The organism is Paraburkholderia nemoris, from assembly GCF_905221015.1.
GTDB classification, from domain to species: domain Bacteria; phylum Pseudomonadota; class Gammaproteobacteria; order Burkholderiales; family Burkholderiaceae; genus Paraburkholderia; species Paraburkholderia nemoris.
The window spans coordinates 517,230-623,790 of sequence record NZ_CAJNBO010000001.1 but is presented as its reverse complement, the minus strand read 5'-3'; the positions used below and the strand labels follow the sequence as shown (position 1 = coordinate 623,790).

Annotated in this window: 97 protein-coding genes, 1 pseudogene and 2 riboswitches (1 of these 100 running past the window's edge); of the genes and pseudogenes, 44 read left to right on the top strand and 54 right to left on the bottom strand. The window is 61.9% G+C overall.

The window, feature by feature from the left end; genetic code table 11:
* Positions 1 to 381: 381 nt before the first annotated feature.
* Positions 382 to 1,656, top strand: coding sequence for an acyl-CoA dehydrogenase family protein (locus tag KHO33_RS02745; protein ID WP_200561677.1), 1,275 nt, complete (start codon positions 382 to 384; stop codon positions 1,654 to 1,656).
* Between the two features lie 139 nt (positions 1,657 to 1,795).
* On the opposite strand, the gene KHO33_RS02740 is transcribed toward KHO33_RS02745, so the two are convergent.
* Positions 1,796 to 2,770 carry an aliphatic sulfonate ABC transporter substrate-binding protein gene (locus tag KHO33_RS02740; RefSeq protein ID WP_200561679.1) on the bottom strand — a complete coding sequence of 325 codons (975 nt, stop codon included), beginning with the start codon at positions 2,768 to 2,770 and terminating at the stop codon, positions 1,796 to 1,798.
* A gap of 185 nt (positions 2,771 to 2,955) precedes the next feature.
* On the opposite strand from KHO33_RS02740, the gene KHO33_RS02735 reads away from it, so the two are divergent.
* The 5 genes from KHO33_RS02735 to KHO33_RS02715 all read left to right on the top strand — a co-directional run bounded on the left by KHO33_RS02735 (position 2,956) and on the right by KHO33_RS02715 (position 7,410).
* Positions 2,956 to 4,014 (top strand): LLM class flavin-dependent oxidoreductase, encoded by a 1,059-nt coding sequence (locus KHO33_RS02735; RefSeq protein WP_200561681.1) that lies wholly within the window; start codon positions 2,956 to 2,958, stop codon positions 4,012 to 4,014.
* A gap of 102 nt (positions 4,015 to 4,116) precedes the next feature.
* Positions 4,117 to 4,635: an SLATT domain-containing protein gene (locus tag KHO33_RS02730; protein ID WP_054035484.1), complete on the top strand. Its 519-nt coding sequence runs from the start codon at positions 4,117 to 4,119 to the stop codon at positions 4,633 to 4,635.
* Positions 4,636 to 4,915: 280 nt separating this feature from the next.
* Positions 4,916 to 5,686 carry a DUF4118 domain-containing protein gene (locus KHO33_RS02725; RefSeq protein ID WP_054035440.1) on the top strand — a complete coding sequence of 257 codons (771 nt, stop codon included), beginning with the start codon at positions 4,916 to 4,918 and terminating at the stop codon, positions 5,684 to 5,686.
* A gap of 3 nt (positions 5,687 to 5,689) precedes the next feature.
* On the top strand, positions 5,690 to 6,574 hold the full coding sequence (locus tag KHO33_RS02720) for an alpha/beta hydrolase (protein ID WP_054035439.1): 885 nt from the start codon (positions 5,690 to 5,692) through the stop codon (positions 6,572 to 6,574).
* Complete coding sequence (locus KHO33_RS02715) at positions 6,571 to 7,410, top strand: MipA/OmpV family protein (protein WP_128576299.1); 840 nt, start codon at positions 6,571 to 6,573, stop codon at positions 7,408 to 7,410. Before KHO33_RS02720 ends, KHO33_RS02715 begins: the two co-directional genes overlap by 4 nt.
* Before the next feature lie 62 nt (positions 7,411 to 7,472).
* Here KHO33_RS02715 and KHO33_RS02710 read toward each other — a convergent pair whose 3' ends face one another.
* Entirely contained in the window at positions 7,473 to 8,177 is a 705-nt protein-coding gene (locus KHO33_RS02710) for a YceH family protein (RefSeq protein WP_054035438.1), read from the bottom strand.
* 223 nt (positions 8,178 to 8,400) lie between these two features.
* Here KHO33_RS02710 and KHO33_RS02705 point away from each other — a divergent pair, with 223 nt between their 5' ends.
* Together KHO33_RS02705 and KHO33_RS02700 are read left to right on the top strand one after the other, a co-directional pair.
* Positions 8,401 to 8,973 carry a helix-turn-helix domain-containing protein gene (locus tag KHO33_RS02705; RefSeq protein WP_054035437.1) on the top strand — a complete coding sequence of 191 codons (573 nt, stop codon included), beginning with the start codon at positions 8,401 to 8,403 and terminating at the stop codon, positions 8,971 to 8,973.
* A gap of 18 nt (positions 8,974 to 8,991) precedes the next feature.
* Positions 8,992 to 9,525 carry a GNAT family N-acetyltransferase gene (locus KHO33_RS02700; protein WP_200562265.1) on the top strand — a complete coding sequence of 178 codons (534 nt, stop codon included), beginning with the start codon at positions 8,992 to 8,994 and terminating at the stop codon, positions 9,523 to 9,525.
* Positions 9,526 to 9,550: 25 nt separating this feature from the next.
* Here the strand turns inward: KHO33_RS02700 and KHO33_RS02695 are convergent, their stop codons facing one another.
* Entirely contained in the window at positions 9,551 to 10,183 is a 633-nt protein-coding gene (locus tag KHO33_RS02695; RefSeq protein ID WP_054035436.1) for a LysE family translocator, read from the bottom strand.
* A 236-nt stretch (positions 10,184 to 10,419) separates the two neighbouring features.
* Positions 10,420 to 10,513, top strand: a riboswitch (glycine riboswitch).
* A 175-nt stretch (positions 10,514 to 10,688) separates the two neighbouring features.
* Between KHO33_RS02695 and KHO33_RS02690 the strand changes: the two genes are divergently transcribed.
* Together KHO33_RS02690 and KHO33_RS02685 are read left to right on the top strand one after the other, a co-directional pair.
* The gene (locus tag KHO33_RS02690) at positions 10,689 to 11,900 is read left to right on the top strand and encodes a D-amino acid dehydrogenase (RefSeq protein ID WP_200561682.1); all 1,212 of its coding nucleotides are present in this window, start codon (positions 10,689 to 10,691) and stop codon (positions 11,898 to 11,900) included.
* A 350-nt stretch (positions 11,901 to 12,250) separates the two neighbouring features.
* Positions 12,251 to 12,511, top strand: coding sequence for a BON domain-containing protein (locus tag KHO33_RS02685; protein ID WP_200561684.1), 261 nt, complete (start codon positions 12,251 to 12,253; stop codon positions 12,509 to 12,511).
* A 2-nt stretch (positions 12,512 to 12,513) separates the two neighbouring features.
* Here the strand turns inward: KHO33_RS02685 and KHO33_RS02680 are convergent, their stop codons facing one another.
* The 4 genes from KHO33_RS02680 to KHO33_RS42580 form a co-directional block, all read right to left on the bottom strand.
* On the bottom strand, positions 12,514 to 13,686 hold the full coding sequence (locus KHO33_RS02680; RefSeq protein ID WP_200561686.1) for an acetate/propionate family kinase: 1,173 nt from the start codon (positions 13,684 to 13,686) through the stop codon (positions 12,514 to 12,516).
* 12 nt (positions 13,687 to 13,698) lie between these two features.
* Positions 13,699 to 16,092: a phosphoketolase family protein gene (locus tag KHO33_RS02675; RefSeq protein ID WP_200561688.1), complete on the bottom strand. Its 2,394-nt coding sequence runs from the start codon at positions 16,090 to 16,092 to the stop codon at positions 13,699 to 13,701.
* Between the two features lie 388 nt (positions 16,093 to 16,480).
* On the bottom strand, positions 16,481 to 16,687 hold the full coding sequence (locus KHO33_RS02670; protein ID WP_093644221.1) for a hypothetical protein: 207 nt from the start codon (positions 16,685 to 16,687) through the stop codon (positions 16,481 to 16,483).
* Between the two features lie 32 nt (positions 16,688 to 16,719).
* On the bottom strand, positions 16,720 to 16,842 hold the full coding sequence (locus KHO33_RS42580; protein ID WP_266226224.1) for a hypothetical protein: 123 nt from the start codon (positions 16,840 to 16,842) through the stop codon (positions 16,720 to 16,722).
* A gap of 322 nt (positions 16,843 to 17,164) precedes the next feature.
* Here KHO33_RS42580 and KHO33_RS42575 point away from each other — a divergent pair, with 322 nt between their 5' ends.
* Positions 17,165 to 17,290 carry a hypothetical protein gene (locus KHO33_RS42575; RefSeq protein WP_267914162.1) on the top strand — a complete coding sequence of 42 codons (126 nt, stop codon included), beginning with the start codon at positions 17,165 to 17,167 and terminating at the stop codon, positions 17,288 to 17,290.
* A gap of 32 nt (positions 17,291 to 17,322) precedes the next feature.
* Here KHO33_RS42575 and KHO33_RS02665 read toward each other — a convergent pair whose 3' ends face one another.
* From KHO33_RS02665 to KHO33_RS02650, 4 genes are all read right to left on the bottom strand, one after another.
* Entirely contained in the window at positions 17,323 to 18,027 is a 705-nt protein-coding gene (locus KHO33_RS02665) for an HAD family hydrolase (protein ID WP_054035431.1), read from the bottom strand.
* Between the two features lie 15 nt (positions 18,028 to 18,042).
* Positions 18,043 to 19,155, bottom strand: coding sequence for a phosphogluconate dehydrogenase (NAD(+)-dependent, decarboxylating) (gene gnd, locus KHO33_RS02660; protein WP_200561690.1), 1,113 nt, complete (start codon positions 19,153 to 19,155; stop codon positions 18,043 to 18,045).
* A gap of 329 nt (positions 19,156 to 19,484) precedes the next feature.
* Positions 19,485 to 20,807: a sugar efflux transporter gene (locus KHO33_RS02655; RefSeq protein ID WP_054035430.1), complete on the bottom strand. Its 1,323-nt coding sequence runs from the start codon at positions 20,805 to 20,807 to the stop codon at positions 19,485 to 19,487.
* A 129-nt stretch (positions 20,808 to 20,936) separates the two neighbouring features.
* The gene (locus KHO33_RS02650) at positions 20,937 to 21,317 is read right to left on the bottom strand and encodes a DUF2628 domain-containing protein (protein WP_200561692.1); all 381 of its coding nucleotides are present in this window, start codon (positions 21,315 to 21,317) and stop codon (positions 20,937 to 20,939) included.
* Between the two features lie 184 nt (positions 21,318 to 21,501).
* Between KHO33_RS02650 and KHO33_RS02645 the strand changes: the two genes are divergently transcribed.
* From KHO33_RS02645 to KHO33_RS02630, 4 genes are all read left to right on the top strand, one after another.
* Entirely contained in the window at positions 21,502 to 21,918 is a 417-nt protein-coding gene (locus tag KHO33_RS02645; protein WP_054035429.1) for a MarR family winged helix-turn-helix transcriptional regulator, read from the top strand.
* A 57-nt stretch (positions 21,919 to 21,975) separates the two neighbouring features.
* Positions 21,976 to 22,263, top strand: coding sequence for a hypothetical protein (locus KHO33_RS02640; protein ID WP_054035428.1), 288 nt, complete (start codon positions 21,976 to 21,978; stop codon positions 22,261 to 22,263).
* Between the two features lie 167 nt (positions 22,264 to 22,430).
* A complete protein-coding gene (locus tag KHO33_RS02635; protein ID WP_054035427.1) occupies positions 22,431 to 22,751 on the top strand; it encodes a thioredoxin family protein in 321 nt (106 codons plus the stop codon).
* Between the two features lie 41 nt (positions 22,752 to 22,792).
* Positions 22,793 to 23,812, top strand: coding sequence for a class I fructose-bisphosphate aldolase (locus tag KHO33_RS02630; protein ID WP_200561694.1), 1,020 nt, complete (start codon positions 22,793 to 22,795; stop codon positions 23,810 to 23,812).
* Positions 23,813 to 23,866: 54 nt separating this feature from the next.
* On the opposite strand, the gene KHO33_RS02625 is transcribed toward KHO33_RS02630, so the two are convergent.
* From KHO33_RS02625 to KHO33_RS02610, 4 genes are all read right to left on the bottom strand, one after another.
* Positions 23,867 to 26,020 carry a hybrid sensor histidine kinase/response regulator gene (locus KHO33_RS02625; RefSeq protein WP_200562267.1) on the bottom strand — a complete coding sequence of 718 codons (2,154 nt, stop codon included), beginning with the start codon at positions 26,018 to 26,020 and terminating at the stop codon, positions 23,867 to 23,869.
* A gap of 442 nt (positions 26,021 to 26,462) precedes the next feature.
* Positions 26,463 to 26,642 carry a DUF2934 domain-containing protein gene (locus KHO33_RS02620; protein WP_054035481.1) on the bottom strand — a complete coding sequence of 60 codons (180 nt, stop codon included), beginning with the start codon at positions 26,640 to 26,642 and terminating at the stop codon, positions 26,463 to 26,465.
* Positions 26,643 to 26,814: 172 nt separating this feature from the next.
* On the bottom strand, positions 26,815 to 29,031 hold the full coding sequence (gene glgX / locus KHO33_RS02615) for a glycogen debranching protein GlgX (RefSeq protein WP_200561696.1): 2,217 nt from the start codon (positions 29,029 to 29,031) through the stop codon (positions 26,815 to 26,817).
* Positions 29,032 to 29,339: 308 nt separating this feature from the next.
* Entirely contained in the window at positions 29,340 to 29,798 is a 459-nt protein-coding gene (locus KHO33_RS02610) for a response regulator (RefSeq protein ID WP_175051437.1), read from the bottom strand.
* 564 nt (positions 29,799 to 30,362) lie between these two features.
* Between KHO33_RS02610 and KHO33_RS02605 the strand changes: the two genes are divergently transcribed.
* The 4 genes from KHO33_RS02605 (at position 30,363) to zapE (ending at position 35,671) form a co-directional block, all read left to right on the top strand.
* A complete protein-coding gene (locus KHO33_RS02605; RefSeq protein WP_200561698.1) occupies positions 30,363 to 31,265 on the top strand; it encodes a YihY/virulence factor BrkB family protein in 903 nt (300 codons plus the stop codon).
* Positions 31,266 to 31,391: 126 nt separating this feature from the next.
* Positions 31,392 to 32,198: an alpha/beta fold hydrolase gene (locus KHO33_RS02600; protein WP_200561700.1), complete on the top strand. Its 807-nt coding sequence runs from the start codon at positions 31,392 to 31,394 to the stop codon at positions 32,196 to 32,198.
* Positions 32,199 to 32,202: 4 nt separating this feature from the next.
* Complete coding sequence (locus KHO33_RS02595; protein ID WP_200561702.1) at positions 32,203 to 34,521, top strand: hybrid sensor histidine kinase/response regulator; 2,319 nt, start codon at positions 32,203 to 32,205, stop codon at positions 34,519 to 34,521.
* Between the two features lie 19 nt (positions 34,522 to 34,540).
* On the top strand, positions 34,541 to 35,671 hold the full coding sequence (gene zapE, locus KHO33_RS02590) for a cell division protein ZapE (protein ID WP_200561704.1): 1,131 nt from the start codon (positions 34,541 to 34,543) through the stop codon (positions 35,669 to 35,671).
* Between the two features lie 32 nt (positions 35,672 to 35,703).
* Here zapE and tkt read toward each other — a convergent pair whose 3' ends face one another.
* The 3 genes from tkt to KHO33_RS02575 form a co-directional block, all read right to left on the bottom strand.
* Positions 35,704 to 37,788 (bottom strand): transketolase, encoded by a 2,085-nt coding sequence (gene tkt, locus KHO33_RS02585; RefSeq protein ID WP_200561706.1) that lies wholly within the window; start codon positions 37,786 to 37,788, stop codon positions 35,704 to 35,706.
* Positions 37,789 to 38,018: 230 nt separating this feature from the next.
* The gene (locus tag KHO33_RS02580) at positions 38,019 to 38,264 is read right to left on the bottom strand and encodes a DUF6723 family protein (protein WP_093644253.1); all 246 of its coding nucleotides are present in this window, start codon (positions 38,262 to 38,264) and stop codon (positions 38,019 to 38,021) included.
* A 263-nt stretch (positions 38,265 to 38,527) separates the two neighbouring features.
* Positions 38,528 to 39,634, bottom strand: a complete 1,107-nt coding sequence (locus tag KHO33_RS02575) for a porin (RefSeq protein ID WP_200562269.1) — start codon at positions 39,632 to 39,634, stop codon at positions 38,528 to 38,530.
* Between the two features lie 285 nt (positions 39,635 to 39,919).
* On the opposite strand from KHO33_RS02575, the gene KHO33_RS02570 reads away from it, so the two are divergent.
* Together KHO33_RS02570 and KHO33_RS02565 are read left to right on the top strand one after the other, a co-directional pair.
* Positions 39,920 to 41,146 (top strand): AAA family ATPase, encoded by a 1,227-nt coding sequence (locus KHO33_RS02570; protein WP_200562272.1) that lies wholly within the window; start codon positions 39,920 to 39,922, stop codon positions 41,144 to 41,146.
* 38 nt (positions 41,147 to 41,184) lie between these two features.
* Positions 41,185 to 42,936: a cobaltochelatase CobT-related protein gene (locus KHO33_RS02565; protein WP_200561708.1), complete on the top strand. Its 1,752-nt coding sequence runs from the start codon at positions 41,185 to 41,187 to the stop codon at positions 42,934 to 42,936.
* A gap of 5 nt (positions 42,937 to 42,941) precedes the next feature.
* On the opposite strand, the gene KHO33_RS02560 is transcribed toward KHO33_RS02565, so the two are convergent.
* Entirely contained in the window at positions 42,942 to 43,775 is an 834-nt protein-coding gene (locus tag KHO33_RS02560; protein WP_200561710.1) for a class II glutamine amidotransferase, read from the bottom strand.
* A 94-nt stretch (positions 43,776 to 43,869) separates the two neighbouring features.
* Complete coding sequence (locus KHO33_RS02555; RefSeq protein ID WP_200561711.1) at positions 43,870 to 44,547, bottom strand: MarC family protein; 678 nt, start codon at positions 44,545 to 44,547, stop codon at positions 43,870 to 43,872.
* A 347-nt stretch (positions 44,548 to 44,894) separates the two neighbouring features.
* On the opposite strand from KHO33_RS02555, the gene KHO33_RS02550 reads away from it, so the two are divergent.
* The 3 genes from KHO33_RS02550 (at position 44,895) to KHO33_RS02540 (ending at position 47,362) form a co-directional block, all read left to right on the top strand.
* Positions 44,895 to 45,110, top strand: coding sequence for a DUF3311 domain-containing protein (locus KHO33_RS02550; protein ID WP_054035425.1), 216 nt, complete (start codon positions 44,895 to 44,897; stop codon positions 45,108 to 45,110).
* The gene (locus tag KHO33_RS02545; protein WP_054035424.1) at positions 45,107 to 46,579 is read left to right on the top strand and encodes a sodium:solute symporter family protein; all 1,473 of its coding nucleotides are present in this window, start codon (positions 45,107 to 45,109) and stop codon (positions 46,577 to 46,579) included. Before KHO33_RS02550 ends, KHO33_RS02545 begins: the two co-directional genes overlap by 4 nt.
* Before the next feature lie 135 nt (positions 46,580 to 46,714).
* Entirely contained in the window at positions 46,715 to 47,362 is a 648-nt protein-coding gene (locus KHO33_RS02540) for a glutathione S-transferase family protein (protein WP_200561713.1), read from the top strand.
* Between the two features lie 65 nt (positions 47,363 to 47,427).
* Here the strand turns inward: KHO33_RS02540 and KHO33_RS02535 are convergent, their stop codons facing one another.
* On the bottom strand, positions 47,428 to 48,333 hold the full coding sequence (locus KHO33_RS02535; protein ID WP_234480403.1) for a phytochelatin synthase family protein: 906 nt from the start codon (positions 48,331 to 48,333) through the stop codon (positions 47,428 to 47,430).
* A gap of 135 nt (positions 48,334 to 48,468) precedes the next feature.
* Between KHO33_RS02535 and KHO33_RS02530 the strand changes: the two genes are divergently transcribed.
* Genes KHO33_RS02530 through KHO33_RS02520 form a run of 3 tightly spaced genes read left to right on the top strand, consistent with a single transcriptional unit; the run spans position 48,469 to position 50,028 of the window.
* Positions 48,469 to 48,744, top strand: coding sequence for a metal/formaldehyde-sensitive transcriptional repressor (locus KHO33_RS02530; protein ID WP_054035422.1), 276 nt, complete (start codon positions 48,469 to 48,471; stop codon positions 48,742 to 48,744).
* Between the two features lie 13 nt (positions 48,745 to 48,757).
* Positions 48,758 to 49,810 carry a CDF family Co(II)/Ni(II) efflux transporter DmeF gene (gene dmeF / locus KHO33_RS02525; protein ID WP_200561715.1) on the top strand — a complete coding sequence of 351 codons (1,053 nt, stop codon included), beginning with the start codon at positions 48,758 to 48,760 and terminating at the stop codon, positions 49,808 to 49,810.
* Between the two features lie 2 nt (positions 49,811 to 49,812).
* Positions 49,813 to 50,028: a DUF1289 domain-containing protein gene (locus tag KHO33_RS02520; RefSeq protein ID WP_054035420.1), complete on the top strand. Its 216-nt coding sequence runs from the start codon at positions 49,813 to 49,815 to the stop codon at positions 50,026 to 50,028.
* Positions 50,029 to 50,037: 9 nt separating this feature from the next.
* On the opposite strand, the gene KHO33_RS02515 is transcribed toward KHO33_RS02520, so the two are convergent.
* From KHO33_RS02515 to KHO33_RS02500, 4 genes are all read right to left on the bottom strand, one after another.
* A complete protein-coding gene (locus tag KHO33_RS02515; protein ID WP_200561717.1) occupies positions 50,038 to 51,183 on the bottom strand; it encodes a GGDEF domain-containing protein in 1,146 nt (381 codons plus the stop codon).
* A complete protein-coding gene (locus KHO33_RS02510) occupies positions 51,143 to 51,802 on the bottom strand; it encodes a hypothetical protein (RefSeq protein ID WP_200561719.1) in 660 nt (219 codons plus the stop codon). The genes KHO33_RS02515 and KHO33_RS02510 overlap by 41 nt, the downstream gene beginning before the upstream one ends.
* A 395-nt stretch (positions 51,803 to 52,197) precedes the next feature.
* The gene (locus KHO33_RS02505) at positions 52,198 to 52,542 is read right to left on the bottom strand and encodes a cupredoxin domain-containing protein (RefSeq protein WP_054035418.1); all 345 of its coding nucleotides are present in this window, start codon (positions 52,540 to 52,542) and stop codon (positions 52,198 to 52,200) included.
* 33 nt (positions 52,543 to 52,575) lie between these two features.
* Entirely contained in the window at positions 52,576 to 53,532 is a 957-nt protein-coding gene (locus tag KHO33_RS02500; protein WP_200561721.1) for a metallophosphoesterase family protein, read from the bottom strand.
* A gap of 234 nt (positions 53,533 to 53,766) precedes the next feature.
* Here KHO33_RS02500 and KHO33_RS02495 point away from each other — a divergent pair, with 234 nt between their 5' ends.
* Both KHO33_RS02495 and KHO33_RS02490 read left to right on the top strand, forming a co-directional pair.
* Entirely contained in the window at positions 53,767 to 54,051 is a 285-nt protein-coding gene (locus KHO33_RS02495) for a hypothetical protein (protein WP_200562323.1), read from the top strand.
* 66 nt (positions 54,052 to 54,117) lie between these two features.
* Positions 54,118 to 54,810 carry a hypothetical protein gene (locus tag KHO33_RS02490; RefSeq protein ID WP_054035479.1) on the top strand — a complete coding sequence of 231 codons (693 nt, stop codon included), beginning with the start codon at positions 54,118 to 54,120 and terminating at the stop codon, positions 54,808 to 54,810.
* Between the two features lie 168 nt (positions 54,811 to 54,978).
* Here KHO33_RS02490 and KHO33_RS02485 read toward each other — a convergent pair whose 3' ends face one another.
* The 4 genes from KHO33_RS02485 to KHO33_RS02470 all read right to left on the bottom strand — a co-directional run bounded on the left by KHO33_RS02485 (position 54,979) and on the right by KHO33_RS02470 (position 58,732).
* Complete coding sequence (locus tag KHO33_RS02485; protein WP_200561723.1) at positions 54,979 to 57,153, bottom strand: M1 family metallopeptidase; 2,175 nt, start codon at positions 57,151 to 57,153, stop codon at positions 54,979 to 54,981.
* Between the two features lie 559 nt (positions 57,154 to 57,712).
* Positions 57,713 to 57,949: a hypothetical protein gene (locus tag KHO33_RS02480; protein ID WP_200561725.1), complete on the bottom strand. Its 237-nt coding sequence runs from the start codon at positions 57,947 to 57,949 to the stop codon at positions 57,713 to 57,715.
* 10 nt (positions 57,950 to 57,959) lie between these two features.
* Positions 57,960 to 58,400 carry an SRPBCC family protein gene (locus tag KHO33_RS02475; protein WP_054035413.1) on the bottom strand — a complete coding sequence of 147 codons (441 nt, stop codon included), beginning with the start codon at positions 58,398 to 58,400 and terminating at the stop codon, positions 57,960 to 57,962.
* Positions 58,397 to 58,732 (bottom strand): ArsR/SmtB family transcription factor, encoded by a 336-nt coding sequence (locus KHO33_RS02470; protein WP_054035412.1) that lies wholly within the window; start codon positions 58,730 to 58,732, stop codon positions 58,397 to 58,399. The genes KHO33_RS02475 and KHO33_RS02470 overlap by 4 nt, the downstream gene beginning before the upstream one ends.
* 135 nt (positions 58,733 to 58,867) lie before the next feature.
* On the opposite strand from KHO33_RS02470, the gene KHO33_RS02465 reads away from it, so the two are divergent.
* Positions 58,868 to 59,773 (top strand): LysR family transcriptional regulator, encoded by a 906-nt coding sequence (locus tag KHO33_RS02465; protein WP_200561727.1) that lies wholly within the window; start codon positions 58,868 to 58,870, stop codon positions 59,771 to 59,773.
* 25 nt (positions 59,774 to 59,798) lie between these two features.
* Here KHO33_RS02465 and KHO33_RS02460 read toward each other — a convergent pair whose 3' ends face one another.
* Positions 59,799 to 60,422 (bottom strand): HAD family hydrolase, encoded by a 624-nt coding sequence (locus KHO33_RS02460; protein WP_054035410.1) that lies wholly within the window; start codon positions 60,420 to 60,422, stop codon positions 59,799 to 59,801.
* 114 nt (positions 60,423 to 60,536) lie between these two features.
* Between KHO33_RS02460 and KHO33_RS02455 the strand changes: the two genes are divergently transcribed.
* Positions 60,537 to 61,466, top strand: coding sequence for a YkgJ family cysteine cluster protein (locus KHO33_RS02455; protein WP_200561729.1), 930 nt, complete (start codon positions 60,537 to 60,539; stop codon positions 61,464 to 61,466).
* 32 nt (positions 61,467 to 61,498) lie between these two features.
* Here KHO33_RS02455 and KHO33_RS02450 read toward each other — a convergent pair whose 3' ends face one another.
* From KHO33_RS02450 to KHO33_RS42570, 3 genes are all read right to left on the bottom strand, one after another.
* Positions 61,499 to 62,650, bottom strand: coding sequence for a branched-chain amino acid ABC transporter substrate-binding protein (locus KHO33_RS02450; RefSeq protein ID WP_054035408.1), 1,152 nt, complete (start codon positions 62,648 to 62,650; stop codon positions 61,499 to 61,501).
* A gap of 130 nt (positions 62,651 to 62,780) precedes the next feature.
* A complete protein-coding gene (locus KHO33_RS02445; RefSeq protein WP_200561731.1) occupies positions 62,781 to 64,010 on the bottom strand; it encodes an NAD(P)/FAD-dependent oxidoreductase in 1,230 nt (409 codons plus the stop codon).
* Entirely contained in the window at positions 64,010 to 64,132 is a 123-nt protein-coding gene (locus KHO33_RS42570; RefSeq protein WP_267914723.1) for a hypothetical protein, read from the bottom strand. The genes KHO33_RS02445 and KHO33_RS42570 overlap by 1 nt, the downstream gene beginning before the upstream one ends.
* 306 nt (positions 64,133 to 64,438) lie before the next feature.
* On the opposite strand from KHO33_RS42570, the gene KHO33_RS02440 reads away from it, so the two are divergent.
* The gene (locus tag KHO33_RS02440) at positions 64,439 to 65,842 is read left to right on the top strand and encodes an aminotransferase-like domain-containing protein (RefSeq protein ID WP_200561733.1); all 1,404 of its coding nucleotides are present in this window, start codon (positions 64,439 to 64,441) and stop codon (positions 65,840 to 65,842) included.
* Between the two features lie 98 nt (positions 65,843 to 65,940).
* On the top strand, positions 65,941 to 67,026 hold the full coding sequence (locus KHO33_RS02435; RefSeq protein WP_200561735.1) for a TIGR03118 family protein: 1,086 nt from the start codon (positions 65,941 to 65,943) through the stop codon (positions 67,024 to 67,026).
* Positions 67,027 to 67,030: 4 nt separating this feature from the next.
* Here KHO33_RS02435 and KHO33_RS02430 read toward each other — a convergent pair whose 3' ends face one another.
* From KHO33_RS02430 to KHO33_RS02405, 6 genes are all read right to left on the bottom strand, one after another.
* Positions 67,031 to 68,005 carry a hypothetical protein gene (locus KHO33_RS02430; RefSeq protein WP_054035406.1) on the bottom strand — a complete coding sequence of 325 codons (975 nt, stop codon included), beginning with the start codon at positions 68,003 to 68,005 and terminating at the stop codon, positions 67,031 to 67,033.
* Positions 68,006 to 68,405: 400 nt separating this feature from the next.
* Positions 68,406 to 69,761, bottom strand: a complete 1,356-nt coding sequence (locus KHO33_RS02425) for a sigma-54 dependent transcriptional regulator (protein ID WP_200562278.1) — start codon at positions 69,759 to 69,761, stop codon at positions 68,406 to 68,408.
* Positions 69,762 to 70,111: 350 nt separating this feature from the next.
* Positions 70,112 to 71,275, bottom strand: coding sequence for an epoxide hydrolase family protein (locus KHO33_RS02420; protein ID WP_200561737.1), 1,164 nt, complete (start codon positions 71,273 to 71,275; stop codon positions 70,112 to 70,114).
* Between the two features lie 262 nt (positions 71,276 to 71,537).
* Positions 71,538 to 72,683, bottom strand: a complete 1,146-nt coding sequence (locus KHO33_RS02415; protein ID WP_054035403.1) for a porin — start codon at positions 72,681 to 72,683, stop codon at positions 71,538 to 71,540.
* 480 nt (positions 72,684 to 73,163) lie between these two features.
* Positions 73,164 to 74,135, bottom strand: a complete 972-nt coding sequence (locus KHO33_RS02410; RefSeq protein ID WP_200561739.1) for a DUF4148 domain-containing protein — start codon at positions 74,133 to 74,135, stop codon at positions 73,164 to 73,166.
* 327 nt (positions 74,136 to 74,462) lie between these two features.
* Entirely contained in the window at positions 74,463 to 75,362 is a 900-nt protein-coding gene (locus tag KHO33_RS02405; RefSeq protein ID WP_200561741.1) for a DMT family transporter, read from the bottom strand.
* A 348-nt stretch (positions 75,363 to 75,710) separates the two neighbouring features.
* Between KHO33_RS02405 and KHO33_RS02400 the strand changes: the two genes are divergently transcribed.
* Entirely contained in the window at positions 75,711 to 78,026 is a 2,316-nt protein-coding gene (locus KHO33_RS02400; protein ID WP_236074649.1) for a PA14 domain-containing protein, read from the top strand.
* Between the two features lie 222 nt (positions 78,027 to 78,248).
* A complete protein-coding gene (gene treA, locus KHO33_RS02395; protein WP_200561743.1) occupies positions 78,249 to 79,916 on the top strand; it encodes an alpha,alpha-trehalase TreA in 1,668 nt (555 codons plus the stop codon).
* Between the two features lie 73 nt (positions 79,917 to 79,989).
* On the opposite strand, the gene KHO33_RS02390 is transcribed toward treA, so the two are convergent.
* From KHO33_RS02390 to KHO33_RS02370, 5 genes and pseudogenes are all read right to left on the bottom strand, one after another.
* Positions 79,990 to 81,105, bottom strand: a complete 1,116-nt coding sequence (locus tag KHO33_RS02390; protein ID WP_200561745.1) for an alkene reductase — start codon at positions 81,103 to 81,105, stop codon at positions 79,990 to 79,992.
* 42 nt (positions 81,106 to 81,147) lie between these two features.
* Positions 81,148 to 81,830 (bottom strand): annotated as a pseudogene (locus KHO33_RS02385) (type 1 glutamine amidotransferase domain-containing protein).
* Between the two features lie 190 nt (positions 81,831 to 82,020).
* Positions 82,021 to 82,656, bottom strand: a complete 636-nt coding sequence (locus KHO33_RS02380) for a carbonic anhydrase (RefSeq protein ID WP_200561747.1) — start codon at positions 82,654 to 82,656, stop codon at positions 82,021 to 82,023.
* 219 nt (positions 82,657 to 82,875) lie between these two features.
* Complete coding sequence (locus tag KHO33_RS02375; protein ID WP_234475365.1) at positions 82,876 to 83,379, bottom strand: lipocalin-like domain-containing protein; 504 nt, start codon at positions 83,377 to 83,379, stop codon at positions 82,876 to 82,878.
* Positions 83,380 to 83,571: 192 nt separating this feature from the next.
* Positions 83,572 to 83,832, bottom strand: coding sequence for a DUF1488 family protein (locus KHO33_RS02370; RefSeq protein WP_054035399.1), 261 nt, complete (start codon positions 83,830 to 83,832; stop codon positions 83,572 to 83,574).
* Between the two features lie 238 nt (positions 83,833 to 84,070).
* On the opposite strand from KHO33_RS02370, the gene KHO33_RS02365 reads away from it, so the two are divergent.
* A complete protein-coding gene (locus KHO33_RS02365; RefSeq protein ID WP_200561751.1) occupies positions 84,071 to 85,564 on the top strand; it encodes an MDR family MFS transporter in 1,494 nt (497 codons plus the stop codon).
* 6 nt (positions 85,565 to 85,570) lie between these two features.
* Here KHO33_RS02365 and KHO33_RS02360 read toward each other — a convergent pair whose 3' ends face one another.
* From KHO33_RS02360 to KHO33_RS02350, 3 genes are all read right to left on the bottom strand, one after another.
* Entirely contained in the window at positions 85,571 to 86,695 is a 1,125-nt protein-coding gene (locus tag KHO33_RS02360) for an alpha/beta hydrolase family protein (RefSeq protein WP_200561753.1), read from the bottom strand.
* Positions 86,696 to 86,697: 2 nt separating this feature from the next.
* Positions 86,698 to 87,600, bottom strand: a complete 903-nt coding sequence (locus KHO33_RS02355; protein WP_234480404.1) for an AraC family transcriptional regulator — start codon at positions 87,598 to 87,600, stop codon at positions 86,698 to 86,700.
* An 83-nt stretch (positions 87,601 to 87,683) separates the two neighbouring features.
* Positions 87,684 to 88,571, bottom strand: coding sequence for a LysR substrate-binding domain-containing protein (locus tag KHO33_RS02350; protein ID WP_200561755.1), 888 nt, complete (start codon positions 88,569 to 88,571; stop codon positions 87,684 to 87,686).
* A gap of 184 nt (positions 88,572 to 88,755) precedes the next feature.
* Between KHO33_RS02350 and speB the strand changes: the two genes are divergently transcribed.
* A complete protein-coding gene (gene speB / locus KHO33_RS02345) occupies positions 88,756 to 89,742 on the top strand; it encodes an agmatinase (RefSeq protein WP_234480405.1) in 987 nt (328 codons plus the stop codon).
* A 40-nt stretch (positions 89,743 to 89,782) separates the two neighbouring features.
* The gene (locus KHO33_RS02340; protein WP_407946154.1) at positions 89,783 to 90,898 is read left to right on the top strand and encodes a polyamine ABC transporter substrate-binding protein; all 1,116 of its coding nucleotides are present in this window, start codon (positions 89,783 to 89,785) and stop codon (positions 90,896 to 90,898) included.
* Between the two features lie 19 nt (positions 90,899 to 90,917).
* Here the strand turns inward: KHO33_RS02340 and cobM are convergent, their stop codons facing one another.
* The 4 genes from cobM to cbiE are packed head-to-tail and all read right to left on the bottom strand — an operon-like array spanning position 90,918 to position 94,909.
* The gene (cobM, locus tag KHO33_RS02335) at positions 90,918 to 91,646 is read right to left on the bottom strand and encodes a precorrin-4 C(11)-methyltransferase (RefSeq protein WP_200561757.1); all 729 of its coding nucleotides are present in this window, start codon (positions 91,644 to 91,646) and stop codon (positions 90,918 to 90,920) included.
* Between the two features lie 46 nt (positions 91,647 to 91,692).
* Positions 91,693 to 92,415, bottom strand: coding sequence for a cobalt-precorrin-6A reductase (locus KHO33_RS02330; protein ID WP_200561759.1), 723 nt, complete (start codon positions 92,413 to 92,415; stop codon positions 91,693 to 91,695).
* Positions 92,412 to 93,500, bottom strand: a complete 1,089-nt coding sequence (locus tag KHO33_RS02325) for a cobalt-precorrin-5B (C(1))-methyltransferase (RefSeq protein WP_200561761.1) — start codon at positions 93,498 to 93,500, stop codon at positions 92,412 to 92,414. Before KHO33_RS02325 ends, KHO33_RS02330 begins: the two co-directional genes overlap by 4 nt.
* Complete coding sequence (cbiE, locus tag KHO33_RS02320) at positions 93,500 to 94,909, bottom strand: precorrin-6y C5,15-methyltransferase (decarboxylating) subunit CbiE (RefSeq protein ID WP_200561763.1); 1,410 nt, start codon at positions 94,907 to 94,909, stop codon at positions 93,500 to 93,502. Before cbiE ends, KHO33_RS02325 begins: the two co-directional genes overlap by 1 nt.
* 84 nt (positions 94,910 to 94,993) lie before the next feature.
* A riboswitch (cobalamin riboswitch) is annotated at positions 94,994 to 95,172 on the top strand.
* Between the two features lie 84 nt (positions 95,173 to 95,256).
* On the opposite strand from cbiE, the gene cobG reads away from it, so the two are divergent.
* Genes cobG through cobJ form a run of 4 tightly spaced genes read left to right on the top strand, consistent with a single transcriptional unit; the run spans position 95,257 to position 99,966 of the window.
* Entirely contained in the window at positions 95,257 to 96,801 is a 1,545-nt protein-coding gene (cobG, locus tag KHO33_RS02315; RefSeq protein WP_200561765.1) for a precorrin-3B synthase, read from the top strand.
* A complete protein-coding gene (locus KHO33_RS02310) occupies positions 96,794 to 97,420 on the top strand; it encodes a precorrin-8X methylmutase (protein WP_200561767.1) in 627 nt (208 codons plus the stop codon). The genes cobG and KHO33_RS02310 overlap by 8 nt, the downstream gene beginning before the upstream one ends.
* Entirely contained in the window at positions 97,421 to 98,152 is a 732-nt protein-coding gene (locus KHO33_RS02305; protein WP_054035389.1) for a precorrin-2 C(20)-methyltransferase, read from the top strand.
* Positions 98,140 to 99,966: a precorrin-3B C(17)-methyltransferase gene (gene cobJ / locus KHO33_RS02300; RefSeq protein WP_200561769.1), complete on the top strand. Its 1,827-nt coding sequence runs from the start codon at positions 98,140 to 98,142 to the stop codon at positions 99,964 to 99,966. Before KHO33_RS02305 ends, cobJ begins: the two co-directional genes overlap by 13 nt.
* Before the next feature lie 9 nt (positions 99,967 to 99,975).
* Here cobJ and KHO33_RS02295 read toward each other — a convergent pair whose 3' ends face one another.
* Genes KHO33_RS02295 through KHO33_RS02285 form a run of 3 tightly spaced genes read right to left on the bottom strand, consistent with a single transcriptional unit; the run spans position 99,976 to position 104,624 of the window.
* The gene (locus tag KHO33_RS02295) at positions 99,976 to 100,803 is read right to left on the bottom strand and encodes an alpha/beta hydrolase (RefSeq protein WP_200561771.1); all 828 of its coding nucleotides are present in this window, start codon (positions 100,801 to 100,803) and stop codon (positions 99,976 to 99,978) included.
* 57 nt (positions 100,804 to 100,860) lie between these two features.
* Positions 100,861 to 103,485 (bottom strand): AAA family ATPase, encoded by a 2,625-nt coding sequence (locus KHO33_RS02290; protein ID WP_200561773.1) that lies wholly within the window; start codon positions 103,483 to 103,485, stop codon positions 100,861 to 100,863.
* Positions 103,482 to 104,624, bottom strand: a complete 1,143-nt coding sequence (locus KHO33_RS02285; RefSeq protein ID WP_200561775.1) for a metallophosphoesterase family protein — start codon at positions 104,622 to 104,624, stop codon at positions 103,482 to 103,484. The genes KHO33_RS02290 and KHO33_RS02285 overlap by 4 nt, the downstream gene beginning before the upstream one ends.
* Before the next feature lie 195 nt (positions 104,625 to 104,819).
* Between KHO33_RS02285 and KHO33_RS02280 the strand changes: the two genes are divergently transcribed.
* Together KHO33_RS02280 and KHO33_RS02275 are read left to right on the top strand one after the other, a co-directional pair.
* Complete coding sequence (locus KHO33_RS02280; RefSeq protein WP_200561777.1) at positions 104,820 to 106,100, top strand: DUF445 domain-containing protein; 1,281 nt, start codon at positions 104,820 to 104,822, stop codon at positions 106,098 to 106,100.
* A 136-nt stretch (positions 106,101 to 106,236) separates the two neighbouring features.
* Positions 106,237 to 106,561, top strand: partial view of an AI-2E family transporter gene (locus tag KHO33_RS02275; protein ID WP_200561779.1) — the 5' portion only. The gene runs 1,628 nt beyond the window's last position; only the first 325 of its 1,953 coding nucleotides appear in the window; it begins with the start codon at positions 106,237 to 106,239; the stop codon falls past the right edge of the window.

Here is a 106,561-nt window from a genome sequence, read left to right as displayed (position 1 = left end):
GCGCGGTGTTCAACCACGGTCTTCTTTGTCGTCCCATCGTGCTCCACTCTCCATTTCCGTATTGGAACAGAGGTGTTGCATCGACCGGTTGAATCCGCCGCCGCTTTCTTTGCTTACCTTTCTTTGCGGCGGCAAAGAAAGTAAGTGCCGCCCCGCACAGGGGCAACACTAATAGACCACTAACAAATCAAGGAAAGGCACCAAAGCCAGAACAAGGAAAGGCCAAATCCCTAAGAACACAGACAACAAGCGCCGCGTAGGCAAAAAAAACCATTTCACTCCCCGTTCTAAGAATCAACCAAATACTTGGTTGCCCACCCCCTGTCCCCTCCCGTACCGTTCTCAGATTGCGCTCGGCGCCCGGCCCGCTCTGGAGAACTCATGTCAACATCTGAATCGCACGCATCCCCGAATCCCGCCATCGCAGACGCAGCAGACCCGTTCGGCGACAACGAACTAACCCAACGCTTCGCACCCGTATTCGCCCGCATCGCCGAAGGCGCCGTGGAACGCGAACAGAATCGGGAACTGGCCTACGCGCCAGTGGAATGGCTACGCGAAGCCGGCTACACCAAACTGCGCGTGCCCAAGCGCTTCGGCGGCGAAGGTGTCTCGCTGAAAGCGTTCTTTGCGTTGGTCACGCGTCTCGGCGAAGCAGACTCGAACCTTCCGCAAATCCTGCGCGTGCACGGTGGATTTATCGAATCGCTGCTGGAAAACGGCGATGAATCGTTGCGTGACCGATGGTTCACGCGTATCGCACAAGGTCAAATCATCGGCGGCGCCGTTTCGGAACGCACCGGCGTGACCAACAACAGCGTGCGTCTTACCCAAACCAACGGTGCGTGGCATCTCGACGGCGAGAAGTACTACACCACGGGCACGCTCTACGCTGACTGGGTCGACGTTACCGCGCACGACGGCGAAAGCGACGTCCGCGTACTCGTCAAAACCGATGCGCCAGGGCTCGCTCGCATCGACGATTGGGATGGTTTCGGGCAGCGTCTGACCGGCAGCGGTACGGCACGTTTCGATCACGTGCCGGTCTCGCTCGACAATCTGTACCGCCGGTATAACGCCTCCGAACCGCGCCGCAACAGTCTGCTTACTGCGTACTATCAGGCCCTGCACGTCGCGAACCTTGCCGGCATCAGTCGCGCGGCGCTGCGCGATGCTGTGGCGTTTACGCAGGCTAAAACGCGGACCTTCGGCATTCCGGGTGAATCGAGCCCGCGCGACAATCCCTTGGTCCATCGTGTAGTCGGCCGGCTCGCGAGCCTTGCTTACTCGACCCAGAGCATCAGCGCTTCGCTAGCCAATGCGATCGATGAAGTGTCAGTTGCGCGGCAGGAAGGTCGCACTGATGAACAGACCTATGTGCGTCTCGACATCCAGACTTTCCAGGCGCAGCAGATCGTTATCGAACAAACTCTGCAAGCGGCGACGTTGTTGTTCGAAGTGGGCGGTGCTTCGGCGACCAGCGAAACGCACCGCTTCGATCGCTACTGGCGCAATGCTCGCGTGCTGGCGTCGCACAATCCGGCGATCATCCGTGAAGCCGCTATCGGCGACTTTTATCTGAATGGGACAGCGCACAAGGAGAGGTTTGGCGTCGCGCGGAATCCGAAAGTCTCCACGGCGGCTGCTCAGGTGTAGAAAGTATCAGGTCCAGGTGCCCGCCCACGCCGCAGCTCACTCTCGGCGCACTAAAGCAAGTAAGGCCGCTCACGCGGCCTTACTTGCTTGTTGGTCGGCAGGAATCTGGGGCAATGCTTGATCCAACAGATTCCTCGAATCACTTCGCCGAGGGAGTCCAGATACGGATGTCCGTCGCTTTCAAAGTGGCGGGAATCAGGCCCGCCGCACGATACGTGTCAGCGATGCGCTGCTGTTCGCCCAATTGATCGCGCTTCACCGGCACGATGTCGTAGCTGCGGCGGCTGTTGGCCAACTCGACTGTCGGCCCAGGAATGTTGCCCCACACCGGGCCGAGAATCTGTGCGGCTTCCTGGGGATGCGCCTTGACCCACTTGCCTGTCGTGTTCAATTCGTCGAATACCACGCGCAGCACATCCGGATGCTTATCGGCGAAGGCGGTTGTCGCCGTATAAAAACGGTTGTATTGAGCGACGCCGCCGCTGCCGTCCGCAATCACGCGAACATGCGCCTCACGCTGCTGGGCAGCGAGAAACGGGTCCCAGATGGCCCATGCGTCGATATTGCCGCCTCGGAACGCGGCGAGCGCGTCGGGCGCCTCCAGATAGCGCACCTGTATATCGTTGATCGTCAGACCCGCTTTTGCCAGCGCGCTCAGCAATAGGAAGTTGCAACCCGAGCCTTTGGACACCGCCACGCGTTTGCCTTTCAGGTCCGCCACCGAATGAATCGGTGAATCCGGCGGCACGATGATCGCCTGAGCCGTCGGCGCCGAGGTCTCTTCCGCGTAGTAGGTCAGCGGCGCGTTGGCGGCCTGCGTAAAGAGCGCAAAGGCATCCGCCACATCCGCATGCAGATCGACGCTGCCGGCGTTGAGCGACTGCAGCAGGCCTGTCGAAAACTCGTGCCAGCTCACGTCATAGCCGAGCGCGTTGAGCTTCTTCTCGAGCGCGCCAGTTCGCTTCAACAGAATAAATAGCGTCGAGGAACGCTGGTAGCTGATCGACACCGTTTCGTTGGCGTGTGCCACGTCAGCCGACAGCACGCCGCCGATCAAGGTCAGGCATACGCAGAGGCGTTGCAGGCTTCGGGAGCCGGAGAAAGCGAGGGGCATCGATCGAGATCCATGTGATGGGGGTATGCGGAATCGCTGAATATATAAAAGAACGACACACGGCCAAAGACTGATTTCATCGATCGATATGGGTAGAAATTGGAACGCGTGGCGGCGGCATCGCTCATCATTCGAGGTTTGATGCGAGTTGAAGCGCACGCTTTCACCGTGGAGATTTCTGCGTTATGTCGACACTCCCTCCCCGCTTCGGTATCTGGGCGCTGGTTCACGGCAGCCGCGCCGCGCTGCAGGACCCCGCTGAACCGTACGACGCGTCGTGGGCACGCAACAAAGCCCTCGTTCTCGAGGCCGAGCGGCTCGGTTACGACTCCGTGCTGGTCGCGCAACACACGATCAATCCGCACAATCCCGACTTCGATCAGCTCGAAGCATGGACCGCCTCTGCCGCACTCGCGGCGCTGACCGAACGCATCGAGATCATCGCCGCTATCAAGCCGTATCTGTATCACCCGGTGGTGTTGGCAAAGATGGCGCAGCAGATCGAACACATCAGTGGCGGGCGCTTCGCGATCAATCTTGTCAACGCATGGAATCGTCCTGAGCTGGAGCGCGCCGGCATCGGCTTCGCGGAGCACGACGTGCGTTATGCATACGGGCGCGAGTGGATCACAGTGGTGGATTCCTTGCTGCGCGGTGAGCGTACGCGTTTTCGCGGCGAGCATTTTAATGTGGATGACTATCTATTGCGCCCCGCGGATCCATTTCGCAGCCGTCCGCGCATCTACGTGGGCGGCGAATCGGAACCGGCCCGGGAACTGGTCGCCGACAAGGGCGACGTGTGGTTCATCAACGGCCAGCCACTGGACGCCGTCAAAGCGTTGATCGCGGATGTCTCCGGCCGCAAGCGCCCCGCTCCGCACGAGCCGTTGCGTTTTGGCCTGTCGGCCTTCGTCATCGCTCGCGAATCCGGCGAGGCCGCCGATCGGCACCTCGCCCATCTCTTCGCACTGGCCGCAAAAGATGCTCCGCTCCGTGAGCAACAGAAATCGAACATCGACCCCAAGGCGGTGATGTTCCAGACCTTCGCGCAAACGCCGCGCGTGGGCTCGAACGGCGGCACGGCGGCCGGACTGGTCGGCAGCTATGACACGGTGGCGCAGCGGATCGCCGATTTTTATCGTGCGGGGATCGAGTTGTTCATGTTGCAATTCCAGCCGTTCGAGACCGACATGCGCATTTTTGCCGAAGAAGTGATTCCACGAGTACGTCGCCTGCTCGGCTGATCCGGGCGAGGTGCGCGGCTTTCAGCGCGCCGCACTCATGTGGCACAGTATCGTCAAACGCATGCGCTACGCTTGCGATACTGGACAGCCCCGATGAGCGAGATGAAGAACCTGACTGCGTACGAGCCCCCGGTCGACGAAGACCAGCTTCTGCTGAAGTGGATCCGGCGTGCGCGCGAATCCCAGATGAGCCATTACGACATGGCCGACCTGCTATCGGCGCGAGATCGCAGCGTCGGCTGGCTGGTCACCGCATTGACCGCGTTCGTGGGGACGGCCGTGTTTGCGTCGCTGAGTTCGACCGCCGTCTCGCCAGCGCTCAGGATCTTCGTGGGCTTCGTGAGCGTTGCCGCGGCGGTCTCAGCCGCGCTGCAGACCTTCCTCAGATACGCGGAGCGGGCGGAAAAACATCGCGCGGCGGGAGCCCGCTATGGCGCTGTGCGGCGCAGGCTGGAAGCGATCTTCGCAGGTGACGCCGACGCCCGCGATGGCCACTACCTCACCGCGATCCGCGACGAACTCGACCGGCTCGCAGAAGATTCACCCAATGTGCCGCCGCGCATTTTCTATCGCACCCAGCGAACCCTGTCCGCTGAACCACGACGCAGTCGCGATGCCTGAGTGGCCGCGCCACTCATTTGTAAGTGGCATTAACTTCAATTTGCGGTCCTTAAGCGTCACTTAAGGACACTGCCTGCACAATCGACGCTGGTGAAAATACCCCTATTCACAGGTATGTTTTTCCGCCAGCTATTCGAAACACGATAGTCCCGCCCGGCCTTCCGGTATTTACGTCTTTCCGGGCCTTTGCATCCGCCCGATTATGGTATCGTCCGACCTGCGCTTAAAAGCGCATTGCCACACTCAATCGGGAAGCGCAATCGCTCCCTAAAAAAAGATTATGGAAGTCCAAAACGCCCGTCGTTGGGCACCACGGGGAACCCGCGTCTGGCTCACCGCGGCCGCCGCATTGGCGATCGCGAGCGGAGTACGCCTGTTGCTCCATCCGCTGCTGGGACCGATCATGCCGGGCACCGCGTTCTGTATCGCGGCGGCTCTCGTCGAGTACTTTTGCGGGCTGGCCCCGGCGCTCACCGTCATGGTGCTCGGCCTGGGTATCGCCGACTATCTGTTCGTCCCGCCCTACGCCACCATCGCCGTCTTCGATCGCGCCGACGTGGTCCTGCTGGTCTCGTATCCGTTGGTGACGCTGATTGTCATCGTGCTGATCGAACGCCTGCGCCGCTCGCAGTTTCGCGCCGAGCTGATCGCATCGGTTGCGCAGTCGCGCTATGAAATGCTGCTGCGTCACGACAACGAACGCATGCTGGCGCGCCGCGCCGTCGACGAAACACACCGGCTGCTGCGCCATCTGTCCCATCACCACCGCACGTTCATTTTCATTCAGGCGCTCGAGCGCAACGCGCTGCAGCCTGGCAACGACGTCAAGCCACAAGGCGTGCTGCCGCGGCTGCCCAACGAGATTGCACCGGGCCCGCGCTTTGCCGATGTCGATCCCGAGGACATCCAGCGGCTCAGCAAGGCGCTGTGGCCCGGCAGCCATCGCGTGCACCTGAAAAGTGGCGATGGTCCGTCGAGGCTGACCGAGTGCATGTGCGAACGGTTCACCACCCATGCCGGCGAGTTTCTCGTCCTACGGATCGGAGCCTGATCCATGAGTCAACCGACGAGTCTCTTCTTACCCGGCGACGATCATGCCGTGCTGATGTTGCACGGCCTGTCGAGTTCGCCGCTCGAATTGCGTTTTCTCGCCCGTTTTCTGAACGCCGAGGGCTTCACCACCTGCGCGCCCATTCTGCCAGGCTACAGCGCCGGCTCGGAAGAAGAAGCGATGGAGGCATGGCTCGAAGCCGCCGTGCGCGAGTACGACGCTTTGGCCGAGCGCTTTGCCCGCGTCTCGATCTGCGGGCTTTCGATTGGCGCGGCCCTGGCGCTGGCTCTCGCGCATCGCCGTCCAGGGGCGCAGTCGCTCGTGTTGCTGTCGCTCACGCTCTCATACGACGGCTGGGCAATCCCCTGGTATCGTTTCCTGCTCAACTGGGCGTACTTCACGCCGATGCGCAAACGCTGGCGCTACCGCGAGGAAGCGCCGTTTGGCCTGCGCAACGAAGCGCTGCGAGCAAAGATCGCCCGCGCGATGCAGCGCAGCGACTTCAGCGAAGTCGGGCCGTCGACGATCTCATTGCCGGCATTGCACCAGGCGAGCCGCCTCGCTGCGACCGTGCGCACGCAGGTACGCGACATCAAGACCGATTGCCTGATTGTCCACGCGATCGACGACGAGACGTCGAGCCCCCGCAATGCCCGTTTTGTCGCCGCGAATATCGGCGCTGCCTTCTTACGCACAATCTGGCTGGATGACTCGTATCACATGATTACGTCGGACAACGAGCGCGAAATCGTCGCGCGCGAAACCGCCTTATTCCTGCGCGAAAGCGAAGCCGTCCATAGCGGCGACGACGGCAAACAACAGGTCGTCTCGAAGGCATTGGCGCGACGCCTCAGACAACTCGCGGCGCTTGGCAAGGAGCGCGCATGACGGCGGATATCAAGCTGAGTTTCGGCAAGCCCGCGCGCGCTTCGCTGCTGCTCGCCGCTGCGCTCGGCCTTTGCGCTGCACGCGCTGCCTACGCGGACGATGCAAGTCCGAACACGACGACTGACGCCAGCACCAGCGCAGCTTCCGACAGCAAATGGAAAATCGGCGTGGGCCCGGGCGTGGTGATCACGCCCAAGTACCCGGGGTCCCGCCAGTTGAGCGTATTCCCGTTCCCTGCGCTGGACATTTCATACGACGACCGGATTTTCTCGCAAGGCCCTGACGTGCTCGGCGTGAACGTGCTGCGCGGCCCTACCTACCACGTGGGCGCAGCGTTGAGTTTCGATTTCCAGATGCGCAAGGAGTCCGACGATCCGCGCCTGCATGGACTTGGCAATGTGAATGGCGGGCCGAAACTGAAGCTCTTCGCCGACTACACGTGGTGGGCGTTTACCGGATCGGTGGCGTTGTACCAGGATATCGCCGGGCACCACCAGGGGACCACGGTCAGCACGGATTTCGTGGCGTCCGCGCCGGTTGGCGGGTGGTTGTTCTCGGTGGGACCGGGATTCACGTGGGCGAATGGCACCTATACGCGGACGTTTTTCGGCGTGTCTGAGCAGCAGAGCGCAGCGTCAGGATTGCCTACGTACAGCACCAGTGCAGGCGTGCGCGACGTCCATATGAACGCCCAGGTGACTTACGACTTTTCGAAGCACTGGAATGGCTCGGTTTCCGCGACCTTCGGGCGGCTGGAGCACGATGCGGCGAATAGCCCGATTACCGAAAAGAGATTCGAGCTCAACACGCTCGCTTCGGTGAACTACAAGTTCTAGTTTCTGGTTTCTCACACGCTCACACACCAGGAGCGTGCGAGAAACCAGGCGTCCGTCGCGCTTCAATCCTCCGTACGCAACTCTTCAACTTCAATCCCCAACTCCGCAGCCATGCGCCGCACCACGACCTGAAGCCGGCTCACCTCGTCGGCGAGCCGCTTCTGTTCAGCTTTGACTGCCTCGAACGCCGACAGCGGCACGACCTCATCGTCTCCGCCCGGCTGGGCAAGATCGCTTGCGCTGACTTCGCCGCATAGCAGATGCATCCAGCGATTTTCGCGCTCGCCCGGCGTGCGTGCCAGCTTCGCCACTCGCGGCGGATCGTTGGCAGCCAGTTCGTCGAGAAACGCCTCGACCGACGAGATGTCGGCAAATCCATGCAGGCGCGCGCTGTTCAAGCGCAACTCGGCTGCGGTCTGCGGACCGCGCAACAGCAACGTGGTCAGTAACGCCGCCGACTGGCTCGGCAAGCCCAACACCCGATTCATGTTGTGCTCGAAACGCGGCACGCGGCTGCTGCTGCCTTCCATCACCAGGCTCAGCCGCTTCAATCCGTCGACGGCGGTCAGCACCTCGGCTTCGGTTGCATTCATCACGGGCGCGCGGCCGGTTTTCTGATTGCAACCCAAGGTCAGTGCGTTCAGCGAAAGCGGATAACTGTCCGGCACGGTGTGCTGCTTTTCGACTAGCACGCCGAGCACGCGCCCTTCAAGCAAGGTCAAAGCGCGGATGGAGGGACGGGAAACAGCGTCGGGAGTGGAGTTCATAGAAGATGTCGCGGCATGCGCCGCCGGGTCTCGTGAATGGTGTGCCTTACCGTTGCACAGCCGGGCGGCAGGTTTTAGTTTGTGGCCACTATGATAAACGGCCCGGCCGCTCGCAGTGTACGAATCTCCGCAATGGCGAAGCGTGCCCGGAACGCGTTCGCATCCGCGTCTGCGCATTTTTGTTTCGTTGACGGATTCCCATATTCGAGATAATTTCCCTGATATGGAAAACACGCTCACCGACGACAACGCCATCGACCGCCGCATCGCCCAGCGTCTGCGCGGATTACGCGCCGAGCGCAACTGGTCGCTCGACGATCTCGCCAAACTAAGCAACGTCAGCCGCGCCACCCTCTCGCGCCTCGAGAACGCCGCCGTGAGCCCCACGGCGAGCGTGCTGGGCAAGCTCTGCGTTGCCTACGGCCTGCCGATGTCGCGTCTCATGCACATGGTCGAAGAATACTTCGCGCCGCTGGTGCCACGCGATGCGCAGCCGGTCTGGGTCGACCCGAGCGTCGGCTTCCGGCGCCGCTCCGTGTCGCCACCGGCGCAGGCGCTGAGCGGCGAGGCGCTGGAGTGCGAGCTCGATGCAGGTGTGCGCATCACCTACGACGCGTCGCCGAGAGCCGGCCTCGAACATCATCTGATCCTGCTTGAAGGGCAACTGCAGATCACCGTCGACGGCCGAAGTCACGATCTGCAACCCGGCGACTGTCTGCGCTACCAGTTGTTCGGCCCCAGTGCTTTCGTCACGCCCTCGCATAGCGCGGCGCGCTACATCCTCTTCATCGTCTGAGTTCGAGCCACCATGAACATGAACGCGACCACCATCACGACCTTTTCCGCCGACGACCTCGTTCGCCATCTGCCCGAACTCGGCGCGCTGCTGCGTGCCTGCGTCCATGACGGTGCGAGCGTTGGCTTTGTATTGCCGTATAGCGTCGAGGAAAGTGAGGCGTTCTGGAGCGGCAAGGTGCTGCCGTCGCTGCGTGCCGGCGCGCTCGTGCTTTTTGTTGCTCGCCATGGCGAGGCGATCGCCGGTACCGTGCAACTCGATTACGACACGATGCCGAACCAGCGTCACCGCGCCGAGGTGCGCAAGCTGCTGGTCCATCCGTCGTTCCGACGCCTGGGTATCGCCAAAGCGTTGATGGCGGAACTGGAACACCGTGCGCACCAGCTACAGCGCAGCCTGCTGACGCTCGATACGCGCACCGGCGACAAGGCCGAGCCGCTCTATGCCGCGCTGGGTTATCAAACGGCTGGTGTGATCCCGCAGTTTTGCCGCGACACACTGGAGGAGCGGCTCGATTCAACCACCATCATGTACAAGACGCTACGAGCGTGACGCAGGCGAGTCTGCATCGCGTGGTTTAACGGCGCGAATCGAGCGCGATGCGCACGGCCAGACCGGCGAGCACGGTGCCCATCAGCCAGCGTTGCACCAGCAGCCACACCGGGCGCCCAGCGAGAAACCCGGCGATCGAACCTGCCATGATCGCAATCAACGCGTTGATCGTGACGGAGACGACAATTTGCACGCAACCCAGCGCGATCGACTGCGTGAGCACGCTGCCGTGCTCCGGTGAAATAAATTGCGGCAGCAGCGACAGATACATCACCGCGATCTTCGGATTCGCGAGGTTCGTGACGAGCCCCATGGTGAACAGTTTGCGGCGGCTGTCGTGCGGCAGGTCGCGCACCTGGAACGGCGAGCGGCCGCCCGGCTTGACCGCCTGCCACGCCAGATAGAGCAGGTAGAGCGCGCCGCCGAAACGCAGCGCGTCGTACGCGTAGGGCACCGTCAACAGCAGCGCGGTGATACCGAACGCCGCACAAAACATGTAGAACACAAAGCCGAGCGCGACGCCGCCGAGCGACACGAGCCCTGCTCGCCGCCCCTGGCAGAGCGATCGGGAGATCAGATAGATCATGTTCGGGCCGGGCGTGAGCACCATGCCGAGCGAGACCAGGGCAAAGGCAAGCAGCGTTGTGGCAGCGGGCACGGCGTTCTCCTGTGGGAATTGAAGTCGGGCAATGCCGCCAAATATAGCCGACGCCGCCGGTTCAAGCCTTAAACCCCCACATAAAAAGTCCCTATAGGCAGTTGAATGGCTTTGATTGCGCTAGTTAGTGGGGCGGACGCGCCGTTGCATATGGCGCCGTACTGCTCAGATGGCGCGTTGCATCGAAAGAAACACTTGCGGCGAAATTTATTGCCCGGTATCGTCTAGCCGTTCTGCAATGCAGCGCGGGAGAGATCGTCAGAGGATTGTGACGACGCCGACGGAGCAACCGCCCCGGAAACTCTCAGGCAAAAGGACCGCGCAGCTGGAACATCTGGAGAGCGGCGCCATGCGCGCCCACCGAAGGGGATTCCCTGCATACCGCATGCATCGCGATGCGTATGCTCACAGGAAGAAACTCTCAGGTACATGGACAGATGGGGCATCGACGCCGGTTTCGACACGAAATCGACACCGGTGATGCTCAACTACTCTGGACCATGTCATGTCACGAATCGCCATTATCGGCGCCGGCATTACCGGCGTTACGACTGCGCACGCCCTGGCGCAGCGCGGCCACCACGTCACCGTGTTCGAACGCCATCGCTATGCGGCGATGGAGACCTCGTTCGCCAACGGCGGCCAGTTGTCCGCCAGCAATGCCGAAGTCTGGAACAGCGCGGCCACGGTGCTCAAGGGCTTGCGCTGGATGCTCACACGCGACGCCCCGCTGCTGCTCAATCCGATGCCCACGTGGCACAAGTATTCGTGGATGGGTGAATTTCTGCGGCAGATCCCGCATTACCGGACGAACACGGTCGAAACGGTGCGGCTCGCGATTGCCGCGCGCGAGCACCTGTTTTCGATTGCCGAGCGCGAAGGGATCGACTTCGATCTGGAGCGGCGCGGGATTTTGCATATCTACAAGACGCGCAAGGAATTCGATGCGGCCAGCAAGGTAAATGAACTGCTGCGCGAAGGTGGTCTGGAGCGGAATCCGGTGACGTCGAGCGAATTGCACGCGATCGAGCCCACGCTGCATGGTGATTTTTTTGGTGGGTTTTTTACGCCATCCGATTCCACTGGCGATATTCACAAGTTCACGCGTGGGTTGGCTGAAGCTTGCGTGCGGCATGGTGTCGAGTTTCACTACGACGCGGAAATTACGTCGATCGAGCAGCCGGCTGAGGGACGCTTTTCGTTGATGGTCAATCTGGAAGGTGAATCGCAACGGTTTGCTTTCGAGCGGATCGTGGTGTGCGCCGGTGTGAAGAGCCGCGACTTCGCGGCGATGCTTGGCGATCACGTGAACGTCTACCCGGTTAAGGGTTATTCGATCACCGTATGTCTCGACGATGAAGTGAGTCAGCAGAACGCGCCGTGGGTCAGTTTGCTCGACGACAGCGCGAAGATCGTGACGAGCCGGCTCGGCGTGGATCGGTTTAGGGTTGCGGGGACGGCGGAGATCAATGGATTCAATCGGGATATCCGGTCGGATCGGATTGCGCCGCTGGTCGACTGGACTCGACGGTATTTTCCTGAGGTGTCGACTTCGAAGGTGATTCCTTGGGCGGGGTTAAGGCCGATGTTGCCAAGTATGTTGCCGAAGGTTGGCCGCGGCAAACGGCACGGCGTTTTTTATAACACCGGGCATGGGCATTTGGGGTGGACGTTGTCGGCGGCTACGGCGCAGGTTTTGGCGGGGGTTGTTTCATAGGGCCTGCTTGCCTGCGCGGCGAACATCGGCCCTATGCTGCGACATCGCTTGCGTAGCGCCAGACATCCCTGAGCGGGCGCACTTCCATGGTGACGCCCATGCGACTTCTGTCATCACTTACCGCATCGCGCGGCAGGTGATGGCAGAGATTTCCGCTGCAGGATCCCGCGACTTTGAAAGTACCCACGCTTAGGGGTTCAGCAACCGGTAAGCCTTGGCTCAATTCGGCCGTTCCCCTAGCTATTGACCTGGACTTGATTTGACACGCAACTGGCGAAGCGTCCCCAAAGGTAAAACCCGCTACATCTGCTAGTGTTGTCCAATTGCGGCCCACTCCCGAGGGAATCTCCATGACCAGATCCCGCTCTGTCACACGCAACGACCCGAGCTCGCGCCTGAGTGATGGACAGGTCGCGGCTGAAGCCAGAACGCGGTTAGCGTGGGATGCCGCGGTGCCCAAAAACGCGATAAGAGTAAAGGTCTCCCACGGCCGCATCACGCTGCAGGGCGAACTTCACCGTGAGCAGCAAAGAACCGCCGCACTCGAAGATGTCGCCCGTCTGTTTGGCGTAACCGGCGTCTCGGACCTCACTACGATCAAAACCGAATAACCTCAGCCGGAGCCGGCCTGCAACAGCCTCCGGCAATGCCTCGCAATCTGCTTCTCCTCCTCGGTGTGAATCGCCCTCACCTTCCCCGCTGAATCCCCTTCCGATAGCCCCAAAAACGCAAGCCCCGCGCACACTCGCTTACGAATCTCCTCACTGTGCTCACCGATTCCACCCGTGAACACCAGCAAATCGATGCCGCCCAGCAAAGCCGCATAGGCGCCGATCGTCTTGCGCACGGCTGCAGCAAACGCTTCTAGCGCCAGTAATGCATTCGCATCGCCCGCCGCGGCGCGCTTTTCAAGCGCCTGCATATCGCTCTCGCCATCGGCGTAACCGGCGAGACCGCTCTGGCGATTCAACAGCGTCTCCAGTGCATCGGCATCGAGCTTCTCCACGCGCATCAAGTACAGCAGCACACCCGGATCGAGATCGCCACTGCGCGTGCCCATTGGCACACCACCGGTCGGCGTGAGACCCATCGACGTATCGACGGATTTGCCGTCCTGCAACGCACATAAACTCGAGCCGTTGCCCAGATGGGCGAACACCGCTCGCGGCGGCAAATCAGCGCCGAGCCGAGTCACCAGCGATTCATACGACAGCCCGTGAAAGCCGTAGCGAATCACACCGGCCTCCGCGTAACGGCGCGGCAACGCAAGCTGCGCCGCACGCGTCGGCAGTGTTGAATGAAACGCCGTATCGAAGCAGGCGAAGTGCTCCGCGTCGCCGAAAATCTTCGTTGCCTCGTCGATCAGCGCCAGCGCCGGTGGAATATGCAAGGGCGCGAAGTGCACGGCGTCCTTCAAGCGCTGCCGGACTTCAGGTGTCAAACGTTGATGCGTTCGCAGATGCGGCCCGCCATGCACGACTCGATGCCCCACCGCAGCAGGACGCCCGTGCTTCTGCTCCGCAAGCACGCGCGCGAGCTTCTGCAACGCGTCGGTCTGCGACTCCAGCACATCCTGTTCTTGCACCAGCACGCGGCCGTCAGGCGATTTGATACGCAAGCTTCCGTCGCCGCGACCGATACCTTCGGCACTCCCTTCCAGCAGCAAGGTTTCATCGCCACCGGCGTACGTGGAGTGTGCAAACAGCCCAAACTTCAGCGACGACGAACCGCTGTTCAACACCAGAATCGTCGGAGCCGGGTCGCCGGTCTTCTCATGAGTCGCCATGGCACGCTCCGCTCAGCCCTTCCACGTCCAGTTGCGGATCTCTTCCTTGTCGATGCCTTCGGCATGCGCATAAGCAAGATGTTCGATGATCTGTCCACGCAGCCACTCCTTCGCGTGGTCGCCGACGCCGCGCAGCGCCGGCACGCGATCGATCACGTCGATAGCCAGCGAGAAACGGTCTACCTGATTGATGATCGCCAGTTCGAGCGGCGTGTTGATGTTGCCTTTCTCGTGGTAGCCGTGCACGTGCAGATTGCCGTGATTGGTGCGGTTGTACGTGAGCTTATGCACCAGCGACGCATACGAATGGAAGTTGAAAATCACCGGCGCACTGGTGGTGAACAACGAATCGAAATCGCGATCCGACAGGCCGTGCGGATGCGCATGTTCGGGCATCAGGCGGAACAGGTCGACCACGTTGACGAAGCGGATCTTCAACTCGGGAAAGCGCTCTTTCAGAATCTGCACGGCGGCAAGCGCTTCCATGGTCGCGATGTCACCCGCGCACGCCATCACCACGTCCGGCTCGACACCCTGATCCGTCGACGCCCAATCCCAGATGCCGATGCCCTTGGTGCAATGCGTGACGGCCGAGTCCATGTCGAGATACTGCAGATGCGGCTGCTTGTCGGCCACGATCACGTTGACGTAGTCGCGTGAACGCAAACAATGATCGGCGACGCTCAGCAAACAGTTCGCGTCCGGTGGTAGATAAATGCGCACCACGTCCGGGCTCTTGTTGGTCACGACATCAAGAAACCCCGGGTCCTGGTGCGTGAAGCCATTGTGATCCTGACGCCATACCAGCGACGTGATCAGCAGGTTGATCGAGGGCACCGGCTGCCGCCAGCCGAGATCGCGCTTCGCTTTCTCCAGCCACTTGGCGTGCTGGTTGAACATCGAATCGATCACATGGACGAACGCTTCATAGGTGGCGAACAGCCCATGGCGTCCGGTCAGCACGTAACCTTCGAACCAGCCTTCGAGCGTGTGTTCGCTCAGCATCTCCATCACGCGGCCGTCCACGGAGAGTTCGCCGCCGTCGGCGTCGCTTGCCATCGTTTCGGCGACCCAGGTTTTCTCGGAGGCCTCGTAGATCGCCGTCAGCTTGTTGCTCGCGGTTTCGTCGGGGCCGAATACGCGGAAGTTCGTCATGTTGTTGCGCATGACGTCGCGCAGAAACGTGCCGAGCACCTCGGTAGGCGACGTGTACGAGCCGCCCGGCTTTTTCACCGCTACCGCGTAGTCGCAAAACGCCGGCAGGTCGAGCGTTTTACACAGCAGGCCGCCATTCGCATGCGGATTGGCGCTGATGCGGCGCGTGCCTTCGGGCGCAAGTTCGCGCAGTTCGTCGACCAAGCGCCCCGCTTTGTCGAATAACGATTCCGGTTCATAACTGCGCAGCCAGCTCTCCACGAGCTTCAGGCTCTTGCTATTCGTGACCGGATCGAGCACCGGCACCTGGTGCGCGCGCCACGACCCTTCCACCTGATGGCCGTCGACTTCCTTCGGCCCGGTCCAGCCTTTCGGCGAACGCAGCACGATCATCGGCCAGCGCGGACGCGTCGCATCATTAGCTTCACGCGCATGCTTCTGGATGGCGCGGATTTCGCCGATGCATTGTTCGAGCGTCGCGGCCATTTGCTGGTGCATGGTGTCCGGATCGTCGCCTTCGACGAAATACGGCTTGTGGCCATAGCCGGTCAGCAAGGCTTCGAGTTCCTCGCGAGGAATCCGCGTGAGGATCGTCGGATTGGCGATCTTGTAGCCGTTCAGATGCAGAACCGGCAGCACCGCGCCATCGCGGATCGGGTTGAGGAATTTGTTCGAGTGCCATGAGGTGGCGAGCGGCCCGGTTTCCGCCTCGCCGTCACCGATCATCACCGTGACAATCAGGTCGGGGTTGTCGAACGCCGCACCGTAGCCGTGCGACAGGCTATAGCCGAGCTCACCGCCTTCGTGAATCGAACCTGGCGTTTCGGGCGTGCAATGCGAGCCGATGCCGCCGGGAAACGAGAACTGGCGGAAGAATCGCCGCATGCCGGCTTCGTCCTCGCTGCGGTCAGGATAGATTTCCGAGTAATGGCCTTCGAGGTAGCAATGCGCCAGCGTGGCAGGCGCACCGTGGCCCGGGCCGGCGATATAGATCACGTTCAGATCGAGCTTTTTGATCAGCCGGTTCAGATGCACCAGCAGGAAGCTTTGCCCCGGGTCCGAGCCCCAATGGCCCAGCAGGCGGTTCTTGATGTGTTCGGGTTTGAGCGGTTCACGCAACAGCGGGTTGTCGCGCAGGTAGATCATGCCGGCCGAGAGGTAGTTGCAGGCACGCCAGTAGCGGTCCATCTTGCGCAACGTTTCGGGCTCCAATATTTTCGGCGGGGTCGGACGGGAGGTTGCTTCGGCCATGGCGCCACTCCTTGAAAAGGACTGTCAGGCTGGTTAGCGGGTGCTGCTGCGATTGTTCGCGACGCGATCAGTGAAGAAAAACCGGCAATGACGGCCGCCTTGTCATGCGCATGACATAACGCAAGCGTAGGGCAAAGATCCCTTGTACAAGGCTCCTGGGGGCGGGCCGGTGATCGTCAGGGGTGTGACAGGAAGCGCGCGTCATGGTTCGGCGCGATCGTCCAAAGCTTGATCTTGCGACACGTGTGCGTCGCTTTCGTGTAGGCGCGGCAAGCGCCGATAGGGAAATGGCCGATCCGATTGCCGACCCGAACGTTGGCTAGCGCCCGTTCGATTGTGTGTTCGTTCTTTCGCGGGTGTTCAGTTGCCGGCCCTTCAGTTGCAGACCTTACACCGGCTCTTTCTCTTTCCGCTGTGGTGGCTGGTAGCGCCATTTGCTGGCATTGGGATCGTTGCGCGTGTCGTCGCGTTCGCGTTGTTCGGCGCGCGCTTCGTCGGCGCGGCCTAGTTCCGCGCGCCGGTCGCGCACGGCGCCAGGCGAATCGGACTGACGTAACGGCGACGGCGAACGTCGCGGAGCAGGTACTGGTGACATGGTGCCTCCCTTTTTCGAGGATGTGGGACGAATCAACGTTTCTTGCCAGTCCAACGGGGGTCCGGGCGGTGCAGGAGACGAAGCTGACGCAGGTACATCGAAGCGCCGACCATCAGCGCCATGCCTGCTACGATGCCCCAGATTGCGGATGTCATGATTTCTCCTTGGCCCGCCGGCCGCACTGCGTTTGAGCGCCTGCGACGTGAAAGTGGGCATCCGATTGAGCGCGCGGCCGATTTTGAGGAAATCAGGTTACGACGCGCGCCAAGCAAGGATCATGCGCTCAATTGGCCGCCGTGTCTGTACGGTGTTGGACGGTCCGGCCGACGGGCCGTTGGCGCGGCAGAGGCTGGTGGTCTTGCGCCGGACTTTAAGTGAACATTAAGTGAATGCGATTAAGCTCTCCATGCTAAATGCGCGATGGCGGGCCGCATCTGGCGCGTCCTCTGCTGCTCGCCCATTATGTGACCGGCCACCATGTCGACATCCAGCCGCCTCAAAGGGCCCCTGATTCTCCTTCTCTCACTCGTGCTGTTGTGCGCCGGCGTCGCCGTGCTGGTGGGCGTGTTCGGCTTGCTGGTCAAACTGCTGGGCCTTGGCTAGCAAGTCACCCCGGGGGCCGAACCGCAGAAAACCTAAGCGCCCCCAACTGTTCCGCCGCTGAGAAGCATATCGACGTCGATATCAGCCAGCTCCCCAATCCTCTCGATAGTCAGATCCGCAGGCGGATTGCTGGAGATCTCCTTGGGATCGAAAGCGTAATGCCCCTGGCGCGGAAAAACCGTAGTCAGCGTCTCCCCCCAGGCCTTCTTCATGGCGGTCAAAATCCGCAGTTTGTCATCCACCATCACATAGTGCCGGGCTGGATAGCACTCCATCACCTGATCGAGCATCTGCTCCTTGTGGATGTAGATCAGAACCCGTCCCCCGACCTCTTCCCATAGGCCCGAGCGGGCGATCTTGCGCGGCTGGAACACCACATCGCCGTCGGACAGAATCACCGCCGGCCCCCACTGCGACACATGTTTGATCGCATCCAAGGCCCCCGGATACAGCCGGTTCGCAAACGGATAATCGATCAGAAACGCCGACATCAACAACAGGCGCGTGTCCCGAGGGTTCTCCAGCCGATACCGCTGCAACGCACCGAGGTAATCGGCGTAGCCAAGCTCCGCACGCAGGCCCTCGAAAATTTCCCAGTACCGCGCACAGTTCTGCTCGCCGAATTCCCGTTTCATCTGTGCGCGTAAATCCGCCAGCACATGATCGTTGTCCAGCAACGTGTTATCGCAATCGAATAGAAAGACGACGTCGTGAGGCGTGGTATTGGAGGTTGGCATCGCGGCTCCCCTGAATTAGCTCTTGTGTCCATCGGCCGGCGTGGCCGCTTTTTCGACGTGTCCGCCGAAGTCATGCCGCATGGCCGACAACACCCGGTTGGCAAAATCCGCGTCACCCCGTGAGCTGAAACGCGCGAATAGCGCCGCGCTCAACACCGGCGTCGGCACGCCTTCGTCGATCGCCGCCGCTACCGTCCAGCGCCCTTCGCCCGAATCCGATACGCGCCCGGCGTAGCTTTGCAGATCGGCGTCGCTGACAAGCGATCCTGCTATCAGGTCCAGCAGCCACGAGCCGATCACGCTGCCGCGCCGCCATACCTCGGTGACCTCGGCGAGATTCAGTTCGTATTGGTAAAGCTCGGGACGGCGCAGCGGCGACGTTTCGGCATCGGCTTCGCGCGCGTGTTTGCCTGCATCGGCGTGACGCAGAATGTTCAGGCCTTCGGCATACGCGGCCATCATGCCGTATTCGATACCGTTGTGGACCATCTTCACGAAGTGCCCCGCGCCCTGCGGACCGCAATGCAGGAAGCCCTGATCGGCCGTGCTGGCACCGGCCGTGCGCCCCGGCGTGGCAGGCGCTGCGCCCGCGCCCGGCGCAAGCGTCGAGAAAATCGGTTCGAGCCGTTTCACCACTTCAGGCTCGCCGCCGATCATCAGACAGTAGCCGCGTTCACGTCCCGCAACACCGCCGCTCGTGCCGACATCCACATAGTGAAGCTGACGCTTCGCCAACTCGGCGCTGCGGCGAATGTCGTCGTGGTAATAGGAGTTGCCGCCGTCGATCACAATGTCGCCGGGCTCCAGCAAGGGCACGAGGTTCTCGAGCGTCTTGTCGACCACCGCGGCGGGCACCATCAGCCACACCGCGCGCGGTTTTTGCAGTTGCGCGACCAGGTCTTCCAGCGATGCGGCGCCCGCGACGCCGTCCTGTTTCAGTTTTTCCACCGCCGCCGGTTGCACGTCGTAAGCGATGCATTGCTGACCGCCCTTCGTCAGGCGACGCACCATGTCCGCGCCCATGCGTCCCAATCCAATCATGCCTAGCTGCATATCTCGCTCCGGAAAGTGTCTCGTTGCGTGCTCGATCTGGCTCGGTGTGCTGCGGCCATGCCGCGCGCTTTGCATGCGGCAAGTGGCTCTCCTAACTGTAGTTGCGTTTCGCGTGGTCCGACGGACACACGGTAGCAGGCTCGCACCGTTCATGCAGTGAAACGCGCTGCCCCGCCTGCATCAAACGACGATACGCTTCTTTGCAGAGGTTTTGCGCGGCCAGAAGTTCCGGACGTGCGTCGGTGCGTGCTGCGCTCAGGACGCAGGCTTCGATTTAGCTAACTGCCTTCTTACACTTCTGGCACAGGATAAAGCGGGACGCTTTCGCGGGCGCCGCCGCATTTGGCCATTAGATCGGATCGGTTCGGGCGCACGAGGAGCGCGCCACGCGTGGACTGCAAGCCCTAACGTCGCCGCGCCTGGACCTTCTCGTATTGCTGGAGCGCGAAACGCCGCACCGCGCGCCACATGAGCGGATAACGATAACCCGGCACCGCAAACAGCACCAGCGCACAAAGCGCCAGCAATCCGCAGAACAGGAACGTGCCGCGATAGCTGAATGCCTGAACCAGCAAACCCGACAACACGCCCGAGAGAATCGAGCCGACCCGCGCCGCGTTAAAGAACAAGGCCGTCGCGCGGCCCGGCGCGTGCGGCATCAAATCCTGCACGTAGACCATGCCGAGGCACGACGTCACCGCGACCACAAACGCGTTGAGTATCTGCATCGGAATCAGCACGTGGACGCTCCCCGCCATCGACATCGCGACGAAATACAGCGCGTGAACCGCTGCGCAGGCGGCCAGCCAGTTCGGCTTGTGCAGCGTCGACGACTTCGCGCCGAGCGCGAGCATCATCGGAATTTCCGTCAAGGCGCCAAGGCCGAGCATCACCGACACGTCGAGATGCGTGCCGTTCAGGCCGTGCACGATGTAGAGCGGCAGCACGATCATGGTGGCGTTCGCGGCGAGCCCGAGCAAGGTGAGCGCGGCCACGGCACGACGGATGTCGTTCTGCGAGGCGACGCCCGGCAAGTCCTCGTGCGCTTCTTCACCGGGCGCGGTCAGCGGCGGTACGGTGATCGAGGCCGACGGTTCCGAGGCCGTGTCTTCGACCGTGTGATCGCCCAGATGGCCTTGCGGTTCCCGCATACGCCAGACGATGGTCGCGCAAGCCGCAAAACTTGCCGCCGCGAACAGGAAGAGCCCATAGAAGCCGGCGCCGGCGAGAACGAGTGCGCCCACCGACGGCCCGAACACCCACGCCGCCGAGAGAATGGTCCGCAAGGTGGCGCTGGCGAACGCGCGTTCCGCGGGGTCCGGCACCGGCAGCGCCGCGCGGCTGAACGAGAACACCATCGAGATGGCCGAGCCGCCCGCACCGATGAAGACAATGCCGACGGCCAGCAGCAGCCGGTAGTCACGCACTACGCATAGACAGAGATAACCGAGGGCGGCGGCCACCAGCGCCGCCAGCAGCAACGGCCGATGCCGTCCGCTCGCGTCGCTCCATCGGCCGGCAAAGGTGCTGGCGAGCACCCCGCTGGCCGCGATCAACGTCATGAAGATGCCAAGCTTGAGCGGCGTCATGCCGGCGCGCTCTACGCCGAACAACGACAGATACGGCGCGGTGAACGACATGGCCACACCGAGCATGAGCGTGGCGGCGGCCAGCGGCTTGAAGCCAGGGATGTGCAGCAGGTCGAAAAAACGGGAGGTTTTCAACACGGGTGGCGGTGGGTCAGGGAAAGCGAGTCTGCGACGCGCGATGTGCGGCGCAGACTTCGTGGCCGGAACGACCGGGGCATTATCGGCCTAGCTTGCGGGCGCGTAAACCTGCGACCCTCATATCCCAATTCAGGGGATTTGCTTAGGCGGACGTGCATGAGCGGCTTGAGCTTGAGCACTATCCGCTCCCACCGAACCGCCCTCGCCCGCCGGACGCACCACGACGTATCCGCGCTGCTCGAGCGTCCAACGGTGCCACTGGTTGCCGTAAACACCACAGGCAACGCCGAACAGCACCGACAGCACCAGCCCGATCGTGCCGATCGTTTCCCCCCACAAACCCGAGAAAAACAGCAACGTGTTGACCGCCAGCATGATGAAAGTGGCAAACCACATTCTCTTCGACATGGCCCAGACGAAGCCCAATAGCAACGCGCCCCAACTGAAACCGGTGGCGACCGCGGCGGTTTCATCCTTACCGGGGTGCCGAAGGTAGATCTTTTCTGCCATGTCCTTTCCTGAACGCGATGATGCCTTGAGAGCGAATCATGACGTTTAACATGTCACGCTTGCAAGAATATGCGTTTGTGTGAAATTTGCGCGACGATGCACCCGCTGGTGGCTCCCAAACAGTGAGATACATTCCGGCAAATTTTAGTTGCCTTGCTAACCATATTGAGTTTCAATAGCGCTCATGTTCGATCATTGCCTTTACTTCAATTCATCCGCATTGGCGCGGCTTGCCGAGCGCGAATGGGGTCTCGTGTACGCCGAATTCGGGCTGACGCCGCCGCAGGGTTTCGTGCTGCGCGTCGTGCTGGCCACGCCCGGTTGCCTGAGCAGCCAGGTGGCGGATCTGCTGGGCATCGCCCGCCCCACTGCCACGCGGCTGATCGATAACCTGAGCGACAAGGGCTTGATCGAGCGTCGTCAGGGCGAAACCGACGGACGCGAATGGCGCGTGTATGCCACGCGGGCCGGCAAGGCGTTGGACCGGCCGATCAACGAGGCCAGCGCGCAAATTGCAAAAAATCTGCGAGCGAAGATTGGGCCAGAGTTGTTTGAAGCAGCCGTTACCTCCATGCACGGCGTGCGAAAAGCGCTTGGATAAGGTAAGGCGCTTTTTTTAACCAAATGGTTGTCTTGCTAACTATAACGAGAGGCGTAAATGGATGATCTGGCGAGTCAGCACTGCACAGCGATCCGCAAGGGCGCAAGGTTTTCTGCCGGCCATGTGCGGTGGTCTGCGAACTGGATTTTTGGCGGCGTGATCGGGATTGCGCTCTGTGTCCTGCTTGGTATCGCAATTGCCTGCGCGCCCGCTGCCATACGCAGCAACAATGAGCGCTGTTTGCAGGCACTGGCCGAGGAACAACACGTTAGTGTCGAGGACTTTTTCCAGAACCCCGCAGGTCAGGATGCTTTGGCTCAGGCGGTCACGCAATGCACGAGGTAGCAGGTTTTGCGCTTCGGGCCGCGTTCTGGGTTTGCCTGCGCACAGACAAAGCCACCCGCACTGACGATCCTGACCATAGCTGCTACTCTTACAAAAATCGACAGGCAGCGAGACTCCGCGACCGTGGAAAGCCCTGCCGGCACAGGTAAAAAAGCACCGGAGCACTCATGGCAACCCGAACAGCCTATTCCCCCAAAGCGCCCGCACGAGCCGAAGTCGACGCCTTCCCGGGCGTCACGGTCATAGAATTCGGCACCGACTGGTGCGGCTACTGCCAGGGCGCACAAGCATCGATCGCAAAAGCTTTCGAGCCGCATGCCGGCATCAGGCATCTGAAAATCGAAGACGGTCCCGGCCGCCCGCTGGGCCGGTCCTTCAAGGTGAAACTCTGGCCCACGCTGATCTTCATGCGCGACGGCGCCGAAGTCGCACGCATTGTGCGCCCGGCTAACGCCACCGAGATAGCCGAGGCTTTCGCGTCGGTCTGACAAGACTTCATCCGCTAGCCGGATTACTGGGAGCACACTTCATGGACACCCGTAGCGAGCTGCAAGCCACCGTCGACGCGATGGCCCAACCCGGCAAAGGTCTTCTTGCCGCCGACGAAAGCGGCCCGACCATCGCCAAACGCTTCAAGACGATCGGCCTTGAATCCAGCGAGGAAAACCGCCGCGCCTATCGCAACCTGCTGCTGACCACGCCGGGACTCGGCGAATTCGTGAGTGGCGTGATCCTCTACGAAGAAACACTCGGGCAGAAAGCGGACGACGGTACGCCTTTTCCGCAACTTTCCGCGAGGAACGGCATCGTGCCCGGCATCAAGGTGGACCTCGGCAAGATTCCGCTCGCGCTCGCCCCGGGTGACGAAATCACCGAAGGCCTCGACGGCCTCGCCAGACGTTTCGTCGATTACAAGCGGCAAGGTGCACGCTTTGCGAAGTGGCGCGCGGTCTACAACATCACGGCGAGCTTGCCGAGCCGCCTCGCCATCGAAGCAAATGCCGACTCCCTCGCGCGTTACGCGGCGATCTCGCAGGAAGCGGGCATCGTGCCGATCGTCGAACCGGAGGTATTGATGGACGGCGATCACACCATCGGACGCAGCGCGGAAGTGACCGAGGCCGTGTTGCACGAAGTCTTCAACGCCTTGCACCGGCATCGCGTGGTGCTCGAACACATTCTGCTGAAGCCGAGCATGGTGCTGGCGGGCTCTGAACACGCGCAGCAATCATCGACCTCGGACATCGCGGCGCACACGGTGCGGATACTCAAGCGCACGGTGCCGTCGGCGGTGCCGGGAATCGTATTCCTGTCTGGCGGGCAAACGCCTGAAGAAGCAACGGCCAATCTCGATGCAATGAATCGCCTCGGGCCGCTGCCGTGGAATCTGAGCTTTTCTTATGGCCGCGCGTTGCAGGAACCGCCGCTCCAAGCATGGAAAGGACAAGCGAGTAACGTCAAGGAAGCCCAGGCGGCGTTTTTCAAGCGCGCCCGTTTGAACAGCGCGGCGGCGCTCGGCAAGTACGACGCTTCTCAGGAAAAGAGCTAATCTCGCGGCGAGCGGTACGAGCGGTCCGCGAGTGCCGCCCTTGCCAGGGCGGCCTTACGGTTCGCAAACCACCAGCGCATGCAACTCGTCGATATTGAAGGGTTTGGCGAGTATCGCTATGCCGAGCCGGCGCGCCCGTTCGAGTTCATCGGCGTAGCCGGTCATCAGCGCGATCTTCTGCGTCGGCCACGCGCTGCGTACTTTCTCCGCGAGGTCGATGCCGTTGAGCTTGCCCGGCATCTGAATGTCGGACAGCACGAGCTCGAACTTCGCGCCGCCGCTCAGCACGTCGAGCGCCTGGTCGGCGGTCGGTTCGTGCCGCACCTCGCAGCCGAAGGTTTCCAGCACGGCGGCTACGCCGGCCGCCACATCTTCGTTGTCTTCCACCAGCAACACGACGCCCATCGACGCCAGTGCCGGCAGCTGCGCCGTTTCTACGTCGGGCACTGTCGCCTTCTGCCGCTCGCGATAGCGCGGCAAATACAGCCTGACTGTTGTGCCACTACCCGGCACGCTGTCGATTTTCGCCGTGCCGCCAGCCTGTTCGCACATGGCGAGGACCTGGGCGAGTCCGAGGCCGGAGCCCGAGCCGCGCAGCTTGGTGGTGAACAGCGGTTCGAACGCGTGACGGGCGACGGCCTCGGGCATCCCTTCGCCGTCGTCGGAACAGGCAATCAGCACGTATTCGCCGTCAGGCAGCAAGGTGTCGCTGCCCACCAGACGGTTGTTCTGGCAACGGATCACAAACCGGCCACCGCGCGGCATTGCATCGCGTGCGTTGACCGCCAGATTCATGATCGCGAATTCGAGGTCGGTCGGGTCGGCCAGCACCTGCCAGACGTTTTCGACCATGTTCAAAGCCATCTCGATGTTGTCGCCGAGCGCGGCGTCGATGAGCGGCGCGGCGCTCGGCAACCAAGTGGCGAGATTGACCGGTTCCTGCTTGAGCGGCTGCTTTTTCGCCACGCTCAGGAGCCGCCGCGTCAACGATTCCGCCGTGGCGGTAGCGCGCTCGACGGCTTGCACTTCTTTTTCCAGGTTGTTATAGCGCTTCAAACGTGCGAGTTCGGTGTTGGCCGATACGACCATCAGCAGATTATTGAAATCGTGCGCGACGTTGGCGACGAGATTGCCGAGCGCACCCATGCGCTGCAATTGCCGGCTCGACGCCTCGGCCGAGAGACGCATGGCCACTTCGCCTTGCCAGCGCTCCCACGCGCGGCGCTCGCCGGCAAGTTGGCGCAACGAGAAAAACACCAGCAACCAGATCGCCACGCAAGGCACGACCGTGATCGCCGCGATCGCCATGAAGTGCTCGCGCCACGCGGCGCCAATCGACCCAGTCTCATAGGCGCTCATCACATAGAGCGGGTAGTCGCCGACACGGCGAAACGCCAGCAGCCGTTCAACACCATCGACCGTTGACGTCAGACGGATGTGGCCGAATAGCTGTTTGTCGCGCAATGCCGCGGTGAACGCGCTCTGCTGGGTAGGCTTGGCGCCGCTCGGCCACGCTGGATAACGCACCAGCAAGCTGCCATCCTGCCGGTACAAACCTAACGAGAGCGACGTATCGCCATTCGTCAGTTCACGGTAGAAGCGCGAAAAGTAATCGGTGCGCAACGCCACGGACACCACGCCCAGGAATTGCCCGTTCTCGCCCGAGCGGCCGGTTGCGGTGTTGAACACATTGGTTTGCGAGAGCGGCCCGAATAAGGGCAGTGAGAAATAAGGTTGCGGCCGCATCGCCTTGGCGGCAGTGAAGTCTTCGCGTTGACTTGTCGACATGACCGGCGCCGGAAAAGCGCGACTCGATACCAGCAACTTTCCATCCGCACCAAGCAGGTAAATCGATGCGACCTGTGGAAAGTCGCCGCCGATCTGTCGCAGACGGTCGTGCAAGCCGGATTCCTGCGCGCGAATCTGCGCGTCATTGTCGTTGCCGAGCAGGTCGACGATGCGCGAGGCCATCTGCTGGTTGAGGTCCAGCACCTTGACAGCCTGTTCCTCGGTGACGCGCGCGAGCCGGTCGATCATGTCATTCGAATCGGCAATGCGGCGCTGGTAATCGAAGTACCCATAACCCGCAAGGCAAGCCAAAGGAAACACAATCGAAACCGCGAGCACGATCAGAAGCACGCGCCGTGTCGCCGCGAAATTACGCGAAGGCATGGGGAAATCGACTGCGACACGTTCGGCACGTTGCAAGGTCACGATCTCCATGAAAAATGAGGACAGGCCGGGGCGGTCGTGCACTACGCGCCCCGCGTTGTTCGTGCGCTATTTCGTCTCCCCGGAATTTACCGCACTTCCGCCGTTCTCCATAGCGTGGCTCGTGCCGGAAATGACGCACGTATGGCTGCCGATCGTCAGGCACACGCATTGCTCACGCGGGGCGTCCGTTCATTGGGCGGTCACCGCGTGTTGCAACGCGGCGAAGCCAGGTATTTGTCGATGCAATTGGCAAGGATGAGCAGAGCACTCAGATGGGTCGGTTCCGGGCAGGTCCCAATTGGTCAGACGTAATGGGTGTAACGGGTCACGTGAGCCGCACACGTCGACGGCCGCGGGCCGTCGACGATGCAACTCGTTTCTGCACCTCAGCGTTGAGTTGAGATGCGTTCGCGTCGGCGTGTGAGCCGGCGCATTGTCATTTTTTCGGCGCGTCAGCCACCGGGCCGCTTTCTATCGGCGGCGCTTCCTTCTCGATCTCGTCGCGCGCCTGCTCCCAATACTCGTCAGGTGTGCCTTTCGGATCGCTCGCCTGCTGCCAAAGGTAGTAAGCGCGTGTGCGAATCTGTTCTTCCTGAGACGTTGCTTCCTGTTCCATTTGTGTTTCCTGTTCCATTTGATCACCCCTCGGTTGGAGCTGACGAAGACCGATATCGGTTGTACCGCGCGCCGGCCGGGGAAAACTCGTGGAAAACGACTGGCGCGCAGCTACCCGGAATCGAGCAAGCGCTATACCTGCTTGCTAGCGCTCGCGCCAGGCTCCTACCTCGTCACGTTCCCGCAGGAGGTTCGTTTTCGTCAGTGGTAAGTTGTTCTTCCAGGCGATCAAACACGCGTTGCGTCGCGTGGCTTGGCGCGTCGAGTGCGAACAGCAGCAATGAGCGGCCCGTCACCTGATACGCGTCGCCGGCGCTGAATTGCGGCAACTCGGCGCGCACCGGCATATTCGTATCCAGCAAACAGGTCCACTGATCACCCTCGGGAATGTCGGGCAGCGTGAAATTGACTACGTCGTGATGCGCGTTCAGTACCAGCAGCAAGGTCGCATCGGACGCGGGACGTCGAATGCCGCTCGCCTGAGCACGTCCGTCGATCACGAGGCCGAAGCAGCGCATCGACGGATCGTCCCACTGTTCCTGCGAAAGATCGGTCCCGTCCGGAGAAAGCCAACGCGCGTCGGTCACGTCGAGCGCCTCGTTATATTCGCCGCTGAGAAAACGCCCACGACGCAGTACCGGCAGACGATGACGCAGCGTCGTCAGATTCTTGACGAACTCGGTCAGTGCACGGCCGTCATCGTCGATGCCTTCCCAATCGACCCAGCTGATCTCGTTGTCCTGACAATATGCGTTGTTATTGCCCTTTTGCGTGCGGCCGAATTCGTCGCCCGCGAGGATCATCGGCGTGCCTTGCGAAAGCAGCAGCGTGGCCAGCAGATTGCGTTTCTGGCGCTCGCGTTGCTGCCGGATTTCCGGATCGTCCGTCGGCCCTTCGCTGCCCATGTTCCATGACTTGTTGTCTGAGTGGCCGTCATTGTTGTCTTCGCCGTTGGCCTCGTTGTGCTTGTCGTTGTACGAGACCATATCGTTGAGCGTGAAGCCGTCGTGCGCGGCGACGAAGTTGACGCTGGCCCACGGACGGCGCCCGCGATGGTTGAACTTGTCGCTCGAACCGGTCAGGCGTTTGGCGAGATCGGGGACCTCGCCTTCGTCGCCCTTCCAGTAGCCGCGCACCGTATCGCGAAAGCGATCGTTCCATTCGGCCCAGCCGGGCGGAAAGCCGCCCACCTGATAGCCGCCGGGACCGCAGTCCCACGGCTCGGCGACCAGCCGCACGGCGGAGAGCACCGGGTCCTGCCGGCAACTGTCGAGAAAGCCACCACCTTCGTCAAAGCCGTGCGGTTCACGGCCAAGAATCGTCGCCAGGTCGAAACGGAAACCGTCGACCTTCATCTCCGTCACCCAGTAGCGCAGGCTGTCGGTAACCATCTGCAGTACGCGTGGATGGGACAGATTAAGCGTGTTGCCCGTGCCGGTATCGTTGATGTAATAGCGCGGCTCGTCGGGCATCAGGCGATAGTAAGACGCGTTGTCGATGCCTTTGAAGGAGATCGTCGGACCACGCTCGTTGCCTTCCGCGGTGTGGTTGTAGACCACGTCAAGAATGACTTCGAGGTTGGCATTGTGAAAACGGTCCACCATCTCCTTGAATTCGCCGACCGAATCGATCGACGACGCGAAGAAGCGCGGGTCGGCCGCAAAGAAGCCGATCGTGTTGTAGCCCCAGTAGTTGGTGAGGCCTTTGTCGAGCAGATGGCTGTCGTTGACGAAGGTTTGAATCGGCATCAATTCGACCGACGTGACACCGAGGCTCCTGATGTAGTCGAGCACCACTTGCTGGCCGAGTCCCGCGAAGGTGCCACGCAAATTCTCCGGTACTTCGGGATGCCGTTTGGTAAAACCGCGCACGTGCGTTTCATAGAAGATCACGCGCTCCCAGGGCAGCGCATTGCGTTCCGGATGACTCCACGAAAAGTTGGCGTCGACCACCTTGCACTTCGGCACAAAGGGCGCGCTGTCGCGCTCGTCGAATGAGAGGTCGCCCTCCTCCGAATCGAGCGTATAGCCGAAAATTTCCGGCGCCCATTTGAGCTCGCCGATATGGGCTTTGGCGTAGGGGTCGAGCAGGAGTTTGTTCGGATTGAAACGATGTCCTTTTTCCGGTTCATAAGGACCATGGACCCGATAGCCGTACACCGCACCCGGTTTCAGATTCGGCACGAACACGTGCCAGACCTCGTCGGTGTACTCCGGAAGCTCGATGCGTTCGATCTCCGTCTCGCCGGTTTCGTCGAACAGACAGAGTTCGACCCTGGTTGCATGCGCTGAGAACAGCGCGAAGTTCACGCCGCTTCCGTTCCACGTCGCACCAAGCGGGAAAGGCGTGCCTTCCGCGATGCGCGTCGAATAGCTGGCTTGGGATGACATAGGGGTTCCTGTAAAAGCTGAGGGCGCTCGGATACGCGTTTTGAATGGGCAAGCTTGCTTCGTCAGCAAGTTATGGACCCGAGCGTTGCGCAACTGGAACGCAACGGAACAAGGCGTCCTTCAGGCAACTACGGAGAAACGCACGGACGTCGCAGTGCAAGCACAGCATACGATGCGTTCGCCGTGCATGGATGGAGACAGGAATGATGCGGACTAAAGAGCGTCCGCTTAACCGGTTAGCCGGTTAGCCGGTTAGCCGGTGAGAACTTCGCAGAGAAATTGACGCAACGGGCATGATCGCGCCGTCTTTACTGTGGTCCCACAGTATGCAACGCGGCTGCCGACTCGAGCACGCGCAAGAGGCGCTCCGGCGTCAGGGGTTTGGCACAATGCGCGTCGAAACCAGCGGCCTTGGCACGCACCTTGTCTTCGCGCGAAGCAAAAGCCGTACAGGCCACCAGCAGCATGTCCGAAGTCAATGGGTTGGCCCGCAGGCGGCGAGCCAGCTCAAGACCATCGAGGCCGGGCATCTTGATGTCGAGCAGAACCGCGAACGGCTGCCACTCACAGGCCATGCCGCACACGGCGAGCGGATCGCACAGCGCACGACACTCGAAGCCGTCGGCGTTCAGCAGCATCTGCAACGCTTCGGCCGCTTCGCGGTAATCGTCGACCACCAGCACGCGACGGTTTGATGCCATCGCATACTGAATAGTCCGCCAAACCACGACGTCATCGCTCTCGTCCATTCTGTCGTCGAACGTCACCCTGGTCTCCTGGCTTCTTTCTGGTGCCGCTTTCGGGCATCGAGGAAAATGCTTGCAAGATTCGCTCCCACTGCGCGGCAAGCGCTTATCGCTCGCAAGTATTCGCTTCGGTTTTCGCCACGCCGCGCCCGATCCGCCGCTGCACACGCGCTACCTCATCACCATACCGCACTGCGCGGACTGCCGCTTCCTGATTAATGCTGTCTTGACGCCTCCCAACACATCGTGCGCAAGCACGGGATATTGCGTTGAAGTACGGATCAAACGCACTTCCGCCGTGCATGCCGCCCTTGCTACGTGCATTGCGCATAGCTTCGTATTCACCATGACATCATCAGCCCGTTGTATACGAGCAAATATAGTCGCGGCGAGTTGGGGAAAACACTCAAATCCCGGATGGAGAAAAACGCGAAATTTTGTCGGAAAACGGCATCGTCTTGATAACCCTGCCTGCGGGTTATCCCGCACGGTGGTCGGGGCTGGCTGCGTTCTTGCTACGAATATGCGTAAGCGCTGAGACGGACTGCTTTCCAGCAAGCCCGATGACGCACACCGTGAGACGCCATGCCAACCATCATCGATGAGCACGCGCTGTATGTCGCGAAACATCCCGGCACGTTTGTGCTGCAGACGTTGAAAGCCTTCCGCGCGAACCAGGGTTTGCTGCTCGCGGGAGCGGTCGCTTATTACGCGTTATTGTCGATTGTGCCGCTGATGATTCTTATCGTGATCGTATTGTCACGGCTCGTGCCGCAGCACGTTCTGCTGGCAGCGCTGGGGCATCTGTTGCAGTGGCTGGTGCCGGGGCAATCCACTGCGCTGGTACGCGAGCTGGCCAATTTTCTGGCGCATCGCGCCGTGATCGGATGGGTTCTGTTGCTGACCATGATCTTTTTCAGTTCGCTCGCATTCACGGTGCTCGAGAACGCGATGTCGTTGATTTTCGTACACCGGGTGGTGGTGCGGCGACGACACTTTTTGCTCTCTGCGCTGCTGCCCTATTGCTACATCCTCTTTCTCGGCATTGGACTATTGATCGTGACGTTCGTGTCGAGCGGCCTTGAGGCTGTCGGGGCCGAGGGTGTCGAACTATTTGGCCTGCATGTTTCGTTGCAGGGCTTGTCGCGCGTGGTGTTGTATCTGCTCGGCCTCGCGGGCGAGATTTTTGTGTTGACGTCAATTTATATGGTCATGCCGGTTGGACGCCCTTCCCTCAAGCACGCACTGTTCGGTGGAATTGTTGCTGCCGTACTGTGGGAGATCACAAGGCATGTGCTGGTCTGGTATTTTGCAACGCTGTCGCAGGTCAGTGTGGTGTACGGTTCGCTGACCATGGCGATCGTGATCCTGTTCAGCCTGGAGTGGCTCGCTACCCTGCTTCTGTTCGGCGCGCAGGTGATTTCGCAATACGAACGATTCGGACTCGAGCCGGCTGAAGCACCACCGCAGGAAATCAAAACCGCGTGAGAGATATCGCACCCTTGCAGCCGCACATCACGCACGGCCCGACGGCAAGACTGCGGTAACATTGCCCCATTACATGCCGGGCCTGGCGTATCCACCGCTTGGGTCCGCAGGCCTCAGGACTCGGTAATGAGCATCAGCAAGCGCAACAACGTAAAAGTCTCCGGTTCCGGCCAACGGACCATGGTGATGGCGCACGGCTTTGGTTGCGATCAGAGCATGTGGCGTTACCTCGCACCGTCGTTCCATGGCGAATACAGAACAGTGATGTTCGACCTCGTCGGCAGCGGCGCTTCTGATCTGTCCGCGTACGACTTCGACAAGTACGGCTCGCTGAACGGCTATGCGGCCGACCTGATCGAGATCGTCAATGATGTCGCCGCCGAGGGGCCCGTGGTGTTCGTCGGCCACTCGGTAAGCGCCATGATCGGCCTGATCGCCGGTCTCGAAGCGCCAGATCTGTTTGCCGCGCACATCATGGTAGGCCCGTCGCCATGCTATGTGAATGACGGCGACTATGTCGGCGGCTTTTCGCGCGAAGATATCGAGGACCTGTTGCGCACGCTCGAAAGCAATTACCTCGGCTGGTCGAGCACGATGGCGCCGGCCATCATGGGCGCGCCCGAGCAGCCCGAACTCGGCATCGAACTGACCAACAGCTTCTGTCGCACCGATCCCGAGATCGCGCGGCACTTCGCCCGTGTCACGTTTCTCTCCGATCACCGCGCGATACTGCCGCGCATCGTCACGCCTGCGCTGATCCTGCAATGCAGCGACGACATCATCGCGCCGCGCTCGGTCGGCGAATACATGAAAAGAATGATGCCGGCCAGCACACTGCACGTCATCGAGAACGTCGGCCATTGTCCGCATCTGAGTTCTCCCAGTGCGAGCGCAGCGGCCATGCGCACCTTCCTCGAGCCGATGAGCCTGTAAGACAATGCAAAGCACGGACCGTCCGCTGCCGTCTGCCGATGTGTTGTTCGAGCACGCCGCCTGCGGCCTGCTCCTGACCGACACAGACGGCTGCATCCTGCGCGTGAACTCGACCTTCTGCGCCTGGCTCGGCTATCAAGCGGTTGAACTCGCCATAACGAAGCGCATTCAGGACCTTCTGACCACCGGCGGCAAAGTGTTCTACCAGACGCACTGGGCGCCGCTTCTGCAGATGCAAGGCTCGGTGGCCGAGGTCAAATTGAACATGATGCATCGCGACGGCCACACGGTGCCGATGCTGCTCAACGCCGTGCGTCGCAGTCACGGCGAAAGTAGTTACGTCGAAGTGGCAGTGCTGATTGTCGCGGATCGTCACAAGTACGAGCAGGAGTTGCTGCTTGCGCGCCGCAACGCGGAAGCCTCTGTCGCCGCGCATCAACTCGCGCAGAAAGAGTTGCAGGAAAGCCGTGACGTGCTGAGCCTCGCAATGCGCGGGGCACGCATGGGTGCATGGTCGCACGAGCCGAAGTCAGACAAATTCTGGTGGAGCCGCGAACTCGAAGCGCTCGCGGGCTACGCCGAGGGACGGTTTGCGAAAATGCCCAGCGGCTTTTTCGAACTGATTCATCCCGGCGATCTGATCGCGCTCAACGAGGCAGTCGATCATGCGGTGAAAAGCGGTGACGACTACGTCGCCGAATTCCGCTTCCTGCATGCAAGCGGCGACTGGTGCTGGATGGAAGGCCGCGGCCGCGCCACCTATAACAGTCAGGGCGAACCGCTGACAATTTACGGCCTCGGCATCGACATCACCGAGCGCAAGGATGCGCAGACCGTGCTGCTGCGTCAGGCGGCGATTTTCGAACACCTGAGCGACGCGCTCGTTATCACCGATCTGCGCGGCAACATCACCGATTTCAACGCCGGGGGCGAGCGCGTGCTGGGTTATCGCAGGCGCGAAGTTCTCGGCAAGCCGATCGCCATGTTTTATCCGCCGGAAGACGCGTTACGCATCCATCGGGAAGTGTTCGCCGCGCTCGCCGCTGACGGCACGTGGCGTCGCGAACTGACTTTCGTGCGGCGCGACGGCACTCGCGGGGTCTGCGAAACAGTGGTCAAGCCGCTGGCCAATGCGCGCGGCGACATCTATGGCGCGGTCAGCGTGAGCCGCGACATCACCGGGCGCAGGCGTGCCGAACAGCAATTGCAGCGGCTGAATCTGGAACTTTCAAAAGCCGATCGCCGCAAGGACGAATTTCTCGCCACGCTCGCGCATGAGCTGCGCAATCCACTCGCACCGATGCGCAACGTGCTCGAAATCCTGCGCCTTAAGGAATTCGCCGACCCGCAATTGAGCTGGTCTCGCGACGTGTTCGACCGGCAATTGCAACACATGACGCATCTGGTCGACGATCTGTTGGAAGTGTCGCGCATCACCCAGGGCAAGCTCGAGTTGCGCAAGCAGCGGCTCGAACTCGCGCGTGCGATGCAATCCGCCATGGAGGCGGCGCAGCCCACCGTGCAGGCGTCGGCGCATCATCTGAGCATGACGCTGCCGCGCGAGCCACTCTATCTCGACGCCGATCCCACGCGCCTGTCACAGATGATCCTGAACCTGCTGAACAATGCCGCCAAGTACACGCCGCCCAGCGGCAGCATCTCGCTCGCTGCGGAGCGCGAAGGCGATGAAGCCGTGATCGTCGTACGCGATTCCGGCATCGGCATTCCGCGCGAGCATCTGGACAGCGTGTTCGAGATGTTCTCGCAACTCGCTCCGGCGCTGGAGCGCTCGCAAGGCGGTCTCGGTATCGGTCTCGCGTTGGTGCGCGGCCTCGCCGAACTGCACGGCGGTACGGTCGCCGCATTCAGCAGCGGTCCTGGCAGCGGCAGCGAGTTCGTGATCCGGCTGCCGCTATCGAAAGCGACCCCGCAGCCGGAGAATGTGCCGGCCGAGATGCCACGCACGGCGGGCTTGCGCGTCGTGATCGTCGACGACAACGCGGACGCCGCCGATAGTCTCGCCATGGTGCTCGAACTCGAAGGCCACGAGGTGCGCACAGCCGGCGACGGCATCGCCGGGCTGGAGCTGATCGGCGAATTTGCGCCGCAGGCGGTGATTCTCGATATCGGCTTGCCGCGCCTGAACGGCTATGAATTGGCGCGGCGCATTCGCCACGAGCATCATGACGCCGGCATTCTGCTGATCGCCGTTACCGGCTGGGGTCAGCAGCAGGACAAGCAGACCGCTGAAGAAGCGGGCTTCGACCATCACTTCACCAAGCCTGTCGATCCGCGGGAATTACAACGCGTATTGAACCGCTAACGGACGGAAACTTCAGCCTATGCTCGATGAAGCTCACGTAGTCAGTGCCCTCGCCGCGCGCGACATCGTTCCCGATGCAACCCAACGCGATGCCATCGCGGCGCTCGTCACGTTACTGGGCGCAAATGGAACAAGCGGGCCAAACGGGAGCCGCGCAAAGCCCGGCTCCACGCCGGCACATCAGGGCGTCTACTGCCACGGCTTGCCCGGTCGGGGCAAAAGCCTGGTGGTCGACACGGTATTCGAGCTGGCAAGCTGCCGGAAGCGGCGCCTGCATTTCCACGAATTTCTGCGCGAGATGAACCGGCGTCTGGTGAATGAGCCGCGTGGCGACGACCGGCTGGGTTCGGTCTCGCGACAATGGCTCGACGGCGTGGAGCTGCTGTGCTTCGACGAATTTCACGTGCACGATATCGCCGACGCGTTCCTGATGGGCCGGTTTCTCGATACCGCGATCGGCCTGGGCACGCGCATCGTGCTCACCTCGAACTATGCACCGGACGCGCTGCTGTCCGACCCGGAGTTTCACGAGCGCTTCCTGCCGACGATCGAACAGATCAAACGTTGCTTCACGGTGATTCACTTCGACGGCGCACGCGATTACCGTTTCGGCGGCGAAGAAGCCGCGCTGTCGCACTTTTTTGCGCCGCTCGACGCGGCAACCGGCGACGCGCTTCTGCAAATTTTCGAGCGCTATGAAGGCAACGAGACGCTGGAGCCTGCCACCGTCAGCGCGGCAGGCCGGCCGCTCGCCGCACACGCCGCGGGTGCCGCCTTGCTATGGGCGGACTTCGAAAACCTGTGCGTGGCGAGCCGTTCGCACCTTGACTACCTGGACCTCGCCGAGCATTGGCACGGTCTGATTCTCGACCAGGTGCGCACTGAGTGGCTTGCCCAGGCGCATACGCTGCAGCGGCTCATATGGCTTGTCGATATCTTCTACGACCGCAAATGCGCGCTGTTCATCGCGTCGGATCAGCCGATCGAGGCGGCGCTGAGTGGACTCGAAGGCGCACACGATCTGTCGAGAACGCTGAGCAGGCTCGCCGAAATGCAATCGCGCGGCTATCGCAGCACGCTCGACAACACGGCGGGCAAGACTGAGATTGCCGCCGCGCAGACAGTCGTGCAGACGGTCGCTCAACCATGACAGCGGTGTGAACGACCCTCTGCAAACAAACGCTACGCCTTGCCGCTCTTGGCCTTCACTCGCGCAATCTGCTGCTTCGCCGCGTCATATACATGGTCTGGCGTGAAGCCAAACTTCTTCTTCAGATCGGCGAGCGGCGCGGACGCGCCGAACGTATGCATCACCACCTGCGCGCCGAGCCGACCGACATAGCGATCCCAACCCAGCGTTCCTGCCTGCTCGACGGCCACGCGCGCATCCACATCGGGCGGCAACACGGAATCCTGATAGGCCTCACCCTGTAGCTCGAAGAGGTCCCACGACGGCATCGACACCACCCGCGCCGCGATCCCTTCACTCTTGAGCTTCTCGTAGACGTCGGCGCATAGTGACAATTCGCTGCCCGTGGTGAGCAGAATCACTTCAGGCTTCTGCCCGTCAGGCGCATCGGCAAGCACATAAGCGCCCTTCTGCACACCTTTCGCCGACGCATAGCGCGTGCGGTCCAGGGTCGGCAAGGCCTGACGCGACACGATGATGCACGACGGCCGCCGCGGATGCGACATCGCCACGCGCCACGCTTCGGCGACTTCATTCGCGTCGCCCGGGCGCAGCACGGTCAGTCCTGGCACGCCACGCAGCGAAGCCAGTTGCTCGATCGGCTGATGGGTCGGACCATCTTCGCCGACGCCGATCGAATCGTGCGTGAACACGTAGATCGCCGGCACTTCCATGATTGCGGAAAGACGAATCGGCGGCTTCATGTAGTCGCTGAAAATCAGGAAGGTCGAGCCGAACGGCCGCATATTCGACAACGCGAGCCCGTTCACGGCCGCGCCCATGCCGTGCTCGCGAATCCCGAAGTGCAGGTTGCATCCGCCATAGTTGTCGGCTTCGAAACTGCCGGCGCCTTCGAATTTCAGATTCGTTTTGGTGGACGGCGAGAGATCGGCCGCACCGCCGATCATCCAGGGCACACGCGCGGCAATCGCGTTGAGCACCTTGCCTGAGGAATCGCGCGAGGCGATGCCCTTCGGATCGGCATCGAACGTGGGGATGCCGCTGTCCCAGCCCTCCGGCAATTCGTGCGCTTCCATCTGCGCGAATTCGCGTGCCAGTTCCGGGTATTGCTTGTTGTATGCGTCGTACTTCGCGAGCCATGCCTCGCGCGCCGCCTTGCCGCGCGCGCCGATACCCTGCGCGAAGCGTTCATGTACGCCGTCCGGCACGTAGAAGAACTTGTCTTCGGGCCAGCCATAGAACTTCTTGGTCAGCGCCACTTCTTCGACACCGAGCGCCTCGCCGTGCGCGGCGGACGTGTCCTGCTTGTGCGGCGCGCCCCAGCCGATGATGCTGTGGACCACGATCAGCGTCGGCCTGTCCGTGATGCTTTTCGCTTCAACAAACGCGGCTTCGAGCGCCGCGGCGTCGTTGGCGTCGTTCACATGCAGCGTGTGCCAGTTGTAGCCACGGAACCGGCTCTCCACGTCGTCGCTATAAGCGAGGTCGGTGTGGCCCTCAATGGTGATGCGGTTGCTGTCGTAGATCCAGATGAGATTCGACAGCTTCAGATGCCCTGCCAGCGACGCCGCTTCGTGCGAGATGCCTTCCATCATGTCGCCGTCGCCGCATAGCGCGTAGACGCGGTAATCGAACAGCGGCGCATCGGGTTTGTTGAAGTGGCTCTCGTGCCAGCGTGCCGCCATCGCCATGCCGACGCTATTGCCCAGCCCCTGGCCGAGCGGCCCGGTGGTCGTCTCCACGCCGGTGGTCATACGGTATTCGGGGTGGCCAGGCGTGTTGCTGTCGAGCTGGCGGAAATGTTCGATGTCGTCGAGCGAGACGGCGGGTGAACCGGTCGGCTTGCCGTCGTGGTCCACGGCCTTGACGTTCGCCAGATGCAACAGCGAATACAACAGCATCGACGCGTGCCCCACCGAGAGCACGAAGCGGTCGCGATTCGGCCACAGTGGCTCGTCCGGATCATAAACAAGGTGGTTTTGCCACAGATGGTAGGCGACCGGCGCCAAGGCCATCGGCGTGCCGGGGTGACCGGAATTGGCCTTTTGCACAGCGTCCATCGACAGCGTGCGAATCGTGTTGATGCACAACTGATCGAGGGCGGGATCGTTTTGCATGGGGACACTCCTTGTTCGGCGGTTGGAGGCATCGCCGGGACGCGTATTGAATCGGCGTGGTCGGCGACCGGTGTTCGTCTGGAAGAACGTGGAAGAACGCTTGAGGACCACAAGGCTCATCGATGATGCGCCGATGCGCGTAAATCTGCACGGCGCGTTACATCCTGTGCCGCGTTGTGCTGATGATTGGAGGTAGTTCTTTCAAACGGCTTGCGGCTTTACCTGGCGCGTTACTTTTCGGGGGCCGCACGGTCGGCGGCCACAATCTCGCGGCCGTAGTCGATTGCCGCGCGGCGCGCCTCGTCGGCGGTCGCGTATGGGCCAATCTCCGGCGCGCCATCGAATGGAAACAGAATCCGCCTGTCGGCTTTTCTGACGACCTTCAATCCACCTATGTAACGGCCGTCGCCTGTTCCGTGATAGCTGGCGTAAATCTCGAAGTCGTCGTCAACCACGTCGGCCTTATGTCGCGCCATGTTTATATCCCTTATCCCTGTACCTCTGCTCCGGTGCGCCAATGCGAATGGCAGCATGCGTACCGGCGTCCAGCAATACCTGTTCCACCCGAAACGGGATTAGCTCAGCGAAATTGGGAGGGGAAGTAAAACAGCCAGCACTGGAAATCCGGTGAACCCGGTTCCAGTGCGCCTGGGCAAATCGGCATGCGGTTGTTGATACCGCGACGGGTTGCGGCAGCCGTCGCATGGATGGCCGTTACGAACGTACCGCTAAAGCCGCATTAAAACTGATGCAGCATCCCGACATACGCGCCGGTTTGCGATTCGCCCGCAAGTGGACTCGTGTTATTGGTGGCATCGCGCGGCGACGCTTCAAGCGAAAAATTCGAGTTGCTGCCGTTGCGCACGTAGCCCACCGTGCCGTACACGAAAGTCCGCTTCGAGAGGTTATAGGTGGTGCCGAGCACGTACATCATCGCGTGGCCGGACGGATCGTGCGCGGCATCGCTGCCGCCGTCGCCGACATGGATGTAATAGCCGCCCGCCGTCACCGCCCAGCGCGACTGGATGTTGTACGTCGCGCCGAGCCAGTAGTGATCGGCACTGTCGGCCACGCCCACCGGTGAATCCGGCGCCGAGTAATGCGTATACGCGCCCTGGATCTTCCACGCATCGAAATGCACATTCGCACCGGCAAAATATTCGCGCGAGGCCTGGAAGACGTTGGTGAAGCGGCCGTTGCTGTCACGCAGTTCGTCGTAGATGCCGCGCACGTCGAAGAGCGGCGAGTGATACGTCAGCATGATGCCGTCGGAGCGGCCAAACTCGCCCGATGCACCGCTGTTGAATGCGCCCGCCTGATTGCCGAAGGCGTATTGCGCCTGCACGTCGAAGCCCCAGAACACCGGGCTGTGATACTCGACATTGTTGCTGGTCTGCTGCCAGTTGCGTCCGCGCACGAGCGATGCCGACGAAAATGCCTCCTGCACGAACGGGTCGAATTCCCACACGCCGTCGCTATCGATAAACAGATTGCGCCCGGCCTGCAGCGTGCCCCATTGCTCGCTCTTCAGGCCGACGAAAGCACGCCGTGACCACAACCGTCCGCCACCTGTAGTGCCGTTCATGATTTGCAGACCGGTTTCGAGGTTGAGGATCGCATTCAGGCCGCCGCCCAGATCTTCATTGCCTTTGAGGCCCAGCATACTGGTGCCCCAATCGCCGCCTTCAGCGCTCCAACGGGTCGAACTGCCGCCCGCGCCATTATTGATGTGATTCAGGTATTCCACGCCGCCGTCGAGACGGCCATATAACGACACGCTGGTTTGACCATAGGCCAGCGGACTGATTACCGCCAGCGCGGCCACTAATTTTGTATGTAGTCTCATCATTGTTTTGCCGTGAGTTTCTTCTGTCGAGAATAGAATGTTGTAAAACTACACGTTTCGCGCACGAACTATAGGTGATCGGTGCTTGCTGGCCTATCCGTTTGACGCAATAAGCATTTGCGGACTGCGCGCCCGGCATTGAAAATCCGCAGTGGAATTGGCGCGCCTCAAAAGAAATCCTCATCGATGAGATCGAAAGGTACTCACGATAAGATAGTCGGTCATTCGGCATCAGCCAAATAGAAACGCATTGATCGTTTGCCCATTCATCCTTTGCCACTCGCCATGAACGTGCCTGAACTGACCGAAGACGAAAACCTTGGCCTGTACCAACGTGCGACGGAGAACGGCGCGGAATGGTGGCGCGTCAGCGTGGCGGACCGGCCGGAAAACTATCGGCTCGAACATGGCGTCGATGACGGCAACGGCACCGGATCGGTCGATATCGATCTGGTGGTCGACGCGGAAAACCTGCGCGCGAAGCTGAAGAAATGGCGCCGCGAAGGCTTTGCGATCGATACGCCCGATGCCGCGGACGAAGCAGGCGCGGCAGAGCGCGTGGCCTTCATGCCGGAGTTGCAGCGCGTTGCGGCGCTGGCCTCGGCGGCGAAGCGTCATTCGCAGGTTGAGGGCGCGGGCGAAACGGTGCGCATCGGTCGTGTCGACGTGCCCTGCGGCGTCGACAATCCGCTCGTGCCGCGCGTCAATCCGGCCTATCTGTTTTCCGAGCGCTTTAACGACATCGTCGAAGACATCGTGGAGAACCGGCGCGTCATGCTGATCGGCCACACCGGCGCCGGCAAGACCAGCCTGATCGAACAGGTTGCCGCGCGCTCGCATCACGGCGTGTTGCGCTCGAACATGAATGGGCAAACCACCGTCGGCGATTTTGTCGGCTTCTGGACGGTCAAGGGTGGCGAGACGATCTGGGTGGACGGCGTGCTGCCCACGGCGATGCGCGAGGGCCTTTGGCTGATCGTCGATGAAATCGATTTCGCCGAACCGTCGATTCTCGCCGCCCTCACCGCCGTGCTCGAACCGCACGGCCGCCTCGTGCTGAAAGAGAAAGGCAATGAGATCGTCGCGCCGCATCCCGCGTTCCGGCTGTTTGCTACCGCGAATGCGGTCGGTGCGATGAGCCAGTTCCGTCATCTGTATCAGGGCGCGAATCTGATGAACGAGGCGTTTCTCGATCGCTGGCGCGTCTATATGCTGGACTATCTGACGCCCGCCGAAGAAGCCGACGTGCTGATGCGCACCCTCGCCCCGCATATGCCACGCGCGCTCGCCACCACCCTCGCCGCAATCGCCGCCGACTGCCGCGCGGCGTTCGCCCGCGAAGACCTGTCGAGCGCATTCTCCACGCGGCGCCTGCTCGACTGGGCCGAGTTGATGCTGCGCACCGGCGACCCCGAACGTGCCGCTGGCCCTGCGATCTATGCGAAGGTCAGTCCCGAAGACGCGGCGCTGATTCGCGGCATCGTTCGTCATCACATTGCGCCGGCCGCCTGACGCTAAGTGACCACAACGCGCTGACCACGACACGCACCATGAACGCCATGCACCCAATGCGCGACACGCGAGGCTTCGCGTTTGAATCGACGCTCAGCAAAGTGGCGCGCGTGCTGACCGGGCAATACGGCGTGACGGTCGCCTTCAGTCCGGATGGGCCGCGTGTGGAACCCGGCCGCATCGTGATTCCCGATTACGAGTTGAGCGGCGGCGTCGAGCGCGACGTGCTGATCGGCTATCTGGATCTGCTGGTGGCACGCGCCAAGCATTCGTCGCTCGCACAGATGGACGCGTTGCCGCCGGGCGTGGCGGCGAATCTCGCGCAGGTGATCGAGGATCGCCGCGTCTGCGTACAACTGCTCGACGAGTATCCGGGCGCGCGCTGGTTCATCGGCAAACTGCGTGTGCATGCCGCCGAGCGGGCGCGGCAGCGCTGGCCGAAGCTGCATTGGCGCGACCGGCTGGTCTGGCTGGTGGAGCGCGCGCTATGGGACGAACAGCCGACCCGGACCGAAGCGAGCCATTCCCTGCTGGCCGCGCTGCACGCTGCCCAGGATCTGCTGGACGAGTCGCGCGGAAGCCGTTCCACCGCGCATAGCATTGCTGCAGCGCAGGCCCTGGTGGCGCGCGTGCGGGCTTTGTCGGCAGGCGATGTCAACAGCATGGTGTTCACCGCGGATCCGGTTGAGGACATCGATACGGAGACCGCCGCGTCGTCCTCGGCGCCACTCAACGATGACGACACGGCCCTGCCCGACCAGGACAACGCGGCCTCACCGCCCTCCGATAAAAGCGGTGGCGCGCAAGCGGAAAATGCGGTGGGCATGGGGCAATCGCTAGCCGATGCGCAGCAAGCGTCGGCACGTTCCGAAGGCGAAGCCGGCGTGGTGCCAGACACCACCCGCGCGCGACTATCGATTCCTCTCGCCACCGAATTCGACGAGATCACCGACGTCACCGGTCAAGGCGACAGCGCGACATGGCGCGAGCTTCGCGCGCAGGCCCGGGCGGACACCGCGCCGCTCAAGGAGAAACTGGAACGTGCGCTGAGCGCCGACGAGCGCACCCGTTGGCGCCGCGAACAGGAACGCGGCGAGATCGACCGCACCGCGCTCGCCAAACTGGCGACCTCGCCCGGTTACCGCACGCCGTTTCGCACGCAGCGGGCTGCCAAAGGGCGCGACGTTGCCGTGAGTTTGCTGATCGATCGCAGCGGTTCGATGGCCGGGCGCAAGATCGAGCTCGCGCGCCTGTGCGCGACCGCGCTGTGCGATGCGCTGACGCAGTTGTCGTTCGACTGCGAAGTGCTCGGTTATTGCTCGCTCGAATCCGGGCCGATGAAGCAACTGTTTGAGCGGCAACTCGCGGCCGGCGCGGATATGCAGCGCTATAACCGCTTTGTCGAGCGACTCGATCTGAAAGTCTATAAACGCTTTGGCGCGATCGATCCAAGCGGGATCGCCACGATCGATTGCGGTCACGAGAATCCGGACGGTGAGGCGCTCGCCTGGGCGGCAACGCGGCTCGCAGATCATCAAGCCGAGCGGCGCATCCTGATCGTGTTCTCCGACGGCTATCCGTCGACCGGCGACGGCGATCCGCAGGTATTACGCCACGATCTGCGCGAACGCGTCGCGGCGATCCAGAAGCGCGGCATCGAACTGCTGGGGATCGGCGTGCTGACCGATGCGGTCGAGGACTTCTATCCTCACAACGTGGTGGTGAGCCGCCTGGCCGAATTGCCGTCGACGGTCTTCTCGGTGTTGAGTTCGATGCTGCTGACGCGCTAACGCGCCTACGCCAGTTGCGGCTTGAACGGATACTGATCGATCTCCCCGCCCCGCGCGACCACGGCCGTGCTCTCCGGAATCTCCTCCCACCAGCCCGGCAAATCCGACAGCGGTTCCGATAACACCAGGAAGGCGTCTTCGCCGGCCGTCGCGATGCGCGGATCGTCCGGATACAGTTCATGCAGATGGTGAAACGAAGTGCTGTGGAAGAGCGAACGCGACTGCCCTTCGCTCGAATAGCGAACCGCGACGATCTGCTCGCCGTCGGTGGCGCATACGGTCATGTTCAGCGGCTCATCGACACCGTGTTTGCGCCCAATGTCCTCGACAAAACCTACCATCCGCTCGAGCGCGGTAACCGGCGCGAGTTCGAGACCGAAGGTCAGCGCGAGGAAAAACAGCACCTCGGAATCCGTCGAACCTTCGATTGACGGGAAAAGCTCGGGATCGATCGCCAGCATCAGATCGCGGCGTACCAGCGGAAAGTTACGCACCAGCCCGTTATGCATGAAGAGCCACCGCCCGTACCGGAACGGATGACAGTTGGACTCCTGCGAGGGCGTGCCGGTGGCCGCCCGGATGTGCGCGACGAACAGCGGCGCACGGATCGCCCGCGCCGCCTCGCGCAGATTGCGGTCGCTCCACGCGGGGTGGATGCAGCGATAGCGAAACGGGATGTCGGTGGGCTGACCGTACCAGCCGATGCCGAAGCCATCGCCGTTCGTGGTGGTCTGGCCGAGCCGCGAATGCAGGCTCTGGTCGATCAGGGAGTGTTTGGCGTTGAACAGCACCGTTTCGAGTTGCAGCGCGTTACCGGTATAAGCGAGCCAGCGGCACATGAGTTCCCCTCCGGTTGCGACGAATTGCGACGAGATGTCTGACGAACCTCGCACAGCTCACACTGCCTCGAGCAGGCTCGCGTGCCGCCGACCGCTATTTGACCACGGGTTGCAGCTGTGCGATCGGTGTCAGGAACTCCGAAAAACCGGTTAGGATAATCTGCACGCCAATGCACAGCAGCAGAAACGACGAGACGCGCATGGCGACCTTGGTGCCGTCCACGCCGAGATACTTGGCGAACACCACCGCCCGGCTGTAGATCAGATACACGGTGGCCGCCACCAGCAACGAGATCACCACCGACGCGATGCTCGACAGCACGAACGCCGAGAGCTTATGCGTGCGGTTCGCGGTCAGCGCGACCGCGGTAGCGATCGAACCCGGCCCGGTAGTGAGCGGAATGGTGAGTGGGAAGAACGCCTTCGACATGGCGTTGTCCGCGTCCACGCGCTTGACCGCCGGCTGTTCGGCCGGTTGCGTGTCGGGCGCGTTGAGCATCTGCCAGCCGCCGACGGCAACCGCCAGGCCCCCGCCGATGCGCAAGGCCTCCATGGAGATGCCGAAGAAATGAAGAATCGGGGTGCCGACAAAGAAAGCGACAAGCAGCACGCACATGACGTTGAAGGCGATTTTTTTGGCGAGCGCCGTGCGGTCTTCCGTGGTGAGCGATGCGGTCCGGTCGAGAAAGACGAACGCCATGCCGATTGGGTTGATGATGCTGATCAGCCCGGTGAAGCCAAAGAGAATGTCCGAGATCAGACTTTCGACCATATGCGATCCGTTTCGGGCAGCGGCGCGGGCGGGCTGATCGACTGACTGCCCACCGGCGCGCCACGCCAGGTTGAAGTGCCGGACGCCTTCGGGCGGTCCAGATTGATGCTCGCGTTGCGTGGCTCAGATGATATCGCGGCGCGGCACGCAAATTGGCAAAAAACGGGGCGATGCGCACAGCGCGTGGCGCTGCACCGCAGCAGACGAGCGCAGAAAGATGCGCGCACAACTTTCGAAAAGCCTACACTTTTTTGACTTACTTTACGTTACCGAAGCATCAGGCATACAGTCCCCAGCGAAGCTGCACTTTCAACGAGACGTACTTACCGGTTCGAGGAGCTGCCCCCATGTTGCTTCGTGTACTCGCCGCGCTGCCGTTCATCGGCATTCTGCTCGGCGTCCCGTTTGTGAATCGTGTCGAGCCGCTGGTGCTCGGCATGCCGTTCGTGCTGGCCTGGATCGTCATGTGGGTGGTGCTCAGTTCGATCATCATGGCGATCATCTACCGTCTGGACCCGAGCAACCGGCAGCTTGCCGCTGATGCCGAGGAGGTCCGGTCATGAGCGCACTCGTCATCATTGCGGCCATTACGCTGTTTGCGCTGTACCTGGGCGTGCGCGCGCGGCGCGGCCACGACATGAGTCTCGAACAGTGGACCGTGGGCGGCCGCAGCTTCGGCACCGCGTTCGTGTTCCTGCTGATGGCGGGCGAAATCTACACCACCTTCACCTTCCTCGGCGGCAGCGGCTTTGCTTATGGCAAAGGCGCGCCGGTCTACTACATTCTTGCCTACGGCACGCTCGCCTACATCCTCTCGTACTGGATGCTGCCGCCCATCTGGCGTTACGCGAAGAACCACCATCTCGTCTCGCAGCCGCACTTCTTCGCGCGCAAATACGAGAGCCCGGCGCTCGGCACCCTCGTTGCACTGGTTGGTGTGGCCGCGCTGATTCCGTACCTCGTGCTGCAACTCAAGGGACTCGGCATCATCGTGGCGACGGCTTCGTACGGCGCGATTTCGTCGACGGCGGCTATATGGATCGGCGCCGCTGTGGTGACGGCCTACGTGATCGTCTCCGGCGTGCGCGGCTCCGCGTGGAATTCGGTGGTGAAGGATCTGCTGATTCTGGCGATCGTGCTGTTCCTCGGCATTTATCTGCCCTTGCACTACTACGGTGGTTTCGGCGAGATGTTCCATGCCATCGACGCCGCGCGCCCGGGCTTCCTGACCTTCCCGGCGAAGGGTTCGAGCGTGACCTGGTTCCAGTCGACCGTGCTGCTGACCGCGCTGGGCTTCTTCATGTGGCCGCACACGTTCGGGTCGATTTTCACGGCGAAGGACGAGCGTATTTTCCGGCGCAACGCGATGGTGCTGCCGCTGTACCAGTTGATTCTGCTGTTCGTGTTCTTCGTGGGCTTTGCGGCGACGCTGAAGGTGCCGGGGCTGAAGGGTGGCGACATCGACCTGTCGCTGTTTCGTTTGTCCTTGCAGACTTTCGATCCATGGTTCGTCGGCGTGATCGGCGCGGCCGGGATTCTGACGGCGCTGGTGCCTGGCTCGATGATCCTGACGTCGGCGTCCACGTTGCTTGCCAACGACGTGTATCGCGGCATGGTGAGCCGCAAGGCCTCGGACGCGACGGTGGCCAACCTCGCGCGCTTGCTGGTGCCGGTGGTGGCGCTGGTGGCGGTGGGCTTTACGCTGCATGGCGGCGAGACCATCGTGGCGTTGCTGCTGATGGGCTACAGCTTCGTGACCCAACTGTTTCCGGCGGTGATCTGCAGTTTGCTGCCGCACAACCGGGCAACCAAGTACGGCGCGTTTTGCGGGATTCTTGCAGGTGTTGCGGTCGTCACGGTGACGACGACCATGCATCTGAGTATCGGGCAGCTGATGCCGTTTTTGCCTGATGCGCTGAAGGACATCAATATCGGCTTCCTGGCGTTGGCTGTGAACGTGATTGTCTTTGCCTTGGTGAGCGCTGTGACGCAGCCGCGCTCGGTCGAGCAGACTCACGCGCCGGTGCATTGAGGGTTTCTTCGTATCTTTCTGTATAGCGGTTGAAGGGGCTGGTCGCTTTGCGCGCCAGCCCCTTTTTTCACGAATCGCGCTAGACTTCGCCCGAATTGAAGTCGATCGAATCGAATGAGTATGCGGAGCGAATGAATGGACTATCGTCTTTACTACTCGCCGGGCGCGGCAAGCATGGCCGTTCACTGGATGCTGATAGAAATGGGCATCCCGTTCGACGTCCAGCTTGTCGACATCGACGCCGGCAATCAGCGAAACCCTGAGTATCTGCGGCTGAATCCCGCAGGCCGCGTTCCCACGCTGGTGGTCGACGGCACGCCGCGCCACGAGTCAACCGCGTTGCTGATGCTGCTCGCCGAGCGGCATCCCGAAGCCGCCCTCGCGCCGGCGCCGGGTTCTGCCGACCGGGCCGCGTGGCTGGAACTGATGATCTATCTGGCCAACACGCTGCTGCCCGCCATGCGCGACTGGTTTTACGCGGACGTCGATGGCGATCGCGCTGGCGCCGAAGGAGTCCGGGCGCTCGCACGGCGGCACATCGAAGAAGCCTGTGACCGGCTTAACGCCGATCTCGCCGACGGACGTGACTATCTGGTCGGTGGCAAGCTCAGCACGGTCGATTTTCTGGCGGTCGTGGTGATGCGCTGGACACGCAACATGCCGCGCCCCGCTCTCGGCTGGCCACATCTCGCGCGCTATATCCGCGGGCTGCGGGCCCTGCCCTCGTTCATCGAATTGAATGCGCGAGAGGGGCTTACGGAATGGCGCAATCAGGATGATTGATGCGCACGCAACTAATTTTCGCTCGTTGGCGACTGGCGTAACCGCGCGGTTGTGAACAACGTCAGTTAGTTCGAGTTCGCTCGCGCGCCGACGATCACGATGCCGCGTGACAGTCCGCTCACGTTGTCGACCGCTTGCGCCCCTGCGTACAGTTGCGTAACCGGCACCCAGACTGCCGGATACTTGTAGCGCGCCACGTCGAGAAGCAGCGCGCTGTCGCTCGCCGCGTCGTAAGCGGCAAGTGGCGACCAGTGACCGCCGCCTGCTTCGCCTATCTCCACCCGCCTGAAGTTCAATAAGGCAAAGCGGTCGCTGTGGCCCGTCGTGTCGCGAATCAGATCGCGAAACTGACCGAGCGTCAGGTCGCCGGCATGGAATTTCCTCACCTCGACAGGAAACGCGCTTAGGGCCGTGCTGAGCTGGTCGAGCGTCATGCCCTCCTTCGATACGCGCGCGGCGTTGGCCACCTGCGGATCGACGCTGCGGAAAAAATCCTCTTGCGAGAAGAATGGGAAATCCGGGTACTGGGTCGACTCGGGACGCCGAATGCCCAACGCATTGAGCGCCATCACCGAAGTCGCGACCGAACAGTAGGCTTCGTTGCGCTGCGTTTCGAAGTATTGCGAAAGCGGCCAGTACGACTGGTTATGGGCGGCGGCCATCAAGCGCTTCTGGCCAGCCGGCTGCGTCAGCGCGATCAGGTTCGGCGGAACGGGCAGCGGCCCGTCGGCTGCGCGCGCCGTGCCCGCTGCGGGGGCTTGATGCGTATCTTGATGCGCGGTTTGATCCGTGGCTTGATTTGCAGCCGGTGGCAACGGCGCGCAGGCCGCCAATGTTGCCGCCAACACCACAACAATCCACTCAGGCCGGCTTACGCGCTCAACGGCGCGCATCAACGAATATCTGGACATTAACCCTTCCGCTGCGGATGACTTCGGAACGACTTCGGCCATGCCGATGCGTTTTTTCATTCCGCATCGGCAAGCCCCGATTTTTTAACACGAAACGGATTGGCGCGTGAATGTGCGGCCCAAAAAGCAGGCGCACTGAATCGTTGCATTCGATCTGATAAGATATACCCCCCTAGGGTATTTTCGAGAGCATTCATGGGTCACACGATTCGGGAAAAACAGAAGCTTCTCAACCGCGTTCGCCGCATCAAGGGGCAGATCGAGGCCATAGAACGCGCGCTCGAAGACGAACGCGGCTGCGCCGACGTCCTTCAGCAGATCACCAGTTGCCGCGGCGCGATGAATGGTCTGCTGGCGGTCGTGCTCGAGGACCACATCAGAAATCACCTGGTGGATGCACATACCGACGAGGACCCCGCCGGCAGTGCCACAGAACAACTCATCGAAGTTGTTCACAGCTATTTCAAGTAATCCGGAGCAGGACATGAGTGACTTCAGGAACGCAGCCTCCGGCGCGGGACACGATCATATTTTTCTGGGCGCCGCCCATGAAAAGAACGAACGCAGAACATGGGCGGTGATCGCTTTGTGTGCCGTGATGATGGTTGCCGAAATCGTCGGCGGCAGCCTGTTCGGTTCGCTGGCGCTCGTGGCCGATGGCCTGCACATGTCGACACACGCCGGGGCGATGCTGATCGCGGCGCTCGCTTATACGTACGCGCGCAAGCACGCGAGCGACTCACGCTTTGTATTCGGCACCGGCAAGCTGGGCGACCTCGCGGGATTCACGAGCGCCATTGCGCTGGCCATGATTGCGCTGCTGATCGGTTACGAAGCCGTGTCGCGCTTTCTCTCGCCGGTGCCCATCCATTTCGGTGAGGCGATTCCGATTGCCGTGGCCGGGCTGCTGGTGAATCTGGCGAGCGTGTGGCTGTTGCGTGGCGATCATCACGGGCACAGCCATGGACATGGGCATGGGCACGAACATCACGGTCATGAGCATGACGAACACGCTCATGGGCACGAGGATCACGCTCACGCAGAGGGGCATGCTCACGACAATCGCGCTCACACGGCCCATCACGATGCCGAAAGCGCAGCCCAGCGGGATCACAATATCCGCTCGGCCTACATTCACGTGATCGCGGACGCCGCGGTGTCGGTGCTGGCCATCATCGGCCTCGTTCTCGCGCGTGAATTCGGCTGGCTCTGGATGGACCCGCTCGCCGGCATCATCGGCGCGCTGGTGATTGCAAACTGGTCATATGGGCTGATGCGCGACACGGGGGCGATCCTGCTCGATATCAACCCCGACCAGCGCATGACAGAGAATGTGCGCCACGCTATCGAGGACAACGGCGACAAGGTGCTCGACCTGCACGTCTGGCGCGTGGGCCCCGGTCACATGAGTGCGGTAATATCCGTCGCGACCCAGGAAACGCGCCATGACTCGCGTTTCTATCATGCGTTGCTGAAACGCTTTAACGGACTCTCGCACGTCACCGTCGAAGTCAACCCAACGGAACAGATCGCCTGAAGATGGCAATTCAATCACCCTGCATCGACATTTGCAAAATCGACGGCAAAACGGGCTTCTGCATCGGCTGCCTGCGCACGCGGGACGAGATCCGCGAGTGGAAAAACATGACCGATTACCGGCGCCATCAGGTTATCAATGACGCTTTGCGCCGCAAGGCCAAAGTGAAACCGGAGACACCGGAAACGCCGGAAACGCCGGAAACGCAAACGTCGTAAAGACGCCAGTCAGTTCGCCCGATCAGCGAACGCATAACTGTTCTTGCCATTGCGCTTGACCCGGTACATCGCCTCGTCGGCCGCGGCCACGAGGCGATGGTAATCGTCGACGGAATCCGGAAAACTGGCGATGCCGATGCTGGCGCTAACCATCCCGACCCCCATCGTCAGGTCTGTCTGAACCACGCAGGCGATGAGCCGCCGGGCGATTTCGCCGAGCTCCGCATTCGTCGAAAATTCGCGGACCAGTACGGCGAATTCGTCGCCGCCGATCCGGGCGACGACATCGACTTTGCGCACTGACTCACGAAAGCGTTTCGAAACCGCGATCAGAAACTCGTCGCCGACACGGTGACCGAGCGAGTCGTTGACCTGCTTGAATCCATCCAGATCGATATACAACACGGCAATTTTGCAAGACGCGCTGCGCGCGGACAGTTTCGTCGCCGCCGCTTCGAGCGTGGCAAACAACTTGCGCCGGTTCGGCAAGCCGGTCATCGCGTCGTGCAGCGCTGCCCATTCGAATTCGTGCGACTGCCCTGCCAGCAGACGATTCCGTTTGGCATACATCCCTAACGCGGTGATCAGCATGCAAAACAGCAGTGCTGCCGACGCGATCAGCGTGCGCGCGACGTGGGCAATCCGCAAACGCACATCGGCGCTGTCGGCATCGCGCTGCGCCCGCCACCAGGCCGACACGGTCCCGAGCACGGCGTCTGTGTCGCGCAGATCGGCATCTGCTGTGAACGAAGCTGGCGACAGACGCGGCGCCGCCGACGGACTCGCATTCACCAGCGCCGCGAGCGACGCGAGGCGATGGGCGAGTTCGGTACGCGCGTGCCGATACCCGGCGGCTCTGGTTTCCGTGGCGTCGGGCAGTTGCTGCCAGATACCGACCTGATTCCGGGCGCTTTCCGCCCGTTCGACCGCTTCGAGAACGAGCCCCGCGTATTCCTGCTTCAACTGATCGGAAAAGATCGTCCGGATTTGCAGCGCCAGATACAGAAGGCCGATCAGCAGACAAACCAGCGCGGCGGCGGCGATCGCAGCCGGGCCCGGCCTGAAGCGGATCGCGATAGCGCCCCTGCGAGCGGCGCGGGGGGGACGCGTCCGCTCAGGGATGGGAATAGATGTCTTGCCGGTTTCCGGTGTCATGCTGGCGGTAACTCACGCGGCGAAAGAACGAACCCATCCGGGCGAACAGGCTGCCTTTGTGCCGGGCATTTGCCGCCGAATTAGCGCGACGATCCTGCTGCGCGAGACGCGCATCTCTGCCGGGGCGGCCGGACGCCGAGTGCTGCGGAGCAGGATTGGGCGGTGCCGCCGCCGGGGCAGACGACGCGGCCAGGGCGGGTGTTGCATCGGCCACGACGGTTTCGCTAACCGTAGGCGCCGGGAGTCGCGTGACCGGACCGGACCAGGAGGCCAGTTTTCCGCCTTCTTCTCCATTCGGTGCTGCCGCTGCTGTTGCGGCCGTTCGCGGCGCCGCAATCGATTTGGCCAACGCCGGTCCTGCAGCGGCTGATGCTGCCGTGCCGAGCGCCTGCCGCGCATGCGCCATCGCCTCGGCATACGCTTGTTGATCGTGGTTGAACCAGACACCGTAAGCGACCGTACCCACTACGCCCAAAGCCAGCGCACTTGCCGTTGCCACACACAGCGCAAGACGCCCGAATCGCACAGGCGGCGCCGCAGCCGGCGGTTCAGCGCCAGAATCGAAACCAGAGTCCGCACTCTCTACGGCAGATTTTGAAAATTCGGTATCGTTGAGCATCGCAATACTCTCCGGAATCCTCACATGTCTGGCAGGTCCGCAGACATTCTTCATACGATACAGCGGGGTCGATCTGGCGTCGTTGTTGGAAGAATTTTGCCCACTCGCCGGGTAGCGACAATACGCCAATGCTGCGCTTTAAACGCTGGATTTGCGAGTCCGCTTTGCGTCGATGAGACAGGTAAAAGATTCAACGCCGCGCATATCCACGGGCTGGGCCGTGGGCGCTTGCAGGCCGCTTCCATGCGGGGATTGGAGGCTGCGATGGGGGCATGCACGGCGACTCTGCGTGATGCAATAAACACGCCAATCTGGAACGTGCTCATCGGCAGCGAGCGCTTAAAACGCCATGCATGCCCAGCGGGGCGCAAGACGCCCCACCCCCGATCCGTCACCTATTGCACGGTGATCGTTTCTTTCATATTCGGGTGGATGCCGCAAAACACCTTGTAGACGCCCGGCTTGTCGAACTTGAACTGGAACGTGTCGTTCTGATCGAGCGCGGCGGAGCGGAACATGCCCGCGTCGTTGACGACCGTATGCGGCTCGCCGTCGAGATTTTTCCACGTCACCGTCGAGCCGGCTTTGACCGTCATTGCCATCGGCGAAAACATGAAATTCTTGATGACCACGGCGTTGGGGGTCTCTGCTCGCGCAACGGAAAATCCGGCCGACGCAGCGATCAGCGTCGAACTTGCGAGCAACACGAAAAACGCGCGACAAATAGTTTTAGTCTGCATAACTGATCTCCTGCGAAATAAAAAATTTTGAAATCAAACGAGTGTCGTATCGGCAAGCGTCGCCTTGAGCGGATGACGCACGATCTTGATGCTGGTCACCCCTAGCATCTTCGGGAGTTGATCGCTTGCTACCGTGAGTGGCCCGGGGCCGGGGCCGTTGCCGGCGGTCGGCTGCGGATAGGCTGTCGAGCGGGCCGTGTGGAAAGTGATATTGCCTTCGACCTTCGACACGATCTGGTGAATATGACCGTTCAGCACGGTCACCGAGCCGAAGCGCTTCAGATAGCTCATGGCCTGACCGGCATCGCCTGTGCCCCAGCCCCACGGTTCGTAGATCGTCCACATCGGCATGTGCGCAAAGACGACGATCGGCGTGCTGGACGAGCGGCCCTTCAGGTCATTTTCGAGCCAGGCGAGTTGCTCGTCGCCGAGACCGCCCAGGCCGTTGGGCTTGAAATGCATCACGTTGACGAGTGCGACGAAATGCACGCCGTTGTGGTCGAAGCTGTAATAGCCTTTGTTATCCGAAGCCTTGCCGAAACGGCTGAAATATTCGGTTCCGGGGCCGTCCGTCACGTCGTGCTCGCCGGGCACGGTGTGGAGTTCCGTGATATTCAGACCGGACATCAGCTGCGCCGCGAGATCGAACTCGGCCGGCTTGGAAAGATGCGTGATGTCGCCCGTGTGGATGGTCAGCGCGGGCTTGACCGGCATGGCATTGACATAGTCGATCGTCTGTTTGAGCGTGCCGGCGACGTCCGGGTTGGCTTCTTTATTGAAACCGATGTGCGAATCGCTAATCTGCAGGAAAAGCGGCACGCCCATGGACGTCGCGGATGATTTCGCGTCGGCCGCGAGAGCCAGTTCCACCGGCGTGAGAATGCCGCCGGCAAGAACGAACACTGTACCTACGCCACCGAAAGCGAGACATTTCAGGGCGCCACGCCGCGACGGGTTGAATGCAGGATCGGATGAATGATGTGACGACATGTTGACCTCACGATAAGGACTCGCAGGCAAACCGCGGGATCATCCGGCGGGCCATACGACTCGGTTCATCTGGAAGACTGGCGTGCCGCCGGTTTTATTCCCGGAGTAGAAAATTAGTGTTGGACGGCCAACCCAGGCGCGCAGGTTTATATGACGCGTGCCAGGGTAAGTGCGGGAATAGCCGCGCCGCGGCGGCGGTCATGCAGGTGAGAGAACCTGAAAGGAGTAGCTAACATGGACATCATCGACATGGCCCGTGCCTCGGGCATGGCAATCACCCTCGACGCCAGGATTGGCCGCGAGGAATACCAGAGCGTGTGCGGCTCGCTATCCGCGCTACAGCGATTTGCCGAAGCGGTGCGCCAGGGCGTTATACAACAGAGCGAACATCAGACACGCGCCGCCGCACCCCACTCGCAGAGCGTGAGGAGCACAAGGAGCTTGAGAAGGCCGGCGCGGCCGCATGCCCGACGCGATTCGCCTGCGGCCGCCCATCCCGCTTCTGAGCATACAAATTGAAAGGAGAATAATGTGCGACCGGAATTGTGGCCCGTTCTGCGCCGCCTGCAACTCGCATCGGGGGTGATGCTGCTCATTTATCTGTTCTTGCATCTGGTCAATCACGCGCTCGGAATCTGGTCACTCGATCTTGCCGGGCGCGGACTGACGTTCGCCCTGTGGATCTGGCATAGCGTTCCCGGCACGATCCTGCTGTACGGTGCGGCCCTGGTCCATTTCGCGTTGGCCGTGCGCACGATTTACGGACGTCGTCACTGGGTGCTCCCGCCCGCTGAATGGATCCGGCTGTGGGCAGGACTCAGCCTGCCGCTACTGCTCATCCGGCATGCCGTAGCAACGCGCCTCGCGACGTCGCTGTATGGCTTCGAGCCGAACTACGAGCGCATCGTGATATCGCTGATCACGAGCGGCACGCAGGGTCTGCAACTTGCGCTGCTCGCGCCAGGCTGGATCCATGGCTGCCTCGGCGTGTGGTTCCGATTGCGTCACTATCCGGCGATGCAACGCGCGCGACCCGCCCTGCTGGCCCTGCTCGTTGGTTTGCCGTTGCTATCCGCCGTCGGCTTTCTGCGGATGAAGCAAGCCGTCGTGGCAATGCATGTGGTTCTCCCCGCGCCTGATTCGAAACTGGTGATGCACCAGCTTGCACTCGATACGTGGCGCCACAGTCTCGTCTCGCTTTACCTGGCCGTGATCGTCAGTGCGCTTCTAGCGGGTCTGTTGCGGAATTGGCTGGAGCGCCGACCGAGTTCGGCGTAAGCGATACCGGCCTTCGACCGCTTATTTACGCGGATGCAGATGTAAGAGCATGGTTGAAAAAGCTGCGCTCGCTCGATCCAGCAGACGTGCCGAGGCCCGCATCGCATGAGGATGCGGGCCTCGGCCCTGCCCTTTACTACGGCCCATAAAGCTACGGGCTTTCCGTGCTTATTGCCCTTGCTGCGCTTGCGGCTTCAGCTTGAACTTGCCCTGATAGCGGATCGTCGGACGCAGCGACTGTGTCGTCGGCGCGGTCATCAGCAACTGACGCGCAAGCGGCGTAGCCGTCGGGCTGAGCGAGCCGATACTGGTTGCGCGCGACGGATCCGCCAGACCGTTCTTCACCAGCAACTTGGCTTCGAGTTGCAGACTGGTCAGCAAAACCGGATCCTTCAGCGCGTTCCCCTGCGCAAGCAACTGACTCCACGCGTTGTTGCTGTAGTTCGTCACGTAGTAGTCGAGACCGCTCGGATCCGCGAGCACCGCGGAACAGCCGTTCAGGCGCACCTGCGTTTGCGTGTCCTTCATCGCAACCGTCTTGCGCGATGTCAGGCCGTCACCGTAGGCGAGCGTCAACGGAATGGTCCATTGCGTGCCGGGATACTGGTTCTGGTTCGGGAACGGCTGCTGCTTGAGCGTAACCACGGTCTGATTGGTCGTCAGATCGCACTGGGTATCGAGCGAAAGCAAAGGCACGCCGGTTTGCCGCACGAAACTATCGCCGATCGCGACCATCGGTTCGCCGCTTGCCTTGGCCAGTTCGTCCCACAAGCGCTTCGGCGTGCCGTTGCCGAGCGCATAGTCGGCAAGATACGACTGCAGCCCTTTGCGCAACACGTCTTCGCCGAGATAGTTCTCCAGCATCTTCAGCACATGGCCGCCCTTGTCGTACGTAAAGGCGCTTGCGCTCAGCACGAAGTCGTTTGAAGCCCAGCCGTTGAAGTTCGGCTGCACCGGGAACGAAGTGGATTTCAGATCGGCGTTGATCACCGCGTACTTGTTCTTCACGTCATCGACCCAGCTGAAGCGGTCCGGGAAGAAGCGCACCTTGGTCTTGTTCTCGAAGAACGTCGCGAACGATTCGTTCAGCCACACGTCGTCCCACCAGTCGAGCGTGACCAGATCGCCGAACCACTGGTGCGCGGCTTCATGCGTCAACACCGTCACACCGTAATCGGACATGGTGGTGCCCGGCGCCGGCAGAATGTCGTCGGCGAATTCGAGAATCGCGCCCCAGTTCTCCATGCCGCCGAAATTCAGGTCCTTCTGCTCCTTGAACGCGTCGTTGGCGGCGATCGTGTCGAACTTGGTGAGCGGCAACGGAATGCCGGTATAGCGATAGTAGTAATCGAGTGCCTGCTTGGTCTGCTGCATGGCCGGTTTCGCCCAGTCGCGCATGCCGGGCGGAGTGAAAATGCGCAGATGCAGACCCTTGTGGTCAGGCAGCGGGCTCGAGAAGTCGTCTTCGAGAATGTCGAACTGGCCGCCGCCGAAGAAGAGCAGATACGAAGGCATCGGCGGCGTCTTTTCGAACGACACCAGTTTGTAGCCGCTGTCCACATTCACTGCCGGCTTTTCCGCCGCGTTCGAGACGACGTTCCAGTTCTGCGGGACTTCCGCACTCACCTCGTACGTGGGCCGGAAAGCCGGTTCGTCCCAACCCGGGAACCATTGGCGCGCGAGGTTCGACTCGCCTTGCGTGAGAATCGCACCGCTCGTCGTGCCGTCGGTCGACTTCAGGTCGACGCGGAACACGCCCTCCGCCGCGGAGCAACCCGGATAGGGATCGTCGCCGCAACTGCCGCCGGTCTTGGCGACCGGATCGTCATAAGTCTTGAAGTTGATGATGCCGCTCCACTCCATGTGCAGCGAGTAGTTGCCTGCGGCGATCTGCCCGCTCACTGGCCGCAGCTGGTAGAAATCGCCGTCATCCTGCGGCGTGGCGATCAGCTGGATGTTGCCTGGCTGCAGCGTGATCGTGCCGTTCGTGAATTTGATGCGGTGCCCGGCGATCGTAATCGCGTTGACGGCCTTCAACACCTTGATCTGGACATCCGCGCGCCCGTCGAATGAAGAGAGCGCCGGGTTCGGCCGGAACCACAGCTTGTAGTTGATCGGTGTGACCGTATCGGGCAATTCGACCGGTGGCACGCTCTTGTTGATCGATGTGTTCGCAACGATCGGCGCTGTGGGCGGCGCAAGCGCTACCTCGGAGGCGGCGGCCGGCGTCTGGGCGGACTTGCTCGAGAGCGACGACGAGCTGTCTGAACCGCCGCAGCCCGCCAGGACCATTATTCCGGCTAAGGCCAGACACTGTATCTGCAATCGGAAATTTATACGCATAGTTAATCCTCGACTGACAAAATCGGCATAAAGAAAGTGCGATGAGTGCTTAAGCTGTGTTTCTCTGTTTTTTCAGCACAAAAGGTCTCCCGCACTAGCGCCGGATTGCTAGCGAGAATATATGGACGTGTTACTACCTCAGCACTTGTGGCTGATTTTAGAATTACGTTTCCAAATTATTACAATACTTTCAAAAAGACGGCGTGAGCCGTTTTTCTGCAGTTTCATGCGATCGCTGACTGACGGACAAAGCGGCGGCTTACCTGCGTCTCCGAGCAGGTGGACAGGAACTGGGTCAGTTTTTAGCGACAGTGCGTAGCCTAGATTGGCAAACGTTCTCGTGTCAACTTCCTTTCACAATCTTTCCGAAATGAGTGAGCGGCGTATGCAGATCGAATGGGTTAAGTAATCGGAAGAGTTAATACTCTAAAGGCGGGATACGCGCACATTTCTACGAGAAACTTTATTTTATTGCACTGCGGAGTGTGCTATTAGGCGTGGCGACAGCCAATATTTTTAAAATTAACTAGCTGTTGAGTTCACGAGAGAAAATAAACCACTAGCGAATGAAGTGGCCGCAAATCGGCATCGCGCTCAGTCGTGCATAGAACGACGACTCTCCGCCGCGAACATCGGCGAATTGATCGGCCGCCAACGCGGAACCGGCGGCGGCGCCGATCGCAATCAACACGATTGCGACGCGGCGCAGACGCCCGGCACGGCCGATCAACGTGCCCGACACGCCGCGCCAACTGGCGAGCAAAGTCATGGCGAGTGCAACGATCGCGCAGCACATGGTCGTGCCTTCAGTCCGGTTGCGCCATGAATGCGTCGAACTTGTCCAGTGCAGTGCTCCAGCCGGTCTGATGAGCGTCGCGTTCTGTCTCGTCGAAGAACTGCGCATGCGTGAGCGTGAGCTCGGTGCCGTCTTCAATGGGGCGCAGCCTGATGGTGACGAGCGAGCGTTGCTCGGGCGCGGTGACCCACTCCCACGTGAAGACGAGCTTGCGATCCGTTTCGACTTCCAGGTATCCGCCGCGGCAGTCGTGCGTTTTGCCGTCCAGTGTCTGAAACACCACGCGAAAGTGGCCGCCCGCGCGCGGATCGGCTTCGGCGCTGAGCACCGGCCCCGCGTCGGGCCCCCACCAGCGCGCCATCAGTTCGGGTCTCGTCCACGCTGCATAGACTCGGGCTGGCGGGGCTTTGATGCGCCGCACGATCGTCAGGCTCGGCTTTTCCTGGGTCATTCCTCGTGTCCCTCCACAAAATCGGCGAGCCGGTCGAGGCTCGCGGACCAGAAGCGCTCATAGCGCCTCAACCATGCCATCGCCTCCTCCATCGGCCCGGCGACCAGATCGACCGAAACGGTCCGTCCGTTCTTGGTACGCGCCACCAGACCCGCGTCGCTTAGCACGTCGAGGTGCTTCATGACCGCCGGCAGCTTGAGCGGCAGTGGCCGCGCGATTTCCGAAATCGACAGGCCGGGCTCCCGCTCAAGGCGAGCAAGGATGGCCCGGCGTGTCGGGTCCACGAGGGCGGAAAACGTACGATCGAGTTGACTGACTGGATACTTTGCCATATGGTGAACTATAGGCAGTGAACGCACGGTGTCAAGATTTTTTGTGAGCGGCCACGGCACGCGCACTCCTGTTTGCGGCGCATCGCCAGTCCGTTCTAGACTGCGGATCGGCCACATTCGAGGGGGCAAGCCGGTATGGACATTCTTCAAGGCATGGCAGTGTTCAAGCGCGTCGTCGATGCATCGAGCTTCTCGAAGGCGGCCGATTCGCTGGAGATGCCGCGCGCGTCGGTGTCGACCCTCGTGCAGAATCTGGAGAGCCATCTGGGGGTACGCCTGCTGAATCGCACCACACGCAGCGTGCAGGTTACCGAGGACGGCGCGCTCTACTACGAGTACTGCTCGCGCATTCTGGCCGAGGTCTCCGACGCCGAGTCCGCGTTATCGAACAAGCGGCTCAACCCACGCGGCACGATTCGCGTCGACACGTCCGCCACGTTCGCCGCCAACGTGCTGCTGCCCGCCATGCCCGATTTCAATGCGCGCTACCCCGAAATCACCGTAAAGCTCGGGCTAGCCGATCGCAACGTCGATCTCGTGCAGGAAGGCGTCGATTGCGTAATACGGATCGGTGTTCTCGACGACTCGAACCTCGTCGCGCGACCGATCGGCAGCGTCCGCACGACTATCTGCGCAGCTCCAGCGTATCTCGAGCAAATGGGCGAACCCACCACGCACGACGACCTCGACCGCCATCGTGCAGTCAATTATTTCTCCGCACGCACCGGACGTATCTATCCATTCGAGTTTGAAGTGGATGGAACGCGAATCAGAAAAACAGTGAACGGCATCATCGCGGTCAACGAAGGGCTGGTGTATGTCATGTCCGCGACCGCAGGATTAGGGATCATTCAGGTTCCGCGTTTCATGGTCGCCAAGGCGATCGAGGCCGGCGCGTTGCGCGAACTCTTTAGCGCGTACCAATGTCCGTCCTTGCCGCTTTCCTTGCTGTATCCGCACCGTCGGCTGAGCATGTGCGTGCGGGTATTCAGCGAATGGATTCACGAACTCGCGCAGAATAATCCGGACCTTAACGGCTAGCGGCGCGCTTCACCCGCGCATCGCGTTACGTCGGCTCGATCAATCCGCAACGCTCCAGCTCCGCCGACAACGCTTCTGCACCCACAAACTTGTATCCCTGCAGACCGGCGTCGAGTGCGCCGGCCACGTTGGCATCCGTATCGTCGACGAAGAGCGTTTCGGCCGCAGGAACACCCAGTTGCTCCACACAGCGCAGATAGGTTTGTGCGGCCGGCTTCGCTGCGCCGAACGCGGCGGACGCATACACGTGCGTGCCAAACAGTTGCGCGACGGGTGGATTCAGAAAGTCGATATGGTCGGTGAGCAAACGGCAGTTGTTGGTGAGCACGGCGATCCGGTGGTGTTCGGCGACGCGTTCGGCGAGCGCGAGCACTTCTTTATTCGGCGTGATCGATGCGTGGCGCGCGCTTAGCCAGTCGTCCCGGCTGACCGGATAGCTCAGCAGTTCGCCGAGCGCGGCCAGATAGTCTTCGTCGCTGATCTGCCCCGCGTCGGCACGAGCTTCGAGCCCGGAATCCCAGATCGCGCGACGCACAGCCTCAGGCGCCTGGCCGGAAATTGCCGCCAGACGATCGACCCGCGCCGAACGATCGTAGTGGGACAGAACACCCTCCATGTCGAACAGGACCAGCGTGATGGATGCAGTCATGCTGTCGGCCTCGCATCGAAAGCTTCTAGAAATGAACATGCCATCCGACTGTAGGCCATCGGACGACGATCTGTTTCTATTGTGCCTCGGCTGGGCGGCGACGCCACGCGCCTCATGAACGAAAAGCAATCAAACGTACTGACGAAAACCGCCGCCAGGCGGAGACCTGGGGCAGCGCACCGAGTCCACAGCAAAAAAATTTATCGGATTCACCGTCAGATTTTTTCCTCTGCCTCGACTAAGACCCGCGTAGACTTTTGCGACGAGGAATTTAGCGTGAATGACATCAATTTCGAATGCACTGCATGCGGCAAATGCTGCCACGATTTGCGCCTGGCACTGACGATCGCCGAGGCGATCGCCTGGCTGGAGCGCGGCGGACACATGGAACTCATCTGCGAGGCGATACCGTGGCCCGTGGAGCCGGAGCCGGGCAACGCGCAAGCTGAGTACAAACGGGTGCGTTCTTCGCCTGCAATGAGCGGAAGCCTGCCGGTCCGTATCTCGATCGTTCTCGCCGCGGCGTTCGATGGAGCCTGCCCCAATCTGGGCGCCGACATGCGTTGCGGCATCTACGAACAAAGACCGCTGGTATGCCGGATCTATCCCGCCGAAATCAATCCTTTTGTCGTGCTGGCGCCGGAAAACAAGGCGTGTCCTTCAGATGCGTGGCAGAAGACGCCGCTACAAAGGCACGGAATCCTTGTCGATGCTACGACCGTCGAACAGGTCGAGCAGTCGCGTCGCGCGAATCAGCTCGAAGCGCCGCTGCGCATGCAGGTATGCCTCGAGCTGGGACTGAACCATGCCGCGCTCGCGAACGAAGGTTTTGTCATGATTACGCCGGATAGCGAGGCGCTGTTGACTGCCCTGCGCCATGTTCGCGCGACGCCGGAATCGCAAGACCCAGCCGCGCAGTGGACATTTGTGTCGAATCGGGCGGGGACCCTGGAAACGCTTCTGTCGGTGGGCGCCACCGGTCATCTCGCTGAGCCCACCGCTGCCGGCAATTCCCGCTATCACGGCTTTTTCCCGCCCTCATAAACGTAGAACCACCGGCAGCTTCTCGCGGAGAACTACGCTCCGCTGCCGCCCACCGTCTTGATGCTCTTCCATTGTCCTTGCTGGACCTGAAACAGCGTGTACGGCGGCTTGATCAGATCGCCATACGGGTCGAAGGTGATGTTGCCGGTCACACCGGTAACCTTCACTTTCGACAGGCTGTCGACGATCTTCGCGCGGTCGAGCGAGTCGGCCTCGTGAATCGCCTTGATCATGGCGAGCGCGGCGTCGTAGGCAAACGGTGCGTACAGTTCGACATCCTGATTGAAGCGCGCCTTATAGCGCTTGCCGAACTCCTGCGCGGCAGGCAGCTTGTCGAGCGCCGGACCGGGCTCGAGATCCTGCGTACCGTCGCCCGCCGAGCCGGCGATCTGCAGGAAGGCATTACTCTTCAACGCACCCGCGCCGAACAGTTGCGCCTGCATGCCGAGCGAGCGCATCTGCTTGACCAGCATCGCGCCCTGTTCATCCAGGCCGCCGAAGAAAATCAGATCGACGTTCTTGCTTTTGAGCGTCGTCAGAATGGCGCGAAAATCCACCGCCTTGTCATTCGTGAACTCACGATCGACGATATTGCCGTTCGCTTCCTTTGCGCCTTTTTCGAACGCATCCGCGAGCCCTTGCCCGAATGCCGTACGGTCATCGATGATGCCGATGCGCTTCGCCTTCATCTGCTCCACCACGAAATGCCCCGCCACAACACCGCCGATGCCGTCGTGCCCCATGGTGCGGAACACGTTCTTGTAGCCTTGCTTGGTGAGTTGCGGATTGGTCGAGCCCGGCGTAATCATCGCAACGTTCGCCTGGTGATAGACCGTCGACGCCGGAATGCTGCACCCCGAGTTGTAATGACCGATCACGCCGACCACGCCTTCGTCGACCAGTTTCTGCGCGACCTGAATCGCGACACGCGGGTCGGCCTGATCGTCCTGCACATCGAGCACGAATTTGACCGGTTTTCCGCCGATCACCGGATGTTTCGCATTCTCTTCATCGAGCGCGAGTTGCGCGCCGTACTGCAAATCTTTACCGACTCGCGCGACCGGTCCGGTCAACGGTCCGACGAAACCGATCTTGACGACTTCAGGATCGGCCGCCCACGCAGACGGTAGATACGTGACGAGTGCGCAAACTGTGGCACTCAACAGCCAATTGCGGCGATTCATGATGCGCTCCTTGCGAGATGTAACGTCGCGCGATGTGTAGGTTGGCCGATCCGATGCGCGACGCGTCGAATCTGTCCTGCGGCGCTAATGGTGAAACAAGAAAATCGGTGCGGTCAAAACCTCTACGAAGTCAAAAACGCGTGGCCGAGTAAGGCGCGAGATCGAGCGGCGGCGCACGCTGCGCGATCAGATCGGCGACGATGCGGCCGCTCACCCCGGCTAGCGTCAGGCCGAGATGCTGGTGGCCGAATGCGTAGATCACCCGTTCGCTCGCGCGTGAGCGTCCGAGCACCGGCACACCGTCCGGCAACGTCGGACGGAACCCGAGCCAGCTGCTATCCGGCGTATCGAGCGCGGGCAATGCGCGTTTCGAAGAAAACGTCAGCAGATCGATCAGCGAGCGGTTGCGCGTGTCACCGAAACCCGCCAGTTCGACCGTGCCGGCGACGCGCAGGCCGTCGCTCATCGGCGTCATGTAAAAGCCGCGCTCGGCCCAGCCGACCGGTCGCGAAACCAGTTGCTGCGCGCCTGGAAAGCGGACGTGATAGCCGCGCTCCGTGTCGAGCGGAACCGGATCGCCGCATTGTTTGGCGAATTGGGCGGAGCGCGCGCCGGTGGCGATTACAACGTGACTGAAGCGGCGCGTGGCGCCTTCAATCGTCACACTCGCGCCGTCAGCCGAAGGCTGCACTGCGTCGACGGTCGAACGCTGCAGTGTCAGCCCCTGGTCGGCAAGCTGCAGATAAAGCGTCTGCAGAAAGCCTTGTGGATTGGAGAAATGCCAACTGTTGCTGAACAACACCCCGCGCTCGAATATCGGCGCGAGCGACGGTTCGAGCGCTCGGATGTCGTTGCCGCCCAGCACGTCGAAGGCAACACCCAACTGCCGGCGCAGATCGAGTGCAGGACGCGCGGCATCGAACGAAGCCGCATTCGAATACAGATAAAGGCACTCGCGCGGCCGAACGAAACGCGCCAGTTCCGCGTCTGCAAGCAGTGGCGCATATCCTTCGTGCGCGCGATCGAGCAACGCCGCGAGTGCCGTGGCGCTCGCCTCATAACGCCGCGGCAGCGAACTCATCATGAAACGCGCAAGCCACGGCGCGAGGTGCGGCAGGTAACCCCAGCGCAATCTGAACGGGCTGTCGTTCGATAACAGAAAGCGCGGCAAATCGCGAAACACGGACGGGTTGTTGACCGGAATGCACGCATAGTGCGCGAAGGTCCCCGCGTTGCCGAATGACGCGCCCTGCCCCACGCCGGCCGGATCGAACAGCGTGACTCGATGGCCGTCGCGCATCAGCGCCGCAGCGCTCGCGAGGCCGATGAATCCCGCACCGATGATGGCAATCTCTGGCATCACTTGCGTCCTTGCATGTCGCCGCCGTCGCCGGAGAGCGCGTGCATCGCGGCATGCCGCTCACTCGCCAGCGCGCCAGGCTTCGGCGCGGCCAGGGCTTGAGGAGACTGCGGAAAACTCATCGGGAAACTCCTGGGGACAGAATCCGGACACTGTCCGGCGACACCGTGGCGCACTCGCCACCAGACAAACTCTGGCAATCAGAATCACACAATATTTTTTTGTGTGCAATTAAAACTCACATTGTGTGGCCCTGGCATTTTCCCTGGATGGTCTATGGCGCAGTCCTTGCAAACAGCGGCGCACCGGCCGCCAACCGCTCGGGAGTGCCATTTTTAGGCCTTGCGGCGGTGCTTGTCTGGTATAGAATCGGCAAAATTCCGCACAATCGCGGACAAAGTCGATTTTGTATGGAGACATCAGTTCTTATGGCTTCTGGCAAAGACACAGCGCGTGGGGCCAACGGCGCGCCGGCGCAGGCGAAACGCTCCACGTATGTCGAGGTGTCCAGCTCGATCGAGAACGAGATTCGCAGCGGCGTCTATCCGCCGGGCAGCCGCCTGCCGCCGCAGCGGCAACTGGCCACCGAGCTGGGCATCAATGTGTCGACGGTGTCCCGCGCGTACAAGGAATTGCAGTTGCGCGGCTTGGTGATCGGCAGCAAACGGCGGGGCTCGCTCGTGACCGGCGGCGCCATGCCGAGCGTCGAACCCGCCCAGGCGGCCAGCAACGCGGCGATCGACCTGACCGTCAACCGGCCGGCCACCGGCGAATTCCTGAACTGTCTCGCACGCACGCTGGCGGAATTGCCGCGCGACCCGCGTTACCCGCAATTGCAGGAGTACCAGCCGCCGCAAGGGCCCGCCTGGGCGCGCGCCGCCGGCGCCCGCTGGATGGCCGCGCCGGGCTTCACGCCGGCGCCCGATCACGTGGTGGTCACGAGCGGTGCGCAGCACGGCTTGTATGCGGTGCTGAACAGCCTGATCGGCACCGATGGCGTAATCCTCGCCGATCAACTCACCTACTACGGGTTGAAAGCGCTGGCTCCCGTGTTCCAGTTCGAGATCGTCGGCATTCCAAGCGACCGCGACGGCTTGCTAACCGACGAGGTGGAGCGTGCCTGCCGCCGTATGCCGGTAAAGGCGATCTTCACCGTACCGAATCTGCAGAACCCGACCGTGACGACGATGAGTCTCGAACGCCGCATGGCGCTCGTCGACATTGCACGGCGGCACGGTGTCGCAATCATCGAAGACGACGTTTATGGGCCGCTGGTTTCGCAGCGGCTGCCGACTATTGCGAGCCTGTGTCCGGAACTGACGTTCCACCTCGCGGCGACCTCGAAGATTCTCGCGCCCGGTTTGCGGCTCGGCTACCTGCTAAGTCCGCCGGACAGTTCCGCGCTGTGTGCGGAGGCGGTGCGCACCACCGCATGGATGCCCGCACCGATGTCGATGCTGATCGCTTCGATCTGGATCGAGGACGGCACCGCACGCCACATCATGGACGCGCAGCTTGCGGAAATTCGCGCGCGACAGGATCTGGCGCGCGAGTTGCTGCCGCAGGAATTGCTGCAGACCGATCCGGCGTGCATGTTCGTGTGGCTCAAGCTGCCGCCGCCATGGCGTGCCGATGATTTTGCTGCGAATGCGAAGGCGCGTGGCGTCGTGGTGATGCCGTCTTCAGCGTTTGCGGTGGACAGGTCGGAGATCGAGCACGGCGTGCGGATCAATCTCGCTTGCGCGACGAGCCGCGATCAACTCGTGAGTGCGTTGCGGCTGTTGACGGGCACGCTGAAGGATCGTCCCCGGGCACTGTTCGGCACGATCTGATCAATCAAATCAAAATTGTTCAACCGCCAAAGGAATAAACCCACCACCTGCCTCGTTCAATAGCCGCAGCAACCATCGGTCTTGAGAGAGGTGCGGTCATGAAGTCTGTGCTTACAGTGTTGAGCGCCGTGGTGAGCGCCGCGGCTTTGACGAGTCTTGTCGCGTGCGGCGGCAGCTCCGGATCTATCAACTCGCAGTCGTTTACCTCGACGGTGCTGGTCTCCGACGGCGCGGTCTCCGCGCCGCACACCGACCCCAATCTGAAAAACGCATGGGGCATCGCCTTCAATCCAAAGGGCTTCGTCTGGGTCGCCGATAACGGGACCTCCGTCGCCACGCTCTATGACGGCAACGGTGTGCCGCAATCCCTGATCGTCAGCATTCCGAATGGAACCAGCGGCCCGGCGAATCCAACCGGCATCGTATTCAACGGCACGACGGACTTCACGGTCAGTCAGGGTGGCAAGTCCGGCGTCGGCGCGTTTATCTTCTCCGGCGAAGGCGGCACGATCACCGCATGGGCGCCGGCGGTCGCGCCCACGAACGCGATCGTCATGTTCGACGACGGCAGTGGCGGCGCGGTCTACAAGGGGCTCGCTCTCGCCAGCAATGGCACGGCGAACTTCCTCTATGCCACCGATTTCCACAACAACAAGATCGACGTGTTCGACAAGAATTTCGCGAAGGTCGCGATGCCCGGCAAGTTTCAGGACGCGACGCTGCCGGCAGGCTTTGCGCCGTTTGGCATTCAGGCGATCGGCGCAAAACTCTTCGTGACCTACGCCAAACAGGACGCAGCCGCGCATGACAATGTCGACGGTTCCGGCTTGGGCTTCGTCGACGTATTCGATACGTCCGGCAACCTGTTGCAGCACTTTGCGTCAGCAGGTCCGCTCAACGCGCCGTGGGGCGTCGCACAGGCGCCTGGCAACTTCGGCCGCTTCGGCGGCGACATCCTGATCGGCAATTTCGGTGACGGCACGATCAACGCTTTCGATCCGGCAAGCGGACAATCCCTCGGCGCCATCAACCTGCCGAACGGAACCGCGTTTGTGCAACCGGGACTTTGGGGTATCGCATTCGGCAACGGACTCGATAATCAGCCGACCAACACGCTGTTTTTTGCTGCGGGGCCTAACGACGAAGCCGATGGCGTTTATGGGCGCATCGACGTGAAGATGTGAACGCCTAGCTCTTTACACTGCGCAAGGCGTAAGCAGACAGCGTGGCGAGGCGTTCGACACTGAGCAACCGGGCGAGCCGTTTCAACGCGTGACGCACACGGCCGCGCAGATGCGCCATGCGCATCTGGCGCCAGAAACGGTCCGGTGCGAATTCAGAAAAACGCGCCTCGCGTTCCAGCAACGCCTTACCGCCTGGCAAGTGAACGAACGAACAGCAGCGAAACCAGCGCAGGTCGCGATAATTGTTGCCGGGCCAATGACGGCCGACGGCCTGATAAGCACCCACCTCGATCAGGCCCTGCCCTTCGTCGACCAGCACATTGAGTGCCGCGGAAATGAACGCTTCGTCGCCGTGATGTCTCAGGCGACCGATTTCGGTGACGTAGCGAGCGTAACTGGCACGCGCGCGCGGAACCAGCCGGCGTAATGCGGCGGGCGTCGCCAGAAGAAACTCGCCGCCGTACCAGCGCGGATTTCTGAGCCGTCTATCCGCCACGATCTCGAGATCCGCAACAACACGGTCGCTGCCGTACGGCGGAAATACCTGATCGGAAATATCGAATGCGCCGAGTCCTGCTTCAGCGCAGCGCTCGATCAGATTACGCTCGAGCGGAAGCAGCGCGACCATGTCGGCGTCGAGCAGCAACAGCATCGTGTCGGCCGGCAGCGAATCGGCCATCTGGTCCATCAGGTCGAGTTTAAAATGCGCGGCATAGAACGGCGTGTTCTTCGGCAACTCGATTGTCGCCTTCAAGGTCATCAGTGCCGGCCGGTGCTCCTTCGCCATGCCTTCGAGCCGTTGCGCGACCACCGCCGGCGCGTTGGTCATGATGGTCAGCTTCGGCATGCCGGCTCGCCGCAAGCTGTTGTTCAGGCAGATCGCCTGACTCACATACGCCAGCGGATCGCGATTCGTCGAGTTGGGACCCGGACTCGCGTCCACATCCACATAAACCAGCGTGCAAGGAAAAAGATTCACGTTGCTCCTCACCAGGCGTGAGAGACGGTTCGCTTTTTTCCAGCGTTGCCGCTATCGTTCGCGGATTGATCCGCCTCTCCTTTCATGGGCTAAGTCAGAAGTCCGCGCAAGGTGCGCAGCCATCGTGCCGCGGCTCGCGCCTTTATGGCGTCACGCTCGAGCCGGGTGATCTGATCTGCGGCGATGGAGTTGGACGAACCGGGGCGCAGGCATCAGGTATGAACTATCGTTTCACGTCCCTGCGTTGCCTTTCCGCCAAAAGTCAGCAAGAGTCAGCAAGACGCAACGCGGGTGCCATCAATCGGCTTTCAGCCGGTCGAAAGTACGCCAAAATATCTGACGCTTTAACATTCGAGTGAACAAGTTACCTAGCGGCAATACGCAATCTTTGCGTTAGGTGTCACATTTCGGCAGCGCTGTCTTCCCCGTATCGCATGCCATGCGCGCCGAGCAAACGGTACAGCGTCGCGCGTGAAATGCTGAGCTCGCGCGCGGCGTCGCCGGGGCGTCCACGGTGGCGCAGCAATGCGAGTTCGATGGCCTGCCGCTCCGCTGTCTCGCGTGCCTGTGCGAGCGTCAGGGGTGCGGTCGAAACGTAACCCGCCAGTTCGAGATCGTCCGCGGTAATCGTGCGCCCCTCTGACATCACAATCGCGCGACGAACCCGGTTGATCAGTTCGCGCACATTGCCGGGCCAGTCGTATTGATGCATCGCCGCGATCGCGTCGGGAGAAAAACCGTAGAGCCGGCGGCTCGCATCTTTCCTGTAGCGATCCAGCGTGTACAGCGCGAGCAGTTCGATATCCTTGCCACGCACGCGAAGCGGCGGCTCGTCGATTCTCAGTACGCACAAACGGTGATACAGGTCCGCACGAAAGCGCCCGTCTTCGATCGCGGCCTCCATATCGACGTGCGTGGCGGAGATGATGCGCACGTCGACATCGATCGAACCGTTGCCGCCCAGGCGGTCGATGGTGCTTTCCTGCAGAAAACGCAGCAGGCTCGCCTGACTCTCGAACGGCAGATCGCCGATTTCATCGAGAAACACCGTGCCGCCGTGCGCGGCTTCGACGCGCCCTATTCTGCGTTGATTCGCGCCCGTAAAGGCGCCGCGCTCGTAGCCGAACAACTCGGACTGCAATAGATGCGGCGGAATCGCACCACAGTTGATGGCGACGAACGGCGCTTTGCGACGCAGTGAGTGCGCGTGAATCGCGGCCGCCGTCAGCTCCTTGCCCGTACCGGATTCGCCGGAGACAAAAACCGGCGCGTCGTTTGCGGCCACTTTGCGGATCGAGCGGAACAACGCGAGCATGGCATCGCAGGTGCCGATCATCTCGTCTTCTGCCATGGACGTATCGACGAACACCGGCTCGCCGAGCGAGATCATGCCGCAGGCATGGCCTACCGTATCGATCACCCGGGCGTTCGCGGTGGGCAGCGTCACGTAATCGAAGCAGTAGTCGCGCACCAGCCTGCGGATGGCGGCGTCATCGAGTGCCGGCGCCGCGGTCATGGCGACCCAGCCGATGTTTGGCATCGCGAGGCAAGCTTCCAGCGCGCCAATGTCGCGCGGATCGAACACGCTCGACAGATCGGCCAGCCCGGCCGCGAGCGAGCCGTCGCCCACGGCCTCGCGCACGTCACGAACCGAGCCGATGACGTCAACCGCCCAATCGCGCTCCTCGAAGCTCGCCAATAGCGCCGGCGAAGGATCGCGCGTGAAGTAGATGACACGCCGCTTGATGGCCTTCATTTTCTGCATTGTTTTTTTTGTTTTCCCGCCGAGCCTGCGCTGAAACCGATTGTGGCCAGGCCTCTCGTCGCGGCATTGTTCTTGTTGCTCCATGGCCGCGGCTGCCTGTCCTCGCGAATCAGGCGCGTACCGGGAGCTGCCAGTTCATGCTGCATCGGGTTTCGGCGAGCCGGCGGTGTTGTGGACGTCGGCTGACGAAAAACCGGATGCGACAACGACGGTCGATCATACGCGGCTGCACGGTCGCCGTGGTGCGTCCTGACACTATTTGAAGATTAAGTCCGCAAGCGCACCGCGCAGCGCATCGGAGCCGCTATCGAGCTGGCTTCTTGTGCGCCGTCACAGTGGGGTCAACGCACCTCGCGCCGCAACTTCCTGAAAAACTTGCGAATCTCGGCAGCGAGCAAATCAGGCTTTTCCATCGCAGCAAAATGGCCACCGCTCGGCATGTCGGTCCATTGCACCACGTTGAAGGTCCGTTCGAGCCACGTGCGCGGCGGATGATGGATCTCCTTCGGGAAACGGGCGAAGCCCACCGGCGGCACGACGCGCTGCCCCTCGGCGAAGCGCATCGGCTGCAGACGGTTCTCCCAATACATCTGCATCGCCGTGCCAATACTTTGCGTGTGCCAGTAGAGCGAAATGTTGGTGAGCAACTCGTCTTTCGAAAACACCCGCTCGATGTCGCCGTCGCAATCGCTCCACGCGCGAAACTTCTCACCGATCCACGCCGCGAGTCCCACCGGCGAATCGTTCAGCGACGCCGCCGCGGTTTGCGGTTTCGTGGCGTGCATATGGGCATAGCCGCCTTCCAGTGCGGCCCATTCGCTCTTCTCTCGCAGATAGGCTTCCTCCGCAGGCGTAAGCGGTGTTTGCGCGGCACCGCTCGCGGGCTCGTACGAGCTCGGCAGGAAGTTGAGATGAATACCGTCGACACGCTCATGATGCCGCGCCGCGAGTGCGATCGAGACGCCGGCACCCAGATCGCCGCCCTGGGCGCCAAAGCGCTCGTAACCGAGGCCACGCATCAGCGACGCCCATAAATCCGCCACCTGGAACGCGGAAGTACCGGGCTCCACCGGAGCCTGCGAGAACGAGAAACCGGGCAGCGATGGAACGACGACATCGAACGCATCGGCGGGATCACAGCCGAATGCGGCCGGGTCGCATAACCGGTCGAGCAGCGCGTGGAACTCGAAAAACGATCCCGGCCAGCCATGCGTAATCACGAGCGGATAACACGCCGGACCGACGCCTCGCCGATGCACGAAGTGCACGCGCTGACCGTCGACCTCGGCGAGAAATTGCGGTTGCAGATTCAACTTGCGCTCGGCCTCGCGCCAATCGAAACGCTCGGCCCAGTACTGCGCGAGCTCGCGCAGCCAGACGGAATCGGCGCCCTGCTGCCAGGCGGGCGACGGCGTCGCCGGGGCCCAACGTGTCGCGAGAATCCGCCGGCGCAGATCGTCTATGTCGGCGTCAGGCACGGCAATCTGAAACGGCTCTATCTGCATGTCAGTTCATTCGGCACAGGGTGTGGGGATAACAGGCGCTTCGGATTCGATAGCGCTGTTCACGGCAATCCAGCAGGGGCCAAGGCACGAAGCGAGCTTGAAGCGCGCGGAGCGCACGAAGCAATCTGCATGGTACACAATGAACGCGATTCTCGTTCAGCGAGGCAGAGACCTTCATGGTTGCAGCGCTTGCGGCTCTGCTACAAACAGGAAAGCCCGCGAAATGCGGGCTTTTTTACAGCTTACTGCCTACACCAGCCGCTTAGAAGCGGTGACGGATACCCACCGTGCCGACTACCTGCGAATCGGTTGACGAGCGGCTCACGCCGACGATATCCGCCGTAATGCCCGAATCACCCACGCTGCCGACGTGCTGGTAGGCCGCCTCAACATACACGTCGGTACGCTTGGACAACGCGTAGTCGGTCTGCAACGTAAGCTGTTGATACTTCGGGCTCGCGCCGTTCAGACGAGCATCGGTGAACGTGTACGCACCCGACACCGTCCATGCCGGCGTGAATGCATAACGTGCGTTCACTTCATAGTTCGTGAAGCGCGCGCTGCCGCTGGTCAGCGCAAAGCCGCTCGTCGTGCCCGACGCCGACGATCCGATCGACGTTGCGTTGCTCAGTTGCGTCTGCGTGAACACGAGGCCGACGTTGGCTGCGCCGAACGCATAGTTCACCCCCGCGCCGTAAGTGCGCTGAAGGCCGGCATTGAACGTGGAGTCGCCGCTCGCCACGGCACCGCTCGTGTTGGTCGTCGAACCGCCGCCGTTCAGCTGCAGGTAGCCCGCAGCGAACTTCAGGCCGCCGAATCCATACGATGCGCCGACGCTGTAGGCGCGGCTGTCCGCGAAGCTGCCCGCTGCGTTCGAGAAGCCGTACAACGCACCGAACTTGAAGCCGCCGTAGTTGACACTCTGGAACTTGACCGAGTTGTTGATACGCACGGAGTTGTTCAGGTTGTCGTTGTCGTACGGGTGCGAGGCGAGCGTGCCGCCGTATTGCGTGCCGTTCAGCGCGAGCGGAGCGAGATAGTCGACGAGGCTGTCGTACTGGCGACCCAGTGTGACCGAGCCGAACTGGTCGCTCGACAGGCCAACGAAGGCCTGACGCCCGAACTCACGGCCGTTCTGCCCCAGCTTGCCGTTCGACAGATTGAAGCCGTTTTCCAGCACGAAAATCGCCTTCAGGCCGTTGCCCAGATCTTCCGAACCGCGCAGGCCCCAGCGGTTGCCGTTCAGCATGCCGCTGGCCTGCTGAAAGTTGCTGCTGCCGCCCGAATTGCTGGTGTAGGTCAGGCCCGTATCGATCAAACCGTACAGCGTGACCGAGCTTTGTGCGTGGGCGGCACCCGCGGCGCCGATGAGTGCGAGCGAGAGGCCCGACAATACGAATTTATTCATGGATTTCTCTCCTGATTCGAATAGCGGATGCTATCGAGCGGCCGAGAATATCTCACTAATCACAAGACTGTTTTTCAGTTAATTACGACGTTGTGTTTATACGACGCAACTGATTTTTTAGATTGCCGATCATTTCATGTAACAGCCGGTTTTCCACCGGAAATGAAATGGGGCGCACTCCTCTCGCGAGCACGCCCCAAGTGCCTGATTTAATGCTTCTCCCGGAGAATCAAGCCGGCGCAGAATAGCATGCAGAATCTCTGCCGACAACACGCCACGGCCGATTTATCACTCCAATTAATTCCGATGGAAATTAATTGGAATATCTCTCAAGATAAATAAACTTATTCAGCCTATTATTGCGAAAATTGAAAATAGTCATTGTTAGTTTTAAAAGCCACCCGGCAATCACATTGCACGAACCAACGCAGTTCTGTCCGGCTCGCCACATCCTTGCGCTAACCGGCCGTCTGCGCAGCTTCACGGACGCGGCGCGCCAGTCATGCTCGGTGCGCCGCCGGGGCCCGCCGGGTCCGGATTGCCGAATGTGGGCAGGCTGCCGTCGGCGCGGGCGCGGGCGATCTCCGAGCGTACCTGCGCGCGGGTTTTTGGCCCGCTCTCGGATTTCAACAGCGTGCTGGCGGCGGGCGCGAGCTGAGGTGGCGATGTCGCCGGTATCGCTGGCGGGGTTAGCTGGGCTTGCGGGCCTGGCGACCCTGATGCCGGTTCGGTTGGCTCTGTTGGCTGTATCAGCCGTATCGGCGTTGACACGGCAGGCGCGCTGATTACGTTGGAGAGTACCTTCACCTCGGCCGGAACAGAGGATGACGGACTCGCACCGGCAGGTGCGCCAACGCCACTCGTTCTCCCGCTCGAGAGGCTACCCGCACTAACATCGGCTACTGCGGTTTCGGGAGCATGACGGGTCTTCGAGTAACTGGAAGACGCACGGTTCGAGTGTTCGCGCGTCGCTACGTAGCTTTCGTGCGAGCGGCCTGTTTTCCCGGAAGACGTCGCCGAAGATCGCGCCGATTTCGCCCCGCGCTGCGCCGGCTTCTCCCCATGCACAACGGCTTGCGCGTGCTGCGTCTGCTTAGCGCGCGCCTCGACTTCTCTTTGCAGCGCAAGAACCTGATCGTCGTTCCGATGTGCTGAACGCACCGCGTCCAGTTGCGCCTGCGCGGAAACAAGATCGTTGCGCTGCAGACTGTTGCGCGCCGCCTGCAGATCCCCGGCAATAGCCGCCGCTGAATCGCTGCGTGCAACGACCGGCCCGGAACTCACTGAGCCCGTTATCGTGTCGCCGCGTGTGGCGTGAGATGCATTGTCGCGCTCCAGGCCGAGTTCGTCCGTCGGCAGCCAGCCTTTGTCCGACTGCGAAATATAAGCCGCGATCGCAAGCGCGCCGACAAAGAGGCTCGTGAGAACTATCTTCCTGGGTTCGACAACCATGACGTCTCCCTCTCAAATCGTGGACATGCGCGTTTGCTATATCGCAAACGGGCCCGAATTCATCAGAGGGTTCGCAGCGAATCAATCGATGCCGCCGCAACGACCGCGAATTTGGGCCGGCGCAGTCACGTACGAATAAGAGTGCAAACTGGATGCGTGCTATTTACTATTTATAGTCGCCAAACGTCGATTCGTCCGCGCACGCAGGGTGTGTTGTCCGAAAAAGCCAGCTTACTGACCACGCTTTCCTAGGACGATTGTTTGAACTGCGAAGCAATAAATGCGAGTTTGAATCCGCTGTTTGAATTCAACGAAGGCCGCGCACGCCTATACGAGCGGACCTTCAGTCTGCTTGCCGCGCACGGCAACCGCAATCGAGCTGCCGACAATCAACGCAATGCCGAACAACGACATGCTGCCGATCGTCTCACCCCACACCATGTAGCCAAACAGCGCAGCCCACACGATGCTCGTGTAGTTATACGGCGCGAGCGCGCCGGCATCGGCCTGTCGAAATGCCATCGTCATCAGCAACTGCCCTGCCGTGGCAAACCCGCCGAGCAGAGCCATCACCGCGAGTGCTTCGATCGAAGGCGTGCGCCACGCGAAATAGAGCGATGCGCCGGTGACGATCGTACCGATCACCGTGAAGTACAGCACCGTGGTGCCCGAATCGTCGGTGGCGCGAATCCGCTTGATCTGAATGATCGACAAAGCACCGAAAAACGCGCTCGAAATCAGCAGGACCGGACCGAGCCAATTCGAATGCGAACCGTCCGGACGCACCACGAACAGCACGCCGATAAAACCGACCGCGGCGGCAAGCGCATCGCGTGGCTTGAGCGTTTCCTTCAGAAGCAGCGGTGCAAGCACGATCACCAGCAAGGTCTCCGAGTAGACGATCGCCACCGCTTCGCTGAGCGGCACATAGGGCAGCCCTGCAAAGAACAGCCCCGACGCACCGAGCAACGTCAGCGCGCGCAAGGTCTGGCCACGCACATCCATCTGCCTGAAACGCTCGATGAGCGGCTTGCCGCGCAGGCAAACCGCCACCGCAGGCACCAAGCCGAACAGCATCCGGAAGAACGTCACTTCATTCGCCGGATAGGCGAGCGCGACGGATTTCGCCAAAGCGTCGACCACGGCAAAGCAGAACATCGAAACGAGAATCAGCGCGACGCTACGCAGCGGCACGCCTGCATTCAGGACGGCGGTGATGGGCGGCATGAGTTTTCCTGGGAACGCGCGAAGCTGCGCGTCGCTTAGGTTTCGCCTCCGGTGAAAGGAAGGCGTAATCGGAAAACGGATTATGCCTGCAGCGCCTCGTGCGATCGACTGGAAAAACCTGCGCCCATCCGTTCCGCATCCGCGCCGTCGGGCGGGCCCGCGCCCCCGCCTGACACCCTGCCATTCGTTTGCACCATTCCGGGTAAGTACCGATACAGGTCTCGCCAACTAATAATATTATTCATATCGATTTCCGCATCCATGGGGCTTAGTCACACTGTCTATGGCCCTATGCAAGTTTAATAATAATTATGACCATCAATTAAGCGGGGACATCAGGAGATACAGGTGCGCAATTACTTTGTGCTGGCGGCGCTCGCCATGTTGGGCGCTTGCGGCGGCAATGACGGTTCACCAGGCGGGGCTGCGTCAGCGAACAGGCAGATCGCGGCAGTCGATTCCGCAGCTGCATCGGCAGCGTCGGCGGCCTCTGCAGCGGCTCTCGCGGACACCGCCAACGTCGAAGCCGAATTCAGGGCCGCGAAGACCATTCCATTGGGGATGAAGACGACGACACCCCCGCTTGTGATCGCTGACCCCACCCTCAACCTTCCGCCGTACACCCCGCCACCGCCGCCCACTCCGGTTTCCACCACGACCCTCAACTTCGGCGACTTCACGAGCTACCTCGCGCCCGGATCGACACAAGGCTGGCAACCCGGCACGAGCAGTTCGACCATCACGATTGCCCCACCGGCCACCAACGGCACAGGCGCCGGCGACAAAACCGTTGCGCTCGCAAGCACCTATGCCACGGCGTCCTACGAAGCGGATGTGACGGTGAGCGCGCCTGTGGGGAACGGCGCCGCCAACGCCGGCTTTATCGTGCGCACGACCAACCCCACCGCCGGCGGCCCCGATAGCCTGACCGGCTACTACATCGGCCTCGATACCGGTTCGCACGTGTTGCAGGTCGGCCGCGAAAACAACAACTGGACGAACTTCATCGCGTATCCGATGAGCTCGATCGTGGGCGGCAGCACGCATCACCTGAAGGTCACGACGAGCGGCACGGCCATCACCGTCGATTTCGACCAGCAGCGCGTGATCAGCGTTAACGACGCCACCAACGCCCTCCCCGCGGCCTTCCAGTCGGGCAGCTTCGGGCTGCGGCGCTTCGGCGTCGGCGCGACCTTCAGCAACATCACAATCCACACGTATCCGACCGTTACGTCACCCAGCTTCGATTTCTCCAAGGTTGTCGGTGCGGTCTACACGCCGTCCAACGCGGTGAACGCGATCGACTTCTGGGAGAACTACGACCCCGAGATCGTCAATCGCGAGCTGACGTATGCGCAAACGTACGGTATGAACGCGATTGCCGTGTATCTGCACTACCTCGTGTGGGCGAACGATCGCGTCGCATTCCTGAGCAAGTTCGAGAACCTGCTGAAAATTGCCGCGCGGCATGGCATCAAGGTCTCGCCGATCTTCTACGACGACTGCTGGAACCCGACGCCCGCATATGGTCCGCAGCCCGCGCCGGTCTGGGGCGTGCATAACAGCCAGTGGGTACAGTCGCCCGGCACACCGGTCGAGCAGGCGTATTTCCAGCCGACAGCGGCCAATGCCAGCATCACGTACAAGGCGAGTCTCGCGAGCTACATCACCGACTTCGTCGCGCCGCACCGCAACGACCCCCGCATCATTTTCTGGGAGCCGATGAACGAACCGGGTTGCAGCGGCAACGGCTCGTTGCAGCAAACGCGCGCCGTGATGATGAACGATGCGCGCATCGCGATCCTGAATGCGGGTGCGACGCAACCGATCAATTCGCCGCAGGTGCAGGAGGACGAAGGCTCGTATTTCTCGGACTTCTATGCGTTCCATCCGTACAACAACCCGTACACGGGTCCGGTGAACGGCAGCAATGTCAGCGCGCTGAATTCCGAAACGCTGCAGCGTGGCTTCCCTGGCACGACGGGTCAGACGATGCCGGGCATTGTGTCGAACTACGGCGGCACGACGGGCTTCATCGTGTGGGAACTGATGATCGGCCGCACCAATACGCGCTTCCACTGGGGCCAGGTGCCGAGCGCGCCTGCCACCGTCGAACCTGCCACGCCGTTCCAGGGAACGATCTATCCGGACGGTCACCCGTGGCAGACGTCGGAGACTCAGGCCTTGACGGGTGGGTTCGATGTGAAGCTGCCGGTGCTGCAGGTCGGCTACTACAACGATCCGACCTTCAGCAGCGCGCCGGTCAAGACATCGATTGCGCCGTTGATCGACTTCGACCTGAACACCGAGCGCGGCACCGATTCGCCCGATGCCTCCGCGGGCGTCAACGAGACGGGTTATGGCGTGCGGTGGACCGGTGCGATAGAAGCCGCCAGAACCGGGCTCTACACGTTCTCGATCAATAGCGACAACGTGGCGCGTCTGTGGATCAACGGGGTGCGGGTCATCAACAAGAAGACCTCGACGCCAGGCACCGTGAGCGGTACGACCTGGCTCAACGCGAAGCAGCGCGCGTCGATCAAGGTGGAGTATGTGCACGGTACGGGCCCGGCCAGCATGCATCTGTCGTGGTCGAGTCCGGCGGCGCAGAGCCCCGGGGCACTGAGGATCGTGCCGTCGGATTCGCTCGTGACATCGAACTGAAGGAGGTTTAAGAAAGTTGAATCAACCGCCCGGCAGCGCGCAAGCTGCCGGGCGGTTGTAACAGCCGTCAGCCAGCGGCTTGCTCAGCGCATCTCGGCGCATTCCTTCCGCATAGTTTGAACCACCCTCCGTTTTGTGCGATGCTAGCCGCGCCCCAGCAATCATGAGAAGAACACGGGCGCGAGGCAGACCAGTCCTGTTGTCCATTCCTCAGGAGGAGACATGATTGTGTCATCGCAATTGCGCCGCATCGGCCTCGCCCGTCGCCTGACATTCGCCCCGTCGCTGGGCGCTGCCAGTTTAAGAAAAGCCACCACCGTTTCCAGCTTCGTTTTCCTCACCAGTCTCAGCGGCGTCTGTTACGCCGACACCCAGGTCGGCGGCACGCTTCCTCTCGCTCCCGACAAGCTATACGGCGATCTTTTCGTGGCCGTGCAAACCGCGCAGATCTATCCAGATCAAAAGACTTTTGTCGATGCAACGCCGAACGCCGATCCTGCCGCGATCGTGCAACTGTACGAACAGCAGAAGAACAATCCCGGCTTTTCGCTGGCGAACTTTGTCAACCAGTACTTCACTCCGCCGAGCGAACCTGTCATCACGCCGCCCGCGAATCAGACGCTGCGCGAGCACATCAACTGGTTGTGGCCTGCCCTCACCCGCACCACCACGAGCGCACCGGCAAACAGTTCGCTGATCCCATTGCCGAAGCCGTACGTGGTGCCAGGCGGCCGCTTCCGCGAGGGCTACTACTGGGACACGTACTTCACGATGCTCGGCTTGCAGGAGTCGGGGCATGAAGATCTCGTCGACAACATGCTCGACAACTTCGCCTATGAGATCGATACGTTCGGCCACATCCCGAACGGCAATCGCACCTACTACCTCGACCGGTCCCAGCCGCCGTTCTTCTCGTACATGGTCGCATTGGCGGAGAAGGTCGAAGGCCGCAGCGTCTATCAGAAGTATTTGCCTGCCCTGCGCAAGGAGTACGCGTACTGGATGCAGGGAGAAAGCTCGACGCAGCCGGGCCAGGCCACCCGCAACGTCGTCGTGATGCCGGATCGCACGGTGCTCAACCGCTACTGGGATGAACTCGATACGCCGCGCGACGAGTCCTATCTGGAGGACATTCAGACTGCCCAGCAGGCAACGGGCCGCAATCCGAACGATGTCTATCGCGAGTTGCGGGCGACCGCCGAGAGCGGCTGGGATTTTAGCTCCCGCTGGTTCGGCGACAACATGACACTCGCGACGGTGCGCACCACGTCGATCATCCCGGTCGATCTGAACAGCCTCATGTTTCACCTTGAAATCACCATCGCGAAAGGCTGCGGCGAGACGCGCGATTTCCGTTGTGTCGGCGAGTTCGCCGAGCGCGCCGCCAAACGGGCGCTCGGTATCAACCGGTACTTGTGGAACGCCAAGGGCTACTACGGCGATTACGACTGGACGCTTGCGAAGCCGCGCGACAACAAGACTGCGGCGATGGTGTTTCCGTTGTGGGTCGGTGCAGCGTGGCCGGACCGTGCGCAGAAGACGGCTCAGCAGGTGCAATCCGTCCTGCTGCAACCGGGCGGCCTTGCGACGACCACCTACAACACCACGCAGCAATGGGATGCACCGAACGGCTGGGCGCCCTTGCACTGGGTCGCGATCGAAGGCCTGAAGCGCTATGGCCAGGATGCGCTTGCGCAGCAGATCGGCACGCGCTTCCTGACTGACGTGAAAGGGGTTTACGCGTCGGAGAACAAGCTGGTTGAAAAGTACGTGGTGGAAGGCGCCGGCACCGGAGGCGGCGGCGGTGGCGAATATCCGCTGCAGGACGGCTTTGGATGGACCAACGGGGTGACGCTCAAGCTACTCGATCTGTATAGCCCGGGCGACTGATCTGCACGGTGAAGCAATGCAAGGAGGCGCACACGTCGCTCATAGCGGCGTGTGCGCGGAAGCGCAGACCCACTCAGCGCTTCGCGTTTTCGTCCAGCGTCGGGTAATCGGTGTAGCCTTCCGCGCCGCCGCCATACATCGTGCTCTGATCCGGCTCGTTCAGCGCTGCGCCAATCCGCAGCCGCTCGACCAGATCCGGATTCGAAATAAAAGGCCGGCCGAACGCGATCAGATCCGCCCGTTTTGCCTTGAGCGTCTTCTGCGCGAGTTCCCGGTCATAGCCATTGTTCGCCATGAACAAGCCATCGAATGCCTGGCGCAGCACCTGCAGATCGAAGCCGCCCTCGACGTCACGCGTGCCGCCCGTGTCGCCTTCGATGACATGCAGGTAGACGAGCTTACGGGCATTGAGTTGCTTCACCACATAGGTGAAAAGCGGTTCGGGATCGCTGTCGGCGATATCGCCGAAGCTGCTGAGCGGAGAAATGCGCACGCCGACGTGATCACCACCCCAGACGTCCGTCACTGCATCGGCGACTTCCAGTAACAGGCGCGCGCGATTTTCAATCGAGCCGCCATATTGATCGGTTCGTTGATTGGTCCTGTCGCGCAGAAACTGATCGAGCAGATAGCCGTTTGCCGCGTGGATTTCCACGCCATCGAAACCGGCGGCCTTCGCGTTTTGCGCGGCCAGCCGATATTGCTCGACGATGCCCGGCATTTCCGAGGTTTCAAGTGCGCGCGGCGTGACGAGCGGCACGAAGCCCTCGTCGGTATAGGCCTGACCTTCGGGCTTGATCGCCGAAGGCGCTACAGGCAACGCATTACCCGGCTGCAACGACGGATGAGAAATACGGCCAACGTGCCACAACTGCAGGTACATATGGCCGCCCTTCGCATGCACGGCATCGGTAATATGTTTCCACGCCTGCACCTGGGCGTCGTCATAAATACCAGGCGTGAACACATAGCCCTTGCCCTGCTGCGAAATCTGCGTCGCCTCGGCGATGATGAGACCGGCTGTTGCACGTTGCGCGTAATACTCGATGGCCAGTTCGCTCGGCACATCGGCCTCCTTCGCGCGACTGCGCGTCAGCGGCGCCATCACGATGCGATTGGGCAACTGCAACGGCCCGAGCGCGACCGGTTCGAACAGGTAGCTATCGACGTGCGCGGATTCGGTAGACATGGCTGCTCCTTGAAAAAGATTCAATCGAGTTTCACCGGCCTCTCAGGCCACGCCGAGTTTCGCGAGTAACGCTTTGGCCGCGGCTTCGGACGACGCCGGGTTCTGCCCGGTAATCAGATTGCCCGCGACCACGACATGCGACTGCCAATCCGGCCCCTTCGAATACCGGCCGCCGCTCTTCTTCAACATGTCTTCGACGAGGAAAGGCACGACGTCGGTGAGACCCACGGCCGCTTCTTCGGAATTGGTAAAGCCAGTGACCGGCTTGTCGCGCACGAGTGGTGTCTCGTCCGGCCCCTTTGCATGGCGTAGCACTCCGGGCGCATGGCATACCGCGGCGACGGGCTTTCCGGCGGCATAGAGCGCTTCGATCAGGGCAATGGAATGCGTGTCTTCGGCGAGATCCCATAGTGGACCGTGACCGCCCGGATAGAACACCGCGTCATAGTCCGCGGCCGACACGGTTGAAAGCTTCACGGTACTCGCCAGCGCGGCTTGCGCGTCCGGATCCTTTTTGAATCGCCGGTCGCGTCGGTCTGCGCATCGGGGTCGTCGCTCTTCGGGTCGAGCGGCGGCTGGCCGCCTTTGGGCGAAGCGAGCGTCATCTCGACGCCCGCATCCTTGAACACGTAATACGGCGCGGCAAACTCTTCGAGCCAGAAGCCGGTTTTCCGGCCCGTATTGCCGAGCTGGTCATGTGAAGTCAGTACCACCAGAATCTTCATGGCAACCTCGCGAGCGGATTCGATTCGCGTTGCACCAGGCCGTGGAGCGGCGTCATCGGCGCGTGTTGCAACACACGCTGGAGCGATGCCGCCGGCTCCAGGCGCTCTGGCAGTATAGGCGGCTATCCGGAACGCCGAAGAGGTTTTGCGGTTTTACCGCGCCCACTTTTTGCGGGGCAGCCGTGCGCGGCTACACAGCATAAATTTCACGGTTGTCTTCCAACGGCAAAAACTCTCCTGTGCGCCCATCGAGTGCGAGCATCGCGCCGCTTTCGATATTGAAGATCCAGCCGTGCAGTCGCAACGATTTGTTCGTAAGGCCCACAGCCACTGACGGATGCGTGCGAATGTTCGCGAGTTGCGCCATCACGTTATCTTTGACGAGAGCATCGAGCCGCTCGGCGTCTGACGCATAAGTTCGCGATGCGTTGATCGCTTTCGCCGCATCGGCGTGGCGCAGCCAACCCGCCACGGCCGGCAGATGGTCGAGGTTCGTGCACGTGCAGATCGCCGTCATCGCCCCGCAATTGGAGTGCCCGCAAATCACGATATCCCGCACGCCGAGTACCGCCACCGCATATTCGACGGTGGCCGATACGCCGCCCGGCTCCGGGCCATAAGACGGCACGATGTTGCCCGCGTTGCGGATCACGAACAGCGCACCGGGCTCCACCTGAGTCAATAACTCGGGAACGACACGGCTGTCCGAGCAGGTCACGAACAGCGTGCGCGGATTTTGCGCAATCGATAAACGTTTGAACAATGCGCTTTGCTGCGGGAAGACCTCGCGTTGAAAGCGGATGAACCCTTCTATGATTTCCTGCACGACATTCTCCGGATAGTCAAAGCCTCAGCCTGCCCAGTCTGCGGCAAAGATCCAAGGCGTGTCTGCGATCGGTAGGCGCGACTATACCGCAGCACGTAAAAAAGCCGTAGCTCCCGTTCACGTACTTGACGGCGTTGCAATTGATTGTGTAGTACCCGATGGCGTTGCTCATGCGCACCGGGTCACTCAGATTATCGCCGTGATTACAGGCGAGGCGCGCTATTTGATTCGTTGCCACACCACTTTCGACGATCCATAGCCGAAGGCGCCAGGCGTGATGTATGTCAGCCGGTCACCGTCGAGCGTAAATGGGCGACGCTGAACATCCGCGTCCCAGTTTGGAAACGTGCTCTTCTGGATGTGAAAAACGATAATCCGCGCCGCCGGGTCCACGCTATACGTGCCGAAATGCGCGACGTTGCCGCGAGCGATCTTCGCGTTCTCTTCCGTCGTGCTTTGCTGCCTGTCACCAGAAGCGAACTTCGGCAGGTCGGAACTCAGCACAAGCAGCACGTAGCGGCCGTCATTGCCGAAGATGAGTTGCCCTTGCGGATGCGGACCGAGTAATTCCACTTCGCTGCCGCTCTTGGCCACCGTCAGCGAAACGAGCGACCACGACCCCACCAGACTGTCCGCTGTCTGGGCAAACGCACTTCGCACCGGCGCGCACCATACTGCGAGCGCGATCACGATGGCGGCGAAGATCTTGTGCATTGGTTTCATGACGCTCTCCACGCGCGCGAGGACGAGAGACGTGAGGTCAGACGAATCCATCGCGCTTCGCTAGTGCGGATTGGGCTCGAGGGCTCGAGTGCTTTGAAGCGTAGGTGGTTTGCGAGTGAAAAGCTATCGGAGCAGGCCCGGCGCACAGATGCCGGACCGCTCTCCCAGGTCAGGACCTGGGACGTTCAGGCCTCAGTTGAAATCCCCGGTTTCGAGCTCCACGGATCGTCCCCCGTTTTTCTCGAGGACTCGCCGCGTAGCATTTTCAATCCGCGCGCGATTGGCCTCGAAGGTACCGACCAGATTGTGGGCCGACGGACCCTCGTTGCCGAAATGGTCGTTCAGCGCATCCAGCGACACGCTGCACCAGACGTCAGCCCCATCGACATTAGCTTCGAAGGCTACGCGCGCCGCTGCCACCACTTCACGGCGTCCGGTGAATTCGATCCTCATAATGACCCTCCATTTGGCGAAAGTAGCGATGAGCGCGCAAAGGCTGTGCCAGGCTGACGCTTTGAAGCCGAATCAAAGCCGCTTGAGCCTGGCCATCGCTGAGCGTGTTCAGCGCACATTCTCCACAAGGTGCATACTCGACATCGGCCGCCTTCGCGCGGCCGCGCTTTTGCGTCGCGGCATGCGTGCCACCTGTCACGCCGTCAGACGCTTCCAACATCCTAATACTACCCGCCCCATGTCCCGCAGCCCGCAATCGTCGCGTCCTTTAGTCATTGCCGCAGTCATGGCATCAATGGCGATGGTCGCCATCGAAGCCACCATCGTTTCCACCGCCATGCCGCAGATCGTCGCCCAACTCGGCGATCTGCATCTGTATAGCTGGGTCTTTTCGTCGTTCCTGCTGACGCAAACCGCAATGACCGTGGTGTTCGGCAAGCTCGCCGATCTGTATGGGCGTAAGCCGGTCATACTCGCCGGCATCGCCATCTTTCTGCTTGGCTCGGTGCTGGCAGGCTTCGCCTGGTCTATGCCCGCCATGATCGTGTTCCGCCTGATTCAGGGTGTCGGTGCGGGCGCGATCCAGCCGGTCACGCTGACCGTCGTCGCCGACCTCTATCCGGCGCGCGAGCGCGGCAAGGTGCAAGGCTATCTCGCCAGCGTGTGGGCCATTTCAGCGGTGGTCGGGCCGATGGTGGGCGGCTTCATCATTCATAACCTGTCGTGGGCGTGGATCTTCTGGATGAACGTGCCGATCGGACTTGCCTCCGCAGCCGGCTTCATCGCGTTCCTGCGCGAATCGGAACGGCATGCGCGTCCGTCGATCGACTTCGCGGGCGCGGCGCTGTTCATGGCGGCGATCGCGGCGCTGATGATGGCGCTGACTTACGCAGGCGACGACGACATCGGCAAGGCATCGCTCGCGGGTGTGGCGTTCATGCTGTGCCTGATGTTCTTCGTGTTCCAGGAACGCCGCGCAACCGAGCCGATGATCTCATTTGCGCTCTGGAGCCGCCGGCCGATTGCCGCGTGCAATGCAGCAACCGTGCTGTCCGGCATGATTCTGATGGGGTCCACCACCTTCCTGCCGATGTATGTTCAGGGCGTGCTGCACCGCTCGCCGGTGGTCGCCGGTCTTGCACTCACGATGATGATGGTCGGCTGGCCCGCGGGCGCGACGCTCGCGGCGAAATCATTTCACCGCATCGGCTTGCGGCGCATTCTGATCGGCGGCAGCGCGTTCATCCCGATTGGCGCGGTGCTGCTACTGTTCCTGCAGCCTGGCGGCTCGCCGCTCATCGCGGCGTTCGGTTCGCTCATCATGGGCTTCGGCATGGGCACGTCGAGCGTCAGTTCGCTGGTGCTGATTCAGGAGATCGTCAAGATGGACGAGCGCGGCAGCGCCACCGCATCGAATCTGTTTTCGCGCAATCTCGGCAGTACGCTCGGCGCGACACTGTTCGGCGCGGTGCTCAACTTCGGCCTCAGTCACTCGAAGGACGTCGCCGTGGTCACATCGGATCAGTTGAAGGCGCTGTTGCAGAATCAGGTGGCGAGTCTTGCCGATAGCGACATGATCCGTATGGTGTTGCACCAATCGCTGCACCTGACCTTTATCTCGATCTTCGCGATTGCGATTTTTGTGGTCGTGCTGCTGGGCTTCGTGCCAGCAATAAACATCGGGCCGGCGAAGCAGGTGCCGCTTGAAGCGTTATCGCCACTCGAGGACTGAGCTTCGCTACTCGCCGCCCGCAGGCAAGGTGGCGGCGAAAAAATCGATCGCCCGTTGCGCCGTCTGCGCATGGATCGCATCGCGATCGACGCCCGGATTGTCCTTGCACATGGTCGCAAGGTGTTCGACGCCTGCCGGCAAGCAGGTATCGAGAAAGGTATAGTGCGACGCGCCCGGCACCATCGTGATGGTTGCCTTCGGCATGAAGCCCGCGATGCGGTGAATGTTGGTGTCCACCGGCGCGGTTACGTCGGCCTCGCCCGCGAGTAGAGACACAGGAACGCTGACGTCCGCGAACGAGGTGCTGTCGAACGCCTCGCCCAGTGCCGGCGCGATTGCAAAGACCGCCTTGATGCGCGGGTCGCGATACGAGTCGCCGGCGCGCGCCCGTGACGCCTTCGTCTCAGGTGAAAGCGTGGCGAGCGTCAAGGCAGGCGCGGCCGGGTCCTCATGGATTCGGGCGGCTTCAGGCGGATGACAGATCGCATCGGCCTGCGGTGACGAACAGAAATGCTCGAACGCCGCCAAATCGGTGCGCGCGCCCGCCAGTTCAAGAACCGTATACCCACCAAGTGAGAAACCCACCGCGCCGATCCGGTCCCGGTCAACATGCGAACCCAGCATCGGGTCGGCAAGCACGCCGTCGAGCACCTCGCTTGCGTCCGTGGCGCGTTCCCACCAGAGCATGAAGCCGTCGCGGGTCATCGGCTCGACTGCGTTGTTACCCGGATGGTTGGTACCGGCGACGATATAACCTGCGGCGGCCAGCGCCGATGCCAGCCAGTCGAGACTGTCCGCGGTGCCGCCGGTGCCGTGTGAGAGCACGAGCAGCGGATATTTTGCACGTGCGCTGGACACAGGCGCATCCACGACAGCAGCATGCCCGTGGAAAAACGGACGACCGTGCGCGCCAATGTCATGCGCAGCTTCCGGGCGTGTCAGATCGGCCGGATACCAGATGGTCGTCACCAGCGCCTGCGTTTGCGCCCCACGCCAATGACGAGCCGCAGCGGGATGAAAGACACGCGTCGCCTCGCCCACATGCCAAGCCACCTGATCTGTCGGCGCGGCCACCGCCGCCGACCACAACGCCGCCGCGCATGCGAAGGCGGCACAGTAACGACGAAACATGTTCAGTCCTTGCGAATGGGGATCATCAGGTCCGTGACGCAGGCGTGCTGCAAACCGGCAACCATCAGGTTCCGGTACACCTCGAGCCCTGGACGGTCGTCGTGCGCATAGCCGCTTTGCGGCAGCCAGCCGCCGTAGAGCGCCCGGAAGGTCGGTGCGATCAACGCATACGGACCGATCAGCCGATGGACTGCATACAAGCCGCCCTCCACGCGCAGCGCCTCGATTGCCTCGCCCTCCCTCTCCGCCGCTCGCGGCACGCGAGGAGGCGTGGCGACGATGCCGGCGTAATACTGGAAGCCACCGCTCAGCGCAGGATCGTGCAAACAGATGCCGACGCGTTGGCCCTTTGTCGAGTTCCCTTCGCAGCGCAGCATGTCCATCAGCGAGCGGTAGGTCTGCCCGATTGTCGCGATAGGTCCATCGTGCCGAAGGCACATGAGATCGATCGGCGCGATCTCGGCGAGTTCGACCGACGGCAAAACCGACATCCGGCTTTCAGTCACTGCGGCCCCGCATGGTTCACTTGTGCGGCGCGCCTTGGACGGCGCAGCGAGGCGCTTTTGCCGTGCCTTGAATTCGCTCGGCGTGACGCCGGTGAAGCCACGAAACGCTCGCGCAAAGGCCTGCGGACTGTTGTAGCCGGCGTCGTGCGCGACCGTGGTGACCAAAGCGGCAGCATCGGTCAGCCTTTGCGCGGCCTGAGCGAGTCTCAGGCGTTGCACGGTCTCGACCACGCTCTCGCCGGTCAATGCACGATAGATGCGATGGAAGTGATATGGCGAGAGATGCGCCACCGCGGCAAGGCTCTCGAGCGTGTGCCGCGCGCCGGGCTCCACGAGGATCGCCTCGATGACGCGGGCAATCCGTCGACGGTAATCGCGTTCGGTGCTGGACTTCATCATGGCGCTAGGATAGCTGCCTCATTGCCGGAAGATGGTGCAGAGCTTGCGATATTTTCCGGGGCGCAGCGCGCATGGGCCGCGCCTCAACCACCGTCCCGGCAGAGCCTCACCATCCACGCATAAACCGCATCCACCGCAGCGGAACGCGCCGGTTGCGCGGAGCGCATCAGCCAGAGCGGTGCGAGTGGGAAGCCCGGCACCTGCGGCAAGACCTCGACGCGCCCGCTCGTCAACGCGTCGCCGGCGGTGAGTCGCGACACCATCGCGATGCCCGCTTCCTGTTCGGCGGCCGCTACCAGGGTTCGGGGATCGTCGACCGTCATCGCGCGCCGCGTGCGCAAACCGCCGCGCCTTAACTCAGGCAACCACGGGGCCCACTCCGGACGCTGCTCGAGCACCAGCAACGGCGCCTGCGTCAGCACCTCGGGAAAAGGCATTGAACGCAGACGGCGCGCCGTCACAGGCCCGCAGACAGCGACCGCCTCCTCGTCGAGCAAAGGCTCGCAGAGCACTTCGGCCGTGCGGATCTCTTTCGCGGAAACAACAAGATCGACATCGATACGATCGATCTCGTTCACCTCTTCACCAGTAACGAGCCAGATCTCGATGTTCGGCATAGCCTCCGAAAACGCCGGCATGCGCGGCATGATCCAACCGGTCGCGAACTGCGGCGCGCAATAGATGATCACTGAATCGGGATTGCCATAGGGCTCGATGCGATCGCGCCCATCCGCGAGGGTCGTCATCGCCGACGTCACGGTCTGCGCAAACAGCGCACCGGCGGCCGTCAGCGCGACGCCGCGCCCGATCCGCCGGAACAGCGGCACCCCGGCCCACTCCTCGAGTTGCTGGATCTGATGGCTGATTGCCGACTGGGTCAGCGCGAGTTCCTGCGCCGCGCGCGTGAAGCTGCCGAGGCGCGCGGCGGCGTCGAAAGCGAGCAAGGCCTGCAGAGGGGGAAGTCTACGCATCGGGTCGCCACGGTCAGGGAAGCTATTAAAAATATCGATACTTCCAGCAAGATTCTTCGCTTTTCGCCGGAATATTGCCTCGCAATCATAGCGCCAGTTGCCCTTCACATGCCGCGTGCCGTTTCTACAGACATGAGAAATATTTGTGTGACGGCGCTCATTGAAACTGACCGGATCGACGTGTATGACCCTGAACCTGAACGCTTTGCACCCCGCCTCGACCGCCCCTGCCGCAGGCGCTGACGCGGCCGGCCAACCTCATCCGCCCACCTACGCAGGCGTGCTGTCCTTCATGCGCCGGCCGTACACGCGCGATCTCACCGGCGTCGACGTCGCCGTATCGGGGATTCCGCTCGACCTCGCGACCACCTTCCGCCCCGGCACGCGCTTCGGCCCGGCGGGCATGCGTGCCGCCTCCGTGCAACTGGCCGAACTGGGCGCGTTTCCGTGGGGCATCGACCCGTTCGATCATCTGAACGTGGTCGACTATGGCGACTGCTGGTTCGACGCCCACAACCCGCTCGGCATTCGCGACGGGATCATCGCCCACGCCCGCGAGATTCTCGCCACGGGCACCCGCATGCTGACGCTCGGCGGCGACCACTACATCACCTACCCGCTGCTGATCGCTCACGCTGAAAAGTACGGCAAGCCCTTGAGCCTGATCCACTTCGACGCGCATTGCGATACATGGCCGGACGACAACCCCGATTCGCTCAATCACGGCACGATGTTCTACAAGGCGATCCGTGAAGGGCTGATCGATCCCGCGCGCTCGGTGCAGATCGGCATTCGCACCTGGAACGAGGACTTCATGGGCGTGCGCATTCTCGACGCGCCGTGGGTCCATCGCAATGGCACGCAGGCAACCATCGACGAAGTGCTGTCGATCGTCGGCGATGCGCCAACCTACCTCACCTTCGACATCGACTGCCTCGATCCAGCCTTCGCGCCCGGCACGGGCACGCCGGTGGCGGGCGGCCTGAGCTCGGCACAGGCGCTGGAAATCGTTCGCGCGCTGGGCGCCGTGAATCTGGTCGGCGCGGACGTGGTGGAGGTGTCGCCGCCCTACGACCACAGCGACGTCACCGCGCTCGCCGCAGCCCACCTTGCCGCCGACATGCTGTGCCTGATGCGCAATCAGAAGCTGCAACGCCATCAGCGTATGTAAGGCCGCGACCGCTCTGTTGAACCCTCTCTGGACGACCATCATGCCCCACACCTTCATGAAGCCGAGGCCGGCCGCACCGTTGCTTGCAGCGCTGTTGTTCTGCGCATTCGGCACCGCCTCGCACGCCGACGAAAAACAGCTCAATCTGTACAACTGGGCCGACTACATCGCGAAAGACACCGTACCGAACTTCGAGAAAGAGTCCGGCATTCACGTGCAATACGATGTCTACGACGGCGACGAGACCTTGCAGGCGAAACTGCTGACGGGTTCTACGGGCTACGACGTCGTGGTGCCGACCTCGAACTTTCTCGCCAAGCAGATCGAAGCCGGCATCTACCAGAAACTCGACAAATCGAAACTGCCGAACCTTGTGAATCTCGACCGCGGTCTGCTCAAACTGGTCGCGGACGCGGACCCCGGCAACCAGTACGCGGTGCCGTGGGCGTGGGGCACCACGGGCCTCGGCTACAACGTCACGCGGGTCAAGAAGATTCTCGGCAACGATGCGCCGCTCGATAGCTGGGACATCCTCTTCAAGCCTGAGTATCTGAGCAAGCTCAAGAGTTGCGGCGTGTCCATACTCGATGCGCCGACCGATGTATTTGCGGTCACGCTCCACTATCTCGGCCGCGATCCGAACAGCGTGAATCCGGCCGACTACCAGGCCGCGTACGACGCACTGAAGAAAATCCGTCCGTACATCACGCAATTCAACGCGACGAGTTATATCAACGATCTCGCGGGCGATGACATCTGTTTCGCGCTGAGCTGGTCGGGTGATGTGTCGATGGCGAGCCATCGCGCGCGGGAAGCCAACAAGAGTTATGAGGTCAAATACTTCATTCCTCAAGGCGGTGCGCCGGTCTGGTTCGACATGATGGCGATCCCGAAAGATGCGCCGCATCCGGAGGCGGCGCTCAACTGGATCAACTACATCGAGCGCCCCGAGGTTCACGCCGGGATCACCAATGCGGTGTTCTATCCGAATGCGGATGCCGCCGCGCGCAAATTCGTGCGGCCGGAAATTCTCAACGATCCGACCGTGTACCCGCCTGACTCCGTACTGAAAACGCTATTTCTGCTCAAGCCCTTGCCCGCCCCGATCAAACGCCTGGAAGGCAGGCTGTGGGCGCAGTTGAAGACAGGGGGATAACGAATCGGTGGTGTGCGGGTCAGTCGCCTTTCGCGTACAACGTCGACTCCGCGAATCCTTCGGCCGCCAGCACCTGTCCCACCAGGATCAGCGCAGTCCGCTCTATGTTGGTGGACTGCACTTTGCCGACGATATCGTCGAGCGTGCCGGTGATCTTTTCTTCATCCGGCCAGCTGGCGCGATAGATCACTGCGATCGGGCACGCGCCGCCGTAATGCGGCCGTAATTCATCGACGATGCGTGCGAGATGGCGCACGCCGAGGTGGATCGCCATCGTCGCGCGATGTCTCGCGAGGTCGGCGAGTTGTTCGCCTTCCGGCATCGTCGTTTTGCTTGCGAAGCGCGTGAGGATCAGCGTCTGCGAAATATTGGGCAAGGTGAGTTCGCAGCCAAGCGTCGCCGCGCATGCCGCGGTTGCCGTCACACCGGGCACGATTTCATAGGGAATGTCGAGTTCGCGAAGTCTGCGAATCTGCTCGCCGATTGCACCGTACAAGGACGGGTCGCCGGAATGCACGCGCGCCACGTCCTGGCCTTTGTCGTGTGCGGCCTTGAGTAAGGCGACGATCTGATCGAGGTCGAGCTCGGCGGTGTTCACGACCTGCTCCGCGCTATGCCCCTCGAGCACAGCGGCCGGCACCAGCGAGCCGGCGTACAGGATCACGGGGCAGCCGCGCACAAGGCGTTGCCCTTTCACCGTGATCAGTTCCGGATCGCCGGGACCCGCGCCGATAAAAAACACCGTCATTCACTACTCCATGATTCGTTTGGCCGGCATGACATGCATGCGCCACTTAACCTGAGACTTGCAATGCTTCCAGCAAGTCGGCCACGTTTGCAAACTCGCGATCGACCGCGGGCAATGATGGACGCCGCAGCATGACGACCGGCAGGCTACGTTCGCGCGCGACTTCGAGTTTCGCTTCAGTGGCGCTGCCGCCGCTGTTTTTGCTGACGATGACATCGAATGCTTCCGCGCTAAACAGCGTTCGCTCGCCTTCGAGCGTGAATGGGCCGCGTGTCGCCAGAATCCGTGCACGTGGATTGGCTTCGTGTGCGTCGAGGCAACGTACCGTCCAGAATTGCTGCGACGGGATTTCGTCGAGATGCGCGAGCGGTTCGCGGCCGAGTGTGAACAGTGGTCGCTTGAATGAAGCGAGCGCTGCCGTGAGTTCAGCCCAATCGTCGACCATGCGCCAGTCGTCGCCGGCTTGCGGCTGCCATCCCGCGCGACGCAGCGCCCAGCACGGTACGCGCGCCGCGCTGCTCGCTTTCGCGGCATTTGCGCTGATCTGCGCGGCGTATGGATGCGTCGCGTCGATCACGAGGCTGATGCGTTGGTCCTCGATATAACGCGCCATGCCTTCGCTGCCGCCGAAGCCGCCCACGCGCACCTCGCACAACAGATCGTCCGGCACCTTGCCGAGGCCGGCGAGACTGTACACGTGCTCAGGGCCGAGCTGTCTGGCAATCCGCAAAGCGTCGCCTGTGCCGCCGAGCAGCAGGACCCGCATCATTGCGCGGCTCCGATCAGATTGCCCTGGCGGTCGATCGCGAACATTTCGACCGCGACCTGCGACGGCACGATATCGCGCGCGACAGCAAGCGCGTGACGGCAGACGATATCGCCGAGCGGCACGTTTTGCGCGTGCGCCAATGCGACCGCCTGCTGACTCGTATTTGCGGCGAGGATGGCCGCCTGTAACGCATCGTCCGCGCCATACTCGGCGGCCCATGTTGCAAGCCGCTCCAGATCGATGCTCGAATTCCGGCTATGCAGATCGAGGTGTCCGGCTGCCAGTTTGCTGAGTTTGCCGAAGCCGCCGCACACGCTCAGGCGCTCGACCGGCGCGCGCTTCATATGCTTGAACACCGCGCCGACGAAGTCACCCATTTCGATCAGCGCGATGTCCGGCAGGCCGTAATGCGCGCGCATGGCGTCTTCGCTGGCGTTGCCGGTGCAGGCCGCGAGATGCAGATAGCCGTTCGCACGCGCGACGTCGATGCCCTGATGAATCGATGCGATATAGGCCGAGCACGAGAACGGCCGCACGATGCCGGTGGTGCCGAGAATCGACAGGCCGCCAAGAATGCCGAGGCGTGGGTTCATCGTTTTCAGTGCGAGTGCTTCGCCGCCTTCGACGCCGATCGTCACTTCGAAACCGCCGGTATATCCATGTTCCGCCGCGAGTTCGGTCAGATGTTCAGTCATCATCTTGCGCGGGACGGGATTGATCGCCGGTTCGCCGACGGGCAGCGTGAGGCCGGCGCGCGTGATGGTGCCAACGCCTGGCCCTGCGCGGAATATCACACCCGGTTCGGCAAGCAAGCGCACGCGGGCGAATACGATCGCGCCGTGTGTCACGTCGGGGTCGTCGCCTGCGTCTTTTACTGTGCCGGCTTCCGCGCCCTCGGCGCTCAGGCGGCAGAACACCAGCGGCATCGGCACATGCTGCCCCTTCGGCAACACGATCTCCGCGACCTCGCTGACTATACCCGCGAGCAACAGACGCGCGGCCGCGAGCGACGTCGCGGTGGCGCAACTGCCGGTCGTGTAGCCGCTACGCAGCGGCGCGGGTTGTTCGGGCGTTTCTTCGCGCATTACGGGTGAGGTGGTGAGTCGGCGGAGGCGGTCGAGGTGTCATTGGCGGTATTGACGCCACTAGTGCTGTTCGTGCTGTTCGTGCTGTTCGTGCTGTTCGTGCTGTTCGTGCTGTTTGTGCTGTTCGTGCTGTTTGTGCTGTTTGTGCTGTTCGTGCTGTTTGTGCTGTTCGTGCTGTTCGCACGGAACGTGCCGTCGGCGCCGTCGGCCAGCTTCGTGACTTCCAGCAGCGTAATCGGCAACGCCTGGCGCCACGTATCGAAGCCGCCGAGGGGCTGTGCATCGGCCAGCGCGATGCGGGTCAACGTGCCGCCGTGTTGCTCACGCCACGCCGCCAGCGCTGCCTCGCCTTGCAAGGTCACCGCATTGGCAACCAGACGTCCGCCGTCACGCAAGCGCGCCCAGCAGGCGTCGAGCACACCTGGCACCGTCACGCCACCGCCGATGAACACGGCATCCGGCACAGCCAATCCTTCCAGCGCATCAGGCGCCCGGCCGGCCACCAGTTGCAAACCCGGCACGCCCAACGCGTCGCGATTGTGCTCGATGAACCGCTGCCGCTCCGCGTGCCCTTCGATCGCGATCGCGCGGCAGGTCGGGTGCGCGCGCATCCATTCGATGCCGATCGAGCCGCTGCCCGCGCCCACATCCCATAGCAATTCGCCTGGAGTCGGCGCGAGGCGCGCCAGTGTGATTGCGCGGACGTCGCGTTTGGTCAACTGACCGTCGTGGCGAAAGGCGTCGTCAGGCAAGCCGACGGTCAGCGGCAAACGCGGAGCGCCCTCCGTTGCACGGCATTCAAGCGCGATCAGGTTCAGCGCCGCCACTTCCCCTGCGGGCCACTGGTCCGCGCGGCCATCGATACACCGCTCCAGATCGCCGCCCAAATGTTCCAGCACAGTCATCCGGGTCGCGCCGAAACCGCGCGCATTCAGCAGTTCGGCCAGTGCAGCGGGCGTGCGCCCGTCGGCACTCAGCACGAAGACGCGCGCGCCGTCGTGCAGATGAGCATTCAGCGTCGGCAACGGCCGTCCCACCAGCGAAACCGTGGCGACATCCTGCAACGGCCAGCCAAGCCGCGCGGCCGCCAGCGACAACGACGAGGGCGCGGGCAGCACCCGCAACTCACCTGCCGGCAACTGCCGCGCGAGCGTCGCGCCGACGCCGAACAGCATCGGGTCGCCACTCGCCAGCACACACACGGGCCCTGTACGCTCCGCCAGCAAAGGCGCGAGATCGAACGGCTTCGGCCATGCCGCGCGGCGCGCAGCGAGGCGCGCGGGCAGCATCGCCAGATGACGTTCACCGCCATAAACCACCGACGCTTCCAGCAAAGCACGCCGCGCGGGCTTCCCCAAGCCGGCGAAGCCGTCATCGCCTATGCCCACCACGGTCAGCCACGCCGGCATGCATCCATCCTCTTTCTGTATCTTCAAATATTGCGCTGTGCCACGCCGATCAGAGCGTCCAGCCTCGTTGTGCTGTTCGAAAAAAGGCATAATACAGCCGCCGGTGCCCTTCGGGGCCGAAGAGGGAACACAGTGTCGCTGTGGCTGCCCCCGCAACTGTATGCAGCGAGTCCGCCTGCGCTCCGCGCCACTGGTTCGACCGGGAAGGCCGCGGCGGACCATGACCTGCCAGCCAGGAGACCTGCCGGCCAGACTGTTCGTGCCAGCCTACATCGGGCGGGGTGTACCGATGCCGTAGCAATGGCCGCTTTGCGGCTTGCTCGGGCCGTCGCGCGACGCTCAACCCGGTGTCCGTCTTGAATCAAGCTTCGCCCTCCACTGCTTTGCCCGACGCGGCTCTCGTGCTGCGGTCTTCGGCGTGTCCGGGGCTGCTGCGCATCGTTGCCGCGCGCGATGGGGGGATTTGCCGGATCAAATTGCCCGGTGGCGAGTTGAGCGCGTTGCAGGCTGCGGTGATTGCCGAGGTCAGTGAACTGCATGCGGCTGGTGTGGTCGAGCTGACCAATCGCGCGAATCTGCAGGTGCGTGGCGTGCGAAGCGGGCATGAAACGGCGTTGATCGCGATGCTGGTCGATGCGGGGCTTGGGCCGATTCCAGAGGCTGGCGCGGTGGATGCTTCCGGCGTGCTGCTCGCGACCTCCGCGGATATTTCTGACACATCTCGGTTCGACGCAGCGGATGCTTCAAATACGCGATCGACGACCGCACAACAAGCGCCTGGCTCAATTTCGGCATCCGCTGCGGATGATGTGCGCAATGTGATGGTGAGCCCGACTGCCGGGCGCGATCCATTTGCGCTGTTCGATACGAGGCTGCTTTGCGTCGAACTGCTCGCCTTGCTGCAATCCGAGGCGCGGTTCGCGGCGCTGTCGCCGAAATTCGCGCTTCTGCTCGATGGTGGTGAGCGTCTTGCCAGGCTGGATCATCCGCACGACGTATGGCTGGCGGCGACGCAGGCGGAAGACGGTGTGCGATTTGTGTTTGGGTTGGCGGGTTGTCCGCCGGCTAAGGCGAACGCGAATGCCGATGCCGATGCCGATGCCGGCGCTCTCGCCGCAGTGCTGCCTTCGCAAGTCATAGACCTCGTCCGCGCGCTGCTGCACACGTTCCTCGATCTGGCCGCCCCAGATGCCACGCGCATGCGCCACCTGCTCGCCACGCATCCCCTCGACGCGCTATTGCAGCACGCTCAAACGTACGTCGATTTCCCGCTGTCACGCGACACATCGCTTGCAAACTGGCAACGCCCCACGCCTGCCGATGCCGCGCTCCGACTCGGCGCGCACGCACAGCGAGTCGTCGGAACGCTGCACGTAGGCGGCCAACCGCCGCTCGGACGCCTCGACGCCGCGACCTTGCGCAGCCTCGCCACGCTCGCGCAACAGCACGGCAACGGCACACTGCGCATGACGCCCTGGCAAAGCGTATTGCTGCCCGATATCGCTGCCGATGCCGCGCCCGCCGTGCTCGCTGAAATGAACGCGTTGGGACTCGCCTGCGATCCCGCACAACCCATTACGCACTTAATCGCCTGCGCCGGTTCCACAGGCTGCGCAAAAAGCCTCGCTGACACCAAAGCCGACGCGCTGCTTCTAGCGGATCGCCTGCCCGACGGCGTCGACGTCCATCTGAGCGGCTGTCCGCGCTCATGCGCCGCCGCACATTGCGCGCCGTACACACTGCTGGCCGCGGCACCCGGCATCTACGACCTTTATCGCCGCGACAGCCAGCCGGGTTTCGGCTCGTGCGTCGCGCACCAACTCACGATCGAACAGGCCGCCGACATGCTCGACCCATTGGCACACCCGGCCCGGAGCCCCTCAGATGCTTGATTACATTCGCGACGGTCAGGAGATCTATCGCCAATCCTTCGCGACGATACGTGCGGAGGCCGACTTATCGCGTATCCCTGCCGACCTCGAGAAACTCGCGGTGCGCGTGATCCACGCCTGCGGCATGGTCGACGTCGTTGAAGATCTTCAGTTTTCCGAAGGCGCAGGCACGGCGGGCCGTACGGCACTGGCACAAGGCGCGCCGATTCTGTGCGACGCCGGCATGGTGGCGCAAGGCATCACGCGCGCACGACTGCCTGCCAACAACGAGGTGATCTGCACGCTGACGCATCAGGACGTGCCTGCGCTTGCGCGCGAACTCGGTAATACGCGCTCGGCGGCCGCGCTCGAATTGTGGCGGCCGCAGTTGGCAGGAAGCGTCGTCGTGATCGGCAATGCGCCGACCGCCCTCTTTCATCTGCTCGACATGCTCGATGCCGGCGCACCGAAGCCCGCGCTGATCCTCGGCTTTCCGGTTGGTTTTGTCGGCGCGGCCGAATCGAAAGCGATGCTTGCCGAAGACAGTCGCGGCGTGCCCTTCGTCGTGGTTCATGGACGACGCGGCGGCAGCGCGATGGCCGCCGCTGCCGTGAACGCACTGGCGACGGAGGTCGAGTAAATGACCGTGCAAGGACGTTTATTCGGACTGGGCGTCGGCCCCGGCGACCCGGAACTCATCACGCTGAAAGCGCTGCGTTTGCTGAAAGCGGCACCCGTGGTCGCGTATTTCGTCGCGAAGGGTAAAAAAGGCAACGCCTTCAGCATCATCGAGGCGCATCTGCATGACGCTCAACAACATCTGCCGCTCGTTTATCCCGTCACGACCGAAGCGCTCGAACCGCCGCTTTCGTATGAGGCGATCATCGCCGATTTCTACGACACCGCTGCGGAGATCGTCGCCGGCCATCTCGACGCGGGCCGCGACGTCGCGGTGATTTGCGAAGGCGATCCGTTCTTCTACGGCTCGTATATGTATTTGCACGACCGCCTCGCGGCGCGTTTTGAAGCCGAAGTCGTGCCCGGTGTGTGCTCGATGCTCGGCGGCGCAGCGGTACTCGGCTCGCCGCTGGTGTATCGCAATCAGAGTCTGTCGGTGCTCTCCGGTGTGTTGCCCGAAGACGAATTGCGCCGGCGTCTCGCCGATGCGGACGCTGCGGTCATCATGAAACTCGGCCGCAACTTCGATAAGGTGCGGCGTGTGCTTGGTGAACTCGGGCTCGCGCATCGTGCGCTTTACGTGGAACGCGCGACGATGGGCAATCAGCGCATCGTGCCGCTCGACGAGGTCGACCCGATGGCCTCGCCGTATTTTTCGCTGCTCGTGGTGCCGGGGGAAAAATGGCAAGGTTGACGCCCCCCGTGATCGTGATTCTCGGTGCGGGCGCGTTGGAGACCGCACGGCGTATCCAGATGCTGTATGCAGGCTGCCAGGTTCATGCCTTGCAGGGGCGAGTCGAAGCTGACGTCTCGTACACGGAACTCCGCGCGCATCTGTGTGATCTGTATGCGCGCGGCACGCCGATCATCGCATTGTGCGCTGCCGGGATCGTGATTCGTTGCGTCGCGCCATTGTTGTCGAACAAGGGTGTCGAGCCGCCGGTGCTGGCCATTGCAGAAGACGGCAGCGCGGTCGTGCCCTTGCTCGGCGGCCTTGCAGGCGTCAACGTAATGGCTCGCGAGATTGCGGCTGCGTTGAACGTGTCGCCAGCGATTACGACGAGTGGCGAATTGCGCTTCGGCACGTGTGTGCTCAATCCGCCTGAGGGATATGCGCTGGCCGATATAGCGCAAGGTAAGCGTTTCGTATCCGATCTGCTGGCGGGTGAAAGCACGCGCATCGAGGGTGAAGCGCCGTGGCTCGATGACGCGCAATTGCCTCGCTCGGAATCGGCACGTCTCGCGATTCGCGTGACGCCGCGCGCGTGGGATGGGCGAGATGATGAGTTGGTGATTCATCCGCGGAGCGTGGTGGCGGCGGTGACCGTGCCGAGCGCGGATACGAATACGGGTGCGAGCGCGGATGCGGGCACTAGCGCGCAGCCCGCTGTGAACGTGAGCGTCGGTGCAAATGCCAGTCCAGATGCGCTGACGGCTTCCGGCGCGCGAATCGCCGCGCTTGTACATGAGGCATTGGACGCGCACGGTCTTGCACCGCTCTCGCTCGCGACATTGCTGGCTCCTGCCGAACAGATGGCGAACCCGGCGCTCGCCGATGCCGCGGCGAGCCTGAACGTGCCGCTGCGTTTTGCCCACACACGCCCAGAGGACGGCGAGCCGCCGAGCAATTTGCTGCATGCCGCGCTACGCGTCCCTTATCAAACCTTGCATGACGACGCAGACGCAGGGGTTGCGCTCGCACTAGCCGCGTTAGCAATCGACCCGGACACGATTGGCCATGCACGCGGCCGCTTGACCGTGATCGGCCTCGGCCCCGGCAGCGCGGACCTGATGGTGCCCGCCGCTCGAACAGCACTGAACGAAGCCACCGATATTCTCGGCTACGAAACCTACGTGAAAATGGCCGGCCCCTTGCGTACCGACCAACGCGTGCACGGCACGGACAATCGCGAAGAGATGCAGCGGGCGCGCCATGCGTTCGAACTCGCGAGCACTGGGCGATCAGTGGTAATGGTGTCGTCGGGCGACCCCGGCGTGTTTGCGATGGCGGCCGCGGTGCTTGAGGCGCTGGAAGAAGGCGCTTCGACGAACGCTGACTGGCGCGCGGTCCAACTTGCCATCGTGCCGGGGGTGTCCGCGGCCATGGCAACTGCGGCGCAAGCGGGAGCGCCGTTGGGCCATGACTTCTGCATGCTGTCGCTATCCGACAATCTGAAACCGTGGAGCATCATCGAAAAGCGCCTTCGGCATGCGGCAGAAGCGGATCTGGTGATGGCGTTCTACAACCCGATCTCTCGCGCACGGCCGTGGCAGTTGGATAAAGCGCTGGACATCGTCCGTGAATATCGCGCTGCCGCGACGAAAGTCGTGCTTGGTCGCGATATCGGCAGGCCGGGCAGCACACTGCGGACAATCACGCTCGGTGAACTGCGTTCTTCCGATGTGGACATGCGCACGATGGTGATCGTGGGGTCGTCGACGACGCGCGCGTTTGCTAACGGCGTCGATGGCGGTGAATGGGTTTACACGCCGCGGTGGTATGAGTGAACACAGGGGTCACTTTCGCCCCATCCCTCTCACCACCGCCTCCATTTGCACCCCATCCGCCCGCGCGAGGTCCTCAAGAATCGTAAAGTGATTGCACCCGGCGAGCGGCACGAACTCCACCTGCTCACCCGCTTGCCGGCACGCCGCTACGTATTCCTCTGAATGCCGAACCAGTTCCGGTAACTCGGCTGTGCCGACGCTGACAGTCATCGGCACACCCTTACCAATGTGCCGCATCGGGCTATAAGCACCGATCTCCTCCTGCGTTAGCTGCAACTTCTCATTGAGCCATGACATCGCAATCGGCTCCAGATCCACCAATGCGCTGATCGGCATGGCATGCACGACAGACTCATGCGTGCGATAAAGCGCACTCAACTGCCCGCCCGCAGAATGCCCCGCAAGGCAAACGGGACCACGCGTGCCGAGCCCATCACGATCAGCCGCCAGCGCCGCCAGCAGCGCATCGACTTCGCCGACGATCTGCGTCATCGACGCCTCCGGCGCCAACGTGTACTCCGCGAGCACAACATTGAAGCCACGCCCAAGCGGCCCACTGGCGACGAACGCAAAATCCTCCTTGCTGCGTGCCTGCCAGTAGCCACCGTGTATGAACACGAAAATCGGCGCGTCAGGCCGCACGCACGGAAACCAGTCGAAACGTTGCCGTGGCCGCGGACCGTACGCCACATCACGCCTGCACGGCACAGCGGCATACAACGCCGCGCTGCGCGCCTGAAAGCCGAGCATGCGCTCAGCGACATCGGCCACCGCCGCCACGTTGTCGTAGGCTGCACGCAGCGCCGCGTGGTCCATGCCGCGATAGAGTTGAGTCATGACGTTCCCAAGCCATTCAATGAAACATTCAACGAAACCAAGGCGTCGCAAGACGCCCTATGCCGCCACCTTCAAATCCTCAATCGCCCGCTGTCTGACGCCCAGATCGTCCCACAGCTCCGGATGGCACGTGAACACCAGAATCTGATGCCGCGTAGCCGCATCGATCAACGCCCGCTTGATCGCATCGCGCCGCGTCGCATCGGTATGCACGGCTGCGTCGTCGAGCATTAGCAAGGTGGGTCGGCCCGACGCCTTCAACAGATCCGCATACGCCAGCCGCGTCAGAATGCCGAGTTGCTCCCGTGTCCCAAAGCTCAACGCATCGAGCGTATCCGCGCGGCCATAACGGTCCAGTGTCGCAGGACTCAGATCGTCACCGAGCGCAATTGTCGACTGCGGGAAAATCCGCTTCAGATAGTGCCCAAGCCGCTCGGTCAACGGCGCACGCAGTTGCGCCACCGCCGCGTCGCGTTCGTCGACAAGCACTTCGTCGAGCAAGCTCAAAGCGCTTGCTCGCAAGCTGAGTTCCTCTTTACGGCGCGTGGCCTGCTCGACTGAAGCGTTCACTGTCGCGAGACGCTCGCCGAGCCCGGACGCGCCAACCGTCTCGAGCTGACTGCGCAACTGCGCGATCCGCAGTTGCCGTTCGTGCTGCTCGTTGCGCGCAAGTTCCGCCGACGCCCGATAGCGCTTCGCCTCAGCCGCCGGATCGTCGAGACGCGCAGCTTCCAACTCACGCTCGCGACCTTCAAGCTGTTTCTTCAGCGCCTCGACCTGCACTCGCTGCTCGACGATTTTCGTCTGCCATTGTGCGCGGTTGCGGCAGAACGCTTCGTCGGCCAGTTGCGCTTCCTTGCGCTGGAGCTGCGCTGCGAGCGATTCCGTCGTGGCCGTAGCCGTCGATCGCTTTTCCGCCGCTTGCGCCAATACTTTTCTGGCGGCGTCCAGCGCATCACGCGCGATGTCGGCGTTGCGGCGAGCCTCGTCGAGCGGTGGCGCGGCGGAGACATCGGGCAAGGCCGCAAGCCGTCCGTTAGCTGATTGCAATCGCGCATCCGCCGAAGCCAGCGCAGCCCGCAGCGCGTCGATACCCTGCGGCGCATGCACCTCAAGAATCTTCGCCTGACTTTTCTGCTGCGCGACCAACGCCTTCCACTGCTCGTGCCTGCTCTCGGCCTCACCCAGCGACGCCACGCCCAGCGTCTGCAATAACTGGGCATGCTGGGCTTCGAGCGACGCCAACTCGGATAATCGCGCCGACAGATCGGAGACGCCCGGAATCACCCGCAACTCACCGAGCTCGCCAAGACCGATCAGTTTCTCCTCGTCGAGCCGCAACACGCCCTCGCCGCTTACCTTCGCATCGCCGACGGTGATCGCGCCACTCAACCGGTATTCGATCCGCGTCATCGCCGCTTCGGTCCGCGCACGCAGCACGGTTAAATCTGCATCGAGCGATTGGAGCCGCTTCAATTGCGCCCCGTCGATTTCGAGCGCGGCCGCTGCGCGCGTCGCCTCCAGCACGGCCTCGTTCGCCTTGCCGGCAGCCGCGATCGATGCTTCGAGCCGTTCGCTTTCTGTGCGGTGCAGAGCGATCTGACTGCGCAAATCGCCCGCGGTTACCGCGGCGTTCGCCAGTTCGTACGCGCGGTTGGCATCGGCAGAAGCCTGCTCAAATTTCGCGACGCTCGCCTGAGCCTGCGCATGTTCGTTCTGAACCGTCGAGACATTGGCTCTTGCGGCGTCGAGTTGCTGCCGCTCGCGTGCAACGGCGGCTTCGAGTTCAGTGGCCGCCTGTTCCTGTTGCAACGAAAGCGCTAACTCCGCGTCCTTCAATTGCAGCGATTGCGCCAAGCCCTGAAGACTCCGTTCGAGTTCGGCCGCGGCATCGGCGCGCTGTTGCGCCTGCACCGCCTTCTGCTCATGAAGCTCCCAGGGGCGTTTGCGTTGCGCGTCGTCGAAGGCTTCCTGCTGCGTGGCAAGCCGCGCGATGTTCTCGTCGAACTGCTGGCGCTGCTGCTCCAGCTCATCGCGCTCTTCGATTAACGCCGTCAACGCCTGTTCGGCCTCGGCCAATGGGCCGGTGGATTTCTGCGTACGCGCCGTGAGCAGTTGCCGGAGCTCGCGCTGCACCGCCGCGATCAGCGCATCCTCGCCCGCCGATTCATGGCCGCCCGACAATTGCGACAACGCATCGCGCAGATACTGCGCAGCATGTCCCGTGGAATCGCGAACCTCCTGCGTGCCGCCTTGTTGCACCCACAACAATCCGGGAACGCCGGCGTTCTCCGCCTTTAGCGGCCCACGCGCTGCACGCGAAAAACCGAGCAGCGCAGCGAGCTTGTCTTCCGCTTCGTCTTCGCCGAACACGGCCTGACCAATCTTCAATTCGCAGCGCTGCCGGGTGACGAACTGCTTCGACAACCTGCACGCTGTGCCGTCCATATCGAAAGTCACTTCGACCGACGGCTGCCCGCTCGCCTTGCCCCACGGCAGCAGGTCTTTCAGATGCGAAGCCTTGTAGCGTTCGAGAAACACCGCCCGCACGGCTTCGGCGATCGTGCTTTTGCCGGCCTCGTTCGGGCCGGTGAACAGATTGAGTCCGGGCTGCAGATCGTCGATGACGAGCCGTCCGGTGAACTGCTTGAATTCCTGAATCGCGATGCTTTCCAGCTTCATGCGGACCTCGCTTCGCGCGGCAGTTCACGTTGAAAACGCGCCAGAAGCAATAACGCCTCTGCCGCGCGCTTGACCTGTTGCGGGTCAGACTGCGGGTCCTCCTGCAAGCCTCGCAGACGCGCCACCACCTTTGCAAGGTAGCCGCTTTGCGCGCCGAGTTCGGCGAGGTCGTCGGCGGTGGGCAGCACCTGCAGGCTACTCAGATCGACGCGTAGTGCACGCACCCGAGCCCGGGTCTCTTCCACCGCGACGTGGATGGCTTCGGCCTCGGCCAGTGCGGTCGAACCGCTTACGGTGACCCGCAGCACGTCGTGACTACCTAACGCGCTGAGGCGCAGCTTGAGCGAATCGACGTCGGTCGGCACGGAGATCGTCTCTTCCCAACGATGCCATTGGTATTTACCGACCCGCACCGCTTCAACGGCCGGCACGGCCCCCGGCTCGGCCAGCGTGACGTCGAGCATGAAGCCCGGATCGTTGGCGCGGAAACGGTCCTGCTCGTGCGTGCCGGCATACCAGGTGCGTTCGTCGACGCGCAAATGACCGTGCCAGTCGCCGAGCGCGAGATAGTCCAAACGCGCACTCGCGGCACGCGTCGGCGCAATCGGGTTCGAAGAATCAATGCCCTCCTGCAGAATCCCGCTCACGCTGCCATGCGCGAGTCCGATGCGGTGATAACTGGGCGGCGTCTCCGTCGTGTCGAAGAAGCCCGTCGTGTCGTCGTAAGTGATGCGTTGCGTGAGCGGCGCGCAAAGCAACGCGCACTGGCAGGCGTCGAGCGTCACCACGCCGGGTTCGAGCACCAGCCGCACGTTCGGCGCGACGCAGTTCAGCCGCTGCGCACGGGTCCAGACGCTCTCGACCAGCGCGGCATCGTGATTGCCCGGCAGCATGATCCAGGGCCCGGAGAACGCCTGCAGCGCGCCGAACAAGCGGCGGATCACCGTGTCCGAGACGGTCTGCAGGTCGAATACGTCGCCGGCGACCAGCACGGCGTCGACCTTGCGCGCCGCCGCTTCTTCAGCGATCCGGCGCACGGTTTCGAAGCGCGCTTCCGCGAGGTGCGCGGCTTCGTCCGGCTCGAACTGGCCGAATTGCGTGCCTATCTGCCAGTCCGCGGTATGCAGAAACCTGATCACTGTGCCTCCATTCCGTTCATTTGCATCGTCGCTCAATGTTCATTCGGCGCTCATGTTACCGCGCCTGCGGGTCAAAGAATGTCCCAGGCCGGCGCCACATAGCCGGAACAGCGGCGCTACACTCGCGTTTCTGGACCAGCACGTCAATCGCACCGCACCATTCCAATCGAATAGAACCCCGCTGCCCTGCTGCCGATGAACAAAGAAACCGAACTGAAGAAGGCCAAGCGCACCCCGCTACTGTTGCTGGCGGCCGCCGCCTGCGTTTTCCTTGTGACCGCCTTCATGCCGCGCGGTCTCTGGGTGGACGGCATCAAAGCGATAGCCGAGGCCGCCATGGTCGGCGCACTCGCCGACTGGTTCGCCGTCGTCGCGCTGTTTCGCCGCGTGCCGATCCCGATCGTCTCCGCGCACACGGCGATCATTCCGAAGAACAAGCACAAGATCGCCGACAACCTAGCGGTGTTCGTACAGGACAAATTTCTGGACGTGCCGTCGCTGGTCGGGTTGATCCAGAAACACGACCCGGCGCAAAGCATCACCGGCTGGCTGACGAAACCGGCCAATACCGCGCGTCTGGGCGACTACGTGGTCAAACTGACGGGCGGTATTCTCGAACTGACCGACGATGTGCGCATCCAGGTCTTCATCAAGGACGCCTTGCGCGACGTATTGGCCAAAGTCGATCTGTCGCAATCCATGGGCTCGATTCTCGACACGCTCACCAAGGACGGCCGTCATCAGGAACTGCTCGACGCCGGCATCGAACAGGTCGTGGCGCTGTTGCGCGAACCGCAGGCGCGCGAGTTTATCGCGGAGCGCATCGTCGAATGGGTGAAGAGCGAATATCCGAAGATGGAGATGATCCTGCCCTCGGCGTGGCTCGGCGAGAAAGGCGCCGAAGCAATCGCCAATGCGGTGAACCGGATGCTCGAACAGATCAGCGAGAACCCGGCCCATCAGCTGCGCCAGAAATTCGATGACGCGGCGCAGAAGCTGATCGTCAAACTCAAGACCGATCCGGCATTCCTGCAGAAAGGCGAGGAGCTGAAGCGTTATCTGGTGGAGGGCGAAGCACTCAGCACGTATGTGAAGGACATGTGGGGCGAATTGCGCGCATGGCTCAAACGCGATCTGCAAAGCAGCGATTCGGCCCTGCACGCCCGGGTGATGGCGATGGGCCAGTGGGTAGGCCGCGAACTGGCGCATGATCCCGCCCTGCGTCAGTCGCTGAACGACCATCTGGAAGAAGCGGCGCGCGCCATGGCGCCGGATTTTGCCCAGTTCCTCACGCGCCACATCAGCGATACAGTGAAGAACTGGGACGCACGCGACATGTCACGGCAAATCGAGTTGAACATCGGTAAGGATTTGCAGTACATCCGCATCAACGGGACGATTGTGGGCGGCTTTATCGGCTTGCTGCTGTATGCAAGCTCACAACTGTTCGAGCTGTTGCGTTTGCACATGGGCTAGGGATACGGCCGCCGCACTACAAAGCGCCTACAATCCGGGCATATGAATTGCTCGGGCGCTTTAACCGACCGCCGCCGTTCCAGCCGCGCGAACCATCAGTAAAAACGTCAGCGCCACAACATCGAGAAGTGTGTCCATGAAAATATCGTTACCGCCAACCGGGCGGCCGAACCGCGTATACCCTCCGGGCACACCCAGTCTGCATGGGTTGGCCTCGGTCATTACCGGCGTCGTGGTGGTCTGCGCGCTGTACTTCGCCCGCGAGGTGCTGATTCCGATCACGCTCTCCGTGCTGCTCAGCTTTCTGCTCGCACCGCTGGTGCAGGCGCTGCGGCGCTTGCACATGGGCCAGTTGCCGTCGATCTTTATCGCGGTGCTGTTCGCCCTCGCCACCCTGCTGGCCGTCGGCGGGCTGATCGGAGCACAGCTGGTGCAACTGGCGGGCGATCTGCCGCAGTATC

Excerpts from the sequence above, each read along its gene's own strand:
- KHO33_RS02505 (WP_054035418.1), bottom strand. The coding sequence starts at position 52,542 with ATGCAGACTAAAACTATTTGTCGCGCGTTTTTCGTGTTGCTCGCAAGT.
- KHO33_RS02455 (WP_200561729.1), top strand. The coding sequence starts at position 60,537 with ATGAACGAAAAGCAATCAAACGTACTGACGAAAACCGCCGCCAGGCGG.
- KHO33_RS02550 (WP_054035425.1), top strand. The coding sequence starts at position 44,895 with ATGTTGCTTCGTGTACTCGCCGCGCTGCCGTTCATCGGCATTCTGCTC.
- treA (WP_200561743.1), top strand. The coding sequence starts at position 78,249 with ATGATTGTGTCATCGCAATTGCGCCGCATCGGCCTCGCCCGTCGCCTG.
- KHO33_RS02690 (WP_200561682.1), top strand. The coding sequence starts at position 10,689 with ATGTCACGAATCGCCATTATCGGCGCCGGCATTACCGGCGTTACGACT.
- KHO33_RS02620 (WP_054035481.1), bottom strand. The coding sequence starts at position 26,642 with ATGGAACAGGAAGCAACGTCTCAGGAAGAACAGATTCGCACACGCGCT.
- KHO33_RS02515 (WP_200561717.1), bottom strand. The coding sequence starts at position 51,183 with ATGACACCGGAAACCGGCAAGACATCTATTCCCATCCCTGAGCGGACG.
- cbiE (WP_200561763.1), bottom strand. The coding sequence starts at position 94,909 with ATGCCGGCGTGGCTGACCGTGGTGGGCATAGGCGATGACGGCTTCGCC.
- KHO33_RS02540 (WP_200561713.1), top strand. The coding sequence starts at position 46,715 with ATGGACTATCGTCTTTACTACTCGCCGGGCGCGGCAAGCATGGCCGTT.
- KHO33_RS02560 (WP_200561710.1), bottom strand. The coding sequence starts at position 43,775 with ATGTGCCGCTGGCTCGCTTATACCGGTAACGCGCTGCAACTCGAAACG.
- KHO33_RS02665 (WP_054035431.1), bottom strand. The coding sequence starts at position 18,027 with ATGCCAACCTCCAATACCACGCCTCACGACGTCGTCTTTCTATTCGAT.
- glgX (WP_200561696.1), bottom strand. The coding sequence starts at position 29,031 with ATGTCATCCCAAGCCAGCTATTCGACGCGCATCGCGGAAGGCACGCCT.
- KHO33_RS02535 (WP_234480403.1), bottom strand. The coding sequence starts at position 48,333 with ATGAAAAAACGCATCGGCATGGCCGAAGTCGTTCCGAAGTCATCCGCA.
- KHO33_RS02555 (WP_200561711.1), bottom strand. The coding sequence starts at position 44,547 with ATGGTCGAAAGTCTGATCTCGGACATTCTCTTTGGCTTCACCGGGCTG.
- KHO33_RS02365 (WP_200561751.1), top strand. The coding sequence starts at position 84,071 with ATGTCCCGCAGCCCGCAATCGTCGCGTCCTTTAGTCATTGCCGCAGTC.
- KHO33_RS02745 (WP_200561677.1), top strand. The coding sequence starts at position 382 with ATGTCAACATCTGAATCGCACGCATCCCCGAATCCCGCCATCGCAGAC.
- KHO33_RS02440 (WP_200561733.1), top strand. The coding sequence starts at position 64,439 with ATGGCTTCTGGCAAAGACACAGCGCGTGGGGCCAACGGCGCGCCGGCG.
- KHO33_RS02390 (WP_200561745.1), bottom strand. The coding sequence starts at position 81,105 with ATGTCTACCGAATCCGCGCACGTCGATAGCTACCTGTTCGAACCGGTC.
- KHO33_RS02720 (WP_054035439.1), top strand. The coding sequence starts at position 5,690 with ATGAGTCAACCGACGAGTCTCTTCTTACCCGGCGACGATCATGCCGTG.
- KHO33_RS02605 (WP_200561698.1), top strand. The coding sequence starts at position 30,363 with ATGCCAACCATCATCGATGAGCACGCGCTGTATGTCGCGAAACATCCC.
- KHO33_RS02485 (WP_200561723.1), bottom strand. The coding sequence starts at position 57,153 with ATGCGTATAAATTTCCGATTGCAGATACAGTGTCTGGCCTTAGCCGGA.
- KHO33_RS02670 (WP_093644221.1), bottom strand. The coding sequence starts at position 16,687 with ATGTCACCAGTACCTGCTCCGCGACGTTCGCCGTCGCCGTTACGTCAG.
- KHO33_RS42570 (WP_267914723.1), bottom strand. The coding sequence starts at position 64,132 with ATGAGTTTTCCGCAGTCTCCTCAAGCCCTGGCCGCGCCGAAGCCTGGC.
- KHO33_RS02725 (WP_054035440.1), top strand. The coding sequence starts at position 4,916 with ATGGAAGTCCAAAACGCCCGTCGTTGGGCACCACGGGGAACCCGCGTC.
- KHO33_RS02575 (WP_200562269.1), bottom strand. The coding sequence starts at position 39,634 with ATGAGACTACATACAAAATTAGTGGCCGCGCTGGCGGTAATCAGTCCG.
- KHO33_RS02480 (WP_200561725.1), bottom strand. The coding sequence starts at position 57,949 with ATGTGCTGCGCGATCGTTGCACTCGCCATGACTTTGCTCGCCAGTTGG.
- KHO33_RS02680 (WP_200561686.1), bottom strand. The coding sequence starts at position 13,686 with ATGGCGACTCATGAGAAGACCGGCGACCCGGCTCCGACGATTCTGGTG.
- KHO33_RS02410 (WP_200561739.1), bottom strand. The coding sequence starts at position 74,135 with ATGGTTGTCGAACCCAGGAAGATAGTTCTCACGAGCCTCTTTGTCGGC.
- KHO33_RS02420 (WP_200561737.1), bottom strand. The coding sequence starts at position 71,275 with ATGCAGATAGAGCCGTTTCAGATTGCCGTGCCTGACGCCGACATAGAC.
- KHO33_RS02735 (WP_200561681.1), top strand. The coding sequence starts at position 2,956 with ATGTCGACACTCCCTCCCCGCTTCGGTATCTGGGCGCTGGTTCACGGC.
- KHO33_RS02490 (WP_054035479.1), top strand. The coding sequence starts at position 54,118 with ATGCTGCTCATTTATCTGTTCTTGCATCTGGTCAATCACGCGCTCGGA.
- KHO33_RS02340 (WP_407946154.1), top strand. The coding sequence starts at position 89,783 with ATGCCCCACACCTTCATGAAGCCGAGGCCGGCCGCACCGTTGCTTGCA.
- KHO33_RS02570 (WP_200562272.1), top strand. The coding sequence starts at position 39,920 with ATGAACGTGCCTGAACTGACCGAAGACGAAAACCTTGGCCTGTACCAA.
- KHO33_RS02415 (WP_054035403.1), bottom strand. The coding sequence starts at position 72,683 with ATGAATAAATTCGTATTGTCGGGCCTCTCGCTCGCACTCATCGGCGCC.
- KHO33_RS02465 (WP_200561727.1), top strand. The coding sequence starts at position 58,868 with ATGGACATTCTTCAAGGCATGGCAGTGTTCAAGCGCGTCGTCGATGCA.
- KHO33_RS02520 (WP_054035420.1), top strand. The coding sequence starts at position 49,813 with ATGGCAATTCAATCACCCTGCATCGACATTTGCAAAATCGACGGCAAA.
- speB (WP_234480405.1), top strand. The coding sequence starts at position 88,756 with ATGACCCTGAACCTGAACGCTTTGCACCCCGCCTCGACCGCCCCTGCC.
- cobJ (WP_200561769.1), top strand. The coding sequence starts at position 98,140 with ATGGCAAGGTTGACGCCCCCCGTGATCGTGATTCTCGGTGCGGGCGCG.
- KHO33_RS42575 (WP_267914162.1), top strand. The coding sequence starts at position 17,165 with ATGTCGACATCCAGCCGCCTCAAAGGGCCCCTGATTCTCCTTCTCTCA.
- KHO33_RS02310 (WP_200561767.1), top strand. The coding sequence starts at position 96,794 with ATGCTTGATTACATTCGCGACGGTCAGGAGATCTATCGCCAATCCTTC.
- KHO33_RS02565 (WP_200561708.1), top strand. The coding sequence starts at position 41,185 with ATGAACGCCATGCACCCAATGCGCGACACGCGAGGCTTCGCGTTTGAA.
- KHO33_RS02640 (WP_054035428.1), top strand. The coding sequence starts at position 21,976 with ATGGATGATCTGGCGAGTCAGCACTGCACAGCGATCCGCAAGGGCGCA.
- KHO33_RS02280 (WP_200561777.1), top strand. The coding sequence starts at position 104,820 with ATGAACAAAGAAACCGAACTGAAGAAGGCCAAGCGCACCCCGCTACTG.
- KHO33_RS02325 (WP_200561761.1), bottom strand. The coding sequence starts at position 93,500 with ATGCGCGAAGAAACGCCCGAACAACCCGCGCCGCTGCGTAGCGGCTAC.
- cobM (WP_200561757.1), bottom strand. The coding sequence starts at position 91,646 with ATGACGGTGTTTTTTATCGGCGCGGGTCCCGGCGATCCGGAACTGATC.
- KHO33_RS02305 (WP_054035389.1), top strand. The coding sequence starts at position 97,421 with ATGACCGTGCAAGGACGTTTATTCGGACTGGGCGTCGGCCCCGGCGAC.
- gnd (WP_200561690.1), bottom strand. The coding sequence starts at position 19,155 with ATGCAAAGCGCGCGGCATGGCCGCAGCACACCGAGCCAGATCGAGCAC.
- KHO33_RS02330 (WP_200561759.1), bottom strand. The coding sequence starts at position 92,415 with ATGATGCGGGTCCTGCTGCTCGGCGGCACAGGCGACGCTTTGCGGATT.
- KHO33_RS02710 (WP_054035438.1), bottom strand. The coding sequence starts at position 8,177 with ATGAACTCCACTCCCGACGCTGTTTCCCGTCCCTCCATCCGCGCTTTG.
- KHO33_RS02685 (WP_200561684.1), top strand. The coding sequence starts at position 12,251 with ATGACCAGATCCCGCTCTGTCACACGCAACGACCCGAGCTCGCGCCTG.
- KHO33_RS02495 (WP_200562323.1), top strand. The coding sequence starts at position 53,767 with ATGGACATCATCGACATGGCCCGTGCCTCGGGCATGGCAATCACCCTC.
- KHO33_RS02705 (WP_054035437.1), top strand. The coding sequence starts at position 8,401 with ATGGAAAACACGCTCACCGACGACAACGCCATCGACCGCCGCATCGCC.
- KHO33_RS02295 (WP_200561771.1), bottom strand. The coding sequence starts at position 100,803 with ATGACTCAACTCTATCGCGGCATGGACCACGCGGCGCTGCGTGCAGCC.
- KHO33_RS02630 (WP_200561694.1), top strand. The coding sequence starts at position 22,793 with ATGGACACCCGTAGCGAGCTGCAAGCCACCGTCGACGCGATGGCCCAA.
- KHO33_RS42580 (WP_266226224.1), bottom strand. The coding sequence starts at position 16,842 with ATGACATCCGCAATCTGGGGCATCGTAGCAGGCATGGCGCTGATGGTC.
- KHO33_RS02530 (WP_054035422.1), top strand. The coding sequence starts at position 48,469 with ATGGGTCACACGATTCGGGAAAAACAGAAGCTTCTCAACCGCGTTCGC.
- dmeF (WP_200561715.1), top strand. The coding sequence starts at position 48,758 with ATGAGTGACTTCAGGAACGCAGCCTCCGGCGCGGGACACGATCATATT.
- KHO33_RS02470 (WP_054035412.1), bottom strand. The coding sequence starts at position 58,732 with ATGGCAAAGTATCCAGTCAGTCAACTCGATCGTACGTTTTCCGCCCTC.
- KHO33_RS02600 (WP_200561700.1), top strand. The coding sequence starts at position 31,392 with ATGAGCATCAGCAAGCGCAACAACGTAAAAGTCTCCGGTTCCGGCCAA.
- KHO33_RS02700 (WP_200562265.1), top strand. The coding sequence starts at position 8,992 with ATGAACGCGACCACCATCACGACCTTTTCCGCCGACGACCTCGTTCGC.
- KHO33_RS02405 (WP_200561741.1), bottom strand. The coding sequence starts at position 75,362 with ATGCCGCCCATCACCGCCGTCCTGAATGCAGGCGTGCCGCTGCGTAGC.
- KHO33_RS02290 (WP_200561773.1), bottom strand. The coding sequence starts at position 103,485 with ATGAAGCTGGAAAGCATCGCGATTCAGGAATTCAAGCAGTTCACCGGA.
- KHO33_RS02510 (WP_200561719.1), bottom strand. The coding sequence starts at position 51,802 with ATGCTCAACGATACCGAATTTTCAAAATCTGCCGTAGAGAGTGCGGAC.
- KHO33_RS02650 (WP_200561692.1), bottom strand. The coding sequence starts at position 21,317 with ATGGCAGAAAAGATCTACCTTCGGCACCCCGGTAAGGATGAAACCGCC.
- KHO33_RS02435 (WP_200561735.1), top strand. The coding sequence starts at position 65,941 with ATGAAGTCTGTGCTTACAGTGTTGAGCGCCGTGGTGAGCGCCGCGGCT.
- KHO33_RS02355 (WP_234480404.1), bottom strand. The coding sequence starts at position 87,600 with ATGATGAAGTCCAGCACCGAACGCGATTACCGTCGACGGATTGCCCGC.
- KHO33_RS02730 (WP_054035484.1), top strand. The coding sequence starts at position 4,117 with ATGAAGAACCTGACTGCGTACGAGCCCCCGGTCGACGAAGACCAGCTT.
- KHO33_RS02370 (WP_054035399.1), bottom strand. The coding sequence starts at position 83,832 with ATGAGGATCGAATTCACCGGACGCCGTGAAGTGGTGGCAGCGGCGCGC.
- KHO33_RS02635 (WP_054035427.1), top strand. The coding sequence starts at position 22,431 with ATGGCAACCCGAACAGCCTATTCCCCCAAAGCGCCCGCACGAGCCGAA.
- tkt (WP_200561706.1), bottom strand. The coding sequence starts at position 37,788 with ATGCAAAACGATCCCGCCCTCGATCAGTTGTGCATCAACACGATTCGC.
- KHO33_RS02645 (WP_054035429.1), top strand. The coding sequence starts at position 21,502 with ATGTTCGATCATTGCCTTTACTTCAATTCATCCGCATTGGCGCGGCTT.
- KHO33_RS02595 (WP_200561702.1), top strand. The coding sequence starts at position 32,203 with ATGCAAAGCACGGACCGTCCGCTGCCGTCTGCCGATGTGTTGTTCGAG.
- KHO33_RS02360 (WP_200561753.1), bottom strand. The coding sequence starts at position 86,695 with ATGTTTCGTCGTTACTGTGCCGCCTTCGCATGCGCGGCGGCGTTGTGG.
- KHO33_RS02375 (WP_234475365.1), bottom strand. The coding sequence starts at position 83,379 with ATGAAACCAATGCACAAGATCTTCGCCGCCATCGTGATCGCGCTCGCA.
- KHO33_RS02580 (WP_093644253.1), bottom strand. The coding sequence starts at position 38,264 with ATGGCGCGACATAAGGCCGACGTGGTTGACGACGACTTCGAGATTTAC.
- KHO33_RS02350 (WP_200561755.1), bottom strand. The coding sequence starts at position 88,571 with ATGCGTAGACTTCCCCCTCTGCAGGCCTTGCTCGCTTTCGACGCCGCC.
- KHO33_RS02460 (WP_054035410.1), bottom strand. The coding sequence starts at position 60,422 with ATGACTGCATCCATCACGCTGGTCCTGTTCGACATGGAGGGTGTTCTG.
- KHO33_RS02545 (WP_054035424.1), top strand. The coding sequence starts at position 45,107 with ATGAGCGCACTCGTCATCATTGCGGCCATTACGCTGTTTGCGCTGTAC.
- KHO33_RS02715 (WP_128576299.1), top strand. The coding sequence starts at position 6,571 with ATGACGGCGGATATCAAGCTGAGTTTCGGCAAGCCCGCGCGCGCTTCG.
- zapE (WP_200561704.1), top strand. The coding sequence starts at position 34,541 with ATGCTCGATGAAGCTCACGTAGTCAGTGCCCTCGCCGCGCGCGACATC.
- KHO33_RS02740 (WP_200561679.1), bottom strand. The coding sequence starts at position 2,770 with ATGCCCCTCGCTTTCTCCGGCTCCCGAAGCCTGCAACGCCTCTGCGTA.
- KHO33_RS02450 (WP_054035408.1), bottom strand. The coding sequence starts at position 62,650 with ATGAATCGCCGCAATTGGCTGTTGAGTGCCACAGTTTGCGCACTCGTC.
- KHO33_RS02675 (WP_200561688.1), bottom strand. The coding sequence starts at position 16,092 with ATGGCCGAAGCAACCTCCCGTCCGACCCCGCCGAAAATATTGGAGCCC.
- KHO33_RS02500 (WP_200561721.1), bottom strand. The coding sequence starts at position 53,532 with ATGTCGTCACATCATTCATCCGATCCTGCATTCAACCCGTCGCGGCGT.
- KHO33_RS02475 (WP_054035413.1), bottom strand. The coding sequence starts at position 58,400 with ATGACCCAGGAAAAGCCGAGCCTGACGATCGTGCGGCGCATCAAAGCC.
- KHO33_RS02425 (WP_200562278.1), bottom strand. The coding sequence starts at position 69,761 with ATGAAGGCCATCAAGCGGCGTGTCATCTACTTCACGCGCGATCCTTCG.
- KHO33_RS02445 (WP_200561731.1), bottom strand. The coding sequence starts at position 64,010 with ATGCCAGAGATTGCCATCATCGGTGCGGGATTCATCGGCCTCGCGAGC.